105 protein-coding genes, 1 tRNA gene, 3 rRNA genes, 1 other RNA gene and 1 pseudogene (2 of these 111 cut by a window edge) are annotated in these 115,343 nt (G+C 56.2%); 59 read left to right on the forward strand and 52 right to left on the reverse strand.

The window, feature by feature from the left end:
- Both HBA49_RS08235 and HBA49_RS08240 read right to left on the reverse strand, forming a co-directional pair.
- On the reverse strand, positions 1-557 hold the beginning of the coding sequence (locus HBA49_RS08235) for a YkvI family membrane protein (RefSeq protein WP_005523682.1). Its footprint begins 691 nt before the window's first position; the window shows 557 of its 1,248 coding nt (coding positions 1-557); its start codon is at positions 555-557; its stop codon lies off the left edge, out of view.
- A 16-nt stretch (positions 558-573) separates the two neighbouring features.
- Positions 574-2,334 (reverse strand): BCCT family transporter, encoded by a 1,761-nt coding sequence (locus HBA49_RS08240; RefSeq protein WP_005527329.1) that lies wholly within the window; start codon positions 2,332-2,334, stop codon positions 574-576.
- Positions 2,335-2,566: 232 nt separating this feature from the next.
- Here HBA49_RS08240 and HBA49_RS08245 point away from each other — a divergent pair, with 232 nt between their 5' ends.
- On the forward strand, positions 2,567-4,219 hold the full coding sequence (locus tag HBA49_RS08245) for a dolichyl-phosphate-mannose--protein mannosyltransferase (protein ID WP_005526938.1): 1,653 nt from the start codon (positions 2,567-2,569) through the stop codon (positions 4,217-4,219).
- Positions 4,220-4,225: 6 nt separating this feature from the next.
- Here HBA49_RS08245 and HBA49_RS08250 read toward each other — a convergent pair whose 3' ends face one another.
- The 6 genes from HBA49_RS08250 to HBA49_RS08275 all read right to left on the reverse strand — a co-directional run bounded on the left by HBA49_RS08250 (position 4,226) and on the right by HBA49_RS08275 (position 9,918).
- Positions 4,226-4,873 (reverse strand): zf-HC2 domain-containing protein, encoded by a 648-nt coding sequence (locus HBA49_RS08250; protein ID WP_225865989.1) that lies wholly within the window; start codon positions 4,871-4,873, stop codon positions 4,226-4,228.
- A gap of 33 nt (positions 4,874-4,906) precedes the next feature.
- The gene (locus tag HBA49_RS08255; RefSeq protein WP_005523694.1) at positions 4,907-5,317 is read right to left on the reverse strand and encodes a DoxX family protein; all 411 of its coding nucleotides are present in this window, start codon (positions 5,315-5,317) and stop codon (positions 4,907-4,909) included.
- An 8-nt stretch (positions 5,318-5,325) separates the two neighbouring features.
- Positions 5,326-6,813: a divisome protein SepX/GlpR gene (gene sepX / locus HBA49_RS08260; protein WP_005527100.1), complete on the reverse strand. Its 1,488-nt coding sequence runs from the start codon at positions 6,811-6,813 to the stop codon at positions 5,326-5,328.
- Positions 6,814-6,896: 83 nt separating this feature from the next.
- Positions 6,897-7,589: a GNAT family N-acetyltransferase gene (locus tag HBA49_RS08265; protein ID WP_370443795.1), complete on the reverse strand. Its 693-nt coding sequence runs from the start codon at positions 7,587-7,589 to the stop codon at positions 6,897-6,899.
- Positions 7,590-7,606: 17 nt separating this feature from the next.
- Positions 7,607-8,878, reverse strand: coding sequence for a molybdotransferase-like divisome protein Glp (gene glp / locus HBA49_RS08270; RefSeq protein WP_005527521.1), 1,272 nt, complete (start codon positions 8,876-8,878; stop codon positions 7,607-7,609).
- A gap of 116 nt (positions 8,879-8,994) precedes the next feature.
- Positions 8,995-9,918: a UTP--glucose-1-phosphate uridylyltransferase gene (locus tag HBA49_RS08275; protein ID WP_040432349.1), complete on the reverse strand. Its 924-nt coding sequence runs from the start codon at positions 9,916-9,918 to the stop codon at positions 8,995-8,997.
- A 58-nt stretch (positions 9,919-9,976) separates the two neighbouring features.
- On the opposite strand from HBA49_RS08275, the gene HBA49_RS08280 reads away from it, so the two are divergent.
- The 3 genes from HBA49_RS08280 (at position 9,977) to mscL (ending at position 11,833) form a co-directional block, all read left to right on the forward strand.
- Positions 9,977-10,660 carry a 5-formyltetrahydrofolate cyclo-ligase gene (locus HBA49_RS08280; RefSeq protein WP_162019720.1) on the forward strand — a complete coding sequence of 228 codons (684 nt, stop codon included), beginning with the start codon at positions 9,977-9,979 and terminating at the stop codon, positions 10,658-10,660.
- A 32-nt stretch (positions 10,661-10,692) separates the two neighbouring features.
- Positions 10,693-11,343, forward strand: a complete 651-nt coding sequence (locus HBA49_RS08285; RefSeq protein ID WP_005526955.1) for an SAF domain-containing protein — start codon at positions 10,693-10,695, stop codon at positions 11,341-11,343.
- A 91-nt stretch (positions 11,344-11,434) separates the two neighbouring features.
- Entirely contained in the window at positions 11,435-11,833 is a 399-nt protein-coding gene (gene mscL, locus HBA49_RS08290) for a large conductance mechanosensitive channel protein MscL (RefSeq protein ID WP_005527082.1), read from the forward strand.
- A 99-nt stretch (positions 11,834-11,932) separates the two neighbouring features.
- On the opposite strand, the gene HBA49_RS08295 is transcribed toward mscL, so the two are convergent.
- The 7 genes from HBA49_RS08295 to HBA49_RS08325 form a co-directional block, all read right to left on the reverse strand.
- Positions 11,933-12,127, reverse strand: coding sequence for a hypothetical protein (locus tag HBA49_RS08295; protein ID WP_005527523.1), 195 nt, complete (start codon positions 12,125-12,127; stop codon positions 11,933-11,935).
- A gap of 19 nt (positions 12,128-12,146) precedes the next feature.
- Positions 12,147-12,830, reverse strand: coding sequence for a MogA/MoaB family molybdenum cofactor biosynthesis protein (locus HBA49_RS08300; protein WP_005523713.1), 684 nt, complete (start codon positions 12,828-12,830; stop codon positions 12,147-12,149).
- A gap of 44 nt (positions 12,831-12,874) precedes the next feature.
- Positions 12,875-14,308, reverse strand: coding sequence for a S1C family serine protease (locus HBA49_RS08305; protein ID WP_005527204.1), 1,434 nt, complete (start codon positions 14,306-14,308; stop codon positions 12,875-12,877).
- A 112-nt stretch (positions 14,309-14,420) separates the two neighbouring features.
- Entirely contained in the window at positions 14,421-15,854 is a 1,434-nt protein-coding gene (locus tag HBA49_RS08310; protein WP_225865988.1) for a HAMP domain-containing sensor histidine kinase, read from the reverse strand.
- Between the two features lie 116 nt (positions 15,855-15,970).
- A complete protein-coding gene (locus HBA49_RS08315; RefSeq protein ID WP_005523719.1) occupies positions 15,971-16,663 on the reverse strand; it encodes a response regulator transcription factor in 693 nt (230 codons plus the stop codon).
- A gap of 237 nt (positions 16,664-16,900) precedes the next feature.
- Positions 16,901-17,074 (reverse strand): 50S ribosomal protein L32, encoded by a 174-nt coding sequence (rpmF, locus tag HBA49_RS08320; protein ID WP_005527430.1) that lies wholly within the window; start codon positions 17,072-17,074, stop codon positions 16,901-16,903.
- Positions 17,075-17,095: 21 nt separating this feature from the next.
- Entirely contained in the window at positions 17,096-17,362 is a 267-nt protein-coding gene (locus HBA49_RS08325; protein WP_005523725.1) for a type B 50S ribosomal protein L31, read from the reverse strand.
- Between the two features lie 295 nt (positions 17,363-17,657).
- Between HBA49_RS08325 and rpmB the strand changes: the two genes are divergently transcribed.
- From rpmB to HBA49_RS08355, 6 genes are all read left to right on the forward strand, one after another.
- The gene (gene rpmB / locus HBA49_RS08330; protein WP_034996182.1) at positions 17,658-17,894 is read left to right on the forward strand and encodes a 50S ribosomal protein L28; all 237 of its coding nucleotides are present in this window, start codon (positions 17,658-17,660) and stop codon (positions 17,892-17,894) included.
- Positions 17,895-17,896: 2 nt separating this feature from the next.
- Positions 17,897-18,061, forward strand: a complete 165-nt coding sequence (rpmG, locus tag HBA49_RS08335) for a 50S ribosomal protein L33 (protein ID WP_005523728.1) — start codon at positions 17,897-17,899, stop codon at positions 18,059-18,061.
- A gap of 3 nt (positions 18,062-18,064) precedes the next feature.
- Positions 18,065-18,370: a 30S ribosomal protein S14 gene (rpsN, locus tag HBA49_RS08340; protein ID WP_005523730.1), complete on the forward strand. Its 306-nt coding sequence runs from the start codon at positions 18,065-18,067 to the stop codon at positions 18,368-18,370.
- A gap of 16 nt (positions 18,371-18,386) precedes the next feature.
- Positions 18,387-18,635 (forward strand): 30S ribosomal protein S18, encoded by a 249-nt coding sequence (rpsR, locus tag HBA49_RS08345; protein WP_005523732.1) that lies wholly within the window; start codon positions 18,387-18,389, stop codon positions 18,633-18,635.
- 134 nt (positions 18,636-18,769) lie between these two features.
- Complete coding sequence (locus HBA49_RS08350; protein ID WP_040432352.1) at positions 18,770-19,702, forward strand: putative nucleotidyltransferase substrate binding domain-containing protein; 933 nt, start codon at positions 18,770-18,772, stop codon at positions 19,700-19,702.
- A gap of 211 nt (positions 19,703-19,913) precedes the next feature.
- Positions 19,914-20,582 carry a TetR/AcrR family transcriptional regulator gene (locus HBA49_RS08355; RefSeq protein WP_005527235.1) on the forward strand — a complete coding sequence of 223 codons (669 nt, stop codon included), beginning with the start codon at positions 19,914-19,916 and terminating at the stop codon, positions 20,580-20,582.
- Here the strand turns inward: HBA49_RS08355 and HBA49_RS08360 are convergent.
- Positions 20,579-21,403, reverse strand: coding sequence for an HpcH/HpaI aldolase/citrate lyase family protein (locus tag HBA49_RS08360; RefSeq protein ID WP_005527210.1), 825 nt, complete (start codon positions 21,401-21,403; stop codon positions 20,579-20,581). The two genes, HBA49_RS08355 and HBA49_RS08360, sit on opposite strands and share 4 nt — an antisense overlap.
- Positions 21,404-21,522: 119 nt before the next feature.
- Between HBA49_RS08360 and HBA49_RS08365 the strand changes: the two genes are divergently transcribed.
- From HBA49_RS08365 to HBA49_RS08380, 4 genes are all read left to right on the forward strand, one after another.
- Entirely contained in the window at positions 21,523-21,741 is a 219-nt protein-coding gene (locus HBA49_RS08365) for an AbrB/MazE/SpoVT family DNA-binding domain-containing protein (RefSeq protein WP_005523739.1), read from the forward strand.
- Positions 21,742-21,746: 5 nt separating this feature from the next.
- Positions 21,747-22,658 (forward strand): ABC transporter ATP-binding protein, encoded by a 912-nt coding sequence (locus HBA49_RS08370; RefSeq protein WP_040432354.1) that lies wholly within the window; start codon positions 21,747-21,749, stop codon positions 22,656-22,658.
- Between the two features lie 9 nt (positions 22,659-22,667).
- Complete coding sequence (locus HBA49_RS08375) at positions 22,668-23,414, forward strand: ABC transporter permease (protein ID WP_005527112.1); 747 nt, start codon at positions 22,668-22,670, stop codon at positions 23,412-23,414.
- 203 nt (positions 23,415-23,617) lie between these two features.
- Positions 23,618-24,547, forward strand: a complete 930-nt coding sequence (locus HBA49_RS08380; protein WP_225865987.1) for a CPBP family intramembrane glutamic endopeptidase — start codon at positions 23,618-23,620, stop codon at positions 24,545-24,547.
- Here the strand turns inward: HBA49_RS08380 and purH are convergent.
- Genes purH through HBA49_RS08395 form a run of 3 tightly spaced genes read right to left on the reverse strand, consistent with a single transcriptional unit; the run spans position 24,544 to position 28,563 of the window.
- Complete coding sequence (purH, locus tag HBA49_RS08385; RefSeq protein WP_005527198.1) at positions 24,544-26,172, reverse strand: bifunctional phosphoribosylaminoimidazolecarboxamide formyltransferase/IMP cyclohydrolase; 1,629 nt, start codon at positions 26,170-26,172, stop codon at positions 24,544-24,546. The two genes, HBA49_RS08380 and purH, sit on opposite strands and share 4 nt — an antisense overlap.
- Positions 26,165-26,791, reverse strand: a complete 627-nt coding sequence (gene purN, locus HBA49_RS08390) for a phosphoribosylglycinamide formyltransferase (RefSeq protein WP_005527277.1) — start codon at positions 26,789-26,791, stop codon at positions 26,165-26,167. The genes purH and purN overlap by 8 nt, the downstream gene beginning before the upstream one ends.
- A gap of 5 nt (positions 26,792-26,796) precedes the next feature.
- Complete coding sequence (locus HBA49_RS08395; protein ID WP_005527417.1) at positions 26,797-28,563, reverse strand: cell division protein PerM; 1,767 nt, start codon at positions 28,561-28,563, stop codon at positions 26,797-26,799.
- A gap of 336 nt (positions 28,564-28,899) precedes the next feature.
- On the opposite strand from HBA49_RS08395, the gene HBA49_RS08400 reads away from it, so the two are divergent.
- The 4 genes from HBA49_RS08400 to HBA49_RS08415 all read left to right on the forward strand — a co-directional run bounded on the left by HBA49_RS08400 (position 28,900) and on the right by HBA49_RS08415 (position 34,592).
- The gene (locus HBA49_RS08400) at positions 28,900-29,613 is read left to right on the forward strand and encodes a M23 family metallopeptidase (RefSeq protein WP_005523748.1); all 714 of its coding nucleotides are present in this window, start codon (positions 28,900-28,902) and stop codon (positions 29,611-29,613) included.
- 790 nt (positions 29,614-30,403) lie between these two features.
- Positions 30,404-30,949 carry a PadR family transcriptional regulator gene (locus HBA49_RS08405; protein ID WP_005527298.1) on the forward strand — a complete coding sequence of 182 codons (546 nt, stop codon included), beginning with the start codon at positions 30,404-30,406 and terminating at the stop codon, positions 30,947-30,949.
- Between the two features lies 1 nt (position 30,950).
- A complete protein-coding gene (locus HBA49_RS08410; protein ID WP_005527024.1) occupies positions 30,951-31,670 on the forward strand; it encodes an ABC transporter ATP-binding protein in 720 nt (239 codons plus the stop codon).
- A gap of 12 nt (positions 31,671-31,682) precedes the next feature.
- Complete coding sequence (locus tag HBA49_RS08415) at positions 31,683-34,592, forward strand: FtsX-like permease family protein (protein WP_005527426.1); 2,910 nt, start codon at positions 31,683-31,685, stop codon at positions 34,590-34,592.
- 5 nt (positions 34,593-34,597) lie between these two features.
- On the opposite strand, the gene HBA49_RS08420 is transcribed toward HBA49_RS08415, so the two are convergent.
- Positions 34,598-37,294 (reverse strand): UvrD-helicase domain-containing protein, encoded by a 2,697-nt coding sequence (locus tag HBA49_RS08420; protein WP_005527252.1) that lies wholly within the window; start codon positions 37,292-37,294, stop codon positions 34,598-34,600.
- Between the two features lie 56 nt (positions 37,295-37,350).
- On the opposite strand from HBA49_RS08420, the gene HBA49_RS08425 reads away from it, so the two are divergent.
- Complete coding sequence (locus tag HBA49_RS08425; protein WP_005523763.1) at positions 37,351-37,653, forward strand: chorismate mutase; 303 nt, start codon at positions 37,351-37,353, stop codon at positions 37,651-37,653.
- Positions 37,654-37,699: 46 nt separating this feature from the next.
- A complete protein-coding gene (locus tag HBA49_RS08430; RefSeq protein ID WP_146743673.1) occupies positions 37,700-38,272 on the forward strand; it encodes a hypothetical protein in 573 nt (190 codons plus the stop codon).
- Here HBA49_RS08430 and HBA49_RS08435 read toward each other — a convergent pair.
- Positions 38,264-39,721 carry an NAD-dependent succinate-semialdehyde dehydrogenase gene (locus tag HBA49_RS08435; protein WP_005527473.1) on the reverse strand — a complete coding sequence of 486 codons (1,458 nt, stop codon included), beginning with the start codon at positions 39,719-39,721 and terminating at the stop codon, positions 38,264-38,266. The genes HBA49_RS08430 and HBA49_RS08435 overlap by 9 nt on opposite strands.
- A 102-nt stretch (positions 39,722-39,823) precedes the next feature.
- On the opposite strand from HBA49_RS08435, the gene HBA49_RS08440 reads away from it, so the two are divergent.
- The 4 genes from HBA49_RS08440 to HBA49_RS08455 all read left to right on the forward strand — a co-directional run bounded on the left by HBA49_RS08440 (position 39,824) and on the right by HBA49_RS08455 (position 44,493).
- Positions 39,824-40,435 carry a TetR/AcrR family transcriptional regulator gene (locus HBA49_RS08440; protein ID WP_005527343.1) on the forward strand — a complete coding sequence of 204 codons (612 nt, stop codon included), beginning with the start codon at positions 39,824-39,826 and terminating at the stop codon, positions 40,433-40,435.
- A 3-nt stretch (positions 40,436-40,438) separates the two neighbouring features.
- Positions 40,439-41,281, forward strand: coding sequence for an NAD(P)H-binding protein (locus HBA49_RS08445; RefSeq protein ID WP_005527132.1), 843 nt, complete (start codon positions 40,439-40,441; stop codon positions 41,279-41,281).
- A 121-nt stretch (positions 41,282-41,402) separates the two neighbouring features.
- The gene (gene pgi, locus HBA49_RS08450) at positions 41,403-43,043 is read left to right on the forward strand and encodes a glucose-6-phosphate isomerase (RefSeq protein WP_040432284.1); all 1,641 of its coding nucleotides are present in this window, start codon (positions 41,403-41,405) and stop codon (positions 43,041-43,043) included.
- A 676-nt stretch (positions 43,044-43,719) separates the two neighbouring features.
- Entirely contained in the window at positions 43,720-44,493 is a 774-nt protein-coding gene (locus HBA49_RS08455; RefSeq protein ID WP_225866000.1) for an SDR family oxidoreductase, read from the forward strand.
- Positions 44,494-44,528: 35 nt separating this feature from the next.
- Here HBA49_RS08455 and HBA49_RS08460 read toward each other — a convergent pair whose 3' ends face one another.
- The 5 genes from HBA49_RS08460 to HBA49_RS08480 all read right to left on the reverse strand — a co-directional run bounded on the left by HBA49_RS08460 (position 44,529) and on the right by HBA49_RS08480 (position 53,959).
- Positions 44,529-45,809, reverse strand: a complete 1,281-nt coding sequence (locus HBA49_RS08460) for a BspA family leucine-rich repeat surface protein (protein WP_005527255.1) — start codon at positions 45,807-45,809, stop codon at positions 44,529-44,531.
- Between the two features lie 80 nt (positions 45,810-45,889).
- Positions 45,890-47,167 carry a BspA family leucine-rich repeat surface protein gene (locus HBA49_RS08465; protein WP_005527398.1) on the reverse strand — a complete coding sequence of 426 codons (1,278 nt, stop codon included), beginning with the start codon at positions 47,165-47,167 and terminating at the stop codon, positions 45,890-45,892.
- Between the two features lie 210 nt (positions 47,168-47,377).
- Entirely contained in the window at positions 47,378-47,791 is a 414-nt protein-coding gene (locus HBA49_RS08470) for a YccF domain-containing protein (protein ID WP_005526936.1), read from the reverse strand.
- A 54-nt stretch (positions 47,792-47,845) separates the two neighbouring features.
- The gene (locus HBA49_RS08475; protein ID WP_005526944.1) at positions 47,846-48,667 is read right to left on the reverse strand and encodes a DNA-formamidopyrimidine glycosylase family protein; all 822 of its coding nucleotides are present in this window, start codon (positions 48,665-48,667) and stop codon (positions 47,846-47,848) included.
- Between the two features lie 15 nt (positions 48,668-48,682).
- Entirely contained in the window at positions 48,683-53,959 is a 5,277-nt protein-coding gene (locus HBA49_RS08480) for an Lhr family helicase (protein WP_005527322.1), read from the reverse strand.
- A 35-nt stretch (positions 53,960-53,994) separates the two neighbouring features.
- Between HBA49_RS08480 and HBA49_RS08485 the strand changes: the two genes are divergently transcribed.
- The 4 genes from HBA49_RS08485 to HBA49_RS08500 all read left to right on the forward strand — a co-directional run bounded on the left by HBA49_RS08485 (position 53,995) and on the right by HBA49_RS08500 (position 56,554).
- Positions 53,995-54,753 (forward strand): 3'(2'),5'-bisphosphate nucleotidase CysQ, encoded by a 759-nt coding sequence (locus HBA49_RS08485; protein ID WP_005523784.1) that lies wholly within the window; start codon positions 53,995-53,997, stop codon positions 54,751-54,753.
- A gap of 195 nt (positions 54,754-54,948) precedes the next feature.
- On the forward strand, positions 54,949-55,767 hold the full coding sequence (locus tag HBA49_RS08490; RefSeq protein WP_005527071.1) for a thymidylate synthase: 819 nt from the start codon (positions 54,949-54,951) through the stop codon (positions 55,765-55,767).
- Positions 55,768-55,769: 2 nt separating this feature from the next.
- Positions 55,770-56,252 carry a dihydrofolate reductase gene (locus HBA49_RS08495; protein ID WP_005527264.1) on the forward strand — a complete coding sequence of 161 codons (483 nt, stop codon included), beginning with the start codon at positions 55,770-55,772 and terminating at the stop codon, positions 56,250-56,252.
- A gap of 17 nt (positions 56,253-56,269) precedes the next feature.
- Positions 56,270-56,554, forward strand: a complete 285-nt coding sequence (locus HBA49_RS08500; RefSeq protein ID WP_005527005.1) for a mycoredoxin — start codon at positions 56,270-56,272, stop codon at positions 56,552-56,554.
- A gap of 1 nt (position 56,555) precedes the next feature.
- Here HBA49_RS08500 and cobF read toward each other — a convergent pair whose 3' ends face one another.
- Both cobF and HBA49_RS08510 read right to left on the reverse strand, forming a co-directional pair.
- Positions 56,556-57,290, reverse strand: coding sequence for a precorrin-6A synthase (deacetylating) (gene cobF / locus HBA49_RS08505; RefSeq protein ID WP_034996264.1), 735 nt, complete (start codon positions 57,288-57,290; stop codon positions 56,556-56,558).
- 281 nt (positions 57,291-57,571) lie between these two features.
- A tRNA-Arg gene (locus tag HBA49_RS08510) sits at positions 57,572-57,644 on the reverse strand.
- Positions 57,645-57,931: 287 nt separating this feature from the next.
- Here HBA49_RS08510 and HBA49_RS08515 point away from each other — a divergent pair.
- The 7 genes and pseudogenes from HBA49_RS08515 to HBA49_RS08540 all read left to right on the forward strand — a co-directional run bounded on the left by HBA49_RS08515 (position 57,932) and on the right by HBA49_RS08540 (position 64,023).
- Entirely contained in the window at positions 57,932-58,210 is a 279-nt protein-coding gene (locus HBA49_RS08515; protein WP_005523792.1) for a cg0963 family protein, read from the forward strand.
- A gap of 223 nt (positions 58,211-58,433) precedes the next feature.
- Positions 58,434-59,624, forward strand: coding sequence for a phage holin family protein (locus tag HBA49_RS08520; RefSeq protein ID WP_005527114.1), 1,191 nt, complete (start codon positions 58,434-58,436; stop codon positions 59,622-59,624).
- Between the two features lie 172 nt (positions 59,625-59,796).
- Positions 59,797-59,931 carry a hypothetical protein gene (locus tag HBA49_RS13175; RefSeq protein WP_005527490.1) on the forward strand — a complete coding sequence of 45 codons (135 nt, stop codon included), beginning with the start codon at positions 59,797-59,799 and terminating at the stop codon, positions 59,929-59,931.
- The gene (locus tag HBA49_RS08525) at positions 59,925-60,587 is read left to right on the forward strand and encodes an excalibur calcium-binding domain-containing protein (protein ID WP_005527541.1); all 663 of its coding nucleotides are present in this window, start codon (positions 59,925-59,927) and stop codon (positions 60,585-60,587) included. The genes HBA49_RS13175 and HBA49_RS08525 overlap by 7 nt, the downstream gene beginning before the upstream one ends.
- Positions 60,588-61,092: 505 nt before the next feature.
- On the forward strand, positions 61,093-61,587 hold the full coding sequence (locus tag HBA49_RS08530) for a hypothetical protein (RefSeq protein WP_040432290.1): 495 nt from the start codon (positions 61,093-61,095) through the stop codon (positions 61,585-61,587).
- Between the two features lie 54 nt (positions 61,588-61,641).
- Positions 61,642-62,882 (forward strand): annotated as a pseudogene (locus tag HBA49_RS08535) (cation:proton antiporter).
- Between the two features lie 124 nt (positions 62,883-63,006).
- Positions 63,007-64,023 (forward strand): DUF1906 domain-containing protein, encoded by a 1,017-nt coding sequence (locus HBA49_RS08540; RefSeq protein WP_005527346.1) that lies wholly within the window; start codon positions 63,007-63,009, stop codon positions 64,021-64,023.
- Between the two features lie 15 nt (positions 64,024-64,038).
- Here HBA49_RS08540 and HBA49_RS08545 read toward each other — a convergent pair whose 3' ends face one another.
- Complete coding sequence (locus HBA49_RS08545; RefSeq protein WP_005527170.1) at positions 64,039-64,995, reverse strand: hypothetical protein; 957 nt, start codon at positions 64,993-64,995, stop codon at positions 64,039-64,041.
- Between the two features lie 84 nt (positions 64,996-65,079).
- Here HBA49_RS08545 and HBA49_RS08550 point away from each other — a divergent pair, with 84 nt between their 5' ends.
- On the forward strand, positions 65,080-65,904 hold the full coding sequence (locus HBA49_RS08550) for a hypothetical protein (protein ID WP_040432293.1): 825 nt from the start codon (positions 65,080-65,082) through the stop codon (positions 65,902-65,904).
- On the opposite strand, the gene HBA49_RS08555 is transcribed toward HBA49_RS08550, so the two are convergent.
- Both HBA49_RS08555 and HBA49_RS08560 read right to left on the reverse strand, forming a co-directional pair.
- A complete protein-coding gene (locus tag HBA49_RS08555) occupies positions 65,846-66,661 on the reverse strand; it encodes an enoyl-CoA hydratase (RefSeq protein ID WP_005527431.1) in 816 nt (271 codons plus the stop codon). The genes HBA49_RS08550 and HBA49_RS08555 overlap by 59 nt on opposite strands.
- A 28-nt stretch (positions 66,662-66,689) precedes the next feature.
- Complete coding sequence (locus HBA49_RS08560; protein WP_005527318.1) at positions 66,690-67,577, reverse strand: aldo/keto reductase; 888 nt, start codon at positions 67,575-67,577, stop codon at positions 66,690-66,692.
- 89 nt (positions 67,578-67,666) lie between these two features.
- Here HBA49_RS08560 and HBA49_RS08565 point away from each other — a divergent pair, with 89 nt between their 5' ends.
- Entirely contained in the window at positions 67,667-69,190 is a 1,524-nt protein-coding gene (locus tag HBA49_RS08565) for a carboxyl transferase domain-containing protein (protein ID WP_005527314.1), read from the forward strand.
- A gap of 61 nt (positions 69,191-69,251) precedes the next feature.
- Here HBA49_RS08565 and HBA49_RS08570 read toward each other — a convergent pair whose 3' ends face one another.
- Both HBA49_RS08570 and HBA49_RS08575 read right to left on the reverse strand, forming a co-directional pair.
- Positions 69,252-69,608, reverse strand: a complete 357-nt coding sequence (locus HBA49_RS08570; protein ID WP_005523811.1) for an FKBP-type peptidyl-prolyl cis-trans isomerase — start codon at positions 69,606-69,608, stop codon at positions 69,252-69,254.
- A 225-nt stretch (positions 69,609-69,833) separates the two neighbouring features.
- On the reverse strand, positions 69,834-71,126 hold the full coding sequence (locus tag HBA49_RS08575) for a citrate synthase (protein WP_005523812.1): 1,293 nt from the start codon (positions 71,124-71,126) through the stop codon (positions 69,834-69,836).
- A 618-nt stretch (positions 71,127-71,744) separates the two neighbouring features.
- Here HBA49_RS08575 and serC point away from each other — a divergent pair.
- The 3 genes from serC (at position 71,745) to HBA49_RS08590 (ending at position 76,124) form a co-directional block, all read left to right on the forward strand.
- Positions 71,745-72,881, forward strand: coding sequence for a phosphoserine transaminase (gene serC / locus HBA49_RS08580; protein WP_005527156.1), 1,137 nt, complete (start codon positions 71,745-71,747; stop codon positions 72,879-72,881).
- 211 nt (positions 72,882-73,092) lie between these two features.
- Complete coding sequence (gene sepH / locus HBA49_RS08585; protein WP_005526961.1) at positions 73,093-74,187, forward strand: septation protein SepH; 1,095 nt, start codon at positions 73,093-73,095, stop codon at positions 74,185-74,187.
- A 110-nt stretch (positions 74,188-74,297) separates the two neighbouring features.
- Positions 74,298-76,124: a DUF6928 family protein gene (locus tag HBA49_RS08590; protein WP_005527007.1), complete on the forward strand. Its 1,827-nt coding sequence runs from the start codon at positions 74,298-74,300 to the stop codon at positions 76,122-76,124.
- A 12-nt stretch (positions 76,125-76,136) separates the two neighbouring features.
- Here HBA49_RS08590 and HBA49_RS08595 read toward each other — a convergent pair whose 3' ends face one another.
- From HBA49_RS08595 to HBA49_RS08605, 3 genes are all read right to left on the reverse strand, one after another.
- A complete protein-coding gene (locus tag HBA49_RS08595) occupies positions 76,137-76,994 on the reverse strand; it encodes a TrmH family RNA methyltransferase (protein WP_005527295.1) in 858 nt (285 codons plus the stop codon).
- 846 nt (positions 76,995-77,840) lie between these two features.
- Positions 77,841-79,301 (reverse strand): NCS2 family permease, encoded by a 1,461-nt coding sequence (locus HBA49_RS08600; protein ID WP_005523821.1) that lies wholly within the window; start codon positions 79,299-79,301, stop codon positions 77,841-77,843.
- Between the two features lie 217 nt (positions 79,302-79,518).
- Positions 79,519-80,286, reverse strand: coding sequence for a DUF3027 domain-containing protein (locus HBA49_RS08605; RefSeq protein WP_081455710.1), 768 nt, complete (start codon positions 80,284-80,286; stop codon positions 79,519-79,521).
- 68 nt (positions 80,287-80,354) lie between these two features.
- Between HBA49_RS08605 and HBA49_RS08610 the strand changes: the two genes are divergently transcribed.
- Together HBA49_RS08610 and HBA49_RS08615 are read left to right on the forward strand one after the other, a co-directional pair.
- A complete protein-coding gene (locus tag HBA49_RS08610; protein WP_005527289.1) occupies positions 80,355-81,164 on the forward strand; it encodes a glutaminyl-peptide cyclotransferase in 810 nt (269 codons plus the stop codon).
- Positions 81,165-81,183: 19 nt separating this feature from the next.
- Positions 81,184-81,714, forward strand: a complete 531-nt coding sequence (locus tag HBA49_RS08615) for a DUF2771 domain-containing protein (RefSeq protein ID WP_005527534.1) — start codon at positions 81,184-81,186, stop codon at positions 81,712-81,714.
- A gap of 512 nt (positions 81,715-82,226) precedes the next feature.
- Here HBA49_RS08615 and HBA49_RS08620 read toward each other — a convergent pair.
- Complete coding sequence (locus HBA49_RS08620) at positions 82,227-82,625, reverse strand: cold-shock protein (RefSeq protein WP_005523826.1); 399 nt, start codon at positions 82,623-82,625, stop codon at positions 82,227-82,229.
- Positions 82,626-83,213: 588 nt separating this feature from the next.
- On the opposite strand from HBA49_RS08620, the gene HBA49_RS08625 reads away from it, so the two are divergent.
- The 4 genes from HBA49_RS08625 to HBA49_RS08640 all read left to right on the forward strand — a co-directional run bounded on the left by HBA49_RS08625 (position 83,214) and on the right by HBA49_RS08640 (position 86,061).
- Entirely contained in the window at positions 83,214-83,834 is a 621-nt protein-coding gene (locus HBA49_RS08625; RefSeq protein WP_005527493.1) for a resuscitation-promoting factor Rpf1 domain-containing protein, read from the forward strand.
- Between the two features lie 120 nt (positions 83,835-83,954).
- Complete coding sequence (locus tag HBA49_RS08630) at positions 83,955-84,833, forward strand: DUF4253 domain-containing protein (protein ID WP_005527049.1); 879 nt, start codon at positions 83,955-83,957, stop codon at positions 84,831-84,833.
- Between the two features lie 18 nt (positions 84,834-84,851).
- Complete coding sequence (locus HBA49_RS08635) at positions 84,852-85,733, forward strand: DUF4253 domain-containing protein (RefSeq protein WP_005527186.1); 882 nt, start codon at positions 84,852-84,854, stop codon at positions 85,731-85,733.
- The gene (locus HBA49_RS08640; RefSeq protein WP_005527328.1) at positions 85,699-86,061 is read left to right on the forward strand and encodes an EXLDI protein; all 363 of its coding nucleotides are present in this window, start codon (positions 85,699-85,701) and stop codon (positions 86,059-86,061) included. The genes HBA49_RS08635 and HBA49_RS08640 overlap by 35 nt, the downstream gene beginning before the upstream one ends.
- Before the next feature lie 62 nt (positions 86,062-86,123).
- Here the strand turns inward: HBA49_RS08640 and HBA49_RS08645 are convergent, their stop codons facing one another.
- Positions 86,124-86,312: a hypothetical protein gene (locus HBA49_RS08645; RefSeq protein WP_005527152.1), complete on the reverse strand. Its 189-nt coding sequence runs from the start codon at positions 86,310-86,312 to the stop codon at positions 86,124-86,126.
- Positions 86,313-86,684: 372 nt separating this feature from the next.
- Here HBA49_RS08645 and HBA49_RS08650 point away from each other — a divergent pair, with 372 nt between their 5' ends.
- On the forward strand, positions 86,685-87,317 hold the full coding sequence (locus HBA49_RS08650; RefSeq protein WP_005527022.1) for a DUF3239 domain-containing protein: 633 nt from the start codon (positions 86,685-86,687) through the stop codon (positions 87,315-87,317).
- Positions 87,318-87,397: 80 nt separating this feature from the next.
- Here the strand turns inward: HBA49_RS08650 and HBA49_RS08655 are convergent, their stop codons facing one another.
- Both HBA49_RS08655 and HBA49_RS08660 read right to left on the reverse strand, forming a co-directional pair.
- Positions 87,398-87,646 (reverse strand): hypothetical protein, encoded by a 249-nt coding sequence (locus HBA49_RS08655; RefSeq protein ID WP_005527002.1) that lies wholly within the window; start codon positions 87,644-87,646, stop codon positions 87,398-87,400.
- Positions 87,647-87,922: 276 nt separating this feature from the next.
- On the reverse strand, positions 87,923-89,266 hold the full coding sequence (locus HBA49_RS08660) for an MFS transporter (RefSeq protein WP_005527194.1): 1,344 nt from the start codon (positions 89,264-89,266) through the stop codon (positions 87,923-87,925).
- 257 nt (positions 89,267-89,523) lie between these two features.
- On the opposite strand from HBA49_RS08660, the gene HBA49_RS08665 reads away from it, so the two are divergent.
- The 3 genes from HBA49_RS08665 (at position 89,524) to HBA49_RS08675 (ending at position 92,351) form a co-directional block, all read left to right on the forward strand.
- Complete coding sequence (locus tag HBA49_RS08665; protein ID WP_005527185.1) at positions 89,524-91,284, forward strand: ABC-F family ATP-binding cassette domain-containing protein; 1,761 nt, start codon at positions 89,524-89,526, stop codon at positions 91,282-91,284.
- Between the two features lie 126 nt (positions 91,285-91,410).
- Entirely contained in the window at positions 91,411-91,722 is a 312-nt protein-coding gene (locus HBA49_RS08670) for a hypothetical protein (protein ID WP_005527294.1), read from the forward strand.
- An 80-nt stretch (positions 91,723-91,802) separates the two neighbouring features.
- On the forward strand, positions 91,803-92,351 hold the full coding sequence (locus HBA49_RS08675; RefSeq protein WP_005527475.1) for a TetR/AcrR family transcriptional regulator: 549 nt from the start codon (positions 91,803-91,805) through the stop codon (positions 92,349-92,351).
- A gap of 89 nt (positions 92,352-92,440) precedes the next feature.
- Here the strand turns inward: HBA49_RS08675 and rrf are convergent.
- The 5 genes from rrf to HBA49_RS08700 all read right to left on the reverse strand — a co-directional run bounded on the left by rrf (position 92,441) and on the right by HBA49_RS08700 (position 99,536).
- Positions 92,441-92,557, reverse strand: a 5S ribosomal RNA gene (rrf, locus tag HBA49_RS08680).
- 161 nt (positions 92,558-92,718) lie between these two features.
- Positions 92,719-95,815, reverse strand: a 23S ribosomal RNA gene (locus HBA49_RS08685).
- A 524-nt stretch (positions 95,816-96,339) separates the two neighbouring features.
- Positions 96,340-97,895: ribosomal RNA gene (locus HBA49_RS08690) — 16S ribosomal RNA — on the reverse strand.
- The 16S, 23S and 5S rRNA genes sit together here, the layout of an rRNA operon.
- A 285-nt stretch (positions 97,896-98,180) precedes the next feature.
- A complete protein-coding gene (locus tag HBA49_RS08695; protein WP_005520219.1) occupies positions 98,181-98,621 on the reverse strand; it encodes an Lrp/AsnC family transcriptional regulator in 441 nt (146 codons plus the stop codon).
- Between the two features lie 99 nt (positions 98,622-98,720).
- Entirely contained in the window at positions 98,721-99,536 is an 816-nt protein-coding gene (locus HBA49_RS08700) for a hypothetical protein (protein WP_005524551.1), read from the reverse strand.
- A gap of 692 nt (positions 99,537-100,228) precedes the next feature.
- Between HBA49_RS08700 and HBA49_RS08705 the strand changes: the two genes are divergently transcribed.
- From HBA49_RS08705 to HBA49_RS08715, 3 genes are all read left to right on the forward strand, one after another.
- Positions 100,229-100,768: an MmpS family transport accessory protein gene (locus HBA49_RS08705; protein ID WP_005523953.1), complete on the forward strand. Its 540-nt coding sequence runs from the start codon at positions 100,229-100,231 to the stop codon at positions 100,766-100,768.
- Between the two features lie 100 nt (positions 100,769-100,868).
- On the forward strand, positions 100,869-101,396 hold the full coding sequence (locus HBA49_RS08710) for a hypothetical protein (RefSeq protein ID WP_146743650.1): 528 nt from the start codon (positions 100,869-100,871) through the stop codon (positions 101,394-101,396).
- Positions 101,397-101,475: 79 nt separating this feature from the next.
- Positions 101,476-101,832 carry a VOC family protein gene (locus HBA49_RS08715; protein ID WP_005520213.1) on the forward strand — a complete coding sequence of 119 codons (357 nt, stop codon included), beginning with the start codon at positions 101,476-101,478 and terminating at the stop codon, positions 101,830-101,832.
- 327 nt (positions 101,833-102,159) lie between these two features.
- Here HBA49_RS08715 and HBA49_RS08720 read toward each other — a convergent pair whose 3' ends face one another.
- Entirely contained in the window at positions 102,160-103,017 is an 858-nt protein-coding gene (locus HBA49_RS08720; protein WP_225866137.1) for a nucleotidyltransferase family protein, read from the reverse strand.
- Between the two features lie 698 nt (positions 103,018-103,715).
- Between HBA49_RS08720 and HBA49_RS08725 the strand changes: the two genes are divergently transcribed.
- Together HBA49_RS08725 and HBA49_RS13180 are read left to right on the forward strand one after the other, a co-directional pair.
- Positions 103,716-104,858 (forward strand): TM2 domain-containing protein, encoded by a 1,143-nt coding sequence (locus HBA49_RS08725; protein WP_005524368.1) that lies wholly within the window; start codon positions 103,716-103,718, stop codon positions 104,856-104,858.
- A 366-nt stretch (positions 104,859-105,224) separates the two neighbouring features.
- A complete protein-coding gene (locus HBA49_RS13180) occupies positions 105,225-105,356 on the forward strand; it encodes a hypothetical protein (RefSeq protein ID WP_005524092.1) in 132 nt (43 codons plus the stop codon).
- A 2,141-nt stretch (positions 105,357-107,497) separates the two neighbouring features.
- Here the strand turns inward: HBA49_RS13180 and ssrA are convergent.
- The 5 genes from ssrA to prfB all read right to left on the reverse strand — a co-directional run bounded on the left by ssrA (position 107,498) and on the right by prfB (position 111,282).
- Positions 107,498-107,877, reverse strand: a transfer-messenger RNA (tmRNA) gene (gene ssrA / locus HBA49_RS08730).
- A 60-nt stretch (positions 107,878-107,937) separates the two neighbouring features.
- Positions 107,938-108,432: an SsrA-binding protein SmpB gene (gene smpB / locus HBA49_RS08735; protein ID WP_005520201.1), complete on the reverse strand. Its 495-nt coding sequence runs from the start codon at positions 108,430-108,432 to the stop codon at positions 107,938-107,940.
- A gap of 45 nt (positions 108,433-108,477) precedes the next feature.
- Positions 108,478-109,380, reverse strand: a complete 903-nt coding sequence (gene ftsX / locus HBA49_RS08740; protein ID WP_005524601.1) for a permease-like cell division protein FtsX — start codon at positions 109,378-109,380, stop codon at positions 108,478-108,480.
- A 45-nt stretch (positions 109,381-109,425) separates the two neighbouring features.
- Positions 109,426-110,112, reverse strand: coding sequence for a cell division ATP-binding protein FtsE (gene ftsE, locus HBA49_RS08745; RefSeq protein ID WP_005524105.1), 687 nt, complete (start codon positions 110,110-110,112; stop codon positions 109,426-109,428).
- A 63-nt stretch (positions 110,113-110,175) separates the two neighbouring features.
- Positions 110,176-111,282, reverse strand: a complete 1,107-nt coding sequence (gene prfB / locus HBA49_RS08750; RefSeq protein WP_005523990.1) for a peptide chain release factor 2 — start codon at positions 111,280-111,282, stop codon at positions 110,176-110,178.
- Positions 111,283-111,404: 122 nt separating this feature from the next.
- On the opposite strand from prfB, the gene HBA49_RS08755 reads away from it, so the two are divergent.
- From HBA49_RS08755 to HBA49_RS08770, 4 genes are all read left to right on the forward strand, one after another.
- Positions 111,405-112,223, forward strand: a complete 819-nt coding sequence (locus HBA49_RS08755; RefSeq protein WP_005524133.1) for an inositol monophosphatase family protein — start codon at positions 111,405-111,407, stop codon at positions 112,221-112,223.
- A 3-nt stretch (positions 112,224-112,226) separates the two neighbouring features.
- Positions 112,227-113,012, forward strand: a complete 786-nt coding sequence (gene hisN, locus HBA49_RS08760) for a histidinol-phosphatase (protein ID WP_005524522.1) — start codon at positions 112,227-112,229, stop codon at positions 113,010-113,012.
- 82 nt (positions 113,013-113,094) lie between these two features.
- Entirely contained in the window at positions 113,095-113,460 is a 366-nt protein-coding gene (locus tag HBA49_RS08765; RefSeq protein ID WP_005524393.1) for a hypothetical protein, read from the forward strand.
- A 138-nt stretch (positions 113,461-113,598) separates the two neighbouring features.
- On the forward strand, positions 113,599-113,892 hold the full coding sequence (locus HBA49_RS08770; RefSeq protein WP_005520192.1) for a hypothetical protein: 294 nt from the start codon (positions 113,599-113,601) through the stop codon (positions 113,890-113,892).
- Positions 113,893-113,982: 90 nt separating this feature from the next.
- Here HBA49_RS08770 and HBA49_RS08775 read toward each other — a convergent pair whose 3' ends face one another.
- Positions 113,983-115,343 carry the 3' portion of a S1 family peptidase gene (locus HBA49_RS08775; RefSeq protein WP_005524668.1) on the reverse strand. 319 nt of this gene lie beyond the right edge of the window, so the window shows 1,361 of its 1,680 coding nt (coding positions 320-1,680); the start codon falls outside the window, past its right edge; its stop codon occupies positions 113,983-113,985.

Here is a 115,343-nt window from a genome sequence, read left to right on the forward strand (position 1 = left end):
ATGCCCCAATGGGGCGCGACCGGGGTGATGGTGTGGACGGCCTGCTCCAGAACCGAGTAATCAGCATGGCTAGTGCTGAGGACCCACACAACGGTGATGGTCATAAACACAATGATGAGCGGCGTGATAGAGCCGATGACCTCGGTGACCTTATCAACGTCGAGAAGCCCAACGATGAGCGTAATGGCAAGCAGAATGAGGGCACCAACCCAGGTGGGAAAACCAAATTGCTGATTCAGGTTGGAGCCGGCACCGGCAAACATGACCGTGCCGGTGCAAAACAGGGTGATGAGCACCCCAAGATCCAGGAGCCTGGCCAACAGAGGGTAGCTGACCCGCCGGAGCACAGTGCCATGGTCGCCGGCAAGATAATAGCTGCCGAGCTGGACAACAACCAGCCCGCTGATAGCCATGATGAGAGAGGAAAGAGCGGCGGCAATAATGCCGACCTTGCCGTAGGAAACGAAGTATTGCAGCATCTCTTGGCCGGTGGCAAAACCGGCGCCGACGATGATGCCAATGAACGCCAAGACGATAGTGACAGTTCGCTTGAGCATTGGTTATGCCTTCTTTTTACTTCTTTACTGCTAGTTTCCGACTGGGCTGATGCCCATTTCGGTTGAGTACTAGCCTACGCACACCGCTGCCAGACTTCCGGTGCTTTTCTGCCTCCCGGTGGATGCGCCGCTCCCGGGCGAGACGGGCCGCGAAGCGCTGTTGCTCCCGGTAGTCAAGATAAAGCTCATCGTTGCGGAGATCCTTAATGAGAGCGAACATCAGGATGAAAATCACAATGACGAACGGGGATGCGGCAACAATGGTGATGTTTTGCAGATTCTTCAAAATATCGTCGCCGCCGGTAAGCAGCATGGTCATGCCGACGAGCGCCACGAGCACGCCCCACCCGGCAGTCACAAACCGGTTAGCGTCGGTTTGCCCATGCTGGCTCATGGAACCCATAACGGTCGACGCAGAGTCGGCGGAGGTGATAAAGAACAGTGCGAGCAGGGCCACGGCGATCACGCCCCACACAACGCCACCAGGCAGGGTGTGAAGCAGGTCAAAGAGTTGGCTCTGGGCATTCCCATCACCCCAAATGGATGCGCCCTGCTGTTCCAGGTGGATGGCGGTGCCGCCAAAAATAGCGAACCACACGAGACTCACCGCGGAGGGAACCAACATGACCCCAATGAAGAATTCGCGGATGGTGCGACCGCGGGAAATACGGGCCAGGAACATACCGACGAACGGGCTCCAGGAAATCCACCACGCCCAGTAGAAAATGGTCCAGCTGCTAAGCCATTCGCTGGTGTTTGTGCCGGGCGATTCAGCGGTGCGACCAATCATTTCGAAGAAGTGCGACAGGTACGCCCCGAAGGCTTCGGGAAGTAAATTCAGGATCGTCACAGTGGGCCCAAACACGAAGACAATAATGCCCAAGATGGCAGCCAACACCATATTGGCGTTGGAAACATAGCGAATACCATTGCCCACACCAGACATGGCGGACATGAGGTAGGCGAGAGTAAGGATGGACACGATCACCACGATGGTGCTCATGGAGGGGTTCTTAACTATGCCCGCGGCGGTAAGCCCGGCGCTGATCTGGGTCGCGCCGATACCAAGGGAACACGCGGTGCCGAAAATGGTGGCGATAATGGCGAGAATGTCGATGACCCGACCGGACCAGCCCTTGGCGCCACGCTCGCCAATGAGCGGGATAAAAGCGGAGCTGAGGAGTTGGCGGCGGCCCAATCTAAAGGTGGAGTAGGCGATGGCTAACCCAAAAATGCCATAGATGGCCCAAGGGTGAAGGGTCCAGTGCAGCAGGGTGGAGCTCATGGCGTCGCCGATGTTTTTTGGCTCATTTCCGGGAATCCCAGTGCGATAGTGGGTCAGCGGCTCGGTGACACCGTAAAACATGAGGCCAATGCCCATGCCGGCGGCGAACATCATGGCGATCCAGGAAAATGTGGAAAATTCCGGGGCCTCATCGTTGCGGCCCAATTTGATATTGCCGAATTTGCTCAACGCCACAATGATGGCGAACGCCAAAAATATGGTGGTGCATAAAACGAAAGCCCACCCGAAATTGGTAATAACAACCGAGAGGGCTTTTTGGGAAAAGTCGGAAAAACTAGTGGGGTTCAACAGCCCCCAGAGCACGACAGATAGAACAATGACTACCGCTGGAATGGTGACCCGATAGTCAATTCCAACGTCGTCTTTTTCGCTCTCAAAGACGATTTTTGGTTCAGCTGGTACTTTTGCTGGTGGCGATTCCAGCATTTCCGCTAATTCTTGGGTAGCGGACACATTTGTTGGTTTTTCCATAAAACTACCGTGCGGCAAAAATTCACGGATATCAACACGATACGGGAATTTTAAGGAAAAAATAGCGGGTATACGCTGCAGCTTTATCTAAACGTTATTAATCGCTAAAGCACTGGATAATGCTATTAAATCATAAAATCTACCCCCTCAAAGATCACAATACTATAACAATATTGGGGCGAAGTTTTCTTAATAATGGAGAAGAAGACAAAAACCACCAGCACCACATAGAATGGCACAAGTGATTTCCTTGACCAGCAACCTACGTCGCAAAGCTGCTCACACCTCGGCGGATGAGCCACGTCCGCCGGTTGGTCGGTTCACCCGTCCTGCAACCCCACCAGAGCCCCGCCGCATCGTCTGGACCAAATTCGACACCAACACCACCATCATCATCGGCCTATGGACGCTCATCACCCGCTTTGTCGGCCTCAATTCGGCCGTGGCGGACGGCACCCCAGTTTTCGACGAAAAACACTATGTGCCACAAGCCTGGGACATGGTCAACAGTTGGGTCAATCCACTCATCGGCGGCATCGAATCCAACCCCGGCTACGGACTGGTCGTCCACCCACCCCTGGCAAAACAAATCGAGGCCTACGGCGAACTAATATTCGGATACACCGCCCTCGGCTGGCGAATCATGGCCGCCCTCTTCGGCACAGCCACCGTACTACTCATTATGAATCTGGCCCGCCAACTCACCGGATCTAGCGTTATTGCAGCCTTCGCCGGCATTTTGGCACTCTTCGACGGGGTACTCCTCATCACCTCCCGATTCGGCATGCTCGACATCTTCCAAACCCTGTTCATCGTCGGCGCAGCCTACTGTCTAACCCGTGACTATAACCAAATGCGTGTTCGACTCCATCAAGCATGGCTTGCCGGCGGTCTCGGAACCCACCGCTTCGGCCCCCGATTTGGATTCCGCTGGTGGCGGTTCGGCGGCGGCGTCTGCCTCGGCCTCGCACTCTCCGTCAAATGGTCGGGCCTTTATTACATGGCATTCTTCGGCCTCATGACCGTGCTTTTCGACGTCTACCTTCGGCACCGCTACCAGGTGAAACAACCAGTCCTCGGCACCTTAGTGCGGGACACCATCGCCGCCTTCTGCTCCATCGTCATCCTCCCCATCGCCCTCTATGCCTGGAGCTGGCGCGCCTGGTTCACCTCAGAAACCTCCATCTACCGACACGTCGATACCTGGAAAGACGTGGCCATCAATAACCACGATTTTGCCCCCGACTCCTGGGTATTCCGACTCCCCGAGGCCCTCGCCAGCTGGATTTACTATCATAAATCTGTTCTAGCATTCCACGCCAGCCTCACAACATCCGCCGGCCACGTCCACCCCTGGGATTCCAAGCCATGGTCATGGCTGGTCTCCGGCCGTCCTATCCTCTACTACTCGGTCACTGACATCCACTGTGGGGAAAGCACCTGCCGACGCATGATCTACCTCTTCGGCACCCCGGCCATCTGGTGGCTCACCATCCCCATTATCCTCTGGTCGCTCTGGTGCGTCATCATTCGAAAAGATTTACGACTCATCATCCCCCTGGTGAGCTTCGCCGCCGGCTTCCTCCCCTGGCTCGCCGCCTACGACCGCCAAATGTATTTCTTCTACGCCACCCCCCTCATCCCATTCACCATCATCATGATCGCCATCGGGCTAGGCGAACTCATCCCCCTAGGGAAACGACTCAAAATTCCCGCAATCTTCCACAAAATCGGCACCGAAACCACCACCGTTGGCGGCCTCATCGTCGCCCTCTACCTCGGCCTCGTCGTCGCCATGTTCGTGTACTTCTCCCCGATCCTCTACGGCTACACCATCCCCGACGCCCTGTACGAGACCCTCATGTGGATTCCCAGCTGGCGGTAGGCGTCGTCAAGCAACCGGGCGCGCCGACAACGCCCGCACCACCGCCCACCCCTTATCCAACAACCATAGCCACAACAACGCCACCACCGACACAAACAACAACCCGAGCTGACCGGCCCCGGCCGCGGTCATCGACCCCACCACCAGGTCCCGCACCCCCAACCCAAAACTGAACATAAACAACGCCCCATACACCGGCAATAGCCCAGCAACCAGCCGACTCTGCCACGCCACAAACACCACCCCAAACCCCAAGGCGGATCGCATTGCCACGGTTTCCATCACCAATTGCAGAAACACCGGATCATTATCCCTCGCCGGCAGCCGCAATAACGCCACCGCCCAGCCGCACCAAACCACCCCCAAAAGCACCAGAACCACCCGGCAGATTGCCGCACTCACCAGCCGACTCGCCGCCCGCCTGCGCCACACCGGTGCCACACCGGCCATGATCTCTTCCGACAAATCGGGAATGTCCGACACCGACGTGTCGCTAAACGCCAAGGTACGATTGAGCAGCGCCGCATTATCTAAAAACGACTGGCACTCCGCGCACTCCGCCACATGCGCATCCACCACATCGTCGGGAAGGGGCGACGGTTCCCCATCCAACCGCGCCGATAACGCCGCCTGCACCTGCTGGCACTCAACCACAACAACCCCCAATCACTGGGCGCTTAGCCGCACTCAGCCTTGACGACTCAAAACCTCATCTATACTAGCCCGCCCCGAACCAAACACCACGATCAGCACCAGACTCACAATCAATAACAACACATACTCATACCCCCCACCAGCGATGAAAAACCCGGCATTCATGTGCACCAAATAAAACGCCGCCACCATCAGCAACGCCAATATTCCCGCAACAATCGTGGTCAACAAGCCAACCGTCAAAAATAATCCCCCCACAAATTCCGCGGTTGCCGCCAAATACGCCGACAATTGGGCCTGCGGCACCCCCCACGCCGCAAACTGCTGACCCGTAGCGGTCAATCCTTGCACGAAAAACTTGTCAAACCCATGGGCCACAAAAATTATTCCCAGCACAAACCGGAATAACAGCAATGACCCATCCCGCACCGCCGGTTTATCCACAGATACCTCTACCCCACCCGTAACTTAATCACGTTATCGTACTGCACTGCTGGTTCCGGCTCAGGCTCACTCTCCCCGGCCGACCGGTTGGTCTCCACCAGTTCCAAACCAATAAAATCCGGCGAATCATCATCCGTTTCCAAAACCACGGCACCTGGCCGCCGCAACCGATGCGGAATGCCTAATTCCCGATCCATGCTATTTCGTACTCCTGCCCGGGTCCGACGCAGCTGATGCACCCGCTTGTGCCGCAACCGCTCTTCGTCACGAACCTGCGCCCGCAACGCTATCAGATAAATAATGGTCATCCCCAACGCAATCGCCGGGGCAGCCCACATCCAACCGCCAATGAGCCCAGCCGGAACGATAGTGACCACAACGGCAACTACCAGCCCTAACACGGTTGACCGCCGCCGCTGATACCGGTCGGCGCTATGCTTCTTATCCGCCTCAGGATCGTAGCCGCCCCGCCCACGCCGGGACTTGGCGAACTCGATTTCCTCCGGGGTGAGCTCATCGCTGTCGCTGATATTATCGTCGATATCTGCCGCGGTGCGCTTTGCGACGCTCCGTTTGGCGGCAGATTTCTTCTCTTTTTTCTCCTTCTTGGTAGGCACATCCGGTACTACCGACAGGTTTGCGCCCCGAGCCCCAGTGGGATACAGGAGGTCTTCCGGGTCGAGGTAAGAATCGTCGATCTCGTAGGGAGTATCGGGATCGACCGGCTTTGATCCAACCTTCGCACTGGTGTTCGCGGCATGTACCGAGGCAACCGGGACTGATACTGCGGGTGCGGAAACCGCGGCGGCGGCCCGCATGGTTTCCGTGGTGGCATCGGCATTCGCATCGGATTCGGCTTTGGCCTTCGCAGCCTTCGCCTGGGCTGCGGCATCGGCACCAGCTGCAGCCTTGCTCCGCGCTGCGGCTTTGGCCCGGGCAGCAGCCACCTTATCGTGATCGGCCTTGGCCTGATCGGCCACAGTGTGCTCGCTCTTGGCCTGGGTAGTAGCAGTACGGGCAGGCTGACCAGCGCTGGACGTCCCGGACGTAGCCGATGTGCGTGACGCATCCGTGCCCGTCTTCGATTTCGCCGGAACGTGAGTTTGCGCCTGCGCACCAGTCTTCGAACCCTTGGTCGAATCCTTGGCGACGGGTTGACGGTTCGACGCAGCCGCCATGGCCACGGTATCGTTGGCGGACTTCGGCTTGTCAGAGATCAGCGGGCTAGTGATCTTCTTAAACGGCACGGTTGGGGTGTCCTCCACCCCAAACTCCGGTTGGTCGGCAATCAACTTCCGCTGCTGGGCGTCAGCGGCAGCCACCTTAGGGCGCAACGCGGGCGGCCGTTGCGGCTTATGTCCCCCCTCATGAATGACCCGGGTATCATCAAAACCCTCCCCCACCTTGCTTATTGGCTTATGTTTGCGCAGCAAAAATGGCATGAGCACAAACAGCCACAACACAACGATCAAAATCCCTACAACGGTGGTGGTCACTACTCACCCTTCCTACCCTATGTGCCTTCCAAGAGTATCGGCGTTGCTGAATTATTGGAATGAGGCACGCCGACAATCAATTGTTAAGCATACCGTGCTTGGTTGGTCTTAATCAGTCGGGTGATGCAACTATCCACATAGTCGTCAATTGTGATAGCCATCAGATAGTGATCCCGCCATTGGCCGAAAATATGCAGGTTCTTGTGCAAATATCCTTCTTCCCGAAAGCCGGTTTTCTCTAAAACCCGGCGCGATGCGAGGTTCTCAGGCAGGTAGGTTGCGGTCACCCGATGTACCCCCACTCGGTCAAACGCATGATCGACTCCGAGTGCGCATGCGGCGGTGGCGATTCCCCGCCCAGTGAGGTGAGAGGATACCCAGTATCCCACCCAGCAATCTGAGGCGCTACCACGTTGAATGCTGCCTAGGGTCACTTGTCCGCAGAACTCACCATCGACGTCGATAGCAAATGGTATGAGCACCCCATCGTCGGCTGCACGGCGGATGTTGTTATAGAATTCGCGCCACCGCGCCGAGGAATGGGCCTCAGCCCACGAGGTGTGGATTGTGGGTTCCACCCGGGCCAGAATATCGGCGTCTGCCAGGCGTAATTCCGACCATGGTTCGCCGTCAGATTTCATGAGGGGGCGTAGTTGCACGGTGTGATCCCCCACTATGAGGGGGCTTGTGTATTCCATCCACCCCGGATGGGTGGGGTTACGTGGCCCGGTGGCGGGCCGGGGTTGTCGGAAAAGATATCGCATCAACGTCCCGATTGATTCCTTAACAATGATTAGTTTCCGGTTTGACTCAAGAAGATCACTTCCACAATGTCTCCTGGTCGCACGTCGGTGACTTCTTCGGGGATACGGATCATTGCATTGGCGTCGGAGAGTCCAGCAAGTAGGTGGGCTGGGGCGCCGTTGGCGCCGCCGAGGCCTTCGACGAGATAGTCCTGGGTGTGGGCGTCGCGCATGAGGCGAGCCCGGACGTAGCCGCGCCGGCCGGCTTTGGATCCGACGTGGTTAAGGGCCCGGGCTCGAACGGCTCGGCGTTGGAAGGTGCGTTTGCCGAGGCAGATTCGGACAACGGGCCGGATGAAGATTTCGAATATGACGAGTGCTGAGACGGGGTTGGAGGGAAGGAGGAATACTGGGATTTTTTTGTCGCCGAGCAGGCCGAATCCTTGGACGGATCCGGGGTGCATGGCTACCCGGGTGGTGTCGAGTTCGCCGAGGTCGGCGAGAATTTCCCGGATGGTGGTGGATCCCGAGCCGCCTACCGCGCCGGAGATGACGATGAGTTCGCTGCGCAGCATTTGGGCTTCGATGATTTCTTTGAGGCGGCGGGGTTCGCCGGCGGCGATGCCTACCCTGTGGACATCTGCGCCAGCGGCGCGGCCAGCGGCGGCGAGGGAGTAGGAGTTGACGTCGAGGACTTGGCCGAGTGAGGGTTCTCGGTCGATGTCGACGAGTTCGTGGCCGATGGACATGATGGACATGCGGGGCCGGGGATGGACGAGGACTTTGGAGCGGCCGACTGCCGCGAGCAGGCCGATGTGGGCGGGGCTGAGTATGGCGCCTTGGGATACTGCGACGTCGCCGGGGCGTATGTCGTCGCCTTGTTTACGGACGAATTCGCCGCTGCGCACGGGTTTGAGTGCGGTCATGCGTTTCCGACCGCGGTCGGTCCAGGCGAGGGGGATGACGGCGTCAGAGAGGGTGGGTAGGGGCGCACCGGTGTGGACTCGGACTGCTTGTTTGGGTTGGAGTCGGAGGGGTCGGCCGGAGCCGGCGGCGACTTCGCCGACGACGGGGAGGGAGATTTCGGTTGTGGGGGTTATATCGGCGGTGGGGTCTTGCCCGAGACCGCGTTCGCCACCGACGTCGACTGCGCGGACTGCATAGCCGTCAATAGCGGCTTGGTCGAAGCCCGGTAAGGGGCGTTGAGCTTGTACTTCTTCCGCGCACATGAGTCCTAGTGATTCGGCAATGGCGATGCGTACCGGTTCAGGTGCCACTGCTTGTTGGGTCACTAGGGTCAGTTGCTCTTCTACTGAGCGCACCGTTAATGTCCTCCCTGACCAGTGTGAAAAAGCGACATGAAATTTTTCGTGTGTTTGTGAATATGGTTGTTGTGGACTCGTTTACACCCTATTAGTGTACGGCAGTTTGTGGGAGGTCATGCCCCATGTTCGTCGAGAATTTCGCGTAGCACCTTTTTGAGGTGCGGCCCGTACACTGGGTCGGCTAGCCCAAAATCTACCACCGCGGGGATGTATCCGCCGGGATTGCCGAGATCGTGGCGTTTCCCGTCGTGGACAAGGATGTGGACAGGGTGTCCTTCGTCTATGAGAAGTGCGATGGCGTCGGTGAGTTGGAGTTCGCCACCGGCGCCTGGGGTGATGCGCTGGAGGGCGTCGAAGATGGCCCGGTCGAGGAGGTAGCGGCCGGTGGCAACGAAGTTGGAGGGGGCGTCGTCGACTGCGGGTTTTTCGACCATGCCCCGGACTTTTTTGACTACATAGTCGCCATGGTAGTCGGGAGCGTCTTCGATGTCGAAGACTCCGTAGTTGTAGACTTCTTCGTGGGGGACTTCGAAGGCGCAGAGCACGGATCCGCCTAGTTGGGCGCGAACTTCCATCATTTTGACGACAACACCCATGGGCAGCACCAGGTCGTCGGGGAGCATGACTGCTACGACGTTTTCGTCGTCGTCAAGTACTTGTTCGGCGAGCCCGACCGCATGCCCGAGGCCTAGTGGTTCGGTTTGTTCCACGGCGATGGGGGTGGGCAGGTTATTGGTGTTTCGTACTTTTTCTAGCTGGTGGGTTTTTCCGCGAGCTTCGAGCATGGTTTCTAGCGCGGGGTATCTATCGAAGTAGGCGAGTACTTCGCGTTTTTTGGGTGCGGTGATGATTGCGAGTTTGTCGGCGCCAAGTTGTGCGGCTTCTTGTGCTATGAGTTCGATGCCGGGGGTATCAACAACGGGGAGGAGTTCTTTGGGGATGGTTTTTGTGGCTGGGAGGAATCGCGTGCCCATGCCTGCGGCGGGAACAATCACGGTCTTGACGGACAGCGATGCATGTGTCTTGGCGCTTGTCATGCAGTTCAGTGTACTTTTCTTAAGGTTAGATATCAGAATTTTTTCTAAAATAATAAGCATGGACACTCCCCCGGTTTCTGGTTTTTCCCAGCACACACCAGCAAATGGGCATCGTGATGCATCGAATGATGTCCCCCATGCGCCGGCTTGTTCGCCCCTGGATCCGGTCTCGGATGGGTCGCAGGCGGCAGCGGAGGCCGCGATAGCGAAAGCGCGGGTGCGGGCGCGGGTGCGGGCGGCGCGAACGGCGTTGTCACCTAAGGTGAGGGCGGAGCGGGATGCGGCGGTGGTGGCAGCGGTGACGACGCTGGTGCAAGATCGGGGCTGGTCACGGGTGGCGGCGTATGTGCCCATGGCGCGGGAGCCTGGGGGGTCATTATTGGTTCCGGCATTGGCTCGCTTGACGACGGAGTTGTGGTTGCCGGCATGTCGCCCAGGTCGGATGCTGCGGTGGGGTCGGTACGCTGGACCCGGGTCGGTATGTGCGGGCATGTGGGGGATTTTGGAGCCGCGGGATGCCCCGCAAGAGAGTGATTTTTTAGGTTCGCTCGATGGGGTGTTTGTTCCGGCCATTGCCGTGGATGACCAGGGGTTTCGCCTGGGTCAGGGGGCAGGTTTTTACGATCGCGCCTTGGCTGGGTGTGCCGCGCCCACGGTGGCGGTGGTGTATGCGTCGGAGATCATGCCGGTGCCGCACGAACCGCATGATGTGATGCTGGACATAATTGTGTCGGATGGTTGACCAAAACTTGGGGTGGGACAGTCCTATGGTTCATGTTCGCTTCGCTTTCTCACCCTGGTTTTCATCGGTCCGCCCTGCTGCGCAAGGTTGTGGCGGCAACGCTCATGGTGACGGCTGTTGGTATCACCGTCACTGACCGGTTGCATCAGCATATTTCGGTTGTGGTGTATTCCCGGAATGTTGCTGCTGGTAGTCGCATCACGGCTACGGATGTGACGGTTGTTCATGTTTCCGAATCGGTGCTGCCTCAGGATCGGTTGGCCACCACCGATGCTGCAGTAGGAAATATTGTGGTGGCGTCCAGGTCGCGTGGCGCCATGGTTTCCGCAGCCGATTTTGTGGATTCAGCCCTCGTTTCGCAAACTATGACAAATACCACATCGAACGATGCGGGGGTGAAAACCCACATGGTTCCGATCACGCTTGCCGACCCGACCTTGGCAAGTTTGCTTCGTCCGGGGGACACGATTACTATTATCACGGCTGCTGATGACAACAGCGCGCCTCGGGTCATTGCCGCTGGTGGAAAGGTTATTTTCGCCACCACAAAGGCGACGGATTTTCCGGGTGCTACCCCAGGCACGGTATTGGTGTCATTGGTGGCAGACAGTGCCGCAGCGGTGGCGGCGGCAAGTCTGTCACAGCCTTTGGCAGTTGTAGTTACGGGGGATCGGGCGGAGTGATTTCCGCGTGGGTACTTCAAAAACATTAACTGATTGCTCTAATCTATAAACTGCTATCTGTCTCCTACTTTCAAAGGAAGAAATAAGTATTATGTTAAAGGGTTTCCGGGATTTTATTCTCCGCGGTAACGTGATCGAACTGGCAGTGGCCGTGGTCATTGGTTCGGCATTCACCAACATTGTCACTGCCTTCACCAACAAGATCATCAACCCGCTCATTGCCTCGCTGGGCAGCACCGAAGTGAAGGGGTTGGGTTTCCAAATCCGCCCGGGTGTTGCAGAGACCTTTGTGGACTTTGGTGCGGTGATTACCGCAGCGATCAACTTCCTGATGGTGGCCGCAGTGGTGTACTTCGTGCTCATCGTGCCGATGAACAAGCTCAGCTCTCTGATGTCCTCCAAGGAGAAGAAAGAAGCGGCCGAAACCGCCCCCGCGGCAGATGTGGTGCTGCTCACCGAAATCCGTGACCTATTGAAGACTCAGCGGTAGATTTTCCCCCAAATTTCTGCACCAAAACCCGGCTGGTTTTTCGGCGAGGATTCTCGCACGAAGACCAGCCGGGTTTTTGGTTCGCATCGGCCAGGAAGTCTAGTAGTGAGGTGGTTGCTGTTCCCGGTAAAACTCCAGGCTGCCTTGTTCCGCACCGGAGCCGATGGGACCAAAATCGTCTTCGAAAATGACCATGCGGTCTTCGTCGCCTGGCTCATTCTGGTTGCCCCGGTCGGCGGTGCGGTCGTAGTCTACGGCGTCGGAAAGCCGCATGACACGTCGTCGGTTTCGCATATGATTAACTTTCGCCACCCTAGCTCATGACTACACGTCGCAATTGGTCAACCAGGTGATGAACCAGCGGGGTGAGGGTAGCCATGCCGTCACGAATAGCCAACCGGGAGCCTGCCATATTCACCACCACGGTGGAGCCCGAAACCCCAGACAGGCCCCGAGACACCGCCGCGTCGACGGCACCACAGTGCAGGCCGGAACTTCGTAATGCCTGCACCACGCCGGGAACTGCCTGGTCGAGGAGTTCCCGGGTGGCTTCGGGGGTTTTATCGCGCGGTCCCACACCTGTCCCGCCCACGGTAAGCACCAGGTCGGCGCCACCGATAACGCCCATTTCAATTGCCTTGCGGATTTGGGATCGTTTTGACCGAACCTCCACCACGGCGTCCACCACGAAACCACCCTCGCTTAAAAGCTCGGCCACTAATCGGTCGGTGTCCGGGCCGGAATCTAGTTTATGGTCCCCCACGAGCACAACCAGGGCCCGGCGGGGGGCGACGCGTTTCCCTTCGGCCCGAGCCTGTTCCACAGCCGCCTCGGCGCGGAAAAACGCTTCATCGGGCTCACCAATACCGTCAAGCCGAGCGGTGGAATCGGGGTCGGCAACATCAGTCACATCGACTTCGGTAACGTCCGTCACACCAAGGGCGGCGTCACTGTTGGTCATCATGTCCGGTTCAGCGAACACGTCGCGGGGATCCATGGTGGTTATTCCTCTCGTTATTTATCCTGTTATTAACTAGGAATTTACTCGTTCGGCAGCGTTACCTCTACCTCTCGGGGATTTTCGCCTTTTTCATCGACAACTTTTAGCTTGATTTTCGCACCAAAGTCACTGCTCCGCACCGCCGCAATCAAGCCGTTAGCATTCTTAATAACCCGGTCGTTGATGGCGACAACAACCTCGCCCTTCTTCAGCCCAGCCTTGTCGCCGGGGCCGTCCTTGGACACTTCAGCGATTTTCGCTCCGGATTCCCGGAATCGTTGATCCAACGACACCCCAATGAGCGGATAGCTGGCCTTACCCTCCTTAATGAGCTGATCTGCGGTACGGCGGGCGAAGTTAGCGGGAATAGCGAAGCCCAAGCCGATAGAGCCAGCCTCCTCGGAACCATTGGAGGTAGTGGAAGCGATTATGGAGTTCATGCCAATGAGCTCACCATTCATATTGACCAGCGGCCCACCGGAGTTACCGGGGTTAATGGCGGCGTCCGTTTGGATGGCGTCGATAATGGTGGCTTCCCCACCTTCGCCGGCGCGCACAGGCCGGTTCAGGGCGGACACAATACCGGTAGTAACGGTCTGTTCCAACCCCAGGGGGGCACCAATCGCCACCACGTTTTGGCCCACCGCCAGGTCATCGGAGTTACCAATGGTAATGGTGGGCATGTTATTCACATCCTCCACCTTGATGACGGCCACGTCGGTGTTACTGTCACCAGCAATGAACTTGGCCCGGTGGGTGCTGCCGTCTTGAAGTGTCACGGTCATTTCGGCTCGACCATCCGCCGCCCCCTCAACCACATGGTTGTTCGTGAGCACATAACCGTCCTGCGAAATGATGGATCCGGAACCGGAGATGGCATTATCTTCGGTGAGCAGGCGAATACTCACCACGGCGGGCTGCACGGCCTCGGCGACTGCCTGCACGGTACCGGCTTCCGCCTGGGGCTTGCCACGGCTGGCGGGTTCCTTCAGGGATTCCGCCACGGAGCTGGTATTCGCACTCGGGGCGAACCGGGTGGCGTAAATACCGGTGATAGCGCCGGAGGCAATGGCCGCGACCACGATTAACGCGGCGGCCGGCAACAGGCCAATGGTGCGTTTCTCCTTCACCTGCTGGGCTTGCGGCGGCTGCGCCATGGGCCCGGCGGCGCTATAGGGATTATTGGGGTTTCCTAAGCTACTGGGCACATCGGACACGCTTTGCGACGTTGGGGTCCGCGGAATCTGCTGCGTTTCCTGAGGCCGCTGCTGGGGGGCTACTGGTTGCTGAGGTGGCTGCTGCGGCCCCTGCTGTTGCGATTGTTGAGGTTGCTGAGCCTGCTGGGGTTGTTGCGGCTGCTGCGGCTGGGATGCGCTGGTGCTGCCAGGCCACTCAAAACCACTGCTACCCGATTGCTGCGGATTCCCGAAGGGTTGATTATCGTTATCGTTGGAATTACGGGGAGTATTAGTCATGGTTAGTAGTATCCTAGATATGTCTTGTGCCTGACTGTCACCATTATTGGGGCAATCATGTGAAAAGCTGGCAAAATCCTGTGCTAGCTATGTTATGTGATGATAACCGGATTTACTTACCGATTGCGTCATGGGCGTTGCGGAACATGGCAGCCCGCCCCTCGGTTGGCCGATCATCATGGCTATTGGCCACCAGCTGTTTCGACGCGGAATTCTTCGCGTCACGCGCTAAATCTTCTTCATGGTCGTAACCAGGCAAAATCATCCGGAACATGGCACCGCCGTCCTCGGATTCCTCGGCGGTAATGCTGCCGCCATGCCGATCCACCACCTGGCGCACAATGGCTAACCCAAGGCCAGAGCCGGGCATGGATCGTGATTGGATGCACCGGTAAAAACGTTCGAAAACCTTTTCGCGTTCCTCTTCGGGAATGCCTGGCCCAGAGTCAGAGATGGTGATCTGCATGCGACCCTCATCCAATCGGGTCATCTTCACCCGCACCACCCCGTCGGCGGGTGACCATTTGGCCGCATTATCCATGAGGTTTAATATTGCCCGGCCCAGGGAATGCGCATCCCCCCACAGATACCAGGGGGTGACATGCAGCCGGAATTCCACGTCGGGTCGACGGCGACGCACTCGTTCGAAAGCGGTTTGCGCCACCTGAGCCAGGTCGGTTTCCTGCAATTCGGTTTCGGCCGCGTCTTCGCGGGCTAAATCAACCAGGTCGCCGATCAGGGTGGAGAGCTCCTCCATTTGCGCCATAACATCGTGTTCGAGGGCTTTTTTCTCCTCATCCGAAATCTGGGGGGCACCGGGTTTTTGCAGCAGCATGAGCAGTTCAATGTTGGTGCGCATGGAGGTGAGTGGGGTTTTCAGTTCGTGCCCGGCATCGGCCACGAGTTGCGCCTGCCGCTGCCGGGATTGGTCTAGGGCCGCCAACATCTGGTTGAAACTCATGGTGAGCAGGGCTAATTCGTCATTGCCCACAACCGGAATGGGGGTGAGTTTTTGGGTGCGGGTCACCGCATCCACCGCTGACTGGAGTCGAACAAGCGGTTTCAGGCCGGCGGTGGCTACCACAATGCCGGTCATGATGGCGAGCAGCACCCCTAAACCGCCGAATACCAAAAGGGCCAGGCCCAAGGTCAGGATGAGGCCTTGAATGTCGGTCATATCCCGGGACAGCACAACGGTCGCCCCGGCGTCGTTCGTGGCCATAAACACCCGGTCACCGTTCACGGTCTTCACCACGGTTTTCTCCCCCGGCGGCAAAGAGAGCAACGGTAGCGACTCGTCACCGGCGGTGTAGTTCCAGCCGGGAAGCCGAATGGAGATTTTGGTGTTTTGGTTATAGGTGCGGAAATACTCGACCTCCTTTTTCACATTATTGAAAAAGGAAGGGTCCACAGTCTCCGCCAACATGGCCATGCTTTTAGACTTCAGGTCCTTATCCACGTTATTGGTCAAGGTGACGGATACAGACCAATACGCCAAAACCGTCATCACCCCAACCGCAATGGCCACCATACTTGCCGTGAGCATGGCCACCCGCCAGCGCAATGACGCTTGTTTACCCCATCCATCAGAGGATTCAGCGGTAAGAGCCCCCAGATCCAGAGAAGCGGTTTTCTCTGCATCTGGGGACGGTTTCCTCAATATCACGGAGCGGTATCCCGAAGCACATAGCCGACGCCACGAACGGTATGGATCAAACGTGGTTCACCTTCCTGCTCCGTCTTGCGGCGCAGGTAGCCGATATACACCTCCAGCGCATTTCCGGAGGTGGGGAAATCATAGCCCCATACTTCCTCCAGAATGGTGGAGCGGCTGAGTACCCGCCGAGGGTTGGTCATCAACAGCTGTAACAGGGCGAATTCGGTGCGGGTAAGGCTGATTGTCCTATTACCACGCACTACATCCCGAGTGTCGGGATTAAGCTTAAGATCTTCGAACGTGATTTCGGCCTGGCTGCTGGGGCCGGAAGCTTCGGCGGCAGCCCGACGCAGCAGCGACCGAACCCGGGCAAGTAACTCTTCCAAGGCAAATGGCTTGGGTAGATAGTCATCTGCGCCAGCATCAAGCCCCGCCACCCGGTCGGACACCCCATCGCGGGCAGTAAGAACCAAAATGGGACGGTCGTCGCCATGACTACGCAGATGGCGACACACCTCCAGCCCATCCATCTTGGGCATCATAACATCCAAAATGACCAGGTCAGGCTGCTCTTTTTCAATGACGTCGAGTGCTTGTTCACCATCCTCGGCGATGGCAATATCATAGCCATTAAAGGAGAGGGAGCGGCGCAGCGAGTCCCGTACAGCCTGCTCATCATCTACTACAACAATTTTCATATTTACAATTATGCCCCATCTGCTTTAAGGAACTAAAGCGTTGGCTTCGCGGTCTTCCTGCCAGTTCTTAAACCATATTTTTGTTTAATGCCGACACGGAAATTATACAGAATATTCATTCCCCCTCTGGCCTTACCCCCCAAATATAAGAACCTTTTAATCAATATTCGTTCCCGAAACAGCCAAAAAGGTAGCAGCATATTTACATTCGCTGCTACCTTATGGTTTTAGTCAATATTAGAATTGTTCAACCTCAACCAACCCCAATTGGGCGGCCTTGATGAGTCGACGAGGAATACGCACGGTTTGACCGTCGATCTTGGTTTCCATCAGGGCCGGGTTGTGAGCCTTCCACTGAGAACGACGAGTGCGAGTGTTGGCACGCGACATGCGACGCTTTGGAACTGCCATTGTTCTGTTTCCCTCCTTGGATTAAGATTTCTTGGCGCGGCGGGCCATGCCACCAAACCGACGTTGGAACTTTTCGACGCGACCAGCGGTGTCCATCACGCGCTGCGCACCGGTCCAGAAGGGGTGCGATTCGCTTGTCACATCAACAACAATGAGCGGGTATTCGTTGCCGTCTTCCCATTCAATGGTGCGATTGCTTTTCACGGTAGACCGGGTGAGGAACTGGAAACCAGTGCCTGCATCCTGGAACACGACCGGATGGTAATCCGGGTGGATGTCCTTTTTCATTATTCTCCGATTCCCTCAGGATTGAAACTTCAGGTCGCTTCGCCAGCAAAACGGATCTGACGATCGTGCCTGAGTTGGGTTTCGTCATATGTACATGGGCGTGCAAAAGACTACCAGTGCTCCCTGATAAAAGCGAAATTCACCTGGTGGGATCGTCGAAAAGCTAGCAGATTAGGCAAAACGCAGATTTACCGGTATGATTGCCCATTGCTGTTGTCGAAAATGTTCGTTTACGCCCCGATCAAGTTTGCATTCGTGCAGGTTGAACGTTGGGCGGCTAGGAGAAAGTTTATCCATGTCGGCTATTTGCCAGGTTACGGGACGCAAGCCGGGTTACGGCAAGTCCGTCTCGCACTCGCACCGACGCACGTCTCGCCGTTGGAACCCCAATGTGCAGCGTCGTAAGTTCTACCTGCCCTCTGAGGGCCGTACCATCACCCTAACCGTATCCACCAAGGGTCTGAAGGTTATTGACCGCGACGGTATTGAGTCTGTGGTTGCTAAGATCCGCGCTCGGGGGGAGAAGGTTTAACGATGGCACGCAATGACGTTCGTCCAATCATCAAGCTGAAGTCTACCGCTGGCACCGGTTACACCTATGTCACCCGGAAGAATAAGCGCAATAATCCTGATCGTATTACCTTGAAGAAGTACGATCCCGTAATCCGTAAGCACGTCGAATTCCGCGAGGAGCGATAATCTATGGCTAAGAAGTCCAAGATCGCCAAGAATGAGAAGCGCAAGGAAATCGTCGCACGCTATGCGGAGCGGCGCCAGGAGCTCAAGGCAATCATTAAGAACCCCCATGTTTCCGATGAGGAGCGTCTCGAAGCCCAGTTCAAATTGAACCGGCAGCCGCGTGATGCTTCCCCAGTTCGTGTCCGCAACCGTGACGCTCACGACGGTCGTCCCCGCGGTTACCTCCGCAAGTTCGGCCTGTCTCGTGTCCGTATGCGCCAGATGGCCCACCGTGGTGAGCTGCCTGGTGTCCGTAAGTCCAGCTGGTAATTCAGGGAGTATCTAAATGAAGCGCACTAACACGAAAAAGGTGCGGATGGAGCAGTCCCGCCGCCCTAAGAAGAACCCACTCAAGGCCGCTGGCATTGAGAAGGTGGACTACAAGGACATCAACACCCTGCGTCAGTTCATCTCCGATCGCCACAAGATTCGGTCCCGTCGCGTGACCGGTCTCACCCCGCAACAGCAGCGCCAGGTTGCTACCGCGGTGAAGAACGCCCGCGAGATGGCTCTCCTACCGTTCACTAGCCGGTAAATTTTTCCCGGCCGGGGAACACAACAGCTTGATGCGCCTGACCTTTCATGGTCGGGCGTTTTGTGTTTTCGAAAACGCACATGCTCCACGCCCGAGGCCGTTATAAGCGGTGCGCCAGGCGGTGTGTTACATTCATTGTCGTGTTACATGCTTCACTGGTCGAACTCGCAGAGCAGGCCCCCCGGTGCCATTCAGCGGCGGCGGTGCGGGGCGTACTGGCGGAGTCGCAAGATCTCATTCGTAATGCCCTCGACCATGGCGAAAACCCGCAGGACATGGTGAGTTGGTTTTCCCGGTTGGTCACGGACACGCTGCATTCCGCCGGGGCCCGGGAGCTCACGGGCGGCGCCACCCTGGTACTCACGGGTCCGGTGGGACGTGGTGATGCGTTGCCGTCCTCCCCCATCCAATGGCTGGTCGAATGTCCGTGCGGTTTGGCCCCGGATGATATTGATACGGAACCGTTGGCGCAGCTCATTACCCAGGTGGGGCTGGTGTCGCAGCCCACGGTGCTAGGCGTGCACGCCCGATATCGGCAGGATTGGCTAGCACTGATTCGACAGCATGCCGGGCGCCATAATTATGGTGAGCTTGCCGTGTTTGCCGACGCCGGAACCTGGTGTTTGGCCGAGGTGCTTCGGGTGGCCGATCCGATATTATTTCTCCGGGAGGCATTATGCCATCGGCCGCCCAGCCTGAAGCTTTTCGATGGGTTGCCCGATAAGCATGTTGTGGTGAATGTGCGCCGGGATCTGCTCTACCCCATTATCGCGTTGGCCCGGTGGGCGGGCGTGGCGGCTAAATCGCAAGAGTTTTCGACTTTGGCCCGGGTGCGTGATGCGCAGCAGGCGGGGGTGATGACCGCCAATCAGGCGGATTATCTGCGGCAGGCGTGGCATGCCGGACTGCAACTGCAATTGCAGCGGTTTGTTGACCGGGTGCATAGCCACGAGACCACGGCGGAGTCGTTGCCGGCGATTCAGCGGAGCGTGTTTGGTGCGAGCGCCCGCATGGTGTCGGATGTGGCGCACGCGTTGGCCCGGGATTATGGGTTGGAAGTGAGATAGCGCTGTAACCGCTGCCCACCTTCGATAGTGCCCGCCGCAGCCGCCACCTGCTGTTCTTGCTGCCACTGCCACGCTGGGGTCTGTCGCTATGATGGCGTCTGGGATAACGGCCTGGGGTGGTAGGGGTATATGATTGTTGTTTATCTCTGCGATTTTTTACCGGCAGGGTGTCGCAGATCCTGGGGAAATGGAATGGAGTGACAGGTAATCAATGGCTGGTGCAGTGGGTAGGCCGCGGAAAAATAATTCCCGTCGGCGCGGCAATACGGCTCGGGAGGAGATTTTGGATGCCTCCGCCGAGTTATTTACCACCCAGGGTTTCGCCACAACCTCCACTCATCAGATTGCTGATGCCGTGGGTATTCGCCAGGCTAGCCTGTATTATCATTTCCCATCGAAAACCGAGATTTTTTTGGCCCTGCTTACCTCCACGGTCACGCCTTCGACTGCGTTGGCGGCCAAGTTTGAGGAGATTGACGTGCCGGCGCCGCTCAGGTTGTGGGCGTTGACGGCCGCGGAGTGCCGGCTGCTGCTGTCTACCAGGTGGAATGTGGGGCGGCTGTATCAATTGCCGGTGGCCAGCAGCCCCGAGTTTTCTGAATATCATCAGCAGCGCACCCAGTTGCAGGCGGTGTTTCGGTCGATTGCCGCCAAGATTGTGGGCCCAGATGATCCCCGCGCGGGTTTGCCGTTCCATATTGCTTTGTCGGTGATTGAGATGCGCCCAAATGATGGGGTGGCGCCCGAACCGCTCAGTGCTACCCGGTTGCCGTCGCTCGCTATCATGCTTGCCGACGCCGCCCTCGCGGTTTTGGGGGCGCCGCTGCCCGAGAATCGCCTGGAGCGCACTTTGGAACTTTTGGCCGATATGGATTCCTAGCGGGATTCTGCCCGGTCTAATACCCGGTGAGCTTGGGAAATGAGGGGGGCGTCGACCATTTCCCCGTCGAGTTGGAAGGCCCCGGGGTGGTGTTGCGCTTCCGCGACGACTCGGCGGGCCCAATCAATTTGTTCGGCATCGGGCTGGTAGGCGCGTCGAATCACATCGACCTGTTTGGGGTGGATGCAGGCGCTGGCGGCAAAACCGGACCGGGCGGCGTCGAGCGCTTCAGCATAGAGGCCGTCGGGGTCGTGAAAGTCGGCATACACGGCGTCGATGGTGAGTTTGCCGGCGGCCGCCGCATGAATGTGCATGAGCGCGCGGGTCACTCGCATGGTGTCTCGGTAGCTGCCGGTGCGGGGTTCGTCGGCCAGGTGCCGGGAGTGGGTGCCGCCGAGCCCCATGGTGAGGTCTTCAGCACCCCAAAATAGGGCCACAACCTGGGGATGTTCGGCAATCTTATGAATGTTGACGACGGCCTGGGGGGTTTCGATCATGGCAATGATATTGAGCCCGTCCAGGCCCGCGGGTAGGTCTGCGTACACCTTGGGCACCATGACTGTGGTGTAGGACGTGGTGCGCACAAATTCCAGGTCAGCGGCAAAATTCGGGTCGGTGGGGCCGACGATGCGCACGATGGTTGCCTGGGGGTCGAGGTTGGCGGTGCGAATATTGCGGTAGGCCTGGTCGCGGTCAATGTCGCCGGCGCCGTCTTCGAGGTCGAGAATGACCATGTCGGCTTTGGCCGCGGCCTTGGGGATGATGTCGGGGCGGCCGGCTGGGGCGAAGAGGATGGCTGGTCCAGGTACATAGAGCGTCATGGTTTTATGTTAGCTTTTCGACGTTTCCCAGGTGGCGTTCTTCACATTTTGTTGATAACCATTATCCTACAGAGTTATACTTTTCTTACTAAGTACAACAAGAACGGAAAAAGAATACCATGGATAAGCAAGTGCCCCCAGGAAAGTTCGCGGCAACAGTCACCATCGGCCCCAAAGGCCAAATCGTGATCCCCAAGGGAGCCCGCGATCTGTTTGGCTACCAGCCTGGCGACAAACTCCTCCTCCTGGCCGATATCGACCAGGGAATCGCCATTCTGCCAACCACCGCGATTGACTCTCTGCTCCCCAACCAACCCCCCACCATGGAAAAGAAGTGATAACCATGCCTCCCGCCATCCAATGCTTGGATTCGAGTCGATATTTCCCCAAGGTCAAGGCCAATGACCACATCAATCTCACCATCGAATCACACCAGATTTTTGGCCTCCTAGGCCCCAATGGTTGTGGCAAAACTACCCTGCTGCATCAGCTTCAAGGGCTTGACGCCCCCACCAGCGGCACCGTCAAAGTGTTAGGCCTGGATCCCCGGCGCGACCGGCAGGAACTCATGGCCCGGATCGGCACACAGTTGCAAGAGGCTCGGGTGATTCCCCGGCTGAAGGTGATCGAGGTCTTGACCACATTCGGGTCGTTTTACCCACAATCCCAGGACCCCATGACGGTGTTAGAGTCGGTGGGATTGGCGGCGAAGGCTGGGGCGTTCGTCGATAAGCTTTCGGGCGGGCAACGGCAACGGGTGTTCATTGCCCTCGCGCTCATCCATAACCCGGAGTTATTATTCTTTGACGAGCTCACGTCAGCATTGGATCCCCAGTCACGCCTGAAGATTTGGGATATTTTGCGGGATTTGAAGGCTGCTGGCCGCACGGTTATTCTCACGACGCATTCCATGGAAGAGGCGCAGACACTGTGTGACCGCATCGCCATCATGGATGCCGGGCACATTATTGCGGAAGGAACACCAGACGAACTCATTGACGAATTCACCCAGGGTTCGACCCTGAAATTCTCGGTTTCTGGGACGGTGCAACTAGCCCCGCTGGAGAAAATCTCTGGGGTTACCTCGGTGGATATTCAGGGGCAGGATGTCACCATCATTGGGAAGGGAGATTTCACCCCTCATGTCATGCAGGTTCTTACTGACCAGCATGTTTCACCGGCACACATGTCACTCAACCCGGCGACGTTGGAGGATGTATTCCTTCATCTCACCGGCCGTTCATTACAAGCGTAAGGCAGAATCATGACCGCCTATAGTCATCTCACTCAAGCTTTTTTCAAGTCGCAATTGCGGGAACCGATTGGGTTTTTCTTCGTCATTGTGTTCTCACCCATGCTGCTGTTGATTTTGGGGGGAATTTTCGGCAATGATCCGCAGCCGCAGTTTGGTGGACGTGGGTTTGTTGATAACATGCTGCCTGGTGTGACGATCATGTCGATTCTCATGGTGGGGATTGCCTTGGTACCACAAAACCAGTTAATGTTGCGGTCCACGGGTGCGCTGAGTCGGTTGCGGGTCACCCCACTGAAAGCATCAACCTATGTAGCGGCGGATCTTACGGTGAATTTTGTGCTGGGGTTTGTGGGGGCGATTCTCACCCTGGTGGTAGGGCTCGTGGTGTTTCACGTCAGCATGCCCCAGCATCTCATGCTGTTGATAGCATCCCTAGTGTTTGGGCTGGTGACGATGCTGGCGATCGGTTACACGCTGGCCGCGGTATACCCCAGTGTGGCTGCGGCTAATGGCATCAGCAATGGGCTGCTGATTATTCTCATCATGTCTTCTGGGGCATTCTTCCCCACCGAGGGGTTGTCGGCAGGTGTGCGCACCGCGATGGCATGCTCCCCGGTGCATCACATCACCGAATTGGTGCGGGCCGCCTGGACGGGTACGTCATTGCCGATGGTGTCGGTGCTGGTGCTTATCGGGTTTACCGTAGTGTTTGGCCTGCTCAGCACGGTGCTATTCCGGTGGGACAAGACCGCGTAAGAGTCTTGGTTAGCAACCGTCCCCACCAGTGGGGGCGGTTGCGGGTTTTTGGCTCAGCCCGCATTGCTGTCGGGCTTGCGCACAACGCCGAGCCCTACGCCTCCCCGCTTCGCGCCGTGATGGTTGCTATTCTTGTGGGGCAGTAACTAACTCAAACCAACGAGAGACTGATTATGCCGGCTAAAGTGAATATCCAGGCCATCGTGACTTTTCTGCTGATTTCCTTTACCCTCGCCTGGTTGTTGACGCTGCTACTGGCCAATAGTGACTGGTTGCATAACCCGTGGTTTGCGCCGCTCATGTGTCTCATGGTGTGTAGTCCGGGGATTGCAGCGCTTACCACCATGGGGATTGTTGAGAAACGGTATGTCACCCACATTCGCCAATTGCGCGCGTTAGGGTTTTTGGGGTGGGCGTCGCCGCTGAAATTCTTGGCCTGCCTCATTATTGCCCCGGTAAGTTTTATGGTTTTTGTGTTTGGGTCACTTTATCTCGCGGTCACCTTTGGGCTTCTAGATGTGACCGCTAGTGCGCTCACCTCGGCGTTGAAGTCCGCATTGGCCAGCACCTATTCACCCTATGGGTGGCTACCATACCTGATTCTTGCCGTGGGCTCCGAGTTGGGATGGCGAGGTTGGTTGTTACCCAATCTGCTACCGTTGAGGCGGGTACCGGCGATTGTGGTGAGCGGTATTATTTGGGGGTTAAGCTATTCGCCGCTGATCTATTTGGGCTATCTCTACCATGGGATTTCCATGGGGGTGTCGCTTGTTGCCATTTGTGGCATGGGGATTGTGGTGGGGGGTGTGCTGGCGTGGCTGCGACTATATAGCGATTCTATCTGGCCGCCGGTGCTGGCGCACACGGTGTTGACCTGTGCTAATAGCGCCGTGCTCATTGCGGTGCCGATGCTCACCGGCGACCAACCCACCGACATGGTCCAGTTCACGATTTTTGGCTGGAGCGGCTGGATCCTCCCTGGCCTGCTCCTGGCAGTGTTGTTGGGGACCGGCCGGTTCCCAGCCCAGCCACCAAGCCAGGCCACAAACCTGCCGAAAAACCGGCAGCAGTACCCCACACGGTCACCACAATCGGTGCCGGCCGCGACAGCCGGTGGGTATCGGGGCCGTTAGTGCGCGAAATGCCGCGCCCCAGTCAGGTACATTGTCACTCCGGCTTTCTCCGCGGCGGCGATCACCTCGTCGTCGCGGATGGAGCCGCCCGGTTGTACCACGGCCGTCACCCCCGCCGCTGCCAGGATTTCGAACCCATCGGCGAATGGGAAAAATGCATCCGAGGCGGCCACGGATCCCACGGCCCGCTGCTCATCGCCCGCGAGCGTGTTGGCGCGCTCCACTGCCAGTTTGGCTGCATCCACCCGGTTGACCTGCCCCATGCCCACGCCCACGGTGGCGCCATCCTTGGCGAGCAGAATCGCATTGGACTTGACCGCCCGCACGGCCCGCCAGGCAAACTCCAGCTCCCGCAATAGTTCCGGGGATGCGGCCGCCCCGGCCACCAGCTTCCAGGTGTCCGGGTTGTCGCCGGCGGCGGTCAAAAGGTCGCGCTGCTGCACCAGCACGCCGCCAGAGATTTCCCGAGATTCAAATTTTTGTTCGGCCGGCCGGGGGGCCTGCAATACGCGAAGATTCTTCTTTGCCGACAGCACCGCCACCGCCCCCTCCTCATAGCTGGGGGCGATGATGACCTCGGTGAAGATGCCGGCCACCTGGTTTGCCATCTCCACGGTCACTTCCCGGTTGGCGGCGATCACCCCGCCGTAGGCGGAAACTGGGTCGCAGGCGTGGGCCGCCTGATGCGCGGCCGCAATGGACTGTTCGGAAACCGCGATACCGCACGGGTTGGCGTGTTTAATAATGGCGACGCAGGGGCGGTCGTGATCCCAGGCGGCCCGCCAGGCGGCATCGGCGTCGGTGTAGTTGTTGTAGCTCATTTCCTTGCCGTGCAATTGTGTGGCCTGGGCTAACCCGGCGCCAGCTGCCGACTGCCCCACGTAGAGGGCGGCGGCCTGGTGGGGGTTTTCCCCATAACGCAATTCATGCGACAATTCATATGTGTTGCCCCGCCACTGTGGGAAGCCGGCAGGCTTGTCGTCGAAAGTCTGTGTGATCTGCTGCTCACCCAACCAGGTTGCAACGGCCACATCGTAGGCGGCGGTGTGTTGGAAGGCCGCAACCGCTAGGTGGGTTCGTTCCGCTAGGGTAAAACCGCCGGCCGCCAGTGCTGCGGCCACATCCCCGTAGCGGGCGGGGTCGACCACGACCGCCACCGAGGGATGGTTTTTGGCGGCGGCCCGCACCATGGATGGTCCGCCAATGTCGATTTGTTCCACGCAGGCGTCGAAGTCCGCCCCGGAGGCCACGGTCTCGGAGAAGGGGTAAAGGTTCACAACCACCAGTTCGAATGGCGCCACCCCCAAATCGGCCAATTGTGCGCAATGATCCGGTTTGCGGGTGTCGGCGAGAATCCCGGCATGCACGTGCGGATGCAGAGTTTTCACTCGTCCCTCCAGGCACTCGGGGAATCCCGTGAGCTGGTCCACCGGGGTCACCGGAATGCCCAGCTCAGCAATGCGGGCGGCGGTGGAGCCGGTCGAAACGATCTCCACGTTAGCGTCGAAAAGCGCCCAGGCCAGATCCTCCAACCCGGTCTTATCGTAAACACTAATTAATGCGCGGCGAATAGTTTTTCGACCCGCGTTCTGGCCGCCATTACCGGCATCTTTGCTATCACTCATGATTGGCGAAATCAACCTCTCCTCGATTATCCGCCGCAACAGTGGCGGAGTTTAAAACGTTCACAATAAGCTTGCGCTCAACCTGTTTAATACGCTCGTGCAGGTCGGATTCGCTTTCCCCGGGCATGATCGCCACCGGTTCCTGCGCAATAATCGGCCCCGTATCCACCCCGGCATCGACGAAATGCACGGTAGAGCCTGTGACTTTCACCCCGTATGCCAATGCGTCCCGCACCGCATGCGCCCCCGGGAACGCTGGCAGCAGCGCCGGGTGCGTGTTGATGGTTCGTCCACCAAAGCGCAACAAAAATGGTGCCCCCAGAATCTTCATGAATCCGGCAGACACCACCACATCAGGCTGCAACCTGTCGACGACTTCCGCCAGGCGTTCGTTCCATTCCTCCCGAACTTGCGGGTCGGCGCCGCGGGCCAACTCCACCAACTCTGCGGGGATGGCTGCCTGGCGGGCCCGATCCAGGGCGGGGCATTCCACATCCGAAACAACCCCGACAACCTGATATTTCCCCTGGTTATCCAGGATGGATTGCAAGAGGGTCCCCGACCCGGATGCCAAGACAACAATACGCAATGCAGTGTGGTGAGTGTGTGTCACGAACACTTACTTTAGTGGTTCTTACCGCCCGGTTCTACCTCACCAGCCGCCGCGACATCTGTGTCTGACTCGCCATCGGTCTCTATTTCTGCTGATATTTCGGGGCCAGCAGCGTCCTTGACCGCCGTCGACGCACCATCTGGCCAACTGTCTTCATCGGTGCCTTTCGAAGCCGCTACCGCGCCGCCATCCGGCTTCACTTCTTCTGCGTCCTCGGGGGTCGTGTCTTCCGAATCTGTGTCTTCCGGGTCCACGTCTTCTAGGCCCGCGTCAGCTTCCCCATCGGAGTCCGCTGCGGCATCACCATCGGATTCGGCTTCCTCGTGAGCCTCCTCGGCTTCCGGTTCCGCCGACTCCGCTGCTTGCGGCTCCAGCTCTGATTCGCTTATGGCAAGCGCGCTGAACTCATCGAAAAGTTCTGCTTCCCGTTCCGCCGCCGCGGCGGCGGCCACCAGGCGGCGCTGCACCCAATTGCCCACAATCGCAGTGATGAGGCCCACCACCGTCACCCAGCAGGCCATCAGCCCGGTGGTCAGTAGAATGCGCGGCCCTACCTCACCGTATATCCCCAGTTCCCCATAGGTCAGGGTGGTGAGTACTAAAATGTCGAGGGCGACAAATACCACGAGACCGGGCACGTCTATCAGCCGGGGAACCCGCTTCATTAAGGCCAGCACTGTGGTACAAACCGGCACGGCCAGGAGCAGCGCCATCATGGTGTCCGCCTGAAGCGGCACGGCCGCGAACATAGGCAGGGGCGGCAGGGGCACCAGGTTGACGCCAAACACCGAGATCAGGCCCACACCGATGGCCACCTCGGAACCGGCGGTGACTGCAAGGGTGGCGATGGCGGCATTGGGCAGGTAACCGAGGCTTACTGCAACGACCGCCACCTTGCCCCAGGTGGTGTAAGTATTCATGATGTCGCTGGTGAGCTGCGCGTGCACGATCAGCGACCCGATCCCCACCAGCACCGCCCCCACCAGCGTGTATCCCACCAACCACAGGGAGCTGACGGCTTGGTCGACAAGGGATTCGGCAATGTTGAACCGTTTCGCCAGGGCCTTCCACAGGCGCACCCCCATACCCAACACCAGGGCGATGAGGTGCACCAACAGGGTCTTCCCCAGGGCCATGGCTATATCTGGGGGCGTGACGGGAAACACCTTGGCGGCGTCGTAAAGCATGGCGGTGGCGATCAGGGTGAGCAGGCTGGGCACAACCAGCACTACCATGGTGATAACCCCAAGGTCGGCGATACTGACTCGATCCTTGACCGCGCGCCGCACCCGATGGGCCACCAGAGCCACGATAATGGCGGTGAGCAGCAGCGGCATGATGCCAAAGTGGTGCCCCTGGATGATGATGGGGGCGGCGTTGAGAGCGAGCCAACTTTGGGCAACCACCGCGGGTAGGGTCGCCATGGGGGCGTTGACCAGCATGATTCCGGCAATCCCCAGGGCGATGAGGAAGGCAACCGCAACCCCGTTCGGCAGGAGGGCGACCGGCAGATAGGTGCGGATCCTGGTGCGTAGCGTGGGTATAGCGGGTTCGATTTCCGGTTCCACGTGCCGGGTGGTGGTTTTCCGCACCCCGGAATCCGATCGGGAGTTCGGCCGGGAGCTGGGTCGGGCCGGCCGCGCAAAGCGAGTGGATCGAGCGGATCGGGTCGACCCTACGGATCGGGTGGCTAGCCCCACGCCGGCGGCATCCACTCGGCTGCCGGTACGACGGGGGCGTCGGGTAGGTCCTGCACCTGGGCTCGACTTTTTGCTCATTCTCCACACCTTAGCGAGAATGCTGTGATTTCCGTGGCATGACTCGGTTTTAAAATGCACAATTTTGTTACATAGTGACGAAAAAGATTACCTCCACTACCCCCATCTGGGAAAGTTAAAGTTATTCCTAGTAGCCACCCATTTCACCATAGGTAGAACAAATGCGAAACTAAACTAAAATAAATAGAAATATTGCTACGGCTTGCTTGATATCGGAGAAGCGGCTAGTGTTACCTCTCGGAAGATAACAAGATGGTTACAAAAACGAGATGGGTGTTAACACACCGGTCCGGTAACTACGATGGATAAGCTTTGAACTAAGGGAAGTAGGCCTCAATGCAGACCAGGCGACCGCTCATTAATGGCAAGCATCGCAAGCAGACAAACCCTATCAAAGGGCGCGTGGCATTCGTTGCCGCGGCAACAGGTGTGGTGTCGACCGCAGGCGCTACGGGTGCGGCTATCGCCCACACCACAGACACGGGGATTTCCGAGATCAGCTTAGCCGCCGAGGACACTCCCAATGCGGAGGAAGGCGCCCCGCAGATTCTTGATATCGCGGAATTTAAGCCGGTCAGCAATCTGCAGGATCAACTCAATAAAGCGGTTCAATACTCCAATGACCTGGCTAAAGCCGACGAGGAGGCCCGGAAGCCCAAGATTAGTGTTTCCCGGCCCACCGATGGCATTTTGACCTCTGGTTACGGCATGCGCTGGGGGTCACTGCACGCGGGCGTGGACCTGGCGAACGCTATAGGCACCCCGATTCTGGCGGTCATGGACGGCACAGTGATCGACTCCGGCCCCGCCTCCGGCTACGGCAACTGGATTCGTATCAAGCATGACGATGGTTCCATGAGCGTGTATGGGCACATGGAAACCCTCGACGTTAAGGTCGGCGAGCGCGTCAAGGCCGGTCAGAAGATTGCGGGCATGGGCAACAGGGGTTTCTCCACCGGCCCGCACCTACACTTTGAAATTCACCCCGATGGCAATGCCGCTGTCGACCCGGTGCCCTGGTTCAACGAGCATGGCATTAGCCTCTCGTAGCGCCTGAAAAGCTCCTCGTTTTCTTCCTGGAACACCCATGCGGTAACACCCGTGTGGGTTTTTCGTTTTTCCTGCGTCTTCCGCCGTCATACACCACTGTTCAAACAGACTCGGTTCGTAGACTTTTGTCTACCCCCACTTCCCGTTATTACCCACCTTACCACGGATTATTACGTGAGCTACTAAACAAGAATATGTTTAATGTGAGCTAATAACCGACACCCTTAAAGAACTTAACGCCGCCTCAACTCCTTCCGGCACGCCCCTCAACGCCACCTTACCCAAGAAATCGACATCAAGCAGGCAACATACGAGCAGCTTGCCCATTCGCCCTTGGTGACGTCGTTTATGCTTGACGACGCCATAACGTCACCGACTCTTCGGGCCACCAGTCACCCCGGGTGTGGTGCGAAATTTGTTCGAATACTGACCAGTTTCAACACCACGCCACCTGGGATTTTGCCTCATTTTCGCCGCGGGAATTCAGAAAACCTTTTCTAAAACTAAGCCAAAAGTTAATATAACCGAAACCGCATATGTATCAATCATGTGCTTTTTATGATGAAAAACCATGATTCATATGAGTATCGGATCCACTTTTCCTCAACCTTTTTCCTATATCACGATTATTGACATGCTATTGAAAACATAATGGGGGTGACAATAGCACACATGTTGGTGACAAAAAGATTGAATACCGTCCCAGCACTACCCCCGGTTTACATTCCGTTAGTTACTCGGTAAGTTACTTGGTAAGTTACCGAGTAACTAATACGCTAGGAACATATTCATGGCAATCAAATACGCACTACTGGCATTACTTGCCGAAAAACCGCAGACCGCGAGCGCCCTGCAACAGCAGTTCATCGCGCTCACCGAGGGCACCCAAACGCTCAACATCGGCCAGGTATCGCAGACCCTGAGCCGCTTGGAGCGCAATAACTTCATTGCCCGCGCAGGTACTGTTCGTAACCCATCCGGCCACCAGGTTGAGCAATACGAGCTCACCTCCGCGGGCCAGGAATTGCTCACCGAATGGCTGGAGCGGCCAGTGATACGGGCAATGACCGACCGGGATGAGCTGGTGACCAAGATAGCCATTGCCGCCACCCGACCGGACTGGGATCTCATTAGTCTGCTTGATACCCAACGGTCGGCAGTGTTATCCCAGCTCAAAGAGCTCAATAGGCAAAATCGTAAGCTGCCACAGCAACGTACCGCGGCCCGGCTCACCATCGAACGCCGCATCTACGATCTTGAGGCCGAGGCCCGCTGGCTCGATCGGGTGGAAGCCCTCGACGCCCCCACGCACACCGACACCCCGGAAGGACAATAACATGACCACTTCCTCCCCCAATCCCGACACCACTCCCACCGAGGTCTACCCGCTCGAACTTCGTGACATCACCTGCGTTTTTGGCCGGGAGCCTCACACGGTCACCGCCCTCGACCACGTGAGCATGCATGTGCAGCCCGGTGAGCTCGTGGCCATCATGGGCCCCTCTGGCTCCGGTAAATCCACCCTGCTCAATGTTGCGGGATTACTGCAACGCCCCACCGCTGGTGAGGTCCTCATCGACGGTGTTTCCGCCACCACACTCAACGACAAGCGGGCCGCCGCGCTGCGCCGACAACATATCGGCGTGGTCTTCCAACGCTTCAATCTGGTGCCGACTCTCACCGTTGGCGAAAACGTGGCCCTGCCGCTAGAGCTTGACGGTGCGAACGTCGCCAAGCTCAAGGACGACATCAATGCCGCCCTGGCCGAGGTGGGACTCGATGACATGTTCGATCGGTTTCCCGAGGAGATTTCCGGCGGCCAGGCCCAGCGCGTCGCCATCGCCCGCGCACTCATTGGGCCCCGCCGGCTCCTGCTCGCCGACGAACCCACCGGGGCGCTCGACACCGCCACCGGTGATGAAGTAATCGGCATCCTCCGGGACCGTATCGACCAGGGTGCGGCCGGCCTACTGGTCACCCATGAACCACGATTTGCCGGCTGGGCGGACCGGGTCATCCACGTCCGTGACGGCCGCATCACCACCCGAGAAGTATAGCGAGGTATCGTCATGAGCTCCCTCAAAGCAGCCATCCGTCCCACGCTCCGGGATGTGAAACACCACCCGCTGCGTTCCCTGGCGGCCATTCTGCTTATTGCCCTGCCCGCCACCTATGCGGCATTCCTCATTGGGGACACGACATCGGAGTCGCAATTCTATGGGATCACATTCCAACAGAATTCCGCCCAGTTCTTCGGCAGCGAATGCCAGCAAAGCGTTGACGCCTCCGCCTACCGGTGTACCAATGGGACCCGCAGTGGCGTCGCGGACCAAGGCGAAAAATCGAATAAAGATTCGACCGCAGAACGGCCTATCGCCACCATCTCCCAAGATCGCATCGCCGAAGCCGTGGGCAATAACTTCACCGTCAGCATGTTCGTTGATCTGCCGGTTGCCTTGCACTCCGATGCAACCACTGATTCACTGTCGAGCACCATTACCCAGCTGCCCGGCGCGCACCTCTTGCCAGGCTCCCCCAATCTTCAGCCGGGGGACGTGGTGCTGTCAGAATCGGCGGCGAAGCAGCTGAAGGTGGGCATCGGGGACAAGGTTCGAGCCACTGACGTGGGGAAACCGAACGATCCCGCCACATCAAACCGCGAGGACGACCGGATCACCTTGAATGCGGCAGACACCACGTTAACGGTGAAGGAGATTATTCCAAATAATATTCACTCCAGCAGTTATGTGATTGCCCCCACGTTTTTGCCGGCCACGGATGTGCCCAATAATGCGCACGTGACATGGGTTTTTAGCGGTAAGGATGATCTGTCGTGGGATGACGTGAAGGCGCTCAATAAGGTGGGCCTAGTGGTGTCGACCCAGAAGTTTCGGAACCATCCAGAAACGGTGCCGGTGGCGGACCGGTATCCGGAATTTCAAAGCGCTCAAGATCCAATGCGAACCCCCGGCACGGATAATTCAATGATCGCGCAGCTTACTTCATATATCGTCGAGTTGACGTTTTACCTGTTGTTGGCCTGTTTGATGTTGGCGACGATCAGCCCGGTGTTTGCGGTGGCCACGTCTCGGCAAACAAAAGTGTATGCGTTAATGCGGAGCCAGGGGGCTAGCCGTCGGCATATTCGATGGGCAGTCATGGCATACGGCACGGTTTCGGGGGCCATTGGGGCAACCATCGGTATTGTTTTCGGCACGATCCTGGGCTGGGGGCATTGGAAGATTGCACATCCGGGATGGCCGTTTATCACGGATGCGGGCATGTTAGCCATCGGGTTTTCGATCGCGGTTGTGGGGTCGACGGTTGCGGCGTTTATTCCGGCAATCATTGCGGCCAAGGGGGAGATCATGGCCGGGGTGGCTGGTATGCAGCCGGATCGGATTCGGCGGTGGCGGCGCTGGATGTGGACCGGCCCAGCGTTGGTGTTAATGATGCTGGTGGTGTTGCTGGTGGAGTGGTTGGGGCATCCGATCACCCGCTTCGTGAACCACGACACGTTCTCTGGGGCTACATATGACCTGATATGGTCCGTGCTTGCATTGTTATTGCTGGTTGTAATAACTGGTGGGGTGTTTACCAGCGTTATTGCGTTGGTGTTTCTGGCGGGTGCGATTCGTAAACCATTGGGGGCGAAATTGGCGGGCCGGCAGGTGCGTCGACAAGCGTTACGGTCGGGGGCGATCGTGGCGGCAATCATTGGCAGCGTGTTTTTCCTGACCGTTATGGAGTTGGGTAGTCTGAACACGATCAATAAGGATCGGCAGTTCTCATCGGAGATTTATAGCCCATTTGCGGTGGGGATTTCGGGGGCAAGATCAGCATCGGCGTTTAAGACTCCTACCATGAATACCACGTCGTACGCGGATGTGGTGGCTCATGCCGCTTCGGACCAGTCACGAGAGGTGTTCGATGTGGTTGCGGCCCGGCTAGGAAAAACCACGGAGTTTCCGGTGGTAATGCCTGGCTCGCATATGCGATTGACGTTGGCGGATGAGTGCCAGGTGTCGCCCACAACGAAGGCGTATACGTATCACGGCAAGGATGCGAATACTGATCCCGAGGCGGCGAAGCATTGCCGGTATTTGCGAATGGATGACGCACACCTGTTTCTCCCGTTTGCGATGCAGGACTCCGATATCGTTGTGGGCGGGCCGGAGGTGTTGCAGATCTTTAATCTCACCGATGAGCAGCGGGCTTCGGCCACCCAGGTGCTTCACGACGGCGGGGTCGTGGGAACCACCGCTATCGTTGCAGAACCGGGTCGGCGGAAGATTAGCGTAGAGAAAGACACGCCGAATCAGGTGACAGCTGAATCGCGGCCGGTGAAAACGAAGACGCAGGAGGTGCCGTTCACGGCGGCCCTGCCGGAGCAGCTACATGGCTGGGTTGTGAGCCCACAGGCCGCAGAAAAACTAGGCATCGACCTGGTGTTTGATCGTTACGTTGTGATGACGGAGCGGCCTGGTACGGTGACGGATCAGGTGGAAATGACCGAACAGATCGATGCCTTCAACCACTATTATCACGCTCACGTTCTTGCGGTGGAAAACTCAACATATGAATCAATATATGTGTGGGTGCTGTTTGTGGGGATCCTGCTGATTGTGGGTTTGGTACTCATCGTGGCCGCCCCACAATTACGGGCCCAAAACGAGCAGTTGTATGCCTTGGGAGCATCGACGAGCCTGGTGCGGCAGATCGGCGGCTACCATGGGGCGATCACCGCCATTTTGGGCACCTGGCCAGCAATTATCCTGGGCCATATTGTGGCGCTGCTGCAAACGGATTTCAGCGAGCGGGACATCAACGGTGAGGTGCTGAGCCTGGGATCCGTGGAGAATTTTAGTCTCCACTGGTATCTGATAGTGGTGCTGGGCTTGTTGGTGCCGGCAATTTCCGCCACCTTAGGGTATGTCACCACCCGGTCGAATCGGATGCTGAGCTACCGGCAGGATTGATTCGGCTACAGTTTTTCGAGCGGCACCCCACCGATGAGCATGAGCTTCACGGTACCAGCAGAACCAAAATCAATGGTGACGCTGGTGTGGGGGCCGGAGCCGTCGACGCTTTGGACGGTGCCCAGACCGTATTTGTCGTGGTTGACTTTATCGCCGACCTCCAGGTGAAGGTTGGCGGCCGGCGTCGACGACCGGGAGCTGCGGGGGATTTTCGGTTTCCGGTATGAACCACCAGGCTTGCGGCCGGAATACCCACCAGCCCCACCATATCCTCCGTAGCCGCCATAACCACCGACGAAGCTGCCGCCACCCCAACCGCTTGCGCCCCAGTCATCGTCCCAGCCGCCGGCACCGGGTTCTTCCCGCCGCCAATACATGAGTTTTTCGGGGATGTCTTCTAAAAATCGGGAGGCCGGGTTGGCCACCGCATTACCCCAGGAGGCGCGCAGCATGGCGCGGGTGAGGTACAGGGTTTCGCGGGCGCGGGTGATGCCCACATAGGCGAGTCGGCGTTCCTCGGCGAGTTCCTGCGGATCCCCCAGGGCCCGCAGGTGTGGGAACTGGCCATCCTCCCAGCCGATGAGAAACACCACCGGAAATTCCAGCCCCTTGGCGGTGTGCAGGGTCATGAGGGTGACCACGTTCGTGCTGTCATCGGGCAGCTGGTCGGAGTCGGCCACGAGGGAGACTTTTTCTAAAAACGCGTGGATGGATCCCGGCTGGGGCTCCCCCACCATCGGCTCGGCCGGATCGTTCCCTTCCACGCCTGCACCAGTTCCTGCACCCATGGCGGCATAGGCCATGAGGTTGGCGGCTTCAGAGCTGAATTCCCGGGCCACGGACACAAGTTCGTTCAAGTTGTCGAGTCGGGCACCATCCTGGGGGTCGGTGCTGGCCTCCAGTTCAGCTTTGTAGCCGGTGGCGTCGAGGATGCGGGACACAACCACACCGATGTCGGGCAGGCCGGTGATGGCGTTGGTGGCCTCGGCGGCGTCTACCCGGAGGCCGTCCATGAGTTCGAGGAATGCGGCAATGGCGTTTTTGGCGCGGGTCCCTAAGGCGGTGACTTTGCCGTGGGCGGCGTCGACAAGCGCATCGGCGAAGCTCATGCCAAAGTTTTCGGCGTACAGATTGACGGTGGCAATCGCACGGTCGCCGATGCCGCGGCGGGGTGTGTTGATGATACGTCGCAGGGAGATTTCATCGGTGGGGTTGTCAAGAACACGCAGGTAGGCTATGAGATCACGGATTTCTTTGCGCTCGTAGAAGCGGGTGCCGCCCACCACCTTGTAGGGGATGCCGGTGCGGATGAAGACTTCTTCGATGGCCCGGGAGGAGTTATTGGTGCGGTACATGACGGCAATGTCCCCATAGCCCACACCCATATCGAACAATGCATCGATTTCGGTGGCGATGAATCGGGCCTCATCGTGTTCGTTGTCAGCAACATAGCCGGTGATTTTCGCGCCGGCACCATGGTCAGTCCAGAGTTTCTTTTCCCGCCGGCCATGATTGTGGGAGATCACGGCATTGGCGGCAGAGAGGATGTTTTGGGTGGAACGATAGTTTTGCTCCAGCAGGATTGTGCGTGCTTGAGGGTAGTCGCGTTCGAATTCTTCAATATTGCGGATGGTAGCGCCGCGGAACGCATAGATGGATTGGTCGGAATCACCAACCACGCTGAGTTCACTAGCATCAGGTCCGGTACCGACAAGCGTGGAGATGAGAACGTATTGGGCATGGTTAGTGTCTTGGTACTCATCAATAAGAACGTGACGAAAACGTTTTCGATAATAGGCGGCGATTTCGGGGTGGGTGGTAAACACCCGAACGGTTTCCCCAATGAGATCGTCGAAGTCGAGAGCATTGGCGGCCCGCAGCCGCCGCTGGTATTCGGTGTACACCTCGGCAATGGTGCGGTCGAAGGGATTGCGGGTAGCGGCCGCCTCGTCACTAGCTGCGTCGGGGTCGGTGAGTTCGGTTTTCAGCGCGGAGATAGCGGCAGCCAACAGCCGGGGTGGGAATTTTTGGGCATTGATCTGTAGGTCTTTGGCGATCATGCCAAGGAGCCGCTTGGAATCATCAGCATCATAGATGGTGAAGTTGGTATTGAGCCCGGGCAGCAGGTGCGCCTGCTCCCGCAGAATCCGCACGCAGGCGGAATGGAAGGTAGCAACCCACATACGAGTGGCGGTGGGGCCGACCAGGTCGATCACCCGGTCGCGCATTTCGGCGGCGGCCTTATTGGTGAAGGTGATGGCAAGTATCTGCCCCGGGGCGACGCCCCGCATACGCAGCAGGTAGGCGATGCGCCGGGTAAGCACGGCGGTTTTTCCGGAGCCAGCACCCGCGACAATGAGCAGTGGGGAACCGGAATGTTCCACGGCGGCGCGCTGCTGCGGATTCAGGTCGGCTATAAGATCGTCGGCGCTCCCCTCCGCACTCGCCCACGGCTGATGTGCCGACAAGTTGTCCCACGCGGCAGGAACCGGGTAGTCGAGAATGCCAGCAGCTGCCTCCGGGTCGGGGGGAATGGTGTCGTATGCCGGGGGTTCCTCCGGTGGGGGCGGTAACGGTTCGTCGGCGCGTGGTGCCTCCGGCGGCGGGGTGGCGGAGTAGGCTTCGAATCCGGTCACGCCGGCAAAGAGGTCAGGCTGCTCCGGCTGGTCGGAATGTGGTGAGGGGTTTTGTGCGGCAGTCATTATTCCTCCAATTTACTGCGTGGGTCGGACACGAAACATCTGGCACAATAATATTCATGACTGATGCATCTGATGTGAATATTCGTTTTCCCTCGGGTACTGATGATCCGCTGTCGGATGCGGAAATTCAGCAGTATCGGGAGGAGATCAACCGCCTGGACCAGGTGATTTTGGATGCCATTAAGCAGCGGACGGCGATTTCCCAGGCAATTGGGAAAATCCGCACGTCGGCGGGCGGCACCAAGCTGGTATACACCCGGGAGGTGGCGATCATTAACCAGTTTCGGGAGGAACTAGGCCCGGAGGGCCCCGCGCTGGCACAAATCCTGCTGCGCATGGGCCGCGGCAGGTTGGGGTAAGGCTAGGCCTCAAAACATGTCCGGGGGCGTGGTTAGCATGCTGAGCATGGCTAATCGCACATATCTTTACGCCCAAAAAGACAACGAATTCACCGGCATTGGGGAGTTCCGGTACGACGCCCCATTCCTGGCACTGCTCTTCACCCATGTTGACACGGTTGCGATACCGTCAATACTTTTTGACCTCGGCGACATCAAGGTTGGGGCGTTTCGCGGCCGACTGGAAACCACGCAGGTCACCGATTTTTTGACCAAACTACGGGCGCTTTTCGACGCCCACCGCTCGAAAATCCTCCCGAAAATCTGGGAGGCGATAGAACCCAGTTTCGCAGATATCACGGAAACCATTGACCGCATCACCGCCGGCGGCTACACCCACGTGCTCATGGACCCCGTGGAGCGGGTTCTTCTCATTGCCGGAAGCGACGAGGAGATTCTGGACGAGATTGATCTGATTGAAAGCGCATTGGACGACTGCGACCCCGACAGGTGGCTAAAGCGTGCGGAAACCACGCTGCGTTCCGACGCGTTGCTTGATGAGGAACAGGCCTGGTGGTTCCTGCGGGAACTGGGTTTGACCGGGTTTTTCTCCCCGATCCTATACTTCAACCTACAGTAGGGAAATGTATTTCGGCTCCAGGTATTCACCGATTCCCTCCATGCCGCCCTCCCTGCCCACACCGGATTCTTTCACCCCACCGAAGGGTGCGGCCGGGTCGGAAATTGTGCCCTTGTTAATGGCAACCATGCCGGCCTCGATGCGTTCGGCAATGGTCAACGCCCGACCGGTATCGCCGGCAAACACATAGGCGGCCAGGCCGAACGGCGTGTCATTGGCCATGGCAATACCCTCGTCCTCGGTGGCGAAGGTTTGGATGGCAACCACCGGGCCGAAAATCTCGGAGTGGGCGATGTCCGCGGTGGTCGGCACATTGGTCAACACGGTGGCCGGGAAATAGCTACCACCTGCCGGCAGGCCCGTGGGAAGCACACCCCCGGACGCCACGGTGGCGCCCTGGGCGAGGGCATCATCGACAAGTTTCTGCACCGTAGTCACTTGGTCGGCGCCGGAAAGCGCCCCGAAGGTCACCCCCTCATCGGTGGCCCGGCCCAGGCGGAAACCGGCCAGTACCTCGGAAACTTTCGCGGTGAACTCCGCCGCGATCCTCTCATGCACCAGGAACCGGTTCGCGGCGATACACACCTGGCCGGCACCCCGCATTTTGGCCACCGCCACCGCCTGGGCGGCCTGATCCACGTCGGCGTCCTCGCACACCAGGTAGGGAGCATTGCCACCAAGTTCCAGGCTGACCCGCAAACTATGGCGTGCCGCCCGAGCCGCTAACTGCTGCCCCACCGCGGTGGAGCCGGTGAAGGTGAGTTTCCGCAGCCGGGGATCATCCAACAGCGCGGAAACGTTCGAAGCATTCTTCGTCGGCAGCACGGCCACCACCCCGCGAGGCACCCCGGCGCGCGCAAGGAGTTGCGCAAGATACAGCATGGTGAGCGGGGTTTTCGATGCGGGCTTCACGATCATGGTGCAGCCGGCCGCCAGGGCCGGGCCCAGCTTGCGGGTGCCCATGGCCAGGGGAAAATTCCAGGGGGTGATGGCGAGGCAGGGACCCACCGGTTGGTGGGTCACCACGATCCGGCCGGTGCCGGTGGGGTTGTGGCGGTAGTCGCCCCGGATGCGCACGGCTTCTTCGGCGAACCAGCGGAAGAATTCAGCACCGTAGCTTACTTCGGCGCGGCTATCGGGCAGGGCCCGGCCGAGTTCCAGGGATTGCAGCCAGGCCAGCTCCTCCCCGTGGTCGAGAATGAGTTCGAAAGCGCGGTGCAGAATGGTGCTACGCTCTCGGCTGGGGGTGTTCGCCCAATCGGTGCCGGCTCGGACCGCGGCGGCCAGGGCCCGGCGCGCATCGGCTTCACTCGCCGACGCCACCCGGGCGAGCCTCGTGCCGTCGGAGGGGTTGATGACGGGGAAGGTGTCATTGGTGTCACTAGGAACAAATTCACCATCAATGAAGAGGTTGGTGGGAGTGGTGGCGAGCAGCGCAGTGATGTCCATGGGGATCCTTGATAGCGAGTGGAAGGGTATTGCTTACGTTACTAGTGTATCCCCACCCCGAATTCCTAGACACGTATGTCCAAAAACTAGTAACCTGGAGCTATGGCCCGGCCACCCCAACCAATCGACCCGAAACGCCGAACCCGGCTCCTCGCCACCGCCCGCGTCGTCTTCGCCACCCATGGCTTCACCAACGCCCGGCTCACCGACATCCTGCGGGAATCCGATTTTCCCCGCAGCTCCTTCTACTATTTCTTTCACACCAAAGACCAGCTCTTCGATGCCGCATTCGCCGATGGGCTCCGAGAACTCGCGGGCTATGTCACCGTTCCGGTCGTCGACAAGCTCACGCGGGACACATTCTGGCCGGCGCTCACCAACATCATCGCCGGAATGACCGCCGCTGCCACCCGCCCCGACCTCACCGCGGTGGGCACCATGTTTCACCTGGCTGACAAACCCCACTCCCCCAACCTCACCGAATTCGAACACGCCATCGACAAGTGGACGATGCGTATGGTCGACCGGGGGCTACGGCTCGGGCTGCTCGACCCCACCATTCCCCCACGCCTCCACGTTGACCTTGCCTACGCGGTTGCCACCAGGCTCGACGCGTGGGCGCTCCACCACCCGGACGCTCCCATGGCGGACCTGGCGAACACGCTCCTGCCCCGCATGCTGGGAAACCCCACCACACCTCACGATAAGGAATGACACATGTCCACCATTCTCGTCGCCGGCGCCACCGGCTACCTGGGAAGATTCATTGTTGCCGAACTGCATCGCCGCGGCTACCAGGTCCGGGCCCTAGTCCGCGACCTCGGCCGGGCGGAATCCCCAGGTATCTACGGCTCCCCAGGTCTCACTGGCCTGGTGGCGGACTGGTGTATCGGCGACGTCACCAACCCACGCGTCACCGCGGATCTCGCCCACGGGGTCACCGGCGTCATTTCCGCGCTCGGCGTCACCAGGCAAAAAGCCGACCTGTGGGACATTGACTACCGCGCTAACCTGGCGATCCTTGACTCCGCCCGCCGCCATGGGGTGAATAATTTCTGCTATGTCCATGCGTTGGGTGCCGAGCATTGCCCGGCGCGGATCACCCGGGCGAAAACCGCGTTCGTGCGGGAGCTCCAGGCAAGCCAGGTGACTGCCCAGGTGATAAGCCCCACGGGCTATTTTTCGGACATGGCCCAGGTCCTCGATATGGCGCGCCGGGGTCGGGTGGTTTTGTTGGATGATGCGGTGCGGATTAATCCGATTCATGGGCTGGATGTGGCGGGAGCATGTGTGGATCGGCATGTGGCTGGGGTTTCGGGTGAGTGGCGGATTGGTGGCCCGGAGGTTTTGACGTGGCGTGAGGTGGCGGAGTGTGCGTTTCGGATTCTGGACCGGCCGGCGCGGATCACGGTGTTGCCGCGGGTTGCGCGGGGACTGTTGGTGCGGCAGCCGTGGTGGGATGGGGTGCGGTTTGCAGCGTGGAGCATGACGCATGATTCGGTGGGTGAATCAATTGGCCGGCAGCGACTCTTGGATTTCTATAACGTGATCTTGGCTTAAGTTTCGGGCAAATATTACCTGATGCGACTACGGTTGGAGATGTATTGTGTGCCCAAGTTGTATGGGTATGCGACACGCATTACGTCACTATTTTCCGCAGTTTGAAATGGAGCGCATCTCTATGACCACCGATATTACGACGACCGACGCCTGGGCTAAGGTGGCGCAGGCACAGCAAAGCTTGGCACAGAAAACTTTACGGGAGCTTTTCGACGCTGACCCGCAGCGAGGGGAGAAGCTGAGCTTCACTGCGGCGGATCTGCACGTGGATCTGTCGAAAAATCTTGTGGATGATTCTACCCGTGATGCCCTCATTGAGTTGGCTCAGGCTGCTGGTTTGTCGGAGCGCATCGAGGCTATGTTCCGGGGCGATAAGATCAATAACACGGAGAATCGCTCGGTGTTGCACACCGCCCTGCGGCTGCCGGTGACTGAGGATTTAGTGGTTGATGGTCAGGATGTAGCAGCCGACGTGCATGAGGTATTGAGCCGCATGCGGGATTTCGCCACGTCGCTGCGGTCGGGGGCTTGGTTGGGGTATACCGGGCACACGATTAAGACCGTGGTGAATATTGGTATTGGCGGCTCGGATTTGGGACCGGCCATGGCAACTCGGGCGCTGCGCACCTATGCCACCGCCGGTATCAGTGCCAAGTTTGTGTCCAATGTGGACCCGGCCGACATCATTTCGGTGTTGGATGAGTGTGATCCCGAGTCCACGCTTTTCGTGGTTGCGTCGAAGACTTTTACCACGCAGGAAACGCTGACTAATGCGCATGCCGCTAAGCGGTGGCTGGTGGAGAAGTTGGGGGCGGAAGAGGCTGTGGCTAAGCATTTCGTAGCCGTGTCCACTAATGCGGAGAAAGTAGCCGCCTTTGGTATCGACACCAAGAACATGTTTGGTTTCTGGGAGTGGGTTGGTGGCCGCTATTCGGTGGATTCCGCCATTGGCCTGTCGCTCATGGCGGTGATTGGCCCGCAGGATTTCATGCGGTTCTTGGAGGGCATGCACGCAATGGATGTGCATTTCCGGTCCACGCCGCTGGCAGAGAACGTGCCGGTGCTCATGGGGTTGCTTGGGGTGTTGTATAACGATTTCTTTGGGGCTCAGACGCATGCGGTGCTGCCGTATTCGGAAGATTTGGGCCGGTTCCCCGCCTATTTACAGCAGTTGACCATGGAGTCAAATGGCAAATCGGTACGACGGGATGGTACGGCTGTAACCGTAAATACCGGGGAAATCTATTGGGGTGAGCCAGGTACTAATGGCCAGCATGCGTTCTTCCAATTGATGCACCAGGGCACGAAGCTGGTGCCCGCCGATTTCATCGGGTTTGCCCGGCCGAAGCAGGACCTGCCGACGGCCGATGGTACGGGCAGCATGCATGATTTGTTGATGAGTAACTTCTTCGCCCAGACGAAGGTTTTGGCCTTTGGTAAGACCGCGGAGGAAATCGCCACGGAGGGGGTGGCCCCAGCGGTTGTTCCGCACAAGGTGATGCCTGGTAATCGTCCGTCCACCACAATTATGGCGGAGGAGTTGACGCCAGCAGTGTTGGGCATGTTGATTGCGCTCTATGAACACATCACGTTTGTGGAGGGGACGATTTGGGATATTAACTCCTTTGACCAGTGGGGTGTTGAGTTGGGGAAGCAGCAGGCTAATGACCTGGCCCCGGCTGTGTCTGGTGCGGTCAAGGTGGATTCTGGCGATAGCTCAACCGATACGCTTATTTCGTGGTATCGGGAGCACCGCAACTAGGACCACGAAGGACCCCACTCAGAAACCCGAGTCAGGTTTCCTGAGTTTTCACCGATCTGCTTGAGGGGAGCTACATACCGTAGCTCCCCTCCCCCATGTTTTACCCCAATTAATCTTTGCTGTTTTAATACGATATTCTTTAAATCCGCAATCGGTTCCCCTGCGGGATGATGTCTACCCCCGATGCATCATACCCCTTCGACTACCCCCTATTTCAGGGCACCTAAACGTGGGTCCACATTTTTAGGTACCCACTTGTGGGTAGTAATGCCCGATCCCATTCCGGCTGACCTACCCATTTATGGGGCACCCGCTTAAGGGGCCCCACCTTAGGGCACCTATCCTAGGGCACCCGTCCTCATAGGAGGATGCCCAAATACCCCAATTCGGTGCCCCATACCCTATGGGTAAAGCAACCTTAATTGGGGTTATTTTTCCCGAATTAATACCCCCGTTTTTCACCCCTTAGTGCGAGGAATAATAACATTATTCATGTCCATAAAAAGGTCATATAAGATTAAAATTCTCTCACTTTTCTTTCCGTTCTTCTGTCACGCTAGAATTAAAAACCAAAGCTCACAGCATGCTAATTTAGTTCATTGAACATTCGATCATGCGTACGTGATATCTTCGATGCACATAGCAATAGAGAAAGAAATTCGTCGTGTCTTTTATGATGAAACCTGACCGAGTTCTTGTTCTAGGAGGAACAGGTTCTGTCGGTCGCCTCGTGGTTCAAGCACTGCTAAACCACGACATTTCTGCACGCCTATTGAGCAGGGATCCCCGCAAAGCCAAAAGAATGTTCGCCACCACCGACACCGGCAGCAATACCATCGATATTGCCGGCGGTGATCTCATGAACCCCGCAACCATTGCCGACGCACTCGATCATGTCAATGCTGTCATTCTCACCCATGGCGCACCCCATAATTCCGGCGAATACGAAAGTGTCGACTATGGGGCCATCCCCGCGCTCTTAGAGGCGTTGGGCAAGAAAACCATCCCTGTTGTCCTCATGAGCTCTATTGGGGTCACCCATAATGATGCCATCGAACTGCTCACCTGGAAACGCCGCGGTGAACGCCTACTCCGCAGCAGCGGGTTGCCCTACACTATTATCCGGCCCGGCTGGTTTGACGCCGGTACCGCCGAAGAACAGCACGCCGAACTCCGCCAGGGCGACAGCACCGAATACGGCTCTGTCCGCCGCGTCGATGTTGCCGAGGCACTCGTCCAGGCCACATTCCTTTCCGAAGCACTCTACCGAACCGTGGAGTTGTTCTCTGTCGAAGGCCCACCCCTGGAGGACTGGGCGGAAGCCTTCAACTCCACCGCCCCCGACGCCGCCGGCGCTCTCGATGGCATTAATGACAAAACCACCCTGCAGTTGGACCGGGAGCCTCACCGCATCATTGACGATCTTTACAAGTTCGGCAGCATGAAATAGTCTCCTGTAGGCGTCAGGCGTCGCGTGGAATCGCGTCATCGCCGCGCCAAGATTTCTCGTTTCACCACAGTGTTGTTGTGGCGGTCTTTCGCCCACATATCAAGCCACACATTGCCGTTTTCGATGTCGAGTGGGCATTGGAGTCTGCGAGTTTCCCCGTTTTCTGTCGGGGAGGCAGCCACACACTCGCTGTCCCAATATTTCAGATCCCGATCAAACTCAAGGACCGCCGCGTTTACCCGTGCTCCTGGCTTCGTAATATTCAACTGATTCACCACCATCACACTTGGCGGTGTGCAGTCAGAGGCCACCCCGGCATAGGTGACAGTCCACCCATAGGTTTCCGTCAAAACACGAAGACCATCATCACCGGCGGGATCCTCGCACCGGTAAATATCGTCCGCTCCCAGCTCAACACCATGGGATAATTCCTGCTGGCCCCACCCGGCCAATATGGCGCTCATGCTTGTGGGTGACAACCCCGATAAGTGAAACATACCCCGCATATTCGTGACGTTACGCACATCCCAGGCGGACAAGTCGCTATCAAATCTCGTTGCATTGGTAAACATATTGCTCATGTCGGTGGCGCTCACCGGCCGCCAGGTGGACAAATCCCCCTGAAAACCGGAGCTTTCAAACGCATGGGCGAAATTCTGGATTCGTTGAACATCCCAGCCGCTCACGTCCCCATAGATCTCGACAACGGAGTTAAAAACATTCTCCATTGTTGTGGCCTCGCTCAAATCCGGCGCCGGGGTTACAGACGCCATGGGCTCCGCGGTGTCCTGCCGTTCGCCCTGGCTGTCATCGGGGTTGGGAAGTTTGACCGAATAGAAGGCCATAAACATGCCTGCCAGACTTTGAAATTTATTGGTTCCCCACTGATGAATAATGGCATGAAGCTTGCCTGCCCCACGTTTTATGCCAAAATTCACCCCGGCGAATCCCCCACCATAAATACCCAGCGCAGCCGCCGGCTGACACGACCTGGCAGCGAATTCGGCAGCACTCATGGTTGCCTCTCCCCGGGAGTCAAGACACCAAATACGCACGTTGTCGTCCGCCTGGTCAATGGTGGGGGCGAAGTTTCCTTCACCAAAGACCTCAATGACAAACGCATCCGGATGCGCCTGCCGGAATTCTTGCACCGATTTTGCCGACACCCCCTGATTTGCCGGTGCTTCCAGTTTCCCTGGCACAGCCTGCTGGTCCAGGGTGGTTGCGGGAATCATCCGAAAAATCACCACCGCAAAAACCACCGCAACCGCGGCCATTATCAGGATAGTTACCAGGATGGGTTTCGGCATGGCCATGTGAAAAATTATTCCACAATCCCGACACCGACATGACGCAAATAAGCTTCCCGCTTAGCCCGGCGTCGACAAGCACGCCGCTAGGCGCGTCGATAAGCATCAGGGGACGTGGGGGCGATGTTCTGGATCATGACTACAACCGTAGCGGTGTTGTTGTAGTAATCTTTCACCCAGATCGTGTGCTCCCCCGGCGTGGTAACGTGGCATTCCAGTTCCTTGGGCTCGGTAGCGGTATGCGGCACCGCCGTGCATTCGTCGCCCCAGCGCCGCAGTGTCTTATCGGACAGCAACCGAACCACCATGGTCTCGGAAATCGGCTGGTTGGGGGCGGTTTGCTCCACCACATTCACTCGTGGCGGGTGGCAGTCTGGGGCCTGCGCCACGCTGCCAAGGTTGCCCGCCATCTTTGTTTTGAATGTTGGTAATTCTTTGGGTTTGCCGCAATAGTAAAGGGTGTTTGAGCTCAACGTCACATCATGCGGTAGGTTTGTCGCCCACCCTTCTATGATCGCGGTGACATGGGTTGGCGATAGTCCAACGTTGTCAAACATGTTGTGTATCGAAGTCACCCGGCGCATGTCCCATCGGGAAATATCGGAGTCGAACCATTCCGCATGGTCGAACATCATGCTCATATTGGTGGCGGTTTTCGGATTCCACTTGGAAATGTCCCCATGGAAACCGGAATCGTGAAACAGTCCCGAAAAGTCCGTCACGTGGCTCACATCCCACAGGCTCACGTCCCCCTGGAAGTCTTTCACATGCTGGAACGTGTTGCGCAGGCTTATGGCCTGGCTAAGGTCCGGGACTCCAGCATGCGGGGCGATCTCCACCCGCCGAAACCGCGCAAATGTTTCCGGCAGTTCCAAAAATTTATTCTTCCCCCACTGCTTCACGACCGCGGTTTCGCACGTCTCGGCTATCGTTGGGGTAAAGCTCATACTACGAAAATCACCACCATAGATCGCAATGGTCATGGCGTCGCTCTTTTCCTTGTAGCATGAGCTGTCCGGGACCTGTGCCACCTCTTGGAGGCTTTCCCGATGCGAATCAATGCACCATAGTTTCACGCCGCTATCCGCGCCATGAATGTTCGGCATGATGAGCTGCGGCCTAGGGTCGCGCACCGTCATGATAAACGCATCTGGGTGCTCCCGGGTAAAATCCGCCACCCGATTCGCCATAGTGTGCGGCGGCACTGTTCGATAACCCCTAGCGATGATGTTCCGGGCCGCAACCACGTCGATCCTGCCAGGCCGGGGCAAAAACGCAAAAACCACAGACACCGCGATAATAATAACCGCCCACGTAATGACTCGATAGTTTGGCTCCGACGCCAACGAGCGAATGGTTGTCATGAGATATCACTGCTTTCTTACGCTTGTCGACGCACGAACGTGGCGTAACCATAATCCAACCCACAGTATATGTACTACACAACCAAAAGCCTGTCTGACCTGGAAATATTTACCCCATATTCATCCTACTTTTATCCTGATGCCCCACATAAAAAGAATCCCCTTGAACCGCGATTGAGCTCGGCGGCCAAGGGGAATGAGGCGCTCAAACTAGAGTTGCACCACCTGCGTGTAGCCGTAAGGAATGGCGTTGGAAGGCACAACAGTTTTGCCGAAGGGGAAGCAGGCGATGGGAATCATTTTGAGGTTACCGATGCCCAGGGGGATGCCGATGATGGAAAGAAACAGCGGGACCGCCGTAATGACATGGCCAATGGCGATCCACAAGCCCGCAAGCAGAAACCAGATCACGTTTGCAAAGGCAATGCCGACATTATCGCCGCCGGGTTTTGTCACCACCGCGCGCCCGAACGGCCAGAGGGCGTAGCCGGCCATGCGGAAACTAGCGACCCCGAAGGGGATGGTGATAATGAGCACATACATAATAACCCCGGCGATGGCATAGCCGATGGCTAACCACAAACCGCTGAAGACAAACCAAATGAGATTGAGTAAAGTTTTCATGCCTTTAAGAATAGGCAAGTCTCTGAGCCCGGGGTTGCGTCAGCCGCAGATGGTCTAGATAACGGGTGGTTGGCAGCGCGGACACCACCAGATCATACGTTCTAGTTCCCCCTCATCCCCACCCGCGGCACCCCCTAACGTGCCGGTAGCGATAACCGTGCCGCACCTGCGACATGGTTGCCCATCCCGACCGAACACGTAGGTGGATTCCCCTACCCGGCGCACCCCGGTGGTGACGCGAAGCGGGGAAAGCCGATTGCCCCAGATGAGCCGCCGCGCAATGGCTAAAACCTGGTGCATGTCGCATAATTTCACGGGGGTTTGGGGGTGGATACCAGCGATGAAACAGATTTCGGCCCGGTATTCGTTGCCGATGCCGGCAAGATTGGTTTGGTCGAGAAGCGCGGTCCCCACGGGCCGATCCGGTCGCAGCATTATTCGACGCCACGCCTCAGGTTCGCCCATGTGTTCCCAATCCAGGGCAAGCACGTCCGGCCCCAGGTGACCAACGTGTTCCAGGTAGGTTTTGGCCGAGAATATTTTCACGAATCCAAGCGAATGACCCACCAGTTCGATGGGTTGGTGCGGCGGGTCGGCGACCCGGAGGATCAGGCGGGCGGTGTGGGCGGGTTTCCGCCAGCGGTCGCCAACACGGTGGATCGCCCAGGTTCCCTCCATTTTCAGATGCGTGTGGATTATAGCATCGTCTAGCTGCATAAAGAGGTGTTTACCGTAGGGCCATACTCGCCTGATAGTGGTGCCTGCAAGATTCACGGTTGCGTGCCGTGGCACGCGAATGTCGGCAGCAAGCACCGTCCGACCCACCAGGAATTGGAGCCGGCGGGACAGCTGGTAAATGGAATCACCTTCGGGCATGAAACCCCTTACCTCCTACCGCCACCGACGCCGGCCAGTCGACCCGCGGCCCGACGCCCCCGACAGCCCGTCGCCTAGTTGTTCGATTGCTTCGGTGACGCTGCGGCCTCGGTTCTGCGGCCCGGGAACCGGCGGTGCACCGATGCGTAACCCGCTTGGGGTGAGTCGAGCCCCGGCGGTCCGGAAGGCCTCAAGGTGAGGGCTCTCGTGCACCGGCTTGCCATTAAGCTTTTCAATGGTTATCCGCGTGGTGAGATTCTTCCCCACCGCCCCGGACAGGGCCTGCACAACTAGGCGAATAATGGTTTCCTCGGAGATTTCGGCCCGAGGCGGTAGAAACCAGGTGAGGGTTTTCCCGCCCCGGGTGAGGTGGGCCACCGGAAGGCCGTCGGCGAGCACCACAAGGGCGCCGGCCGCCCGACTGGGCGACTTGCCGTCCCCCGGCCACGGCAGGGCGGCACCATACGGGTTAGCGGGATCGCAGGCGGCGATCACACAAACGTTCGGTTCTAATGTGCCGGAGGGCCAGCCGGTCACGTCGTCAGTGTCGGCGAAACCACGAAGCCGGTCAATGACGGCGGCGGTGGCAAATTGGGCCGCGCCCAGGTCGGTAATGAAGTGCCCCCTGAGGGCCTTGCCGGATTCTTCGAAACTGCTCAATACCTTGTAGGCCAGGGCGAAACCGCCAAGAACGTTTTCCGCCTGGATCGCACCCCGGGTCACCACACCATAGCGGTCGAGCCACGCCTCCCCCAGGGCAACGGAGCGGGATGTGGGGTCAGCCGTGGGGATCGGACTCAACCCCCACCTGCCGGTCATATCGGGTGGGGTTTGATGGATGACGCCAACATACCCGCCCATTCGCCCCATCCGTCCCTGCCTGCCTGGGCGTCCCGGCCTGCCGGCTCGAAGCCGGGAACGGGCCGGGGTCCGACTGGTCCGGTGAGCGGTTTTTCCCTGAGCCAGGCGGGCGGCAAGCGGGGCAAAACTATCGGGGCTCACCAGGCCGCAATCAAAAAGCTCCCAGAGGGCGGCGCGGGTTGCTGCCGGGTCGCCCACCTGGTCCACCAAGCTGTCGAAGAGGAAACCACCGCCCGGGCTGCCGGACATCATGTCGTATATGCTGCGGGCCGCGGGGCTCAGCGTGGGCGGCTCCACTTCCACGGGGACGAGATCGGCGGCGTATTCGGCGGGCAGAAGCAGTACCCATGGGTCATTGGTTCCGGCAAGTCCGGCGCCCACAATGCGAATGTCACCATCGTGACAAAGCTGCTGCAAATCTGCTGGGTTATAGTCGCGCACCCGGCTCGGCAGGATGAGGGTTTCCCAAGCGCTGGCGGGCAATCGCACGCCTGCCAATTGCTCACACACCGCATAAATTTCGTCCCCAACATCCAGGCTATCGTGGCGCGGCTGACCCGTGGTTTTTATTGGAGAAATGCCATGCCAGTCGATGAGGAACCTGGCATAGGCGCTGTGGCTCACCGGCTGGGTTTGGGCGCGGGCGGCGGCCAACGAGCGAGAGCGAATAAGTTTCAGCACATCGGCGGCAACATACTCTGGTTCATCAACCCCATGCCGGTAGTGGCCGACGATGATCAGGCCGGTGTCAACGAGCCCGGACAGCAGGTTGTGGGCCACACTTGGGGCCAGACCGAAAGCTGCTACCATGTCCGCCAATAGGAATGGTCCCCGGGTGCGACACCAGCGGCTCGCTAGCTGTTCTAGGGCATCCGGCACCAGGGCGGTGGGTGCGGCAACACCAGGTGGAACGGGAATCCCAAGACCATCGCGGAGAAGCGGCGCATCCGAAACCTGGGCAAGATGTTCCACGCCGGCAATGCGGACACGCATGACTCGCTGACGATCGAGGTCGTCGATGCGGAAAGCGTCGACAAGCATGTGCTGCGGCAGGTCGACAATGGGAATCGGGCCCAGGATGCGGAGGGCGTCGATGAGCTCCTCACCGGTGCGAGCCCGGCGGTCGGGGGCTATGCGACGCAGGCGGGCATCGACGTCGGCGATGATATCGGGATCAAGCAGATCCCGGAGCTCAACCGAACCCAAAAGTTTCGCCAATAGTTTCGGGTCGAGGGCAAGAGCGGCGGCACGTTTTTCCGCCAATGGCGAGTCGGTTTCGTATATGAAAGCACCGGTGTAGGTGAAGAGCATGGCGACCGCGAAGGGTGAAGGTTGCATGGTTTCCACCTCCGCAATTCGGACACGCATGCCCTTTATGTCCTCGCAAAGTTGCACCAATGCCGGCAGATCATACACGTCTTGCAGACACTCGCGGACCGCCTCAAGAATGATGGGAAAGTTGGGATATTTCCGTGCCACATCCAAAAGTTGGGCGGCGCGCTGACGTTGCTGCCACAGTGGGGCACGCTTACCGGGGTTATGGCGCGGCAACAATAATCCCCGAGCGGCACATTCACGGAATCGGGCGGCAAATAGCGCCGAATTCCCCACCTGCTCCGCCACGATATCGGCAATATCATCAGGGTCAATCTGGAAAAGACCGGCACCCGGCACCACATCCGACTCAGGCAGCCGAAGCACGATGCCATCGTCACCGCTCACGGGTTGCGCATCAATCCCCATATCCGAACTGATTTTCGCACCCACGGCGAGCGCCCAAGCGGCATTCACTCCCCGCCCATAGGGGGAATGCAGCACTACACGCCAATCCCCCACTTCATCACGAAAACGCTCTACAAGTAAGGTTTTCTCATCCGGCATAATGCCCGTCACATCCCGCTGTTCCGAAATGAAACGCCGAATATTATCGGAAGCCCACTCATCCAATCCATCGAATATGTGTTCAGATTCCGCGTTGGGTTTTTCGGCAACATCCTGTGCCGAATCCACTGCTAGGGACTGCGCCACAGCGCGGCGAAACTCCCCCACCGCCCTGCCGAGTTCCGCCGGTCGACCCACCTGATCCCCCAACCAAAACGGCAGCCGGCCAGACGAACCTGGCGCAGGCGTCACAAGCACTTGGTCTCGGGTGATTTCCTCGATGCGCCAGCTCGATGCCCCGAGGGTAAAGACGTCTCCTACCCGGGATTCGTACACCATTTCCTCATCAAGTTCGCCCACCCGGCGCGCCCCTTCGCCGCCGCCCAAGAGAAAGACCCCGAACATGCCGCGGTCGGCAATGGTGCCGCCGCTTGTGACCGCGATGCGCTGGGCACCGGGCCTGGCCGAGAGGGTTCCGGTGATGCGATCGTAGATGATGCGGGGGCGGAGTTCGGCAAAGTCGGTGGAGGGATAACTGCCGCTAGCCAGGTTTATTACGGCATCAAAAACTTCCCGATCAAGATTGTGGTAGGGGTAGGCTCTGGTGACTGTTTCGAACCATTGTTCTACATCCCAGTCGGCGACGGAGACGGCGGCAATGGTGTGTTGGAGTAGCACGTCAAGCGCGTTGGTGGGGATGCGGATTTCCTCGATGAGCCCGGCCCGCATGCGTTGGACGGTGACCGCGGTGTTCACGAGGTCGGCTCGGTGCTTGGGGTAGAAAATTCCGGTGGATGCGACGCCGACGATGTGTCCGGCCCGACCAACGCGCTGGAGGCCGCTGGCAACGGATGGCGGGGATTCGATTTGGACGACAAGGTCGATGGCCCCCATGTCGATTCCTAGTTCGAGGGAGCTGGTGGCGACAACGGCTTTGATTAGGCCTTCTTTGAGGAGGGTTTCGGTGCGGGCTCGTTCTTCTTGGGCGACAGAACCGTGGTGGGCGCGGGCGATATCGCGGGGTGCGGTAACGATTTCGTCCGAGGGCTTCATCATGTCTGCCGGTGGCCGGCCGCGGCGTGCAGCTGGCGGTATCGGCGGCGCCTGCCGTGCCGACCGGGCATCGGCCCCGTCGGTATCATCGCCTCCCTGGACCCCGACCCCGGCTGCACGGGCACGATCATGGGCACAGGCGTGGGCATGAAGTTCGTTGAGCTTGGCGGTGAGTTTTTCGGCGATCCTGCGGGAGTTGACGAACACCAGCGTGGATTGGTGGGCCATGATAGTGGCGTAGAGGTGTTGTTCGATGTGCGGCCAGATAGAGGTGGTGGTATCCGAAGCCACGGGAACATCCAGGATCGCGGCACCCAAAGCCGAGGTCGCACCCGAGGCCACGGGGGGATCCGATATCATGCCGGCGTCTGGCCCCACGACCGCATTCGATGTTTCCGAACCACCCAACATTTCCGAACCACCCAACGCCTCCGAATCGTCGGCTCCATCATCAGCAACGAGTGGGCTGGCTAATCCCAGCGGGTCGTCAATGGTGTAGTCACCAATGGTGGAACCCAGTTCGGGGGCAGGAAGGTCACTCATGTCGGGAACGGGGACGACCACGGAAAGGTCCCAGGTTTTGGTTGCTGGTGGGTCGATGATCGTGACGGGGTGACGGCCGCCCAGGAACCGGGCAATGGTTTCATGGGGTCGGACGGTGGCGGAAAGCCCAATGCGCTGGAGGGGTTTTTCGACTAAATGTTCGAGCCGTTCCAGGGTGAGGGCGAGGTGAACTCCGCGTTTCGTGCCAGCAATGGCGTGGATTTCGTCGACAATGATGGTGGTGACGGTGCTGAGGATAGTGGCCGCCTTGGAAGTGAGCATGAGGTAGGCGGATTCCGGGGTGGTGATGAGAATGTCGGGTGGGTTGCGAATGTGGGCGGCTCGTTCCGCAGCAGTGGTGTCGCCGCTGCGGACGGCCACGGTGATATCGGGGTGGTGGATCCCGAGCCTGGCGGCGGTGTGGTTGATGCCGGTGAGAGGTGCGCGAAGGTTGAGTTCCACATCGGTGCCTAGGGCTTTGAGCGGGGAAATGTAGAGGATTTTCACGCCTGCGGGAGCGTCAGTCTGTGTGTTGGTCTGTGTGTCGATTTGCGAGTGAGTCGCCCCACTGCTCGGCGCGTGGGCGGGCACGCCAGCCGTCTCAATCATGTCGGATGTGGTGGGATACGGGCGGGGTTTTTCGGTGGTATTGCCGTCACTTTCGGCTGTGAGGGTTTCTTGCAGTGAAGTTTTTGTAGTGGGATTGACCACAGGTAGGTGGGTTTGGCCGGGTGCGGTGGCGAGGGTATTGAGTGCCCATAAAAAGGCGGCAAGGGTTTTCCCAGATCCGGTGGGAGCCACGACTAATGCGTTTTCACCTGCGGAAATGGCAGACCAGGCGGCGGTCTGCACGGGGGTTGGGTGGGCGAATACATCCCGAAACCAGGTGGCAATGTGGGGAGAGAATTTGTCTAAAATGTGGTCTTCTGGTTCTGGGATGGGGTTGGTGGGCATGCTTCCATTCAATCAAACAACTAAACTTTATTAGTATGACTGCTCATTTAGATGATGCCACTTTGACTCACCATCTTGCCCAGAGTACCGCCGATCTATTAAAGGGGATACGTAACGTGGGTGCGTTACGGGATCGGGCTTTGGGTGATGCTGGTGATGATTTAGCCCAGAACTGGATTGCGCGAGTGCTTGAGCAACATCGCCCCGATGATGGGTTCTTGTCGGAAGAAGCCGCGGATAATCCAGAACGGTTGGGGAAAGACCGGGTGTGGATTATTGACCCCCTCGATGGCACCAGAGAATATGCTACAGGCCGGCAGGACTGGGCCATTCACATTGCGTTAGTGGAGAATGGTGTGCCGACCCATGCGGCTGTGGGATTACCGGATTTGGGGGTGGTATTTTTGTCGTCGGATGCCCGCGCGGTGTCGGGCCCGTATGCGAAACGGATTGTGGTGTCGCATAATCGGGCGCCGGCGGTGGCACATCATGTGGCGGAGAAGCTGGGCTTTGTAACTTCCCCGCTGGGGTCGGCTGGCGCTAAGGCCATGCATGTGTTGATCGGCGATTATGACGCCTATATCCATGCAGGGGGCCAATATGAGTGGGATTCGGCGGCACCGGTGGGCGTGTGCAAGGCCGCTGGGCTGCATTGCTCCCGGCTGGATGGCAGCGAATTGCTGTACAACAATAAGGACACGTATATGCCGGACATTTTGATTTGTCGCCCCGAGTTGGCGGACGACATTTTAGAGATGGCGGCGACGTTCCGACAGGAAAACGGTTCTTACTAGTTTTCAATATGAGTCCTTGAGGTGGGGTTCGTGTTTGTGCTCCACCTACGAGGCCACCTCATTTCCCCGCCTTAACCTGTTCGGGCTGGACCGCACATGGGTGTTGCACGCATGCATGCGCGGGTTTCCTGAAGGTTTGGTGGGGTTTTGTGTGTGGTCATTATATATGTCCGGTTTAGCGTTACACTGTGAACCATGCCTGATAACAACACTGTAACGATTGCCACTCCGTATGAGGATTTGCTGCGGAAGATTCTGGCCGAAGGTACGCATAAAAATGATCGCACGGGTACGGGAACAACGAGTTTGTTTGCCCAACAGTTGCGGTTTGATTTGGCGGAATCGTTTCCGTTGATCACGACAAAGCAGGTGCATTTTCATTCGGTTGTGGGGGAATTGTTGTGGTTTTTGTCGGGGTCGTCAAATGTGGCGTGGTTGCAGGAAAATGGGATTCGGATTTGGAACGAGTGGGCGGATGACCAGGGTGAGTTAGGGCCGGTGTATGGGGTGCAGTGGCGGAGTTGGCCGACACCTGATGGGGGGTATGTGGACCAGATTTCCGCGTCGTTAGCAATGCTGCGGGCAGATCCTGATTCGCGGCGGAATATAGTGTCGGCGTGGAATGTGGGCGAGTTACCGAAGATGGCGTTGCCGCCGTGCCATTTATTATTCCAGCTGTATGTGGCCGATAATAGGCTGTCGTGCCAGGTGTATCAGCGGAGCGCGGACATGTTTTTAGGCGTGCCGTTTAACATTGCGTCGTATTCGCTTTTGACCCATATGTTGGCACAGCAAGCTGGGCTTCGTGTGGGCGAGCTTATTTGGACTGGGGGTGATTGCCATATTTACGATAATCACCGTGAGCAGGTGGCGTTGCAGTTAACGCGGGATCCTCGACCGTATCCCCAGTTGGAGTTGCGGAAGGCCGCGGATTTGTTTAGCTACACGTTTTCCGATGTGGCGGTGCGTGGTTATAATCCGCACCCGAGGATTCCGGCCCGGGTTTCGGTGTAATGATGTTGCGGGCGATTTGGGCGCAGAATCTTATGGGGCTTATTGGTGATGGTAAGTCTATGCCGTGGCATGTGCCGGAGGATTTGCAGCATTTTAAGAAGCTCACCTTGGGGTCGCCGATTATCATGGGGCGACGCACATGGGAGTCGTTGCCGGTGCGGCCGTTGCCGGGCCGGAAGAATTTGGTGTTGTCTCGTCGCACGCCGGGTAAGTGGTCGAATGGGGCGAGCGTGATCGCTAGTGTGCCGGAGTCCGGCTGGGTGATTGGGGGCGGGGTGGTATATGCGGCCACGATCGACAAGGTGCAGGAGATTCATCGCACGCTTATCGACGCTCCGACGAACCTCTTCGAATTGGGAGATCGGGCGGTGTTCGCGCCAACCATTCCACCAGATTTCCAGTTAGTGCAGCATAGTAAGTGGTTGAAGTCATCGTCTGGGCTGCGCTATAAGTTCGAGACCTGGACGAAAAATATATCCCGGTAACCGGGAATCTTTATCCCATGGTTTTTGTTATACCTGACATGACTAATGATCTTGTTACCTTATACGTGACGTCGTGGTGCCCATTCTGCCAGCGACTCATAAGCGCGCTTGACGACGCTGCCGTGCCGTATGCTGCCATTGATGTTGACCATGATGCCGAGGCCGCCCGGTGGGTGGAATCCGTCAATAATGGCAATCGGGTGGTGCCCACAGTGTTGTATTCGGATGGGACGCATGCTACCAATCCGCCGGCGAAGGTGGTGGCACGGAAATACGCCCGCCTGGCAGCCACCAAGGCGTGAGCTAGTTCAATTCGCGCAGGAGGTAAATGTCCATGATCCAACCGTGTTCTTTCCGAAGCCGGGTTTTCAGTGCGGCAACTTCAGCACCAATATCATGGGCATAGCCACTGCGGAGTACTTCCTTATCGGTGCCAAGGTAGGCACCCCACCACATGTAGGTGTAGGGGGTGTAGGCGGTAAGCCAGGCGGCGCCGCCATCGAGCATGACCACGCAATTGCGGTGGCGGGCCCCGTCCATGAGCTGGCGGCCGGTGGTGATGACGATTTCTTCTCCAATACGGTTTAAGACAATGCGGTGGGCAGCGGTAAGCGCTTGGACCGCGGTAATGCCGGGGATAACAACAACATCTACGGGCGTCGTAAAGCGTTCAATGACTCGGAGCGTCGAATCATACAGCGATGGGTCCCCCCAGACGAGTATGGCCGCGGTGCCGTCCTCAGGGGTGTTTTCTACGACGGCACGCTCGACGACTTCCGCACGGGCCTGATGCCAGCGTTGCACTTCAGCCTGGTAGTCGACGGGTTTCCGGTCGCGTGGTGGATCGAGGACGGTCACCAACGGCACGTCGGGGCTATGCGTGGCGAGTATTTCTTTGCGTAACTCTAATAAATCGTGTTTTTCCTCACCTTTATCTATGGCTATAACCACGTCTGCTTGTTGTAATGTAGCTACCCCCTCAACGGTGAGGTGTTGTGGATTTCCGGAACCGATACCGATGATAGCGATGCGCCGCATGATGCCCCTTTCAAATAGTTCTTTGATGCCAGTGTAAACCATCTATCAGGGATTTTAGCCGAACCCAGCCAACAAATTTTTAGAACAAGCGTGCTAGTTTTAATATTTCAACCGGATTATTAATAATTGATATCCAAAGTGGTCACGTCGATTTTTCCGCTAGTCATTCCGGCCATGGAAATCGCACATGTCATCCCCTAACTCGAACATCAATGACAGTGCATAGAAATAAAATCAAGCCCCACTATCGCAGGTTCTACCTGGTAGCAGGGCTACAGCGGTGCCCCAGAGAGGATTCGAACCTCCGACACCGGCTTTAGGAGAGCCGTGCTCTATCCACTGAGCTACTGGGGCAAACAAATGTCAACACACTTGCGAACGTTAGCGTACCGGACAATCTGCGTAGAACAAATTAACCACCATCCACCTTACGTGGGAACACACGAACGAATACCCCATAACTAGCTGTGAATTAGTACCCTAAAGCAGTAATTTACCCCCCAAACAGGGAGGATGGAATCAGAAGTACTACTACTGTTCACTACCCCCGATCCGGGTTAATCGACGCAAGTGCATCAAGCGATGGCATCATCTTGGTTAAAGTTTTTAAATAGTTGTCCATCGCCTATGTAGGGGTAATTATGTCTGAATTAAAACCAACGTTCACCGATGTTAAGCAGCGCAAGGTCGTGGCAAAGTTTGTAGAAGAGGTCGGGTTCGAGTACCTCAGCATTGAAACAATTAATGCCGACGGGGAATCCACCTCCCAGATTCTGGAACTCAACGTTTATGACGCCAAGCGCCTCAGTGAGGCATGTGAGGCATTCCTCAAGCGCAGTATTGCCCGGAACTTTGCCCAGTTCTCCGGTCATTTAACTCCCCATGATCGTGTCGAGCTCGCCAATGAGGAAGACAAATAACGCCTGCTAGTCTGCTACTTCATTGCCCACCCCGTTCGGTGGGCGGTTTTTTATTGTCTCGCCTGTCGACGACCTCCCGGTGGGACCGCGCGGCACCCCCTATATTAGGCGCCACGCTTTAGAATGGTTGCGGGATAGTTCGAACCAAGTTTTACAATAAAGACTCATAATTTCTTACGTTCTTCACGAGCTTTATTCGCCTAACATCAAGGATACGATTATCATGCCCCGGCCCAATCCGTTTTCCCGTAAACCTAACGACGACCAGTCGCCCGAGACTATGATGTTCCCTACGGACGACACCCAAATGATGGATGAGCCCGTGCCAGCAAATGCTGACGATGCAGATTCGACGATTATCATGCCTCGGGTCGATGATCCGCCATATCATCCGCAACAAATGCCCACTCGACGGCCACAACAGCAACAACCGCAGCAGCAGCCGCAAGAAACACAGCAGCTACGCCGCCCCGAGCCGCCAGCCCGCCAATCGGAGGCCCACCCGCAGCAGCAAATGCCGCCCACACCGCAAAGTGCCCCTACCCAATATATTCCGGCCCAGGGCGAGGAATATGATGATGGGTACGATGACGGCTACGACGATTATGATAACGGCTATCAAAATAGTGGTTACGCCGACGACGGCTACCAGGATGATTACGATGACCGTGACCGTTATAGCCGTGGCAATCGGGGCCGGCGAGGTGGGCGCGATAACCGCGACTACGACGATGGTTATGACGACAGCTACGACGATGAATACTATGGCGGCTACCAGGAGCCGCCAGCGCCTCGGCCATGGCAGCGGATATTGGCACTCGTCGCCATTTTTGTCGGTGTGGCGGGACTTTTTGGCCAGTTCATCACCGGTTTTTCGTTTGGCCTCACCCTTATTGCGCTGGCCTTGCTGAGTGTGGGTATTTGGTGGTTTGTGTCGAAGCCTGGTGCCCGCAGGTGGCTGGTGGCTGGCCCCGCCGCGGTGTTAGCGATTCTTCTGGGCGCCATTTTGTATTTCGCCAGCGAGTCATCGTCCACCTCGTCAACGACCACAAGTACCACCCCGGCGACGCCCACACCAGCACCCGACATGGGTGCGAATAATACGCCAGCGGCACCGGATGCGAATACGCAGAATCAACAGCAGCAGGCCCCAGCACCCGCACCTGCCCCGGTGGAGGTGCCGAACGTGCCGCAGACAACGGTAGCGCCACCAGCAGCTCCCACGCAAAATAATGATTTACTTCAGGGCCTCAATGATTTATTGCAGCAAGGTGGCGGTGGGCAACCAACAAATAATGCACCACAGCAGCAAACCCCGGAGCAACAGCAGACCCCTGGTAATGGCCAACAGCAACAGCAGGCCCCCATGATTATGCCTTCGCTTCCTGGGGCGGAGAATAACCCACTTCGGTAGGAGTTTCTGGCAGGCCAAGGCCGATTATCACAGTGCACACCATTGTGCTTTCTTAAGAATCAGTCTTATACTCAGCTTTGAGATTTCCCATGATTTCTATGAGGTTGTTTTCAGCTTCATGGGAAATCCGCTCATCACTGATTTCCGTTCACGCATAAGGATGCATTGGCTCATGCCCCGGTTCTCCCCTCAGGGTGCCCTGCACTTCGACAGGCACCGACAACTAGTTATAGCCCCCATTGACCCTGTGACACCGCTCATGTCCACCCCACAGTTCGGCATCATGATGGAGGCATCATCGTGGTAGCCACCACCAACACAGTGTCTCAAATCATAAAAACCATCCTGGCGATTATCGGTATCGTCTTTGGCGGCCTCCTCATCCTCGGTGGGCTCATCGACCGTGCCGCCTGGCCCTTCCTTGTGGGGTCAGCATTCCTTGGGCCAGCCGTGTGGTGGTTCGTGACAGAGCCGGGACAACGCCGGTGGAAGGCCGTTATCCCATCGGCCCTACTGTCGTTTTTCGTTGGAGCTGGCATGGCCCCGAGCACTAAACAGGAGCAGCCGGCGGCCGCGGTCATGGCCACACCTAGCAGCTCAAGCGCCCCAACCACGACAAAGAAAACCACCACCTCTCGGCCCACCACGACGAGTCGAACCACCACCGCCACAACAACATCGGCGTCGCCCACGACCAGCACCGTCGTATCCCAGGAGCAAGTTGTGTCCGACAATCACACAGACCACTATGTGCGAGACCCCGAACCGGCACCCGTGATCGTGCCGGAACCGGAGTACCCACCCGCACCTGCGCCGGAGCCGGAAACCGCCCCAGCGCAAAATGTTTATTACCCGAACTGTAAGGCGGCAAAGGCCGCAGGTGCGGCACCACTCTATCAAGGCGAACCAGGTTACCGACCTGGATTGGATCGTGACCAAGACGGCGTCGCCTGCGAACGATAAGTTCTACTGATAGAAAATCACCCATCCCCTGGCTGTAATTTTGCTACATCCAGGGGATTTTTCTGTTACTGGTGTGACTAGATGTTACTAATGGGGTCAGTTGGGCTGATGTTTCATGTACTTTCCCTGGGTTTTATCCAAAAATTTAGATAAAATTTAGAAAAGAAAATATCCCCCATTCATTTCTCATAATTTTAAGTATTTAATGCAATGGCCAACGAGTGCCGTAGGTAAAATCGTCGTAAAGCAGCGAAAATAACCAAAGAAGCTCGCTGATAAATATTAAAATATTTTAATAATGCTACCGTGATAGACATTTAGATTATTTTTCCGGTTCCCGCCGAGAATCGACATTTTCCCAAAAAGGTCTAAACTCAAGGTTCAGGGTTTCGGTCACTCGGTCCATTTCTCGCGCTGAGCGACCTCTTATGAACCTTTTTTAATAGTAAATTCTAATTACTTTGACGTTGCCCCGTCGTTGGATTGAGTAGAAAGGAGCCGCGCCATGATACTGCCACTCTCACGGTTCACTATGACGGTTGCAGTGAGTGTCGCATTAGTTGTGATGCTCCCGTATTTCGCCTGGTTAACGTATACGTTGCAGTTGGTGGAGCCGGATATATCTGGGGCGGTCATGTCCGCGGCACGAAGGTCGACGGCCGAATCCTCCCCCACCACAAGTAGGATGGTTACTCCGCTAGCAGATGGTTCGCTGGCGGAGATTTCTTACGATGACCCGAACGCGCAGCGACTTGCGGATGCCACAGCATCGCAGGGTGGGGTACCGATCTGCGAGTGTTTACCCGACTGGGGTTCAGGTGCCACACTCATGTGCGATGGCACACTGCTCTACACCGCCCATTGCGTCGATTCGGTGTCGAACCCGGGCGATGACGCCACTCCTGCGCTTTCCAACCCCGATCACCCGGAACTTATGGCTCCCCAAATAGAGCAACGGGTAGAGCAGCGTGGGGAAGGGTCATCAGAGCCCCAACAATGATTGAATTTATCGGGTTTTCCTCGGTAGCTACACTATAGTGCCATGGTTACCACAATGATGCCCGAGTCACATGTTGTTTTAGCTGCGGGCAATGTCGAATCGAATCCCCTGGTGTCGTTTGCCTGGATCATGGCTGCCGCAGTGATGGCACCGCTGATTTCCTGGGCGACGGGAAAACGCGTACCGGCTGTGGTACTACTCATTGGGGCGGGCATTCTTATAGGCCCGCACTGGCTGGGGTTGGCGTCCACCGAAGGTGGCGTGGGGCTATTAAAACAGTTGGGGTTGGGGATGCTCTTTCTCTTGGCCGGCTATGAGATTAACCCTGCCATGATCCGCAGCAGAGAGGGCCGCACGAGCGCAACCACCTGGTTGGTGTGCATGGGGCTGAGTTTCGCCGGGGCGTGTGCGCTTCTGCACCCCCATAACACGTCAACGGCGGTGGTGCTGGCCATCGCATTTACGTCCACGGCCGTGGGCACGCTCATGCCCATCATGAAGCAGCAGCAGGTGCTGCACACTCCGGTGGGGCGATCGTTGTTGGTGCATGGTGCGATTGGCGAGATCTTCCCCATTTTTGCAATGGCGTTATTATTGTCGGCACGCAGCACGTGGGTAACGGCGATTGTTTTGGCTGCGTTCTTTGTGATTGCCCTCGTGGTGGCAGCCATTCCACGGACGGTACGGTTTCTCTTGCCGTGGACCGCGCGGGCCATGGTTCTCAATGCCGGGGCGACGAACCAAACGGTGATGCGGTTGGTGCTGTGGATGCTGGGTGTGCTCATGGCTGTCGCAGCGGTGTTCGAATTGGATGTGGTGTTGGGTGCGTTTGCGGCTGGGTTTATTTTGCGTCGTCTCGTCCCGGAGAAATTCGGCGAGGCCGTAGAGCAGCGGCTCGACATTGTTGGGTATTCGTTGCTGATTCCGGTGTTTTTTGTGTGTTCGGGAATGACGATCGACCCCCGGCTGTGGTTGATAAACCCTGGTTGTTGTGCATTTTAGTGCCGTTGATTTATGTGGTTCGGGGGCTACCGGTGCTCATTCGGGAGTTGTTCTTTACCACTGGGTCCCAATTAACAAATGTGCGGGAGAAGATCCAGCTGAGCCTCTATGCGGCAACGGCGCTTCCGATCATTGCGGCGGTCACCGAAGTGGCGGTGGAATCGCAATTATTGTCGGAGGAGAATGCGTCACTGCTGGTAGCTGCCGGTTCGGTAACGGTACTCATCTTCCCGTTTATAGCGAATATGATTCAACCAGCGGAAACTCCTGCGACTTCGCTGAGGACTTCCTAAGATTCGAAACTAATGTTATTGTTGTTGACTAGTGTTACATAAGTGAAGATTTAATAGCTTTGTAAGCTTTGCGACGACGTTCCGCACCATCACCCGTCGCAATGCAACACAAGTAGGGAGACCCATGTCCATATTTTCCGCCCTGTCGCGCCGCCGATTTCTTCAAACCGCCGCACTGACCATCGCCAGCAGCTTTGCCTTCGCCGCCGCCGGCATCACCGCGCCGCAAGCATTCGCTCTCGGACCCGTCCTGGGAACCGTCATCGACTACGCTGCCGGCGTACCAGACGGCAGCACCATCAAAGAAGCCGGCCACCTCGGCTCTGTCCGATACGTATCCCAACGCCGCCCCGGCGCGGAATGGATGCTCGGCAAGCCCGTCACCATAGAGGAAACCAAAGACCAGGCCGCCAACGGCCTCAAGGTCGCCTCCATATACCAGTTCGGCAAGGACGAAACCGCCGACTGGAAACAAGGTGCCGCGGGTGCCGCAGTGCACGCCCCCCAGGCCATCCAGCTGCATACTGCCGCCGGTGGTCCCAAGGGCCGGCCCATCTATGTGGCTATCGACGACAATCCGTCCCGGGAAGAATACGATAATCAGATCCGCCCTTATCTCAAGGCCTTCGATGAGATCCTCAAGAGTCAGGGCTACACCATGGGCGTGTATGCCAACTACGGCACTATTGATTGGGCAATCCAGGATGGCCTTGGCTCCTATTTCTGGCAGCATGATTGGGGTTCTAACGGGCAGATTCACCCGCGGGTTACGTTGCACCAGGTGGCTGGCGAAACCGAGAACCTCGATGGTATTGAGGTTGATGTCAATGATGTGTATGCGGAAGACTGGGGCCAGTGGACACCCGGCCAGGCGGATACCCCCACCCCCAGTGGGCAGACCACTGCCAATAGTGGCAATGTGAAACTGCCTTCGGGTGCGAGCGGGAATGCGAAAAATAATCAGTCAAGTGCTACCCTTCCGCAAACGTTGGCCGGCAAAAATCTGGATGCTAAAACCATCCGGCAGCTGGGTAATTCGGTGAATAGTATTTCCAGCAAGCTACCGGTTGGGCAGCAAATCGTTCTGCCTTCGGAAGAGCAGATCAATATGATTTTGCAGATCGCCAAGTCGTCGAGTTAACCGGTAGCCCACCGACTAGTAATCGGTGGGCTCTTTCGTCGCCGTGGTTGTGGCTGTTTTGGTCACGGCCGCGGTTTTTGTGTTGGCGGTTCCAGAAGCCGCGCGGCTCGTTAAGGTGGCGGATGTTGAAGTTGCGGACGTGGTTTCCGACGCCGATGGTTTTTCGGTTTCGGTCGGGTATGGTTTACCCTCGCCTAAAACCTGGTATTTCATCATGTCGGTGAGCGTGGTTTTCGACGTATTCACCGCACCCACGGCCACGAAATCAGACCCGTAACCGGCCGAAAAGTATTCCTTGTTTTCGTCGCTTTCGGCGGTCTGGCTGCCGATGATGTTCGGCAATACGCCGCTGCCGTAGTTTTGTTGCGGGTTGAGGCTTTGTCGTTCCCGCATGACGGCCAACAGCGTGGCGTCGGGTTCCCGGTCAAGTAGTTGACCAAGGAAATACGCCACATCATACGAACTGGTTTGCGAATACGCCCAGTAGTTATTGGCGGTTGTGGCGTCTAACTGGTATTTGTCTGCCACCCACGAGATGGAATTGGGGAACACCGAATAGAGTTCGTCGGTGATGGCATTATCATCATGAAGCAGCATGCGCCGGGCTTGTTCCCGTTCTTTTTCCCCGCCCTTCGTGAACGCGTAGTGCCCAATAAATAGTCGAACTATGCCTTGGGCGCGGCGGGAATTGCGTTCATTGGTGGAGCCTACGTGTTTGCCCGTCCGCAAATTCACGTAGGTGTATTGGTACGGCAGGTGATCGAAGGTGCGTTTCGCCTGTTTTTTGTATTCAAAGCCCTGAAGCGACAGGCCGGGTGTGCGGTCGACGTCGGCAAGCTCTTCAGGGGATTTCAGCACCACGTTCGTGATGTCGGTGGTGATCGATCTGCCGCAGCCCGTGACCAGTAGTGCGCTACACACCACCGCGGTGGTGACGGCTCGGGAATAACTACTCGCAGATCTACTGGGCATGCGCTAAATTCTAGCGCCCCACCGTGAAAAAAGCGTGGTTATGTTTGAGTTATCTTTCTCTTCGGCATCATTTATTATGCAAGCATGAAGATAATCCCGGCCTCCCGCTCACTTGTCATGGTATATTGGCTGGTCCTTTCAGGTTACGCCTATGGTTTAGGGCTGGGGTTGCGATTAGTCACACCATATTTGGATGCGCTTATTTTTATGCTCCTGGTGGTTGGGTCCATCATTATGGTGCCGATCCTCATGCTGCTTGGTGTGGTTCTTTACGTGTTTCCTAGTGCTTCGCCTACCATATGGCGGGATATTCGGGTTCCCTTCGGGTATTTTTGGTTTGGTGTTGTCATGCAGGTGTGGTTTCTGCCGGACGCTAATTTTTATGAGGACTACACCCACCCAATGGTTGCCCTCTTGAGCGCGATTTTTAGGGTCAGCCCAACGGTGTGCCATTATGTGCTGGCCATGGTATTCTTCGGCCTTTGCGCCGCGAGTTACGGCAGGATACTCATTGTTGGTCGACAGGTCCCACGTGTCAATACCCCGGTGGTCCCGGATTATCGGGTTGGTCCTACCTGGTGGTGGGTGGGATTGTCGATAATCATTCCCATTGCCACTGTCTGCATATCCCCAATGCATCAGCTGTCGAGGGTGGTGTTTTGGGAGGTGGGAATCCTCGTGCCTTTGGGCCTGGGGTTCCTCCTGTTTCCCGCCCATGAACCAATGCTTTCCCGCATCAAGATGCCGCTTGCGTGTTTTTGGGCGGTGATTGTTGCGGCTAACCTTGCGTGGCCACAGCCGTGGGGCGTCGCCGGATGTGCGGTCATGGCTGTGGCTTGCTGGGTTTGGGTCATCTGCCGTGGAAGATGGGGGCGCGCCGCTCGGCGCGGGCCTGTTTCGCTTCCTTGATGTCGGTGCTGGACCAGCAGGCGTCGAAAAGCGCCTGGGCGTCAGCGCTGAGCTGGTAGGTTGCGTCCTGCGCATTGAGCGCCGTCTTGAGCTGTTGCATGGCCAGCGGCGCCAAGCGGGACACCTCGTAGGCGAATTCCTCAGCCTGGGTGGGATTTTTCACCGGGATGATAAACCCCACGGCGGCGGCCTGGCTGGCGGTCACCCGCTGGTTAGCGATCAGCATATTCCTGGCGAGCGCCCCGCCCAACAGGTTTTGGGCTCGATGAATGGTCCACCCATCGAGCGCGAAGCCCAGCGAGGCAACCGGCACTCTAAACCATGCTTTATCGCCGGCAACCCGCAGGTCGCAGGCCAAGGCCAGTTGGGTTCCCGCACCAATCACCGGGCCGTGAATATCCGCAATAACCGGGACCGGGGCGGACACAATGGCCCGCAGCATGCTAAATAGCGCCTCGTGGAAATCGTCACTATACACGCCGGCGGAAATCGTGCCTCCGATCGTGTGTTCGGATGCGGCACCCAGGTCGGCGCCGGCACAAAACGCCGGACCCTGAGCCCGGATCACAATGATCCGGGTGGTGGGCATACCATTGAGTTCGTTGGCGGTATCAGTCACCGCCTGGATTTCCTGGGTGAGCAGCCGGCACATTTCGGCGGTCAATGCGTTACGTTTCGCCGGACGGTTCAGGGTGAGAACAGTGATGTTGTGTTCGGTTGTGCTCAATACCAAGGGTTCGGGGAGGGTCATAGTCATAGAAAATCGGTTTTCCTTATGCGACTAGTTATTTCTGTGTGGTTGGGGTCCCGCCCACATCGTCGCCGGGGAACACGTCAGGGTCGGCGTAGCGGCGGCCACTACCTGGCCCATCGTCGAGCTGCAAGATGCGGGACATTTCGGATTCGGATAGCTCAAAGTTGAAGATCTCAATGTTTTCCTCCTGGCGGGTGGCGGTCGCCGACTTCGGCACCGAGGAGGCGCCCAGCTGGTAGATCCACCGCAACGCCACCTGCGCCGGGGTGACCCCGTACTTGTCGGCGATATCGACCAACAGGCCGGTGTGGTTCACGTCCCCCTGCGCCAACGGGGACCAGGCTTCCGTGAGCACCCCCAGTTGGGCGTGGGTTTCTCGCAGTTCAGCCTGGGAAAACCCTGGGTGCAGTTCCACCTGGTTGATGGTGGGCACAATGCCGGTTTTTTCCTGCACTTCCCGCAACTGGTCACCGTTGTAGTTCGCCACGGCAATGGACCGCACATCGCCCAAACCTTGAAGCGTGCTCAATGCCGCAAACCGTTCCACATAGCGGCCGGTACTGGGGCATGGCCAGTGCACCATGTAGCAGTCCAGATAGTCTAATCCTAGGTTGGTGAGTGACGCTCGGAAAGCTGCCTGCACCTCGTGGTCACTTTGCTGGTCATTCCATACTTTTGAGGTGATAAAGAGTTCTTCGCGGGTGACGTCCCCGGCGCTGATGGCGTCGTGAATGGCCCGGCCGATATCGGCTTCATTCTGATAGAACGCGGCGGTATCAATATGCCGGTAACCAGTGTCAATGGCGCTGCGGACCGCGGTAATAACCTCATCGCCCTGCATTTGCCAGGTGCCCAGGCCCACTGCCGGCACCTCTACACCATCATTGAGGGTAAACGTTGGAACATATTTTTCAGACATACCCTACTTTCTACCCCTTTTTGTGGTGGAAAGTCGGGATTATCGCCAAAATATCCCACCGGGGGTAACGTCCCCATTAGGGTTTAACCATGACCCATATCACTGCGCAACAACTTATCGACGAAGTCCTCGACCCTCACACCTTCCAGTCCTGGGATGAAACCCCACACTATGGCACCATCAGCGACGACTACCAGGCGGCCATCGACCGGGCTAAAACCAAATCCGGTGTCGACGAAGCCGTTATCACCGGCGAAGGCATGATCTCTGGCACCAGAGTCGCCTTTGTCCTCAGCGAATTCACCTTCTTGGGCGGCTCCATTGGGGCGGCCACCGCCCGGCGCATCATCACCGCAATCCACCGGGCCACCGCCGAACAACTACCACTGCTCATCTCCCCATCCTCCGGCGGCACCCGCATGCAGGAAGGCACCCCCGCATTCGCCCTCATGGTATCCATCACCACCGCCGTCTACCGGCACAAAGACGCCCACCTGCCCTTCATCGTATACCTGCGCAACCCCACCACCGGCGGGGTCATGGCATCCTGGGGATCCGCCGGGCACATCACCTTCGCCGAACCCGGTGCCCTCCTCGGTTTCCTGGGGCCGCGCGTCGTCGAACTCACCACCGGTAAAACCATCCCCACCGGCATCCAACAAGGCGAGCACCTGGCGCAACACGGCGTTATCGACGGTGTTATTTCCCCCAAACAACTACGGGCGGCCGTCCAAAAACTCGCCGAGGTGCTTCTCGCCCCCGCCAGCCGCAATAGGCCCGCAACACAATCCACATCGCAACAACTGCAACAGACTCAACCCGCCATCAGCGCCTGGGACGCCATCACTGCCACCCGCCGCGCCGACCGCCCCGGACTGCAGCACCTCCTCGTGGCACTGGGATCCGACAATGTTATCGAACTCTCCGGCTCCGGTGACGGGCGGATCTCCCCCGCGGTCAAGGTAGCACTCACCCGCATCGCCAACCGGCCGGTGGTCATCATCGGCCAAGACCGTCACCACCAACCCCCACACGCCGAAACGGAACTTGGGCCCGCAGCCCTACGATTCGCCCGCCGCGGCATCACCCTGGCGCACTCTCTCCAAATCCCCCTGGTGTCCATTATCGACACCCCCGGCGCGGAACTATCCGCTGCTGCCGAGGAACAAGCCATGGCCGGCTCCATCGCCCGCACCCTCGGCGAGCTTGTCGACGTCGATGTGCCCACCGTGTCAGTCATCCTCGGCCAAGGCTGCGGCGGTGGTGCCCTGGCGATGCTGCCCGCGGACAAAGTATTGGCGGCCGCCCACGGTTGGCTCTCCCCACTGCCCCCGGAGGGAGCATCCGCTATCATTTACCGGGACACCGCCCATGCCCCAGCAATGATGGAAAACCAGGGGGTGTCCGCGCAGGCACTTGTATCGTCTGGAATCATCGACGGCATCATCCCGGAAACCCCCGACGCCAGCGACGAACCCACAACGTTCATTAACCGGGTTATCGACCACATTGGCCAAACGCTGTGGGAATTAGAAACCCACCCCACCCGGGTCGGCCGGGAACAGCGTTTCCGGCACTACGAACAACTCGCCGACTCCCTCACCACGGCCTAAAACCCGCAACGGCCCCGACCCGGAAACCGGGCGGGGCGCGTCGACAAGCTTCAACCTGCGGTTATACTGCCAGCAAGTCAATAACGAACACCAGTGTGCGGCCGGAAAGCGGATGCCCACCACCTTCCGGACCATAGGCGGCCTCCGGTGGTATGACCAGCTGGCGGCGGCCCCCCACTCTCATACCAACAATGCCTTCCTGCCACCCGGCTATGAGATTAGACAGGGGAAACTCGATAGGCTCACCACGATCCCAGGAAGAGTCAAACTCCTGCCCGGAATCGAAATCAACACCAACGTAGTGCACTTTAACCATACCGTTAGCCTGGGCTTCGTCACCATCGCCAACAGTGATATCCGTAATCACAACATCGTCCGGCTTAGGGCCGGTTGGCCGTTCAATTACTGGCTTCTCCATGCGGGGTGAAACTCCTTTGGAATCATCGTGATGTGTAGATGTGACGTAACCGATACAGCGAACGGCTACGAAAGTCCCACACTATTGTAATGGGTTATTGCATAACCGACCTGATTATGCAGCTCACAGCTCACACAACCACCTAGATCATGCACCCATTACGGGGTATAACCGCGGGAATAGATCATCACCATTCACACCACGAATGCCCCGCACAGCCGATTATCAGTCGCGCTCGGAACGGGGAATGACCACACGGTGAGTTTCACCAGTGTAAATCTGCCGCGGCCGATTAATCTTCGTCGTGGTCGCCAACTGCTCCCGATATTGGGCAATCCACCCGGGCAGCCGCCCAATAGCAAACAGCACCGTAAAGAAATCCGTGGGGAAACCCATGGCCCGGTAGATCAAACCGGTGTAGAAATCCACATTTGGGTACAGCTTCCGGGAGATGAAGTACTCATCATGAAGCGCAATCTCCTCCAGCTTCATGGCCAAATCCAGCAAGTGGTCGCCACCCAAATGGTTCAGGATCTGGTGAGCAGTCTCCTTCACGATTGCGGCCCGTGGATCATAATTCTTGTACACACGGTGGCCGAAGCCCATGAGCCGCACACCCTTTTCCTTATTCTTCACCCGGTTCATGAAGTCGGTGGCATCACCACCGTTTGCGGCAATTTTCTCCAGCATCTCCAACACCGCCTGGTTCGCCCCACCATGCAGCGGGCCCGACAACGCATTAATACCACCAGCAACGGCCACGAACATATTCGCCTGAGCGGAAGCAATCATGCGCACCGTCGACGTGGAACAGTTCTGCTCATGGTCGGCGTGCAAAATAAGCAACTTGTCCAGGGCTTTCGACACCACCGGATCCACCTCGTAAGGCTCGGTAGGATAGCCGAACATCATGCGCAGGAAATTCTTCCGAGCATTGAGCGAGTTATCGGGATACATGTACGGTGCACCCTTCGACGCCCGGTAAGCATAGGCGGCGAGCATCGGTACCTTCGCTAAAAGCCGCACCGACGCCTTATCCAATTGCGCCTCATCCAACGGGTCCAGCTGATCCTGGTAATAGGTAGAAAGAATATTCACCGACGACGCCAACACCGACATGGGGTGGGCATTTCGTGGAAAAATCTTAAACTGCGCCTTGAAATCCTCATCCAACAATGTGTGATGACGAATTTCACTATTAAAATGCTCCAACTCCTGCTGATTCGGCAGCTTCCCCTTAATCAGCAGATAGCACACTTCATTGAACGTGGCATTCTGTGCCAAATCCGCAATATCGTAACCACGGTGCCGAAGAATGCCCTGCTCACCATCAATATAAGTGATCTTCGACTCCGTAGAACCGGTGGAAACATAGCCCGGGTCGAAAGAAACAAGATTGGTTTCGGCCAACATGTTTCCCAACACCACACCACTATAGCCCTCGGTGGACCTAATGATGTCCATCTCATACTCGCCGCCAGGATAATGCAGCACGGCCTTCTCGTTATTGGCAGTCATAGCTTCCCTTTCTAAGAAACAATTTTCGGTTGTCTTCTCCCCGCGTCACACCGACATGCTTGACGACGAATCATTCCGCGGGAAATAACCGGATGGCGCCATACCGCCCCACCGATTATGAAATTATGCAATACCTCAGCCATCATCACTATCATTTTTCGGCGAAAACCCACGAAGCAACGGGCACAACAATATCCGGCAAAAATCATGGCAGTTTCCGGCCGGATACCAGGCCTAAGTCACAGGAAATTCTACAACAAAGAACGATTTTCATCTGCAATGGTGCCTAGCATGAGATTACCCATTTTTAGCCCAGCGTGGGGAGCCACATAATGTATCAAAAGTTGTGACCCTTGCGACAAATACTATTTCCGCAGGACATTGGTGCAGCTCACCATTTTTTCCACCACCCCCACTACCCCCGTCTTCGTAAAGGCCAGACATTCACCAGTACGAAAAATCTCTACCCACCACTTACACAGCGAAGATTACCGGTAGAATTTGAGCCAGCGTATCCATAGCCACAACCCGGTCTGCGACCATACGCAGTTATAAGTTAAGCAAACCGGACGTAACTATCACGCGACAAAATTTCCGCTCTGCCCAGAAAGCACACATATGACCGACCAGTTCCCCACCCTCCCCACCGGACTCCTCCCAGCCGACCCCCGATTCGGATGCGGCCCATCCAAAGTTCGACCAGGTCAAATCGACGCCATCGTCGCTGGCAGCCACACCATCATCGGCACCTCCCACCGGCAGCCAGCCGTGAAAAATGTGGTGGGTAGCATTCGCGCCGGGTTGGCGGAGTTATTTGCATTGCCGGCTGGGTACGAGATCGTTTGTTCGCTTGGTGGGGCCACAGCCTTTTGGGACGCTGCCACGTTCGGACTCATCACCAAGAAGTCGGGGCACTTGGCGTTCGGCGAGTTTTCGGCAAAATTTGCCGCAGCATCAACAAAAGCCCCCTGGTTGGCTGAGCCCACGGTGATATCGGCAGAACCAGGGGACGCCCCCAGCCCGCAGGCCATGCCTGGCTGCGATGTGATTGCGTGGGCGCATAATGAGACATCCACGGGGGCCATGGTGCCGGTAACCCGGCCGGCGGACTCGGAGGGGTCGCTGGTGGTTATTGATGCAACGTCGGGTGCGGGTGGGCTGCCAGTCGATATGTCACAGGCCGACGTATATTACTTCTCGCCGCAGAAGTGTTTCGCTTCGGATGGTGGGCTATGGTTTGCCGCTATGAGCCCAGCCGCGTTAGAACGTATTGCCGAGATCAATGCGAGCGATCGATTCATCCCGGAATTCCTCAACTTGCAAACGGCTGTGGATAATTCCCGCAAGAATCAAACGTATAACACGCCAGCGGTCGCCACCTTATTGATGTTAGAAGACCAGGTGAAGTGGATGAATGATAATGGTGGTCTGGCCGGGATGGTGGCACGGTCTACCGCAAATTCGGACACTCTTTACCATTGGGCGGATCAACGCGAAGAGGTGTCATGCTTTGTGAGTGACCCGAATAAGCGTTCGCTGGTTGTTGGTACCATTGATTTTGTCGACTCCATTGATGCGGCGCTCTTGGCAAAAATCCTACGCACCAATGGCATTCTCGATGTGGAACCATATCGGAAACTTGGCCGAAACCAATTGCGGATTGGCATGTTCCCAGCAATCGACCAATCGGATATCGCCTTGTTGACGCAGGCAATTGATTGGGTGCTGGATCATGGTTACGCATCGGCAAGCTAACGAAATTTCTCCCTGGAATTATGCCCACCATGCAACTAAAAAGTTTAACTTTAAAGTAGCACTTTAGAGATAGGTTTTATATTTAACCGCATGGAGTCGGGTTTTTAAACCAACGTAGGCATGGTTGTGAGTTAAGGTAGGTACGAAAGTATCTGCGCATCTTCTGTCGTATTTTGTTCATAATCTTCATTGCATAAGGAGCTGGTGTCATATGAAGGAGCTCTTCCTGATCTCCGCCGAATCCACCAAGGAATCCTTGGTGTTACGCACTGAGGATGATGAACAATATTTCCTCGTCGTCACCGACGAGTTACGCACTGCACTGGTGGGCGAATCGACACCATCGACCGACGGCACCGAAGCCAATCAGGAAACAGCAGATGCCACCAGCTCCGCAATCAGCTATCTTGCTCCCCTCCACCTCGCGGCCTCGGCCCGCGCAGGCACGGACAAGGAGGCAGATAGCGACACTGACAATGCCAAAGATGACACCGACGCCACCACGCAATCGGATTCAAAAAAATCCGCCACCTCTTCGCCCATCACCGCGGTTTATTCCTCCAGTATGAACCGCGCCGCCACAGCGAGAGACGCCAAGCTCAGCAAGCTCGACCCCCGACTGTCGGCACCGCTGAAGATGACGCCCCGGGAGATCCAAAGCCGGATCCGTGGTGGGGCCAGTGTTGCCGAAATCGCCGCGGCGAATGATGTTCCCGAATCCCGGATCGAAAGCTACGCCCACCCGGTGCTGCTAGAGCGTTCCCAAAAGGCAGAAATGGCCAAACGCGCCCATCCGGTTCGTGATGATGGCCCGGCGCGGCTCACGCTGTGGGAAATCCTCGACACGGTTTTTACCGCCCGTGGCCTCGACGTTCGTAACTCCACCTGGGACTCTTACCGGGACACCACCGGCCAATGGGTGGTGACCGTCAGCTGGACGTCAGGGGCTGCGGAACACGTGGCTGAATGGTCGTACCACCAACAGGGTATGACAAGCGCTACCGCGGTGGCACGCAATGGTTTGGCGGCCAGCCTCATTGACCCAGATTTTGTGCCGCCGGTTCGTAACCTGTCGGCCATTACCTCCCCCATTCCGGTTGTCACCGATGATATGATCGACGACCCCCAAAAGGTGCAGCAGATTTCTGCACAGCAGCAACCGGTGGTGAGTGAAGAAACCACAGGTGAAGCCATTCATGATTCCCCGCAAACCGCCCAAGCTCGACGGCGTCGTAAAGCGGTAACACCGCACTGGGAAGACGTATTGCTAGGGGTACGCAGCAACGCGAAACGCCCACGTAAGTAGGATGTTTTTATCACTTTTATCGTCGGGGAGTTAACTTCCCTTTTTGTTTTTACTAAGGTCTTAACCACAGCAATACTTGCTACTGTCTGCGTAGAAAAAGGATAGATGCAGTGGATCATTCATCCCACGACACGGTAATCACCCTGTGGTTTGTCACCGCCACCCACCCGGAAAAGGTGATAGCAACCATGCCACGGGCCGACCGGGGTTTCGGACGTAAGCTACTCTCGCAGCTCAATCCGCGGTGGCCAATCACTCCCATTGGGCAGTTCGCACTCAACCGCTCTGCTCAGCCTTCGCGTTCAGAATTTTATATTGCCGGTTTTCCGGGACTATCCATTATCCAAACGGTCGTGGATGATTTCACCATGATCTCCGGTATTGACCATGCCCTACGAACCGCTATCCCGGCCGAAAACGTGTATGTTATTGCCACTAATGCAGGCACAAGTTATGGGGCGTTTGCGCACTGGTCGCACGGAAATCTCAAGCGAGCATTTGCCGCGGTCAACGAAAAAGTGTACGAAGACTTAGGCCTTGTGGAAACATTCGAAAGCTCCTATTGGGCGGGCTATCACACCACCGAAACATCCGGTCTCACGCTTCCATTCAGCCCCATCGATTTGGCCCTCCATGCCCAACGCTCCTGGCTTGGCTTCGACATGGCTACCTGCCCAGACATCAATATAGTTGCCTACGCTGTGGATGGCCGCCCCGAACCGAAAATCACCTACCGGCAGCCCATCGACGCTAGACCGCTCACGGAGCGCACCACCACAAAACTCAGCTTGGGCTCCACTAGAAGCACTGGCGAGTTTGACGACTATGAACTTCCCGACGAATTTGACGATGTCGACGGCGCCGGCACCAAATACGCGGAGGAAGCAGTCGCGCTCACCAAAAAATCGGTAACCAAAACCAAAGGCTTTGCGGCCCGATTCCGGGAGCGCCTGGCCGGCATAGGCCACGGCCTGAAGGAGCGGCTACGACACACTGACCGACCAAGCTCAAAGTCGAAGAAACCGGCCGCGCTCCCCCCTGCCGGAACCGCGAAGCCCGCAGCAACAAAGGAAGCCACTAAAGACAAGAAGAAGGCAGATCACACCAACGCTAAGACGGCCAAGACAGCGAAGACCGCGGCGAAGGCAACAGAAAGCAGTTCTACGAAGCAATCCACCCCGAAGGCTGTCAGCACCAAATCCATCGGTACAACCGATGCGATTGGAACCGATGCCATCACCAGCAAAACAACGGCTTCACAGGACGCCACACAGAGCAAAGACCAACAAAGCGCAGCAACGACAACGGCTCAACCGGCTACAACGGCAGCTACGAAAAAGCCATCCGACACTACCGAAACTATTGACTCTCAGGCAGTCAAGGCCGGCGTGAAGAAAGCGCAAACCACAGCCAGCACAAGCAAGCCGGCAGACAAGCCGAAGGAAGCAGCGGCACAAAAAACAGAGGACGTTGACGGCAAACCAACCGCCACGGCCACCGCCAAACCGACCACGGCGAAGACTAGCGCTGCCGCCACTGATTCGGCGAAGCCAAAGGCAACGAAGGCACCCGCCAAAACCACTGCTAAGGCGGCCAAAGCCACAAAGACCGCAGTAAAGGCAACCAAAGCGGTCAAGAAAACCACCGCAAAGGCAGTCAAACGGACTACCAAGGCCACGGCCAAGGCAACGACAAAAGCCCCCGAAACTGCGGCTTTCCCCTCCAGTGAATCGGCGACAGCTCCGAAAGCGACTTCGAAAGCGGGGATAAAAGTGCCGGCTAAGCGTACCGGAAGCACCGAAAATGCTAAGGACTCAGCCCCCGCGGAAAACCCCGAAACCAAGGCGTTTCCTGCCAAAACCTCCCCTGCGAAGGAGACCCCACAGAAGAAGCGCCGCACGCTCGGAACCCGCACCACCCGAAGCAAGAAAAGCTAGGAAACCATAGCGCTATTCACCATGGGGCATGCGGCCTCGCTGTCGCTCATAGAGTGCAATGGCGGCGGCGGTGGCCACGTTCAGCGAGTCCGTGCCAGCAGACATGGGAATGCGTGCCCGAATATCTGTTCGGCGCATGGTTCGTTCGGTCAATCCAGGCCCCTCTGCCCCCACCAGCAGCGCAATCTTCTCATATGGCACACCATTGCCATCGTATAATGCCTGATCTAATGGGACCGCATCTTCGTGAGGGGTCAGTGATACTAACTGAAATCCAGATTCTTTCAGCTGGTCTAAGCCATAATGCCAGTTTGTGTGTTTTCCTTCAAAACTAGCATGGGGCAGGCGAAGTACATGTCCCATGGAGACCCGAACAGAGCGGCGATATAGCGGATCAGCGCATCCATTACCAAATAGAATCGCATCAACCCCTAGCCCTGCGGCATTACGGAATATCGAACCTATGTTCTCATGGTCGCCGACTCCTTCTAGCACCACCACGGTGGTGGCAGTCTTGATGACTTCACTGAGGCCGAGTTCCGGTGCCCGATTCGCCGCGGCCAACAGGCCACGATGCATATCGTAACCTGCGACCTGAGCCAGGGTTTCCCGATCGAGTGAATATGTGTCAATGCCCGCCGCAAGATCGGCGATATGCGGCTGGGAAAGGAATTTGTCCAGCTTTGCTGGAAACCCCACCAGGGTGCGCACCGGGTATCGAGAGGCAAGTAATCGTTCAACAATTAAAGGACCTTCTGCGATCACTAGTCCTTTGCCGCCGGGAAGATCTGGCCGATTATCGGAGTGTTTCAGGTCACGAAAGTCGTCGAGCCGAGGATCGGTGGGATCTGATATGTGGGTGATAATCATGGTGTTTAAGCGTATGCGATGGTCCCCGGCATTGTGAATATTGATTGCTGCTTGGCTGCTGCTTGGTTATTACCAACCATTGCCAGAGATATCAGCAGCCTTGTAATTCGAGTAAGACATGCCAGCAGGTGTCTTATGACGGTCCATGCCGCACCATCGTCGGTCTTTTTTGGCGAGGGAGCTATGGCCTGAGCTCTTCCTCGGAAAGGGAGCTTTGCTGCCCTCCGAAGCCATAACCACTGTCTTCAGCTACTGGCTGCTGTCTTGCCAAGATGGGCATCGCTGCGGGGTATCGCTAGTGATAAACCAGAACAAACACGCCACGAGCACGAATCAGGCAAGAACTACGAGCGCCAAGCCCCCTGCTGGCTTACGCAAAGCTCCACTTCCGCGCGTCATCGTAGCGTCCGGCTAGACGTTGAGTTAAAAGTGGAGCTTTCGAAAACCACCAGTATGGTCTTCTGACCTCAGCCCGCCATATCCAACCCTTTTCCGTACGGGTTCCCGGCCTAGATTCCAATTTCCGGGAGAACCATGAATTGGCAAAGCTCCACTTCCGCACCCACCACTCCCCTAGCCTCATGTCCTAATCCAGAAGTGGAGCTTTCCGCTCATCCCACCATGCTCCCACGTCCATGTTCCCGAATCCCTAGGATTCGGAAGATGTGGAGACGCAGAAACCCCCAGCATCCATCTCACCGCATCCGTTTCGGGTTGTAGCGGGAAATTTGGAATAGGACTGGGGGTTCGTTCTGAAGCTATCCGACTATCTGTCCATCCACAAAGCTTTCCAAGGTTGCCCGTTAAAAAACCCAGCCGGACCGACCTGGAAAAGCCGGTAAATAGTTAGCTCACTGCATTGAGGAGGGGGTTAGCGGCAAAATACACCAGGAATAATGCCGAAAGCAGCCACATGATCCAGTGCACTTCCTTGGCCTTCCCGGCAGCCACCTGCATGAGAACGTAGGAGATGAAGCCCACACCAATACCGTTAGCAATCGAATACGTAAACGGCATAATCACAATGGTGAGGAACGCAGGCAACGCAATGTGGAACTGGGTGAAATCGATGTCACGGATTTGCCCCATCATGAGAGCCCCCACAACAACCAGCACCGGCGAAGCAGCCTCGATGGGAACAATCGAATACAGGGGGGTTAAGAACATTGCCAGGAGGAAAAGCAGGCCGGTCACCACATTGGCCAGGCCGGTGCGTGCGCCATCGGCAATACCCGCTGCGGAATCCACATACACCGTGTTCGAGGACGCACTGGCACCGCCGCCAACGATAGCACCAGCGCCTTCAACGATCAGGGCGGTCTTCAGGTTTGGCAGATTATCATTTTCGTCGGTGAGTCCGGCCTGCTTGCCGAGAGCGGTCATGGTGCCCATGGCGTCGAAAAAGTTCGCAAGAACCAGGGTGAACAGGATCAGAACCGCAGCCAGCACTCCAATGCGGCTAAAAGCCCCGAACAGGGAAACCCCACCCACGATCGACAGGTCTGGGATGCCACCAATGCTGTCCGGGAGAGTGGGGACCGCCAGATTCCAGCCGGTGGGCACGGATTTGCCGTCCACCACGGAGGGCCCGGCGTGGGTGATTGCTTCCACGATCATGGCGATGATGGTGGTAACCACAATGCCGATAAACAGTCCGCCGCGAACCCGACGCGCAACGAGAATGCCGCAAATGACAAGACCGATGACAAACACGAAAGTGGGCCAGGAGGAAATGGAGCCCCCAGTGCCTAGTCCCACGGGAACAGTGGTGTGAGCGGAGTCGGGGATGCGTCGAACGAAACCGGCATCGACCAGACCGATCATTGCGATGAACATGCCAATGCCGACACCCATTGCGGCCTTGATTTCGCGGGGGATGGCGTTGAATACCGCCATGCGGAACCCGGAAAGCGCGAGGGCCACGATGATAACACCGTCGAGGACGACGAGCCCCATGGCCTCGGGCCAGGTGAGACCTTCGGTGGCAACGAGGGTGACTGCAACAAGGGTGTTGATGCCCAGGCCGGTGGCAATACCGAAGGGGTATTTGGCAATGGCGCCGAAGGCGATGGTCATAACGCCGGCGGCGAGGGCGGTGGCTGCTGCAACCTGGGGAACACCGAGGACGGTGCCGTTACTGTCGGCGCCGGTACCGAGGATGAGGGGGTTGAGGATGATGATGTAGGCCATTGCGAAGAATGTGACTACACCAGCGCGGATCTCGGTGCTCACGGTGGAGCCGCGTTTGGAGATCTCGAAGTAGCGGTCGAGGGCACTTGGTGTGTCGACCGCAGTGGTTTTTGCCATGGTTACTCCTGTTTTTATGGTGGTGTTGTCAGCTATGTCAGCACAAAAGGAAAATATTGTCGTAGATATTTTTGCGTTTTAGTGGTATTGCGATGACACCTGACAACAAATAGCAAAACTTCCACCTATCAGAATGGCACTTTACCTGCGTAAAGAACAAACTTTCTTGCAGTGAAAGTGATGCAGACAACATGATATCAATGTTGGTGGGCGACATTTAAATATCGATGGGGATGGTTTTGTCGTCGTCGAAAGGCTCGGTGGTGGTTCCCAGGGGTTCCGGTTGGGGGGTTTCGGAGTGGGCGCCGCAACCGTAGGTGGCGGCAACAATGGTGCCGTCGGCGGAGTATTCATTGGCACACACGCCAACATCGATGGTGGTGGCGAGCGGAAGATAGAAAGCGCAGGTGACGCAGGTAAATGCTGCCTGGCGCGCGTAGGGTGATTGCGGCCCGTGTTCACCGGTTTCCCAACGCTGGAGCGCTTGGCTCAGCCCGGTTTTCGAAAGCATGCGCGGCTGGTTGCTGCTTGTCGACGCCTTGTGCTGCTGGATGATTGCCGCCTCGTCGGGATCGGTGGTGAGGCGGCTGTCGTCGATGGGGGCGGGCATGATGTCACCAGGGCCGAGATCCCCGGGTTGGATGCGTTGCTGGTAGGGAACCCATTCCGGGGCTTTCAGGGCGGTGCCACCAGGGACAAGGGCAAGTTCGGAAACGGTGATCCAGTGGGAGCCACGGGCGCAGGCGAGAACAACATTCCATTCCCACCCGGGATAGCCGGGCACGTCGGCGGCAAACCGGTGGGTGGCGGTGGTGGATTTGATGTGGGTTACGCCGAGATGACGGCCGGCTCTGCCGTCGTCTAGCTCATTAATGGCGTTACGCGCAATGGTGGTTGCGAGTTTACTCAGGAGGGGCTGGCGTGGTTTTTTGCTGGTGTTACTTCTTCCGTTTGCATCATGTGGCACAGTTCCATTATTTCGCATGGGGGTTTCGTCATGCACATAATGGTTTTATGTTGACTATTCCACGTTTCGTGTTTCCGGTGTCTGTCATGGCTGTGGTGGCGTTGATGTTGGGCGGTTGTGGTGGCGATGTTTCTCACAGGTCGCAAGCATCAGGGCTGTCAGCAGCCGCCGAAGCCACCCATGAGGTGGAGCGGCTGGGGGTTGAGGTTATTGCCAGGCACCCGTTTGATGCGACGTCTTTTACTCAGGGGCTGGAGGTGACTGGGGATAAGTTGCTGGTCAGTACGGGTTGGGAGGGGAAGAGTCGGATTTATCACACCACTGTGGATAATGTGCAGTCGAATTCGCAGGATATTGATCGTCGTCAGTTCGGGGAGGGCGCGACCCAGGTGGGGAATGTGGTGTGGGAATTAACGTGGCGAGATGGGGTTGCCTATAAACGGGACGCGGCAACGTTAGCGGAACTCGGTACGGCCAAATATGCCGGAGAGGGATGGGGGTTGTGTTCGTTTTCTGATGTGGTGGTGATGTCAGACGGTACGGATGAGTTGCGGTTTCTGGACCCAGATACGTTTGCGGAACGGTCTCGGGTGAAGGTGACGCTTTCCGGCACGCCGGCATCTGAGCTTAATGAGTTGGATTGTGTCACCGGTGACAATGGGCAACGCCTGGTGTATTCGAATGTGTTTTTGAGTACGGATATTTATCGTATTGATGCGGATTCGGGAAAGGTGACGGGGATTATTGATGCCTCGACGGTGCCGAATAATGCGGCATCGGATCCGAATAATGTGCTCAATGGGATTGCACACATTCCAGGCAGCGACCGATTTTATGTAACCGGTAAACGGTGGCCAGATTTGTATGAGGTTCGGTTTGTGAAACCTACAAGCTAGGACGCTAGGATAAGCTTCCATGAGTCGAAAATCACGCCGGAAAAACCTGCAGCAAATCGTGGCCCTCTTGGTGGCTGTTGTTGTGGTGGTTATTGCCTCGGTGGCGTTCCAGCGATGGTGGAATAATCGGCCCGGCCCCGAGCCCAAGGATGTGGCTATCACCGTGACGGTGAACGGCACAGAGCAGGAGGTACTTCCCTACAGCATTTGCGAGTTAGGAAGTAACTGTGTGGAGAATAAGGTCACGATGCTTGATGTTGCGGATGACGCCAAGATCAGCATTAAGGTGCCGAGATATGTTTATGACCATGAGTGGACTCAGTTAACCATTTACGATAATCCAGCGGCCAACGATGAAAAGCTCCATGGCGCGCACGAGCGGGACACGATTGAGGTTCCGGTGACTATCGACCCGGTGGGAGACAAGAAGGATGTTCGCCCACGGCTGGTGGTGGTGGAGATCCGGTCAGTCATGATTGGGCATGATGCTCAGGGGGAGCAGACGCCACAGACCGCCACATGGTCGTTGGGGATCCCGGAAAAGAAGTAACGCCCCCATCGAGAGTGAAACGTTGGTCATGGAAAGCTCCACTTCCGTTCGAAGTGGAGCTTTCCACATCCACCTAAAACCCAGGAAACCCGTTTCTCCTCAGTAACTTCCCGGTTTGTTGCGATATAAATCATTCATAGTGTGTGGATATGGGCGGCTAGCGTCCACCCTCAGAGTAGGCTAGCGGACTGAAAGCTCCACTTCTAAGTCGCCTTTAGGGGTGCGCATGAGCTCAGGCTGAAAAGTGGAGCTTTCGAAAAATCCTAACGCCACCTGGCCACCGGTTTCGTTTATACTTTTCGGTTTTAATCCACACGCCACCTCACCATGACCACCGATTTTTGGCATACTGATCTAACCCTGGCAGATGAAAGCTCCCCTTTGACCTCGTCTTTGGGCTCATGTATTTTGGGCAGCCCTGGATTGTTGGTGGGGCTCCTGGTAGAGAAAACAAAACACCAAGCTGTCCCTGCCGGCAGCTTGGTGTTTGTCGATTGTTGACGGTTCCTATATTACCCGTCCAACTCCTTAGCAATGATCCGTAGCGCTTCCGCGATTTGCTTCCCTTCTTTCCGGTCAGGGTAGCGACCGGCGGTCAGGGGCGGTTGGACCCGTTCTTCCAGGGTGGTCACCATATCAGCGATAAGGGACCCTAATTCTTCCGGTGTGTATTTATGCTTCGTTTGCCGGTTTCGGGAACGCGGGCGGGGTTCATCGAGGATCTTCACGCGCAACGCTTGCGGTCCACGGGCGCCGGAGGCGAAGTCGAAGTCCACACGTTGACCCCGGTGTAATTCGGTCACACCATGAGGAAGTACGGACTTGCCCACATAGCAGTCTTCGCCGTCAGGGTTAGAGATAAAACCAAAGCCACGGTCCGGGTCATACCATTTTACTTTGCCAATAGGCATATCTTTCAAACCTTTCTATTAATACAAAATTTTTTAAAAGAGTTACATGCTATCAGCAGTCATCTTAACGGCAATAACCAACGAGGTGGTTGGTCTAATGGAGATCACAGTAGATTCCTCGGGATTCCTCGATAAAAAGTGTGCGACATAACAGTGAACAAATGGGGGATTTGAATGAATTCTGGTGGCAGCAGATTAGACTGGCAGATAACGGAAAAATAACAACAGACCATGGAGATGTAATATGGATCACATATCTTGCAGTTTTCTATCGTGGCCTGCTAGTTTTATTCCGATCAAGACCACTTTTTGGTAACAACTTGGCTAAAAATGTGACAGAAACGTTATAAAACGTTACTGTTGGGGCCAAGCACTGTTTCAGACCTTCGGTTCGTCTCCGCGAATCCCTATTGCCTTGGACATCGAAACTGAAACGTGAAGTGCGCTTGTGTAATTGGACCATTTCGAGGTGTACCACGAAGGACGCCCACTACTAAAAACGTATATAGCAAGGCAAGGGTAAAGCCCACCACAAGCTTTAAACCAGTATGTCTGGTTTTAGCGGCAAACGAGAGGACTAGAACACTCATGGCACGACACGCACGTAAAACTGCATCCAAGTTCGCAAAGTTTGCAGCGTCCACGGTTGCAGTCGGCACGGCCTCTGCAATCTTCAGCCCCGCCGCCCACGCAGCCCCCGACTCTGACTGGGATCGCCTGGCACAATGCGAATCCGGCGGCAACTGGGCCATCAACACCGGCAACGGTTTCCATGGCGGTTTGCAGTTCACCGCCTCCACCTGGAATGCCCATGGCGGCCAACAATACGCCCCCTACGCCTACCAGGCCTCTCGTGAGCAACAAATCGCCGTCGCCGAGCGCGTGCTTGCCAGCCAAGGCTGGGGTGCCTGGCCGGCTTGTTCCGCCAAATTGGGTCTAAATTCCGCCCCCACTCCTCGGGACACCGTATCGAACGCCCCGAGCCCAGTGCAGCAGGCTGTAGAGAACGCGATCGCTAACGCCCAGAACGATGCCCAGGCCAACACGCTCGCCTCCGACGCTATTTACGGCCTCGTCAAGGATCGTCTCGCTTCCTATGGCATTCAGGTGCCCGGCGAGGTCCATGCCTTCTATACCGCTAACCGTGGTGATTTCAACGCATTCTATACTGCCAACCGGCAAATTATCGACACGGCTGTTAGGGGATAATGGCGTAAGAGCGCCTGACCAAGCATAAAAATCTCTACCTGCGGGTGGGGATTTTTTGCTTTTCGACGCCCACCGCTGGCACCGCACGGCCCAAGAATCAGGTCGCTATACTGGTCCAGTATGCCCGCCACCCCTTACTGTGCACACCCCCAGTCTCTCGAACACCTTATCGATCTTCTCGACCGCCAATGCATTGCCCACACACCGGTCAATGCCACCGACAATCCTCATGCCAGCAATCAGGAAGTAGCCGTCCTCGTCTTACCGGACGACACCACCGCAAGCCTTTACCCCCAACTGCTAGCCGACTTCCCTAACCAGGGCTTTTGGCCCACGCTCGCCCATCCCCAGGATCCGCAAAACCCCTGGTACCCCTGGGTTGATGGCGACCTGGTGGAACCCAGCACTCACCTTATTTTCTCCAACCTGCGCGACTTCTACCGGACTGCCGGCGTCGACTATTTCACCAGACCCACCGCCACCAATCCGCAGCTGCTTGCCGACCCGGAATCACTCACCGACGACGAATGGCTTGAAGAAGAGTTCTGGAATGGGCTCGAATTCCCACCCCCAACCCCCGATGTCACCGCCGCGTTCTTCGACTCGCTCAGCCCTATCCCCCATCACACGGCCGCCGCCCACCCGCCAACGCCTGAAGAGCCGACCGCCTTGCTCATCACCCCAACCCACCGGCCGGCCGACGTGCCCGCCGCAGTTGGCTGGCTGGGGGCCTGCAATTACGATTTTGCCGGCCACCATATTTCCGCCGTGCTCCGCAGCTGGGAAGACCGCTTCGGCGCCATCCTCACGAGTCTTGACAGCCAAGACATGACCCTTACGATCCCACCCCTCGCGCTCACCGATGACGAGCGCACATTGCTCACCTTGGAGCATTATTTCTTTTGCCGTTCCCTGATTGACGACGCCACCACCTTCGGCCACCAATCAGCCGCGCTAGCAACCAGCGACGCCCAGCAGTGGGTTTTCCACTGGGAGTAGCTGTTATTATGGGAAGGCATGGATTTTCAACCCTGGCCGAATAAAATCGTTCCTGTCTGCCCAAACCCGCATTCCCTTTCGGAACTTACCTCCCTATTAACCGAATGGAGGTTCGAATACGATATTTTGGTAACCAACCTTACTGACAATTCGTACCAGGTGGCGGCTACGGTAGACCCACACCCTAACATTGCTGGCCTGTGGGGTCACTTGATTGCAACATTCCCCGAGCTAGGGTTCTGGCCGGTTCACACCGATGGTAGCCTTGATGAACTCTTTGACCCCGACCCCGACCGCATCGGCACGGCCGAAGAGTTTTTCGCCGAAAACACCATGCCGCTCTTTGAGAACCATTGGGAACAGGGCTGGGAAGCCCCCGATTTTCCCGAGCTCACCCCGGAACAGCTACAAAGCTTCGCTGACTTCCACACCCGCACGATCAGGACTGAGCCCACGATCAATACCGAAAAATCACATATCGTTGATGATGAGAACCTCGACACCACGCAACTGCTCATTACCCCGGTACCCCGACCTGCCGACGTGCCTGCCACCATCGGGTGGCCAGGCGCCATTAACTATGATTACAGCGGCGCCGGCGTTTCCACGGTATTGTGCAGCTGGGAAGACCGCTTCGGTGCCCTCCTCACTAGCCTGAACTTTGCGGAAATGGACCTCAGCATCAGCGACGTGAAGCAACTCGCTGTGCTCACCCACGATGAGCTTGTCAACCTTACCCTGGAACACTATGTGTTCTGCCCGGACAGCCTCGATCAGGGAACATTGAAATTCCCCCGCTACCTGGATGCGATAAGCGGCAGCCCGCTCTGGCCATTCTGGTCTGGTGGGACTAGCATAGAGGGTCATGGAGTTTTCTACTATCACGCTCAAAGTCATTGAGAACGGAATCCGCCAGCAAAAGGTTTTCCAGGGGCTGAAAATCTACAGCCGCACGATCCCGGCAGACAACCAAACGACCATCACCCATCAGCGGATATACACCACCCCCAAGGGTAATTTTGTCTTCCATCAGCACACTCGGCCCAATTGGGAAGGCTATTGGCGGGAAGACGAAAACCGCGTCATGCCGCAGGACATTGCGGAGTCTACGGTGCTAAAGATATGCTCCAGTCTTGACGAGCTTGGCGGCATCATTCCCGCCCCGGTGTTGGCGTCGTTAGCATCCAAGGTGGCTCAAGACGAAATCGTCGAACATCTCGATATTTAGCCCATGCCAAAGACGAGGCCGACACTCATGTCGAATGCCGGCCTCGGTCATGCGTGGGGTGGTTATTTATTAATTCGGGTATAGGGGTGGACGTATCCTAGTTCCTCGGCGGGAACCGGGAATTCCACGTCACCGTAGGGGCTGTTCGCGCCCGCGAATTTTGCAAGAACTTCCGTAACATAATGGCCACCACCAGGTGTTTGTTTCGGCCAGCCCGGATCTACGTAACCCTTTTTCTCTAGATTTGCCATATTCTCATTGTTCCAAACCGCACGTCTAAAGTCACATAATTTCGGGGGCACGATAACCGTTTTACGGGCGGAGGTCGCAAAGCCCGCGTCAGATCGCCCCACCGGCCAACCCCATGTGTGGCAGCTCCCATGTCGCAAAGATGAATCCTCTCGACGTGACCCGCCGTTACCAGTGGTTTTTACCGGTCTCCCTCAACCATCATCCTCCCCCGATCCCCCTAGTTCGTTGTGGGTATTCATGCGCCAACAGCCCACGATGGGGGTGTTATCAAACCTGTGGACACCCCCGCCTGGATGACGGAACCGGGCATGCTAACGGTATTTTTATACGATTATTGGTCGTGTGGATTCTTTTGGAAGGAACGGGGTCTTATGACGATTTTTTCTTTTGATGTTGACGCCCATCACGCGCGGCAGAATAACGAGCTGCTCAAGGACGCTCGACGTTTGCAGATTTCCGCGGTCCTATTCGCCGCGATCCTGGTGGGAGTGGGTGTGTGGCTTCATCGGCTCCTTGGTGGCGTGCCGGGCATAGTGATATTGGGGGTGCTCGCGGTCCTGGCCTTGAGCAGTTTGGCGCTCATCATCATCATTCCCCGATACGTGGGGGACGCAGAATCGTTATACACACGATACCCCCTGTGCCCAGCAATGATTGCCAAAATAAATAGCCGCGACATGGTGTTATTGAGTTTAGTGAATATAAATAGTGATCCTGACAGCACCCCACGGTGGGCATTGGCGGCCCGCACGGTGTCTCGCATTGAGGGTCACCAGCGCCGCCCCGGCGAACGGGTCCCTAGCGTCGCGGTGTCTAGCATGGAACAGCAGTCCCAGTTTCGGGAGGTCACTCCCCTACCAATCGCCTGGGGCACAACAGATCCTACGGTGATTCGAACAGCAATGCGAACCATTCCCGAAGCATCGTGGGATTTACTGCGCACCAATATGTCGCGGCTTGACGAGGTTTTGGCAACCCCTCATAACCTACTCGCCCTAGATTAATCGAGAAAAGCTTTCAGAACCGGAACCTCCCCAACAGAACTCCGATAGCTGAAAGCTTATCGACGATAATCGCTATGCGATTACAGGATCGGCAGACCCGGGATAACTCGACCAGGAATGGTGCCGTGGTTCACAAGGAAGTTGTACACGGTGCCCCAGAATGCCGCAAAAATAGCCAGGCCTGCGAGCTGGGAAACAATGCCGATAAGGGTGCTTATCACAGGGCCACTGCTCAACTGGGCAGAAGCAACGGGTGCAACGGCCGGGGCTGCGGCAAACATCACGGCCAATGCGGTGCCGCCGGCAACGAGAGAACGTGTAACCTTCATGAGAATCCTCTTTCCTTGTAGGTACTGATAGCCATCAATGATGACATCAAAAACGTTACAAAGATTTCCGGCCAAACACTAATAATAGCGCCTAATTACCCCCAAAAATTACACCTTTTATAAAGGCTTCCTGATAAAATATTGAGCGCACACCAAATAAAACTTAAGGAAATCATGAAGCCGGTGCGTCATGAATAGTGCACAACCATTAGACGATGATCGTTAACCAATAATCATAATTCATCCGACTTCAGATTTGCAACCCTTCGGGCGTCGTCAAGCTTGCGAAGCCTTCGGCAAGAGCGCGGATAATACCGCAGACAGCGCATAAACCACCGTCATGCCAATGAGTGCCGAAATAAATGATGACGAATCCGTACCATCAAAATACCAGGTCATAAATACTGCAATGCCGGCAGCTGCTCCAATTTGGGAACAAGTGTTCAAAAGACCACTGGCGGATCCTGCCAAATCGTGCGGCACAGCCGACAAAATCAGGTTAATGAGAATCGGCGCACATAAACCAACGCCCATGCCACCAATCAGAAGCACCACCGCATACTGCCAATACGCCGGCTGCGGATTGATATGCAGCAACCCCGCAAACGCCGCGGTGAACCCCGCTGACAGCGCCGCCCCAAGGACACAAAGAGCACGACCATGCCGTGCCTCGGCGGCAGTCGATACCCCGGAGGTCAAAACCGAGCCCACCGCATATGGCAGCATGACCAGGGCAATTCCCCACGCCGACCGCTGCGATGTCTGGGCAACATACAGCGACAGGATGATAAACAAGGCACCAACCACCGAGAAAAACAGCAACGATGCCGCCATGCCCAGCGAGAACTGCCGCAGGTGCACATTCTGATCCCGAAACTTCCGCATCCCTGACACATACAGGAATGCATACAGCGCGGCGGCCAACACCAAAGCCGGAAAACCCCAGGCAGGCCAGCCGGACGTGCTCATCAGGCTCAACGGCAACAGCACAAGCGTGGTCGCCACGGCCACCACGATCGCACCCAGCACATTAATGCCCTGCCGCACCGATGCGAGCGACTCGGGAATATACAAATAACCCAGCACAAACGCTACGACCGCAATGGGCACGTTGAAGAAAAACACCAGCCGCCAGGACAAGTGAAAAGCATTCCAGCTCACCAAGACGCCACCCAATAATGGGCCGGCGATTGCGGCAAGGCTGAGCACGATGCCATACATGCCGAACACCGCCGGCTGCTTCGCCTCCGGCACCGAAGCCTTGATGATCCCGAAAATTTGCGGAATCATCAACGACCCGATCAGGCCTTGGATGAATCGGAAGATCGCCAAGGCCATCCCGGTGGGTGCCACAGCGCATAACACCGTGGTCACGATGTAGCCTGCGACACCAATCAGGAACATTTTGCGGCGACCATATTGGTCACCAAGCTGGCCACCCAGGGCTAAACCCGCCCCCAGGGCCAGCGTATTGCCAATGCTCACCCATTGCAGCACGGCGTGTGACGCGCCAAGTGAACTGGCAATCGAGGGAAACGCAACACTCACACTGGTGTTGTCGGTAAGGTCAAGGAAAGCGGCAAGAAACACTGCCGAAATCCCCACGATAATCTGTCGCATGACAGACCTCCATTAGGTTGTTGTGGACACATGACCTGGCGCCTCGTCCGCCAGCTAGCCCCCGACCGACATGCGTGGACAACAACCATGAAGTTATTACGGCCCAATCTACTATCGGATTCTCTCGACTGTCAATAACAACTGCTACCTGCCAGTGTGTGTTATGATCGGTGCCATGCGGCTATAGATTCTCGACAACCCCATGTCTGCGGCGGTTCCCGCCCGGTGGGTCCAGCTATTCTTCGAGGTCTATTATCATGCCCGCCAGCTTTGCCCATCTACGTTTCGATGGCGTATCCGTTTCCTTTAACACCCACCGCGTGCTCACCAATGTGTCCGTTACCGTACCCGCCCAAGGCGTCACCGGGATTATTGGGGAAAACGGGTGCGGCAAATCCACCCTGTTACGGCTCGCCGCCGGCCTTATGCCTGTCGACGCCGGAACGATCACCGCCGTCGGCCCAGGCGGCACACGCCCCCGCATTGGTTTTCTTCCCCAAACCCCACAAATCGTACCCCACGAAACAATCGAACAAACACTCGAATCAGCCATAGCTTATCTACGATCCATAACCCGCACGATCGAACAGGCCGCAACTCTGCTGGCACACTCCGATTCAGCGAGCGAAAGGACCGAGGCCGCGGAGGCCTATGCCACGGCCTTAGAAGAGGCAGAACGCCTGAACGTCTGGGATATTGACGCCCGAGTCGACGCCATGCTCGATGGGCTAGGGCTGAGCCACCTGCCACGCCATCGGCCTACCAGCCACCTATCAGGCGGGCAACTCTCCCGCCTGGCATTGGCCTGCGTGCTCCTATCCAGCCCCGATATTCTCTTGCTCGACGAACCCACCAATCATCTTGATGACGCGGCCACCGATTATCTCCAAGACATGGTGTCCCACTGGCAGGGGCCGGTGCTGATTGTGAGCCACGACCGAAGCTTCCTTGATACTGTCGCCACCAACCTGGTGGACTTAGACCCCCGACCACTCCCCCACCGACAAGACGACGCGATCGAATACAACGGCATCACCCGGTTTAGCGGTACCTATAGTGACTATTTGCAGGTTCAGCGCGACGAACGCCGCCGGTGGGCCCAACAATACAGAGATGAGCAGGCGGAATTACGGCGGCTCAAGGATGCGGTGCACGATAGTCACAGTGTGGGCCACGGTCATGAAATACCGCGAACCGAATCCCGAGCAGCCCGGAAATTCTATGCCGATCGCAACGCCAAAGTAGTGTCGCGCCGGGTGACCAATGCCCGCTCCCGGCTCGCCACGCTTCAACAGCAGCAGGTCAGCAAGCCACCGCGAGAGTTGCGGTTCGCAGGTTTTACGGCAGCGACTGGGATTGGAAATAGCGTTACCGCTGGTGGTCTTGGCGAGCTTGGTGGTGACAATGCGGTGCTTGCGGCCTCGAACGTGAGTGTGTCACAGCGGCTATCGACGGTGTCCCTTGCGATTGAGGTTAGGGACCGCTGGCTGATTACCGGCGCCAACGGGGTAGGCAAATCCACATTATTGCAGGTGCTGGTCGGTGAGTTACCGCCCACATCGGGGCGTGTGACCAGGCTTGACGGCGTGCGGGTGGGGTTGCTCACCCAAGAGACTCGGCTACCAAGCCCACCGACCACCCAGCAGTGGGAACGGCCGTCTGCGTCACAGAAAAACCTGGTTCGGTGGACCGCTCGTCGAGCCTACGAACAAGCGGTGGGGATTGACCGTGCGGCCGAGGTGCCGTTAAGTACCTTCGGATTGCTGGCCGCCCGGGATGAAACCCGGGTGGTGACTGAACTGAGCGTGGGCCAGCAGCGCCGACTTGCGCTTGCTATTTTGTTGGCAAATCCACCTGAGGTGTTATTGCTGGATGAGCCGACGAACCACCTATCGTTACGGCTAGTGACAGAGCTTGAGCAGGCGATTCCTGACTATCCGGGTGCGATTGTTGTGGCGTCGCATGACCGATGGTTGCGAAACACTTGGCAGGGAAAACGGTTGCATCTAGCCGGGTAATAGCCGCGTGGGGTTGACAGTCGGGGTGGATTTGCTACGCTATGAATGAATATAAAAAATATTCATTCATGAATTGGCGCAGGTATATACATGCGAATGTTCACTTGGGCCGGAAAGGAATGCATCATGACCATCATAGGAGCTTGTCTGGTAGCCATTGGGTTGTTGGTGGTGATCTGGGGTGTCATTGAAACACATGGCGTCGATATGACCAACCTGGACTTTCTCTCTTTCTTCACCGGCGGAATTATTGTTGTGGCATTGGGGATGTGCCTTATTCCGGCCCTGCCGCCGGTAGGTAAGGTCGCCGGGATTTGGCTAGCTGGGGTAGCAATAGCCTGGTATGTGGGGTGTATGGACATGGAGTTGATTGTCAAGCTGATGAGTTTTGTTGTCATCGCTGGCCTCGCGGCATGGCTCACAACCAAGCTGATATAATCGACCCGGGCTCCAAGTGGTTTCTACCTGGGGTTTCCTAAGCACTATTCAATGACTATGTATGGGTTCGGGTAATCAGGATGGCTACAGAATCGGAGTTGCTTCAGGCTGCGCGCACTGTGTTTGCGCGGCATGGTTATAAGGCGGCGTCGATGTTGGAGATTTCCCAGGAGGCCGGCATGGCGGTGGGGGGTGTTTACACTTTTTACCGGTCGAAGTTGGCGTTATTTCAGGCTGTGTATTTTTTAGAGAACGCGGATTCTAAGCGAAAAATCGCGGCGATGGTTGATTGGTCGCAGCCGAAGGAAGCGCTTTCTGCATATGTGCAGGCAAATGTTGCGGCGATCCGTGATAATAAGATTTTGGCGGAGTGGTATAGCAAGTCTCCGGGTGACGCATTGCGGAAGCAATATATGGACCAGCACGGGTCTGGATGCGTATTGGGGGAGTTTTTTACCGAGAAGATTGCGGCGTGGCGGGAATCCGGCGAGTTACGTCCTGAGATTACCGACCATATGATTGAGGAACTGTTTTTACTTTTCACTATTGTGGACGCATCTGGCGATATCAGCCAGGACACTATGCAGTTATGCATCGATGCGACGTTAGAAAATCTTTTCGACGTCTAAAGCATAAAAAATGGTGTGGGGTGTGCCGCCCTCCTCCTCTTGGAGGATTTTGGCACACCCCACATATTATGTAGATATTAAGTTTGGTGTGTTGGCGGTGTCTTACTCTCCCACAACCCCACGATTGCAGTACCATCAGCGCAGTCAAGCTTAGCTACCGGGATCGGAACGGGACCGGGCGTACCCTCGACGCTAAAACCACCAACACAAACCCAATTTGAAACAAACCACCCCCACACCCCAACAGGGTACGGGCAGCGTGTTGCGTCAAACACTGTACAACAAACACAAACACAATAATCATTCTTCTTTTTGCGGCAAACACATGCTCCCGGCAACACATTTCTTTGTTGCCCACACACACTAGGTGTTTTTTGTGTCGGTGTATTAGTACCAGTCACCTCCAACACGTCACCATGCTCACAGCCCTGGCCTATCAACCCCATCATCTACAGGGAACCTCAACAGAAACCTCATCTCAAAACAGGCTTCCCGCTTAGATGCTTTCAGCGGTTATCCCTCCCGCACGTAGCTAACCAGCCATGCCACTGGCGTGACAACTGGCATACCAGAGGTACGTCCATCCCGGTCCTCTCGTACTAGGGACAGCCTTCTTCAAGTTTCAACGCGCGCGGCGGATAGAGACCGAACTGTCTCACGACGTTCTAAACCCAGCTCGCGTGCCGCTTTAATGGGCGAACAGCCCAACCCTTGGGACCTACTCCAGCCCCAGGATGCGACGAGCCGACATCGAGGTGCCAAACCATCCCGTCGATATGAACTCTTGGGGAAGATCAGCCTGTTATCCCCGGGGTACCTTTTATCCGTTGAGCGACACCACAACCACACGTAGGTGCCGGATCACTAGTCCCTGCTTTCGCACCTGCTCCACCCGTCAGTGTCACAGTCAAGCTCCCTTATACACTTACACTCACCATCTGATTGCCAACCAGACTGAGGAAACCTTTGGGCGCCTCCGTTACCATTTAGGAGGCAACCGCCCCAGTTAAACTACCCACCAGGCACTGTCCCCAACCCGGATCACGGGCCAAGGTTCAGGTACCCAATCACACCAGAGTGGTATTTCACCTGCGACTCCACCACAACTAGCGTTGCGGCTTCACAGTCTCCCACCTATCCTACACAAGCATGACCAAACACCAATACCAAGCTATAGTAAAGGTCCCGGGGTCTTTTCGTCCTGCCGCGCGAAACGAGCATCTTTACTCGTACTGCAATTTCACCGGGCCTGTGGTTGAGACAGCAGGGAAGTCGTTACGCCATTCGTGCAGGTCGGAACTTACCCGACAAGGAATTTCGCTACCTTAGGATGGTTATAGTTACCACCGCCGTTTACTGGGGCTTCAATTCTCCGCCTCGCACACCACAAAGATGCACTCACGGGTCCTCTTAACCTTCCAGCACCGGGCAGGCGTCAGTCCGTATACCTCAACTTCCACGTTTTCGCACGGACCTGTGTTTTTAATAAACAGTCGCTTCCCTCTCTCCTCTGCGACCACCACCAGCCAATTCGCTGTCAGCAACCAGTAATGGTCCCCCTTCTCCCGAAGTTACGGGGGCATTTTGCCGAGTTCCTTAACCACAGTTCACCCGAACGCCTTAGTATTCTCTACCTGACCACCTGTGTCGGTTTCCGGTACGGGCCATGCACGCACTCGCTAGAGGCTTTTCTAGACAGCACAGGCACACTAACTACCACCACAACATGGTGTCCGCATCACGCCTCACCTCATATGCGGGGCGGATTTCCCAACCCCACAGGCCACACGCTTGCACTCCAATCCAATAAGGAAGCCTAGCTACCACTCTGCGTCACCCCATCACTTGACTACTACCCACGAAGATCCCACGCACCTGAAACCACCAACCAAAAAGATCAGCGGAAACAAGCGGGCGGTTAGTACCATAAGATTCATCACTTGTCGCACGCACACGGGTACGGGAATATCAACCCGTCATCCATCGACTACGCCTGTCGGCCTCGCCTTAGGCCCCGACTCACCCTGGGAAGACAAACTTCACCCAGGAACCCTTAGTCATCCGGCGGATATGTTTCTCACACATCAATCGTTACTCATGCCTGCATTCTCACTCGCACACACTCCACCACCTGTCACCAAATAGCTTCAACACATGCACGACGCTCCCCTACCCAACACACCTTTACGTGTGTTGCCGCGGTTTCGGCGGTGTACTTAAGCCCCGCTACATTATCGGCGCAGAACCACTCGACCAGTGAGCTATTACGCACTCTTTCAAGGATGGCTGCTTCTAAGCCAACCTCCTGGCTGTCTTCGCGATCCCACATCCTTTCCCACTGAGCACACCCTTAGGGGCCTTAACCGACGATCTGGGCTGTTTCCCTCTCGACCAACGGAGCTTATCCCCCGCAGTCTCACTGCCGCACCCACATTGCTGGCATTCGGAGTTTAGCTGATGTTGCTAAGATTATCGTCCCGCTCAACCAACCAGTAGCTCTACCTCCAACAAGCACACTATGCGACGCTGCACCTAAATGCATTTCGGGGAGAACCAGCTATCACGGAGTTTGATTGGCCTTTCACCCCTACCCACAACTCATCCCCTCAGTTTTCAACCTAAGTGGGTTCGCGCCTCCACAAAGTCTTACCTCTGCTTCACACTGGCCATGGGTAGATCACCCCGCTTCGGGTCCAGAACATGCCACACACACCCTAATTAGGATTCGCTTTCGCTACGGCTCCCCACACTCATGGTTAACCACGCAACATGCCACTGACTCGCAGGCTCATTCTTCAAAAGGCACGCCACCACCCCACCCAAAAAAAAGGGGGGGCTATGACGGATTATCAGCACATGGTTTCAGGTACTCTTTCACTCCCCTCCCGGGGTACTTTTCACCATTCCCTCACGGTACTTACTCCACTATCGGTCATGCTAAGTATTTAGGCTTACCGGGTGGTCCCGGCAAATTCACGACAGATTCCACGAGCCCGCCGCTACTCAGGAAACACAACAACCCCGCAAGCGAGTGTTTTCGTGTACCGGACTCTCACCGTCTCTGGCAGGCGATTCCACACCACTTCCACTAACACACACCAACAACAGCACCAGCCGAGGTAGAACTGATACGCCGTGCTCCTCTAACCCCGCATGCGTAACCCCTACCCGGTATCACACGCACACGGTTTAGCCTTATCCACGTTCGCTCGCCACTACTAGCAGAATCACTCTTGTTTTCTCCTCCTACGGGTACTAAGATGTTTCACTTCCCCGCGTAACCCCCCAACCAACTATTTCATTCACTGGCGGGTGACCACACATAACCATGGCCGGGTTTCCCCATTCGGACACCCTCGGATCAACGCTCATCAGGCAACTCCCCGAGGCTTAACGCAGCCTATCACGTCCTTCATCGGCTTAGCATACCCAGGCATCCACCATGCGCCTAAAAAACAAAAAACACACACATTTTTCACGCACAGACAACAAAAAATACCAAGAACAAAACCACAAAAAAGAAAAAACAAACAACAACAACACAATTATCGTTGCTATTTTTATCGCATTCGCGTCCACTATACAGTTCTCACACAACACACCACCCCACACACAACACCCACCAGACACAACCCAAACACACGGGCCGCAACCAGCAAAAAGGCCTTGCTCACCAGGGGTGATCCATAGAACAACACTCGTGCTGCTCTAGACACCCAACAGCATGCCACACAACAAAACAAACGAAAACACAAACACGCTTTGCTCAAACCCTTACAACCAACAAGGCTGAAAGACCGCAAAAACCTTTGTTTCATCAACTCCCAAAACCACACACATGAAATGCGTGCGATACCTGTCTTCACCTGCAAACAAAAACTTGCCACCACCAGGCGCCCAAACCAGACACCAAACAATGACAAAAACTTGTCACCACCAGGTACTAACCAGCACCCAGGCGACAAAACAAATACTCTATTCTCCTTAGAAAGGAGGTGATCCAGCCGCACCTTCCGGTACGGCTACCTTGTTACGACTTCGTCCCAATCGCCAATCCCACCTTCGACCACTCCCCCCACCAAAAAACGGTGGTTAGGCCATGGGCTTCGGGTGTTACCAACTTTCATGACGTGACGGGCGGTGTGTACAAGGCCCGGGAACGTATTCACCGCAGCATTGCTGATCTGCGATTACTAGCGACTCCGACTTCATGGGGTCGAGTTGCAGACCCCAATCCGAACTGAGATTAGCTTTCAGCGATTCGCTCACCCTCACAGGTTTGCAGCGCGTTGTACTAACCATTGTAGCATGTGTGAAGCCCTGGGCATAAAGGGCATGATGATTTGACGTCATCCCCACCTTCCTCCGAGTTAACCCCGGCAGTCTCTCATGAGTCCCCACCCAAAGTGCTGGCAACATAAGACAAGGGTTGCGCTCGTTGCGGGACTTAACCCAACATCTCACGACACGAGCTGACGACAACCATGCACCACCTGCACACCAACCACAAAGGGAGGTACGTATCTCTACAACCGTCTGGTGCATGTCAAACCCAGGTAAGGTTCTTCGCGTTGCATCGAATTAATCCACATGCTCCGCCGCTTGTGCGGGCCCCCGTCAATTCCTTTGAGTTTTAGCCTTGCGGCCGTACTCCCCAGGCGGGGCGCTTAATGCGTTAGCTACGGCACAGAAACCAAACCGGTCCCCACACCTAACGCCCACCGTTTACAGCATGGACTACCAGGGTATCTAATCCTGTTCGCTCCCCATGCTTTCGCTCCTCAGCGTCAGTTACTGCCCAGAGACCTGCCTTCGCCATCGGTGTTCCTCCTGATATCTGCGCATTCCACCGCTACACCAGGAATTCCAGTCTCCCCTACAGCACTCTAGTTATGCCCGTATCGCCTGCCACCCCGAAGTTAAGCCCCGGAATTTCACAGACGACGCAACAAACCACCTACGAGCTCTTTACGCCCAGTAATTCCGGACAACGCTCGCACCCTACGTATTACCGCGGCTGCTGGCACGTAGTTAGCCGGTGCTTCTTAACAAAGGTACCGTCACCACACCCAAAAAAAGGTGTGGCTTCGTCCCTAACGAAAGGAGTTTACAACCCGAAGGCCGTCATCCCCCACGCGGCGTCGCTGCATCAGGCTTGCGCCCATTGTGCAATATTCCCCACTGCTGCCTCCCGTAGGAGTCTGGGCCGTATCTCAGTCCCAATGTGGCCGTCCACCCTCTCAGGCCGGCTACCCGTCGACGCCTTGGTAGGCCATTACCCCACCAACAAGCTGATAGGCCGCGAGCTCATCCTGCACCAAAACAATAATCTTTCCACCATGAGACACTAAACCATGGTCCTATCCGGTATTAGACCCAGTTTCCCAAGCTTATCCCGAAGTGCAGGGCAGATCACCCACGTGTTACTCACCCGTTCGCCACTCGAGCACCCCCACCAAAAAAGTGGGGGCCTTTCCGTTCGACTTGCATGTGTTAAGCACGCCGCCAGCGTTCGTCCTGAGCCAGGATCAAACTCTCCAAAAAAACAAACAAAAAATTACAGGCAAAAAACAAAGAAACCAACAAAACAACAACAAACAACAAACACCAACAACTATCAATAACTATTTGGTGCCCACGTTCGCGTTCATGTTCAAACAATAATTCGTTTCATCAAATGACACACTATCGAGTTCTCAAACAACACCACCACCCACAACCCCACCCAAAACCAGGTAAGGGCCGCAAACAGCGACCACACAAATATACAAACCCCACCACAAAACCACAAACCACCACGTCACAACAACAAAATCTCACTGTTGCTGATCACTCAGAGGACTTAATCACCTTCATCGTTATCCGGGAATCAACCCGGGCAACGCCCGGGTTGCCCAGTAAGCCCTTGGTTAACCATTGCTCGTATTGTTCGGAGTCACGGACTCGCACGCGTATAAAATAGTCCGGCCGCGAATACATACGCCGCAGCTCTACTACTTCCGGCATGGCGGCCACACGCTGCTCAAACTCAGCTATTGCTGGCCCATCGTTTTTCCCAACATCCGCGTGCACGATTACTTCAAATCCACAATCCAACGCGGCCTGATCCACAATGGCACGATATCCCTTAATGATGCCCCGCTCCTCCAGCTTGCGCAGCCGTCGTAAGCATGGCGCCGACGTCAACCCCACCAACGTCGCCAAATCCTGATTACTTAGTCGTCCATCTTTCTGCAATGCTGCGACAATCGCACGATCTATTTCGTCCATGCTGCTGATTATTGTCCAGCACAAAACTTATAGCAATTATATGGCGAATAACCACACATTATTCGCCTATTGTTTACTTTACGACGATCAACCTCGGGACTATCGCCGGCGATGATTGGGGCCATCTACATCAACGATGCTCGCCAGAAATTCTGGGTTCAGCTCCATTTCTTCTTGATCTTCACCAGTCACTAGCTTGAAAAATTCATCTGTTAATCGGAACCCCATAGACCGAAATGTTGCAAATGTGAGCCCACCAGACACCACACCACCAAGTAACGGAACCGCTTTACTGATGGTCTTTTCTACCGTTTTCTTAGTGATCTTTTGACCCAGCAATACCCCAATTTTCTTTACCAACGGATACCACGTGGTCTTTGTCAGTGCTTGTCCAGCAACCTTCTTTCCAACATTTTGCCCCACCACCCTTGACGTTTGGACAATCAAGTTGCCTGCTCCAGCTGCACCACACATAACACCAAGGTAGGCAATAACACGCACTTTCGCTTCTTCAGTCAGCTCTCCACCGTTAGTAAATAGCTCATCTTCACCAAACAGGTAAGCGATCTGTTGTGCCATATGGAGCGCGAATCCAAAATATTGGGCAACATCAGCCCCAGCAGCAGGAACCATGACAAAAGGATTGGCAGGTAGCCCAGTGGCAAACGAGACCGCCGAAGTTTTATTGGTGTTGCTCCGCACGATTGCTCGCGCTTTTTTCTCTAAGGCTTTAGGCGTGTATACCGATTGTGGCCCCAGCAGCAGGATCTCCTCCAAATAAGGTGAATTAGCAAATTGCTGCCGCAAGAATTGTTCTCGATCCACCTTCACCAGCGGGACTTTTGCGATTACACCAATAAGGTTCAATGCAGTGTCATACATTTTTTGTTCTTGGGGCAATGAACTATTTGCCATATGAATACGCCTCCATTGAGAAGTTCAGAAAATATTATTTTCTAAACCTACAACTGCCGTGATAAACGCACAATGAAGCAATAATGATAAAACGCTAGAAATTACTCAGTTATATCCCCGTTTTCTCGAAAATTCATATTATCTATACTTAATATATGTGCAAATAACTATGATGATAATATCCCGCCAATCAGCAATAATAGCCCTACTAAGATAGGAAATTTCCTTAAAGAATATATTGACTCATTAATGTCACAAGCATCACAATCATCAGGGGCTATTGGGGGGATAGTCCGACAGGCCGTCGAAAAGCTCGCAAAAGTTTAAGAACGGGCCCAAGCACGCACCTTCACCTGACCTACGACAGATCCGCTACCAGTAGCAATGCAATAAGCGCAATTACTTATGCATGGGGAGCTTTCCCCGCCTAAAAGCGGGCATCATTTCTCCAAAAAAATCCATTCATACAGGCGCTATGACTACCTTTGCAGCAAACTACCCCCCATTTGGAAATATAAGAAAATTTTAATGAGGGACGTCCATAGGTATTCTTCAAATCAGATGTTCAACAAGAGACATTGCCTCAAAGGAAAGATCATGAATAATAGATCGATAATTGCCTAGTTAAACCAATTTTTTCAAAATCTCATCGCAGACAATTAACTGTTACCTCTCATCTGTAAGGACGTATCATGACCCAGCCACAAGGCCCCCAACCCGATCCACAGTCCAACCAACAACCCAACATGGGCTCCAACCCCAATATGGGCACTCCTCCCCCACAAATCATGTATGTCGAAAAGCCGAAACGCCCCTGGTATCAACGGCCCGGCTGCCTCATCCCGCTCATCTTGGTCATCCTGGTGGTCCTTGGGATGGCAAGCTGTACGGCAATGATGGGTAAAACCGTTTCCGAAGTGGATAAGAGCCTCAACCAGGAAAAGACCGTCGTGTACCGTGTGGGCGGCGATGCGCAAGACATCCGAGTAACGTACACGGCAGGCAGTAGTCAATCTGCTTCCGATTCTGGTGTGACCAGCGGCTGGGAGAAAGAAGTAAAGGTCAAGGGAATCTTTGGCGCATACATGAGCGTCACCAGCGGCGTGAATGACAGCGGAACCGTTTCCTGCCAGATTCTTGTCGACGGCCAAGTCGTCGCGGAAAACAGCGCATCCGGGCAGTTCGCCAGCGCATCGTGTAACGCCGACATCTCTGACATCTCCAAGAAATAGCATCATCATGCCACCAAATCCGAGCGAAACGCCATAATCTATTACAGGGCTACCCGCTCGGATTTACTCATTCCCAACCTCAACCACCCGGATTTATCCCATGCCACGACGACTACTGCCACTCACCATATCCCTCACGCTCCTGCTCACTGCATGCAACGCCAATGACACCACGAGCTCCCAACATTTTCACGCCAAAGCAACACTGACAAGCGTGACAAGCATAACATCGACGAGCTCGACAAAAACATCAAGCACGAAACCTCCGACAACCACGTCGACGGAACCCCAGGATTCCACCCCACAAGACGTCGCCCCGGAACCCAATAACATTGCTGCACCAGAACCCGCAGCGACATATGATGAGCCTTATTTCATCCAATGTTTCGCCCAGTACCCCGGTTACGCGCTCTGGTCAGATAACAGTTCCCGATATTCGCAATGGTGCGCGGATATCATGGGTGTCAACGCCCCCACCAACACCGGCAATGGCTACGGCAACACCTATAACTACGTGGACCCGGAGCCTATCCCCACGTTCGACCCCAATAGCGGCGATGGGTACGGACCTAACCAGAAATTGCCGCCGCTATGCGCACGCTTCCCCTCAGATTATGGTCCGTGCTAAACGATATGGCGGCTGACACAGGTTCGGAACTCACGGTCGAGTTCTTCACCATCATGAACTTCTGCACTAGAATAGCCTTATGAGTATTGTCCTTAAACCAGAGATGATTACTGTTGACTGCGCTAATCCCCGGAAACTGGCCCAGTTTTGGGCTAAGGCCACCGATTCCGCTGTTCTCCACGATTACGATGGGTCTTTTGTCATCCTTGATTCCACACCACGACTGGGTTTCCAGTTAGTACCGGATCTCACACCGGGCAAGAATAGTATCCACGTGGATTTTATAGCCGAAAACCGCGAGATTGCCGTAGCTGACTTGGAGGCTTTGGGCGCAACGGTCCAGTCAGTACAGTCGCTGCCTGATAGTGAATTCATGTGGACCGTCATGAAAGACCCCGAAGGCAATGTGTTCTGCGTCAGCGACCAAGAACACTAAAATCCACTAAATCAGAAGTGTACCCCCAGCTCATTTCACTATGGGCTGGGGGTGTTTTAATCCTCATAAATGTGGTTCACACGCATTCTGCACCGGGACTAAGCAGGCTTTGCTAGCTCATAGCGAAATAGCGTGAGTGAGACTTCCGTAACATCTGTTCATCAGGGCTCACAATGACAACAATCTCAACATCATCATCCGTCGTGGTAGATTCCAAAGCTATACGCTTCTGCATAGCATGCTTAGGCGAATCAAACTTTTCTACATGCACTTCACCGCTCTTACGATGGTATTGAAGTAAAAATCCAGGCATTAGACATAACTCCCTTACTTTCTACGACTTCCTCGGATCTTTCGAAATTGTTCATCCAGTTTATTCAAGATGGTGTAGTAAATCTTATATTCTATACTCGGAATTTTTTCTTGATTGCTCTCCACATTGTAGTCCCCAACAGGATGAAGGCCAATGTATGAGCATTCATCACGTTCCTTCTCCACTTGAGAGGTATGTGCCGATAGACCATGCAATAACTTAACAATCTTCTTTTCCGCTGGCGACAGTAATACTTGACAATTTTCTTCATGTAAATACCTGATCTGCCGACCAAAGATATCAGCGGCGCTTTCATAAACATTCGCCCAATGTGATTGCAATGCCGTCCGCACCTGTACTTCAGCGAAACCAGCGGGAAATCTAAGATGGAGATGTATCGCTCGGTATCCAGAATGTGAACCATCCCTCAAATCTATGAGATCTACTCGTGTAGCTCCGCATTCTGTAAATAGATCACACAGTTCATCTGCTATGCGTCGCTGCTGGGTCAATGTCACATCGCAATCAAGTCGTGCACCAGCTACATCTTGGATTCTTTCCAATGGAGTTTCTCGCATACGCCGCAATTTCTCCTTGAGAGAAATTATAGTTTTCGGCCTCCCACTGACCATATAGGCACCACTACCAGGAACAATATTTTTCTCCATCGTTTCCCCGCCAAGTAGAACCTCTGAATTTGACTCGGCAAAATCACCCAACTGCTTCACTAATTCACCAACAATTTCCGTTTGATGCAGCAAATAGGCTTCCCAGTCATCAGGAGTAGCAACAACGCCGTCTTCCCGTAAAGCTGATCCCATTTTATGTATTCTGTTCCTCGACACGGGTGGATTTTCACGTAAGACACTCATAAAACAGACTATAAACCCCGTTCCTTTACTTCGTTGCTCCAAAATCATGAAGCTTATTCAGTGTCCTCAAACATGATTAGTGTTTGTAAGTGAGGAAAGACATGCTAGATAGCATGTTCTTTCTGATCTTCTACCTGCTGATGTAGATGGATTTTCCCAACGGCTAAATAAGCTTACATAACAGAATATATGAGGTATAAATGAATCTACCTATTGATAATTTGGTTCTGCTTCATGGGTACCACAATCATCGAAAGTAACCGATTAGATGCCTCATATAATGTGGTGTTTTACCGACCTGGCCGAACGCTCTACGTTCAAGCTGGACTCGATCCCGTCACGCGAACGTGTGCGATAACCCACGAACTCGGACACACCCATTACGCCCATGACTGTTCCACGCAACAGGCAGAACATAAAGCAGACAAATGGGCAGCCGACCACCTTCTTCACGAAGCAGCAATACAACACAGCCTACGAAACCGAGTTCGAACCAACAGCAATAGCCACCGAGCTAGAAGTAACCCATGCACACATTAAAAACCTAGCGGCGCTACCAGGCTGGTCACACCACATACCGATGCTCACTACGAAACCTCGACCCTGTGACTGAATCTTTATCTAAAACCTATATACGGATAACGGACTGACGGGTAGCCTTTCTCAAAGGACACTCATAAAATCATGAGGAGACAATCATGCCCAGCATCTATGATGCCCGATCTACCAGAGAATGGTGCGATCAGGAAACCGTAGGTGAATCCTTTTATCGAACAGCGCTTAACGACATTAGAAAACATGTTCCAATAAATGAGCATAATGTTCGCCGATTTGATGCAACGCTCGTACTGGAAATGGATAATCCCCATTCCAAATCTGGTCATGCGATATCTGTCAGATGGCAGGACCGAGTTATCGCACACATACCAGATTCGGAAACTAATGATTACTTTCCCGAACTGGCACGCCTGGCTGCCAGTGGATTTGATGCCGGGGTAAGAGCCACACTATGGACAAACGAAACCCAACCCAACTTTAATCCCCGCGACGTTCACATGTCAGTACATATTGGGTCACAACCACCCGGCATGATCGCGCCTATCAACAATCCTCCTTCACAAAAATGGGCGGTTATCCCTAGGGGACGAACTAGCCAGGTCGCTAAGGAGAAAGACCACCTTGATGTGCTGCAATCATATACGGGGCTGGGGAATGCAAAAACCTACATTCTCGTGACGCTGCACAAGGTATTTTTCGGCACCCGCACCCGCTGGGCTGGGGTCGAGGTTCGACTAGACGGCAAGCGAATCGGAGAGTTGAGTAAGGCGACGGGGGCAAAATTCCTCCCCATCATTGAGCACTATGATTCCCTGGGACTTATTACTGTATGCCATGCTTATCTCAGGGAGACGCCCACCTCCGCTGAGGTCACCCTCAAGGCTGCGACCTTCGAAGAGATAACAGATAAGGACCTATACACCCCTGATATATGCCCGATCCCACAGCTAGTGCCTTATGCTTCTGACCCCTACACTTATAATGTCCCCGGACGATACCGCCCTAATCTTGAAGATAATCACGCATATGGTGTTCGGAAATACGGTAAACCTCATTACTCCAATCCGTCACGACTGGGACACCGGCAAGCTAATACAGGTTTAAGGGCTAACAAGAACTATACAATCTATCTTCTCTGTCTCTTCTTCGGCGGCTACCTAGGCCTTCACTACTACTATGTAGGGAAAATTGGCAAAGGCATTCTATATACCTGTACAGCGGGATTGTTCATGATTGGATGGATCGCAGATATCCTTAATCCCCGGCGCGGTTTTCATAGCTAGACTTTTTATAGTCAAGCATTCCTTACCCCACATCAACACGAGTAAGGGCATTCTTATAGTAATACCACTTGATGCGTAACGTCCTAGAACCGCATAATAGCTAGCTGTTCCACCAAAGAACAGGGAGAACTCAATAGTGGAGGGAGGTGATGACATGTCACCCTGATGTTCTCCAGTCCGTGGGAAACGACCGGTATCATTCTCGGGCTCCTTGCCTGGTTTTCCCAAGAGGCGGTAAGACTGGGAAGCACCAGAAAGGCATGAAGCGATACCGGCGCGGAAAGCGGAAGAAGTAACCTCCCCGCCCCATGACCTATATGGGGCGGGAGGCACCCCTCCACACTACCCTTTCTTAAAGGAGGCGAAATGAAAACATCAATCCGGTGGGGCGTCTCGGTTGCCGTTGCGGTGTTCCTCTACACCCGACCGAACCCACTCTGGCTACTGATCTACACGATCGGCATCATCACCCTGCTAGCACGGGAGTTCGACCGATGATAACCCCTATCATCACCGACCAAGCCACAGGCCGAGTGCTATGGCGAGTCATCGACTGCGCCACCTACTGTGGTATCGGCCCACGCACCTGGGCGAACTATCATGCAGGCGGTCGAACACCCCAACCCGTAGCACACCTCGATGGCCGCACACCCCTATGGGACGCAGAGGAGGTGAAAGCCTGGCACGCTAACCGCCCCGGCTCGCCAATAAAAGGGGCACGATAGGGCAACAACCCCCGGAAGCTTATTCAGCCGCTGGGAAAACTTATCTACACGAACAAGTAGAAAATCAGAAAGAACATGCTATCTAGCTTGGTCTTCCTTACTTACAGAGACTAGTCATGTTTGAGGAAGCTGAATAAGCTTCTAACCGGAAGCTTATTCAGGAGTTGGGAAAACCTGTCTACACTAACAAGCGGAAAATCAGAGAGAATAAACCATCTAGCTTGCTTTTCCTTACTTACAGAGACTAGTCATGTTTGGGGACGTTGAATAAGCTTCCGATATGGCCATTTCATGGGAGAAGTGAGACCGTTCTGGCGAGGTTCACGGACAGGGTGAATATGTCTACCACCCAAACGATTACAACTTAGCCACGCTCTCGATCCTGTCCATGAAGGTCATCCCCTCATTGAGGCTAGCCCGCACACGCTCTCCCGCGAGCCAGCCAACCCCACCATCCCCAACTTTCCCACACCCAGAATCCTGCCAACTACTTGACTCAGATACAAAGAACCTGCTATATATATAGAGCTATTTATTGGTGATATTCAAATTAGGGAGGAAAAGATGTGGGAAACGGAGCATAGTCAGGTAACTGATGTCGATACTGACCGTCTATGGTCAGTGTTTGAGGGGGTACACTCGGGTCGCATCGTATTGCCTGGTGGTGATGTCTTCCGCCCGGAGGGTCCGCTAGGGGTTGGCACAAAGATCCACGTCACTCCGGCTGGTCAGGACACCATGATCTCGAAGGTCGTGGAGTTCGTTCCGGGCTTACGATATGCCGACGAGACTGAGTTCAACGGTCTAGTCCTACGGTTTGCCCATCAGTTTGAGAAGGTCGAGGATGGCACTAAGATCACCCATCGACTGACAATCTCCGGGGATGACTCAGATCAGGTGGGACCGGAGATTGGTCCACAGATCAGTGCCGACTTCCCAGATCAAATGGACGCCCTGATCGCTGAGGCACGCAACGCTTGAGTCTGTGGCTGCTACGCTTCGACGTAACGTAAGCCAAACTCAACACAATCGTCGGACAACACCTCGCACACGAGTGTGAAAAGCGTTCCGACTACGAGGATCTCAAGGCTATAGTGCTCAACCTTGCAGAGACCAGGAGCGCATCTCACAGACCTCGGGAAGCGAACTGCTTTCGATAGAGCCCACACAGAGATAACGAGGGAAGCGGAGAGTCCCCCACCGATCTAGTTGTGCGGCTCGATCCTCAAGGAGCGGCCCACGATGCTGATGTTCCGTCCCAAGGGACTACCTTTAGTGTTTTCGATGCCGACGCAGGGCACTGCACTCGAAACACCTCAGCAGATGGACTCTCACGGGAATGAGAGAAGATTGCATACGAGGCCCAGGGGGAGCCAATTATCAGACTGTGACGGTCGCCAAGAAGGTCAAGGCGGCAAATTCTATCGGGGTGGTTGCGACGTGCTTCTTGCTCTGACTGATGTGGGAATCACCGAGGTAAGCAGGTGCAAAACTCTTCCAGCCTCTGCTGCACCATGCGTTTATCTCAGATGATGACTCTCAAACACCAGTCTTCGCATTTTTGGGACGCTCTGGGGCCGCTTACCCACCCAAGATGAGCATGTGCTCCTGCAGGGACGAAAATCGTTTGTCTACCCAATGCAATGATGTCAACCTTCTTGCACGGACGGCGCCAATCCACCTGCGGGGTGATGCCAGTACACTCGCATCGCCCACTTGAGCGAATACGCACGTTGTGCCACACCTTCCCCGCCTGCTTCAACACGACGACAGCGTGAGCAGACTGAGTGAAATGCAGATCGTCAGAAAGAGCCCAAACATACTCCTGATACTGAGCCTGACGCGCCTCGCCTCGCAATGGGAGGAGCGCCCAACAATAAAACCCCAGCTCCATAAGGTGGAACTGGGGCTTCAGCGTGGAGCCGCCGGGAATTGAACCCGGGTCCTACGCCATGTTGCCAGGGCTTCTCCGTGCGCAGTTCGTGCACGATCTTTTACTCTGACCCTCCAGCTCGGACGAACCCTCCTGGATGATGGGCCACAGTTAACGATGAAAGTCCCGCTGTACCTCGTTAACCAAATAAAGCGGCAAGTCCCTTAGTCGATGCCAGGGTCCGGACCAGGGACGATTCCGGTCTGACAGACACGCGTATCGCTGTATTAGGCAGCGAGAGCGTAGTCGCGCTGAGTGTTCTCGGCGCTTATGAGTTGCTGCGACGCTTGCGGTGGTCTCTAGCCTGCACCGGCACGCTTCCCCTGGCGTAATGTTCGTAGTCGAAACCTGAATCGACCCCGTGTGCTAGTCGGCGGGATGTGCATCTTTCCAACCAGTTCAGTCATTATAACACGTGAAGTTAACCGGTTATTCCCTTCACCCGGCGCCCGAGGTCACGCACGATTTCTCGTTCTTCGGTGCGGCGTTTAATGTCTTGGCGTTTGTCGTAGGCTTGCTTGCCTTGGGCAAGCCCAAGTTCGCATTTCAGGTGACCGTTTTTAAAATAAAGGCTCAGCGGTACCAGGGTTTTATTTCCGTCCCGAACTTTACCGGTGAGGGTGTCGATTTCGCGCCGATGGAGCAATAGTTTCCGAACCCGGCGCGGGCTGTGGTTGGTCCAATGTCCGCGGGAGTATTCGGGGATGTGGAGGTTGCGGAGCCAGACTTCGCCGTCGTCGATCGTCGCAAAGGCGTCGACAAGCGATGCTTTGCCTTCGCGGAGGGATTTCACTTCGGTGCCAACGAGCACCATGCCGCATTCGTAGGTTTCTAAAATATTATAATCGTGCCTGGCCTTGCGGTTTGTTGCAATGGTGGGGTTGAGGTTTGTGGTTTTTTTCTTCTTTTTAGCCATAGTTGTTTCATTGTAGCTTTTCGACGCCCGCCGCTTGCGGTTGCACTATTTGCGGACATACCAGCGGAGAGTGCCTTGGGCGGTGATGGCTGCGAAGGCGATGCCGATGAGTGCCACGATGGGGGTGATGAGCCAAATGTCTGCGGTGGTGACTCGGGCGACGAGTTGGGAGTCGTAAAGGACTTTGAGGATTTTGTCGACGACCCAGATTTTTCCGGCGAAGAGGGCGAGGGCGGAGAGGATGGAGCCGGCAAGGACTGCGATGATGGCTTCGAGCACGAAGGGGGCTTGGGTGTACCAGCGGGAGGCGCCGACCATGCGCATGATTTCGGTTTCTTGGCGACGGTTGAATGCGGTGATTTGCACCATGTTGACGATGAGGAAGATGGCTGCAAGTGCTTGGACTGCGGCGAAGAGGAAGGTGGCGTTGCGGATGGCGTCAAGGTTGCTGGTGGCGTCGCTGAGGTCGTCGACTTGGTCGATGATGGTTGCTACTTGGGGTAGTTGCCGGATGGGGTTGAGGGGTGTGGTATCGAGGGGGTTAGTGAGTCGAACGTGGAGCGCTGCGGGGAGCGCATCAGGGGAGGTTTCCTTGACGAGGAGCGGGTCGGATTCTTGGAAGAGTTCGACGTACCTTTGGTAGGACTGTTCGCGGGACCGGAAGGTGACGGATGCTACCCCATCGGATTTGCTGAGTAGATCGCGGACTTCGGTGCATTCTTTGCTGGTGCAGTCTTTGTCTTTGGCGGAAACGTCGTCGTTGAATTGGACCATGACTTCTACGCGGTCGAGGTAGATGTCTTTGGTACGTTCGGTCATGGTGGTGACGAGGAAGCCGGTGGCGAGTAGGGCGAGGGAGATGGCGGTGGTGATAATGAGCGCCATGGTCATGGTGAGGTTGCGTCCGAGTCCTCGGAGTGCTTCGCGGATGACGAAGTTGAAGCTCATGATTGTCCTCTCTTGGGTGCTGCTTGTGTGGATGGCTGGTGGGTTTTATGCTTCGCCGTAAACACCGTGGGCGTCATCGCGGACGAGGTTGCCGAGTTTGAGTTCGATGACTCGGCGGCGCATGTCATTGACGGCGCGGGCGTTGTGGGTGGACATGACGATGGTGGTGCCGGTGCGGTTGATTTGGTTGAGGAGGACCATGATGCCGTCAGCGGTTTCGGGGTCGAGGTTGCCGGTGGGTTCGTCGGCGAGCAGCACGAGGGGGCGGTTGACGAAGGCGCGGGCGATGGCGACGCGTTGTTGTTCGCCACCGGAGAGTTCGTGGGGGTAGCGGTTTTCTTTGCCAGCAAGGTCGACGAGTTCGAGGGTGTTGGGGACGATGCGGGCGATTTTGTCTTTTCTGGTTCCTATGACTTCCAGGGCGAAGGCTACGTTATCGTAGACGGTTTTTTGTTGGAGGAGTCGAAAGTCTTGGAAGACGTAGCCGATTTTTTGCCGCAGTTTGTTGATCTGGCGGCCTTTGAGTTTATTAACGTGGAAGTCGTCGATGTGGATGTCGCCGTAGGTGACGTTGGTTTCGCGGATCATGAGTTCGAGGAAGGTGGATTTGCCGGAGCCGGAGGGGCCGATGAGGAAGACAAAATCGCCTTTGTCGATGGTGAGCGAAATTTCGTTGAGTGCTGGGCGGGTTGAGGTTTTATAGAGTTTGGTGACGTTGTCAAAGGTGATCACTTAGACCACTGTAGCCAAGCCCCTGTGATTGTTGGGGCTCATGATGCTCGTGTTGCAGGGGTTTTATTTGGTTTCGGTGTGTTGTCCCTTGCGCCACCGAATCCCTGCTTCGAGGAATTTATCAAGGTCACCGTCTAACACTTTTTGGGGATCCCCCACTTCGAAGCCGGTGCGGAGATCTTTCACCATTTGGAAGGGGTGGAGCACATAGTTGCGCATTTGGTTGCCCCATGATGCGTTTCCGCCGGCGCCGAGGGCATCTAGCTCCGCGCGTTCTTCTTGGCGTTTGCGTTCCAGGAGTTTTGCCTGGAGCACGCGCAGCGCCGAGGCTTTATTTTGAATTTGGGATTTTTCGTTTTGGCAGGTGACAACGATACCGGTAGGAATGTGGGTGAGTCGCACGGCGGAGTCGGTAGTGTTGACGGATTGGCCGCCCGGCCCGGAGGAGCGGTAGACGTCGACTCGTAGTTCCGAGTCGGGGATGTCGATATGGTCGGTGATTTCCACCACTGGGAGTACTTCCACTTCGGCGAAGGAGGTTTGCCGGCGGGCTTGGTTGTCGAAGGGGGAAATACGCACGAGCCGGTGCACGCCTTGTTCCACCGATAAGGTACCGTACATATATTCGCCGTGGACGATAAAGGTGGCTGATTTTATTCCGGCCTCTTCGGCGTAGGAGATGTCGTACACTTCTACTTTGCGTCCCTGTTTTTCGGCCCATCGAATATACATGCGCATGAGCATTTCGGCCCAGTCCGCAGCGTCGACGCCGCCCGCACCGGAGCGGATGTTGATGAGTGCTTCCCGGGAATCGTATTCCCCGGACAGCATGGTGGTGACTTCGAGGGCATCAATGTCGGCCCGCAGGTCGGTGAGTTCTTCGTCGGCAATGTCGGTGCCTTCGCCTTCTTCTTCGGCGAGTTCATACATGATGGGCAGGTCGGTGAGCCGGGAGCGTAGTGATTGCAATCTCTTCAGCTGGACTTGTACTTGCGATAATTCGCTGGTGACCTGTTGCGCGTGTTCGGGGTCATCCCACAGGCTGGGGTCGGCGGCTTTTGCTGCTAGTTCCCGGGCACGATCACTCAAATCGGCAGGGTTCATCACCTTTTCAATCGAGGTCAGGGTGGTATCAAGCGCAGTAAGTTCGGCTGAAGTCTCGGGTCGCATAACCACCTAGTTTATCGCACGCTGCCGGGGGAAAATGGTAATCGCACTGCTAGGCGCATGGATTTTCTTCACTGTGACAGGGCACAATAGACATCATGAGTTCTCCAACACCATTACATGAGATGATTCCGGCGTTGATTAAAACCTTTGCAGTGGGGCATGAGACCGATAGTGATGAGCATTTGGCTCAGGCCTTGGTGTATAACGCGGGCCGGTTGGCGTGGCGGTTGCGTGAGGCGGGGCTGCAAGCCCCGGAGCAGAAGACGTCGGTGTCCGATATTGTGACTGAGGCGGATAAGGCCGCGGAGGCGTTTGTGGCTGGGGTGTTGGAGTTGGTGCGTCCGGCGGATGGGGTATTGGGCGAGGAGGGTACCCAGCGGCCCTCGGAGAGCGGCAAGACGTGGGTGATCGACCCGGTGGATGGTACCTATAATTTTGCGTCCGGCAGTGACTATTTTTGTTCGGCGGTGGCGTTGGTGTCGGGTTCGCCTGCGGATCCCACCGAGGTGCATTTCGGTGCGGTGCATCGGCCGGCCATGGGATACACGTGGTTTGGCGGGCCGAATATTTCTTCGACTAAAGACGGCAAACCCTTAACGCCATTGGTGGATAAGCCATTAAATATGGTGTCGTTGGGCACATATATTCACCCGTCATCGCTCGCTGATCCGAAAATCTTTTCGGCATGGAATAAGGTGGCAGCCCGGGTCGCAACGCTGCGGATGCTGGGGGCGGGGTCGATTGATTTGGCAACGGTTGCCGATGGTGGGTTAGGCGTGTGGCTGCAGCATAGCGTTGCGGATTGGGATTGGCTTCCCGGGCAGGCTTTGGTGGCCGGCGTGGGCGGATTATGCCAACGTGTAGCAGCGGGCGGGGTAACATGGTCGGTTGCCGGCAATCACCAGGCTGCCACTGAACTCATCGAACTGCTCCAAGGTTAACGAATGCCCTACCGCTCTGATATTGATTTTGCGCTCACCCTTGCGAATACCGCGGATGCTATCACCGTGGATCGTTTTGAGGCGACGGATCTGAATGTCTCATCGAAGCCCGACATGACACCCGTGTCCGACGCCGACGTCGCCTGCGAACAGGAGTTGCGCCGGCTGATTACGCAGCAGTACCCCAACGACACAATTGTGGGGGAAGAATTTGGGGGCGACGCGGAATTTGCTGGTAGGCAGTGGATTATCGACCCTATTGATGGCACGAAAAACTTTGTGCGGGGCGTGCCAGTGTGGGCGACGCTCATTGCGTTGCTTGTCGACGGCATCCCCACGGTGGGAGTGATTTCGGCACCAGCTTTGGGCCGTCGTTGGTGGGCCGCTACCGGGCATGGGGCATTCCGGTCGGTGAATAATGTCACCAAGAAAATTCGGGTATCGAATGTCAGTTCGCTAGAAAATGCCTCCATTTCCTTCTCATCTTTGGAGGGGTGGCAGCAGCTAGGGATACGTGACCGGTTTCTGCAACTCACCGACGACACTTGGCGACTCCGGGGATTTGGGGATTTCTTCTCCTATTGCCTCGTGGCGGAGGGTGCAGTGGATATTGCGGCGGAACCGGAGGTATCGCTGTGGGATTTAGCGCCGTTAGCCGTGTTGGTGACCGAGGCCGGGGGGCGGTTTACGTCGTTAAGCGGTGTGGACGGACCACATGGCGGCTCGGCGATAGCCACAAATGGGTTACTACATGACCAGGTGTTACGGTATCTTAGTCCCGCGGAATAGCAAGATAAGCAATAACGCTAGCTTTTTATAGAATTTTGGATACAATAGTACCAAATTCGCTATTGGTTGAAAGAGCGTTATTGTGACCGTCCCTAGATCCCCATCAGACACGCCGCCACCGCATGATTTTCGTTCGCCGGGGGTTCGTCTGCTTACCTATATCGTTGCGGGCACTACCGCACTCCTGGTCATCATTTTCCCCCTCATTGACCATGGGTTTTCCAGCGGGGAACTCTATTCCTTCTTATGCGTTATCAGCACGGTGATGTTCATTGCCGTGGGACACGTCATGCGGTTAAAAACCGTGATTGCGCTCGGCGTCATTATGGCGTTATGGGCCGGTATATACCAAAGCGTAATTGCCGCATTAGCGCTGCCAACCTCGCCGTCCCCAGTATCTGCCCCGGAAAATATATCACCTCTGACCGCCACCGCCGTGACGATGTGATAATTAATCACGCAACGCACCGCAGTAAATAACAATATAACCGTGTAATTACGCTACGATGCTGGGTGATTTAGGGAAAATACGACAGATACTACAAAGTAAAATCTATAATTCGATATGTAGATTAAGGACAATCCTATGCCTCGCCTCCGGTTCCACAATCTCAATAATGGCACGAATAACCGCATCGGCTCGGAAGACATCACCTCGACCGCCCTGCTTATCTTTTGTGCCGTCGTAGTATTGATCCCAGTCACGGGAATCGCCACGTTTACCTGGTACATGCCGTTCGCCTTCTTCAGTGGCGTCGCAGTCATGTTTTGCGGCACCGTCGTGCAATCCAGTCGCGTAGTCGTGGCAGGTACCGCTGTCGCAGCCTGGACCGTGATTAGTCCCCTGCTCTATTTGTGGATGAGCAACCTCACCGTTTAGCCACCACCATAAGCGTAAACCCGCCCCGTGGTCCCATATGGACCGGTGAGGCGGGTTACATTATTTTCCGAAGATTATCTGCAAGCGGATTTAGTCGTCCGGGAGCCGGAAACCGGCACCAACGCCATCCTTAGCGTCAATGTCGTGACGCACTGCTTCAAAGTTCGTGGAAATCGTCGGCATGTGGGCCGAGCCCTGCCATGGGGTGCGGCAGGACAGGTTATGGTCGGGCAATGCGCCACCGGACACCATGCCCACCAGGCGATCGCCTTCCATCACGGGCGCACCGGAATCACCGGCCATGGCACACACTTGCGATACGTTACGGCCTTCATCAGCCACCCACACATGACCACAGGTAGTACCGCTGGCGACACCAGTCTTGCACACACGCTTCCACTGGCCAGGGGTTTCCCCACCAACATGGTTGACAGTCACGTTGTTATAGTGGCGGCTCACCCGAGCATTCGAATCCAATTCGATGACCGAGTAATCCAATTCCTTGTTCGAATCCACAACCGTACCGGAACGGCCCACCCGCCAAGAGTCAGCGGATTTCACCGGATCCCCGGGATTACCACAGTGCCCGGCGGTGATAGCAACCTTGCGGCCCTGCTTATCGTAGCCGGTGGCGGCAACAGTGCACAGCTGATTATCGCCGACGTATACCGGGGTGGATGGGCCATACAGGGAATTGCCCTCCCGTTCGGTAAACACCGAGGCCAGCGGGGTATCCGGCTGGTCAAACCAGGAGCCCGGCACCCGATGCAATACCCGGTTTGCGGTGAACCGCTGCGCCATAAACTTGGAGAACGGATCATACTGCCAGTGGTAGTTCGGGCCATCAATGATGGGCCGATAGTCCTTCCCCACTTCCTTATACGGCTCCCCGGCATAGTTCACCCCAGAGCTAGCCAATTGGGCCACCTGAGACTCAAACTGGGCAACCTGAGCCTCGAATTCAGCCGCATTGCGGTTAATGTTGGGCCGCTGCATCAGCTTATTTGCCGAATACTCGGTCGAGCTGAGCGAACCATCGCGCAGCTTATTGATGTTTTCGAATAATTGGCTCACGCTACTGATTGCTCGTTCCGATGGTGCGGTAGCCTCTTTGATTTGGGCATCAATATACCGGCGCACGAGTGGCGGAGTTTCGGTTCGCCCCGGCTCATACTCATCCGAGTCGGCACCAGCTTCGGTATCCTGAGTTTTATTCTCAGGTTTTTCCGTGTTCACGATGTTTGCTGCGCTCTCCAACGCATTTGCAGGCACGCTCGGCACATTTGGCACGGTTGGAACATTCGGGGTCTCTGGCGTTACGGCGGTCTCGGGCACGCTTGGCGACGGCGCCGGCTGTTGGGAGCTACCAGTCACCGAATTAATCGCTGACGAAAGCTCAGAAGAAATCCGTGGCACTACCTCGGGCATTGCCTGCTCCGGGGGAATATCCT

Origin of the sequence: Corynebacterium matruchotii, assembly GCF_011612265.2 — a bacterium.
GTDB lineage: Bacteria > Actinomycetota > Actinomycetes > Mycobacteriales > Mycobacteriaceae > Corynebacterium > Corynebacterium matruchotii.

Excerpts from the sequence above, each read along its gene's own strand:
- HBA49_RS08240 (WP_005527329.1), bottom strand. The coding sequence starts at position 2,334 with ATGGAAAAACCAACAAATGTGTCCGCTACCCAAGAATTAGCGGAAATG.
- HBA49_RS08245 (WP_005526938.1), top strand. The coding sequence starts at position 2,567 with ATGGCACAAGTGATTTCCTTGACCAGCAACCTACGTCGCAAAGCTGCT.
- HBA49_RS08275 (WP_040432349.1), bottom strand. The coding sequence starts at position 9,918 with ATGACAAGCGCCAAGACACATGCATCGCTGTCCGTCAAGACCGTGATT.
- HBA49_RS08280 (WP_162019720.1), top strand. The coding sequence starts at position 9,977 with ATGGACACTCCCCCGGTTTCTGGTTTTTCCCAGCACACACCAGCAAAT.
- HBA49_RS08285 (WP_005526955.1), top strand. The coding sequence starts at position 10,693 with ATGTTCGCTTCGCTTTCTCACCCTGGTTTTCATCGGTCCGCCCTGCTG.
- mscL (WP_005527082.1), top strand. The coding sequence starts at position 11,435 with ATGTTAAAGGGTTTCCGGGATTTTATTCTCCGCGGTAACGTGATCGAA.
- HBA49_RS08295 (WP_005527523.1), bottom strand. The coding sequence starts at position 12,127 with ATGCGAAACCGACGACGTGTCATGCGGCTTTCCGACGCCGTAGACTAC.
- HBA49_RS08300 (WP_005523713.1), bottom strand. The coding sequence starts at position 12,830 with ATGGATCCCCGCGACGTGTTCGCTGAACCGGACATGATGACCAACAGT.
- HBA49_RS08305 (WP_005527204.1), bottom strand. The coding sequence starts at position 14,308 with ATGACTAATACTCCCCGTAATTCCAACGATAACGATAATCAACCCTTC.
- HBA49_RS08310 (WP_225865988.1), bottom strand. The coding sequence starts at position 15,854 with ATGCTCACGGCAAGTATGGTGGCCATTGCGGTTGGGGTGATGACGGTT.
- HBA49_RS08315 (WP_005523719.1), bottom strand. The coding sequence starts at position 16,663 with ATGAAAATTGTTGTAGTAGATGATGAGCAGGCTGTACGGGACTCGCTG.
- rpmF (WP_005527430.1), bottom strand. The coding sequence starts at position 17,074 with ATGGCAGTTCCAAAGCGTCGCATGTCGCGTGCCAACACTCGCACTCGT.
- HBA49_RS08325 (WP_005523725.1), bottom strand. The coding sequence starts at position 17,362 with ATGAAAAAGGACATCCACCCGGATTACCATCCGGTCGTGTTCCAGGAT.
- rpmB (WP_034996182.1), top strand. The coding sequence starts at position 17,658 with ATGTCGGCTATTTGCCAGGTTACGGGACGCAAGCCGGGTTACGGCAAG.
- rpmG (WP_005523728.1), top strand. The coding sequence starts at position 17,897 with ATGGCACGCAATGACGTTCGTCCAATCATCAAGCTGAAGTCTACCGCT.
- rpsN (WP_005523730.1), top strand. The coding sequence starts at position 18,065 with ATGGCTAAGAAGTCCAAGATCGCCAAGAATGAGAAGCGCAAGGAAATC.
- rpsR (WP_005523732.1), top strand. The coding sequence starts at position 18,387 with ATGAAGCGCACTAACACGAAAAAGGTGCGGATGGAGCAGTCCCGCCGC.
- HBA49_RS08355 (WP_005527235.1), top strand. The coding sequence starts at position 19,914 with ATGGCTGGTGCAGTGGGTAGGCCGCGGAAAAATAATTCCCGTCGGCGC.
- HBA49_RS08360 (WP_005527210.1), bottom strand. The coding sequence starts at position 21,403 with ATGACGCTCTATGTACCTGGACCAGCCATCCTCTTCGCCCCAGCCGGC.
- HBA49_RS08365 (WP_005523739.1), top strand. The coding sequence starts at position 21,523 with ATGGATAAGCAAGTGCCCCCAGGAAAGTTCGCGGCAACAGTCACCATC.
- HBA49_RS08370 (WP_040432354.1), top strand. The coding sequence starts at position 21,747 with ATGCCTCCCGCCATCCAATGCTTGGATTCGAGTCGATATTTCCCCAAG.
- HBA49_RS08375 (WP_005527112.1), top strand. The coding sequence starts at position 22,668 with ATGACCGCCTATAGTCATCTCACTCAAGCTTTTTTCAAGTCGCAATTG.
- purH (WP_005527198.1), bottom strand. The coding sequence starts at position 26,172 with ATGAGTGATAGCAAAGATGCCGGTAATGGCGGCCAGAACGCGGGTCGA.
- HBA49_RS08395 (WP_005527417.1), bottom strand. The coding sequence starts at position 28,563 with ATGAGCAAAAAGTCGAGCCCAGGTGCAGGACCTACCCGACGCCCCCGT.
- HBA49_RS08400 (WP_005523748.1), top strand. The coding sequence starts at position 28,900 with ATGCAGACCAGGCGACCGCTCATTAATGGCAAGCATCGCAAGCAGACA.
- HBA49_RS08405 (WP_005527298.1), top strand. The coding sequence starts at position 30,404 with ATGGCAATCAAATACGCACTACTGGCATTACTTGCCGAAAAACCGCAG.
- HBA49_RS08410 (WP_005527024.1), top strand. The coding sequence starts at position 30,951 with ATGACCACTTCCTCCCCCAATCCCGACACCACTCCCACCGAGGTCTAC.
- HBA49_RS08415 (WP_005527426.1), top strand. The coding sequence starts at position 31,683 with ATGAGCTCCCTCAAAGCAGCCATCCGTCCCACGCTCCGGGATGTGAAA.
- HBA49_RS08420 (WP_005527252.1), bottom strand. The coding sequence starts at position 37,294 with ATGACTGCCGCACAAAACCCCTCACCACATTCCGACCAGCCGGAGCAG.
- HBA49_RS08425 (WP_005523763.1), top strand. The coding sequence starts at position 37,351 with ATGACTGATGCATCTGATGTGAATATTCGTTTTCCCTCGGGTACTGAT.
- HBA49_RS08430 (WP_146743673.1), top strand. The coding sequence starts at position 37,700 with ATGGCTAATCGCACATATCTTTACGCCCAAAAAGACAACGAATTCACC.
- HBA49_RS08435 (WP_005527473.1), bottom strand. The coding sequence starts at position 39,721 with ATGGACATCACTGCGCTGCTCGCCACCACTCCCACCAACCTCTTCATT.
- HBA49_RS08440 (WP_005527343.1), top strand. The coding sequence starts at position 39,824 with ATGGCCCGGCCACCCCAACCAATCGACCCGAAACGCCGAACCCGGCTC.
- HBA49_RS08445 (WP_005527132.1), top strand. The coding sequence starts at position 40,439 with ATGTCCACCATTCTCGTCGCCGGCGCCACCGGCTACCTGGGAAGATTC.
- pgi (WP_040432284.1), top strand. The coding sequence starts at position 41,403 with ATGACCACCGATATTACGACGACCGACGCCTGGGCTAAGGTGGCGCAG.
- HBA49_RS08455 (WP_225866000.1), top strand. The coding sequence starts at position 43,720 with ATGAAACCTGACCGAGTTCTTGTTCTAGGAGGAACAGGTTCTGTCGGT.
- HBA49_RS08460 (WP_005527255.1), bottom strand. The coding sequence starts at position 45,809 with ATGGCCATGCCGAAACCCATCCTGGTAACTATCCTGATAATGGCCGCG.
- HBA49_RS08465 (WP_005527398.1), bottom strand. The coding sequence starts at position 47,167 with ATGACAACCATTCGCTCGTTGGCGTCGGAGCCAAACTATCGAGTCATT.
- HBA49_RS08470 (WP_005526936.1), bottom strand. The coding sequence starts at position 47,791 with ATGAAAACTTTACTCAATCTCATTTGGTTTGTCTTCAGCGGTTTGTGG.
- HBA49_RS08475 (WP_005526944.1), bottom strand. The coding sequence starts at position 48,667 with ATGCCCGAAGGTGATTCCATTTACCAGCTGTCCCGCCGGCTCCAATTC.
- HBA49_RS08480 (WP_005527322.1), bottom strand. The coding sequence starts at position 53,959 with ATGCCCACCAACCCCATCCCAGAACCAGAAGACCACATTTTAGACAAA.
- HBA49_RS08485 (WP_005523784.1), top strand. The coding sequence starts at position 53,995 with ATGACTGCTCATTTAGATGATGCCACTTTGACTCACCATCTTGCCCAG.
- HBA49_RS08490 (WP_005527071.1), top strand. The coding sequence starts at position 54,949 with ATGCCTGATAACAACACTGTAACGATTGCCACTCCGTATGAGGATTTG.
- HBA49_RS08495 (WP_005527264.1), top strand. The coding sequence starts at position 55,770 with ATGTTGCGGGCGATTTGGGCGCAGAATCTTATGGGGCTTATTGGTGAT.
- HBA49_RS08500 (WP_005527005.1), top strand. The coding sequence starts at position 56,270 with ATGGTTTTTGTTATACCTGACATGACTAATGATCTTGTTACCTTATAC.
- cobF (WP_034996264.1), bottom strand. The coding sequence starts at position 57,290 with ATGCGGCGCATCGCTATCATCGGTATCGGTTCCGGAAATCCACAACAC.
- HBA49_RS08515 (WP_005523792.1), top strand. The coding sequence starts at position 57,932 with ATGTCTGAATTAAAACCAACGTTCACCGATGTTAAGCAGCGCAAGGTC.
- HBA49_RS08520 (WP_005527114.1), top strand. The coding sequence starts at position 58,434 with ATGCCCCGGCCCAATCCGTTTTCCCGTAAACCTAACGACGACCAGTCG.
- HBA49_RS13175 (WP_005527490.1), top strand. The coding sequence starts at position 59,797 with ATGCCCCGGTTCTCCCCTCAGGGTGCCCTGCACTTCGACAGGCACCGA.
- HBA49_RS08530 (WP_040432290.1), top strand. The coding sequence starts at position 61,093 with ATGATACTGCCACTCTCACGGTTCACTATGACGGTTGCAGTGAGTGTC.
- HBA49_RS08540 (WP_005527346.1), top strand. The coding sequence starts at position 63,007 with ATGTCCATATTTTCCGCCCTGTCGCGCCGCCGATTTCTTCAAACCGCC.
- HBA49_RS08545 (WP_005527170.1), bottom strand. The coding sequence starts at position 64,995 with ATGCCCAGTAGATCTGCGAGTAGTTATTCCCGAGCCGTCACCACCGCG.
- HBA49_RS08550 (WP_040432293.1), top strand. The coding sequence starts at position 65,080 with ATGAAGATAATCCCGGCCTCCCGCTCACTTGTCATGGTATATTGGCTG.
- HBA49_RS08555 (WP_005527431.1), bottom strand. The coding sequence starts at position 66,661 with ATGACTATGACCCTCCCCGAACCCTTGGTATTGAGCACAACCGAACAC.
- HBA49_RS08560 (WP_005527318.1), bottom strand. The coding sequence starts at position 67,577 with ATGTCTGAAAAATATGTTCCAACGTTTACCCTCAATGATGGTGTAGAG.
- HBA49_RS08565 (WP_005527314.1), top strand. The coding sequence starts at position 67,667 with ATGACCCATATCACTGCGCAACAACTTATCGACGAAGTCCTCGACCCT.
- HBA49_RS08570 (WP_005523811.1), bottom strand. The coding sequence starts at position 69,608 with ATGGAGAAGCCAGTAATTGAACGGCCAACCGGCCCTAAGCCGGACGAT.
- HBA49_RS08575 (WP_005523812.1), bottom strand. The coding sequence starts at position 71,126 with ATGACTGCCAATAACGAGAAGGCCGTGCTGCATTATCCTGGCGGCGAG.
- serC (WP_005527156.1), top strand. The coding sequence starts at position 71,745 with ATGACCGACCAGTTCCCCACCCTCCCCACCGGACTCCTCCCAGCCGAC.
- sepH (WP_005526961.1), top strand. The coding sequence starts at position 73,093 with ATGAAGGAGCTCTTCCTGATCTCCGCCGAATCCACCAAGGAATCCTTG.
- HBA49_RS08595 (WP_005527295.1), bottom strand. The coding sequence starts at position 76,994 with ATGATTATCACCCACATATCAGATCCCACCGATCCTCGGCTCGACGAC.
- HBA49_RS08600 (WP_005523821.1), bottom strand. The coding sequence starts at position 79,301 with ATGGCAAAAACCACTGCGGTCGACACACCAAGTGCCCTCGACCGCTAC.
- HBA49_RS08605 (WP_081455710.1), bottom strand. The coding sequence starts at position 80,286 with ATGCGAAATAATGGAACTGTGCCACATGATGCAAACGGAAGAAGTAAC.
- HBA49_RS08610 (WP_005527289.1), top strand. The coding sequence starts at position 80,355 with ATGGCTGTGGTGGCGTTGATGTTGGGCGGTTGTGGTGGCGATGTTTCT.
- HBA49_RS08615 (WP_005527534.1), top strand. The coding sequence starts at position 81,184 with ATGAGTCGAAAATCACGCCGGAAAAACCTGCAGCAAATCGTGGCCCTC.
- HBA49_RS08620 (WP_005523826.1), bottom strand. The coding sequence starts at position 82,625 with ATGCCTATTGGCAAAGTAAAATGGTATGACCCGGACCGTGGCTTTGGT.
- HBA49_RS08625 (WP_005527493.1), top strand. The coding sequence starts at position 83,214 with ATGGCACGACACGCACGTAAAACTGCATCCAAGTTCGCAAAGTTTGCA.
- HBA49_RS08630 (WP_005527049.1), top strand. The coding sequence starts at position 83,955 with ATGCCCGCCACCCCTTACTGTGCACACCCCCAGTCTCTCGAACACCTT.
- HBA49_RS08635 (WP_005527186.1), top strand. The coding sequence starts at position 84,852 with ATGGATTTTCAACCCTGGCCGAATAAAATCGTTCCTGTCTGCCCAAAC.
- HBA49_RS08640 (WP_005527328.1), top strand. The coding sequence starts at position 85,699 with ATGGAGTTTTCTACTATCACGCTCAAAGTCATTGAGAACGGAATCCGC.
- HBA49_RS08645 (WP_005527152.1), bottom strand. The coding sequence starts at position 86,312 with ATGGCAAATCTAGAGAAAAAGGGTTACGTAGATCCGGGCTGGCCGAAA.
- HBA49_RS08650 (WP_005527022.1), top strand. The coding sequence starts at position 86,685 with ATGACGATTTTTTCTTTTGATGTTGACGCCCATCACGCGCGGCAGAAT.
- HBA49_RS08655 (WP_005527002.1), bottom strand. The coding sequence starts at position 87,646 with ATGAAGGTTACACGTTCTCTCGTTGCCGGCGGCACCGCATTGGCCGTG.
- HBA49_RS08660 (WP_005527194.1), bottom strand. The coding sequence starts at position 89,266 with ATGCGACAGATTATCGTGGGGATTTCGGCAGTGTTTCTTGCCGCTTTC.
- HBA49_RS08665 (WP_005527185.1), top strand. The coding sequence starts at position 89,524 with ATGCCCGCCAGCTTTGCCCATCTACGTTTCGATGGCGTATCCGTTTCC.
- HBA49_RS08670 (WP_005527294.1), top strand. The coding sequence starts at position 91,411 with ATGACCATCATAGGAGCTTGTCTGGTAGCCATTGGGTTGTTGGTGGTG.
- HBA49_RS08675 (WP_005527475.1), top strand. The coding sequence starts at position 91,803 with ATGGCTACAGAATCGGAGTTGCTTCAGGCTGCGCGCACTGTGTTTGCG.
- HBA49_RS08695 (WP_005520219.1), bottom strand. The coding sequence starts at position 98,621 with ATGGACGAAATAGATCGTGCGATTGTCGCAGCATTGCAGAAAGATGGA.
- HBA49_RS08700 (WP_005524551.1), bottom strand. The coding sequence starts at position 99,536 with ATGGCAAATAGTTCATTGCCCCAAGAACAAAAAATGTATGACACTGCA.
- HBA49_RS08705 (WP_005523953.1), top strand. The coding sequence starts at position 100,229 with ATGACCCAGCCACAAGGCCCCCAACCCGATCCACAGTCCAACCAACAA.
- HBA49_RS08710 (WP_146743650.1), top strand. The coding sequence starts at position 100,869 with ATGCCACGACGACTACTGCCACTCACCATATCCCTCACGCTCCTGCTC.
- HBA49_RS08715 (WP_005520213.1), top strand. The coding sequence starts at position 101,476 with ATGAGTATTGTCCTTAAACCAGAGATGATTACTGTTGACTGCGCTAAT.
- HBA49_RS08720 (WP_225866137.1), bottom strand. The coding sequence starts at position 103,017 with ATGAGTGTCTTACGTGAAAATCCACCCGTGTCGAGGAACAGAATACAT.
- HBA49_RS08725 (WP_005524368.1), top strand. The coding sequence starts at position 103,716 with ATGCCCAGCATCTATGATGCCCGATCTACCAGAGAATGGTGCGATCAG.
- HBA49_RS13180 (WP_005524092.1), top strand. The coding sequence starts at position 105,225 with ATGAAAACATCAATCCGGTGGGGCGTCTCGGTTGCCGTTGCGGTGTTC.
- smpB (WP_005520201.1), bottom strand. The coding sequence starts at position 108,432 with ATGGCTAAAAAGAAGAAAAAAACCACAAACCTCAACCCCACCATTGCA.
- ftsX (WP_005524601.1), bottom strand. The coding sequence starts at position 109,380 with ATGAGCTTCAACTTCGTCATCCGCGAAGCACTCCGAGGACTCGGACGC.
- prfB (WP_005523990.1), bottom strand. The coding sequence starts at position 111,282 with ATGCGACCCGAGACTTCAGCCGAACTTACTGCGCTTGATACCACCCTG.
- HBA49_RS08755 (WP_005524133.1), top strand. The coding sequence starts at position 111,405 with ATGATTCCGGCGTTGATTAAAACCTTTGCAGTGGGGCATGAGACCGAT.
- hisN (WP_005524522.1), top strand. The coding sequence starts at position 112,227 with ATGCCCTACCGCTCTGATATTGATTTTGCGCTCACCCTTGCGAATACC.
- HBA49_RS08770 (WP_005520192.1), top strand. The coding sequence starts at position 113,599 with ATGCCTCGCCTCCGGTTCCACAATCTCAATAATGGCACGAATAACCGC.